132 protein-coding genes, 1 pseudogene and 2 riboswitches (2 of these 135 only partly in view) are annotated in these 112,723 nt (G+C 41.1%); of the genes and pseudogenes, 120 read left to right on the plus strand and 13 right to left on the minus strand.

The genetic code is table 11. The features are described 5' to 3' along the window. Positions 1 to 146, minus strand: the beginning of a protein-coding gene (locus tag ACQYAC_RS05370) for a YfmQ family protein (protein ID WP_061408447.1). 304 nt of this gene lie to the left of the window's left edge; only the first 146 of its 450 coding nucleotides appear in the window; it begins with the start codon at positions 144 to 146; the stop codon falls past the left edge of the window. A 278-nt stretch (positions 147 to 424) separates the two neighbouring features. Between ACQYAC_RS05370 and ACQYAC_RS05375 the strand changes: the two genes are divergently transcribed. Both ACQYAC_RS05375 and ACQYAC_RS05380 read left to right on the plus strand, forming a co-directional pair. Continuing rightward, on the plus strand, positions 425 to 904 hold the full coding sequence (locus tag ACQYAC_RS05375; RefSeq protein WP_034661184.1) for a GNAT family N-acetyltransferase: 480 nt from the start codon (positions 425 to 427) through the stop codon (positions 902 to 904). Then, positions 901 to 1,872, plus strand: a complete 972-nt coding sequence (locus tag ACQYAC_RS05380) for a GNAT family N-acetyltransferase (RefSeq protein ID WP_429942870.1) — start codon at positions 901 to 903, stop codon at positions 1,870 to 1,872. The genes ACQYAC_RS05375 and ACQYAC_RS05380 overlap by 4 nt, the downstream gene beginning before the upstream one ends. 21 nt (positions 1,873 to 1,893) lie before the next feature. On the opposite strand, the gene ACQYAC_RS05385 is transcribed toward ACQYAC_RS05380, so the two are convergent. Continuing rightward, positions 1,894 to 2,556, minus strand: a complete 663-nt coding sequence (locus ACQYAC_RS05385) for an expansin EXLX1 family cellulose-binding protein (RefSeq protein WP_257474653.1) — start codon at positions 2,554 to 2,556, stop codon at positions 1,894 to 1,896. A 265-nt stretch (positions 2,557 to 2,821) separates the two neighbouring features. On the opposite strand from ACQYAC_RS05385, the gene ACQYAC_RS05390 reads away from it, so the two are divergent. The 3 genes from ACQYAC_RS05390 to ACQYAC_RS05400 all read left to right on the plus strand — a co-directional run bounded on the left by ACQYAC_RS05390 (position 2,822) and on the right by ACQYAC_RS05400 (position 4,968). After that, positions 2,822 to 3,148, plus strand: coding sequence for an iron-sulfur cluster biosynthesis family protein (locus tag ACQYAC_RS05390; protein ID WP_429942871.1), 327 nt, complete (start codon positions 2,822 to 2,824; stop codon positions 3,146 to 3,148). Between the two features lie 12 nt (positions 3,149 to 3,160). Beyond that, positions 3,161 to 3,400 (plus strand): YqkC family protein, encoded by a 240-nt coding sequence (locus tag ACQYAC_RS05395; protein ID WP_339163004.1) that lies wholly within the window; start codon positions 3,161 to 3,163, stop codon positions 3,398 to 3,400. 305 nt (positions 3,401 to 3,705) lie between these two features. Further along, the gene (locus tag ACQYAC_RS05400; protein ID WP_058014757.1) at positions 3,706 to 4,968 is read left to right on the plus strand and encodes a Rap family tetratricopeptide repeat protein; all 1,263 of its coding nucleotides are present in this window, start codon (positions 3,706 to 3,708) and stop codon (positions 4,966 to 4,968) included. Positions 4,969 to 4,994: 26 nt separating this feature from the next. Here ACQYAC_RS05400 and ACQYAC_RS05405 read toward each other — a convergent pair whose 3' ends face one another. After that, entirely contained in the window at positions 4,995 to 5,927 is a 933-nt protein-coding gene (locus ACQYAC_RS05405) for an alpha/beta hydrolase (RefSeq protein WP_429942872.1), read from the minus strand. Positions 5,928 to 6,052: 125 nt separating this feature from the next. On the opposite strand from ACQYAC_RS05405, the gene ACQYAC_RS05410 reads away from it, so the two are divergent. Further along, positions 6,053 to 6,274, plus strand: a complete 222-nt coding sequence (locus ACQYAC_RS05410) for a YqkE family protein (RefSeq protein WP_306010835.1) — start codon at positions 6,053 to 6,055, stop codon at positions 6,272 to 6,274. A gap of 183 nt (positions 6,275 to 6,457) precedes the next feature. After that, a complete protein-coding gene (locus ACQYAC_RS05415; protein WP_429942873.1) occupies positions 6,458 to 7,018 on the plus strand; it encodes an NAD(P)H-dependent oxidoreductase in 561 nt (186 codons plus the stop codon). Positions 7,019 to 7,113: 95 nt separating this feature from the next. On the opposite strand, the gene ACQYAC_RS05420 is transcribed toward ACQYAC_RS05415, so the two are convergent. Continuing rightward, the gene (locus tag ACQYAC_RS05420; RefSeq protein ID WP_169057048.1) at positions 7,114 to 7,482 is read right to left on the minus strand and encodes a winged helix-turn-helix transcriptional regulator; all 369 of its coding nucleotides are present in this window, start codon (positions 7,480 to 7,482) and stop codon (positions 7,114 to 7,116) included. A gap of 338 nt (positions 7,483 to 7,820) precedes the next feature. Next, positions 7,821 to 8,744, minus strand: coding sequence for an aldo/keto reductase (locus tag ACQYAC_RS05425; RefSeq protein WP_429942874.1), 924 nt, complete (start codon positions 8,742 to 8,744; stop codon positions 7,821 to 7,823). Between the two features lie 167 nt (positions 8,745 to 8,911). Here ACQYAC_RS05425 and ACQYAC_RS05430 point away from each other — a divergent pair, with 167 nt between their 5' ends. The 23 genes from ACQYAC_RS05430 (at position 8,912) to lysA (ending at position 26,869) form a co-directional block, all read left to right on the plus strand. Then, positions 8,912 to 9,469: an NUDIX hydrolase gene (locus ACQYAC_RS05430; RefSeq protein ID WP_058014762.1), complete on the plus strand. Its 558-nt coding sequence runs from the start codon at positions 8,912 to 8,914 to the stop codon at positions 9,467 to 9,469. Then, complete coding sequence (locus ACQYAC_RS05435; protein WP_180310562.1) at positions 9,466 to 10,647, plus strand: TIGR00375 family protein; 1,182 nt, start codon at positions 9,466 to 9,468, stop codon at positions 10,645 to 10,647. The genes ACQYAC_RS05430 and ACQYAC_RS05435 overlap by 4 nt, the downstream gene beginning before the upstream one ends. Further along, entirely contained in the window at positions 10,634 to 11,086 is a 453-nt protein-coding gene (locus ACQYAC_RS05440; protein ID WP_429942875.1) for a GNAT family N-acetyltransferase, read from the plus strand. The genes ACQYAC_RS05435 and ACQYAC_RS05440 overlap by 14 nt, the downstream gene beginning before the upstream one ends. A 68-nt stretch (positions 11,087 to 11,154) precedes the next feature. Continuing rightward, positions 11,155 to 11,376, plus strand: a complete 222-nt coding sequence (locus ACQYAC_RS05445) for a hypothetical protein (RefSeq protein ID WP_429942876.1) — start codon at positions 11,155 to 11,157, stop codon at positions 11,374 to 11,376. Positions 11,377 to 11,481: 105 nt separating this feature from the next. Further along, positions 11,482 to 12,612 carry a S8 family peptidase gene (locus tag ACQYAC_RS05450; RefSeq protein WP_429942877.1) on the plus strand — a complete coding sequence of 377 codons (1,131 nt, stop codon included), beginning with the start codon at positions 11,482 to 11,484 and terminating at the stop codon, positions 12,610 to 12,612. A 115-nt stretch (positions 12,613 to 12,727) separates the two neighbouring features. Next, positions 12,728 to 13,375 (plus strand): stage II sporulation protein M, encoded by a 648-nt coding sequence (gene spoIIM / locus ACQYAC_RS05455; RefSeq protein WP_429942878.1) that lies wholly within the window; start codon positions 12,728 to 12,730, stop codon positions 13,373 to 13,375. A 118-nt stretch (positions 13,376 to 13,493) separates the two neighbouring features. Next, positions 13,494 to 13,946 (plus strand): ferric iron uptake transcriptional regulator, encoded by a 453-nt coding sequence (gene fur, locus ACQYAC_RS05460; RefSeq protein WP_003215577.1) that lies wholly within the window; start codon positions 13,494 to 13,496, stop codon positions 13,944 to 13,946. A 117-nt stretch (positions 13,947 to 14,063) separates the two neighbouring features. Then, on the plus strand, positions 14,064 to 14,291 hold the full coding sequence (locus ACQYAC_RS05465) for a YqzK family protein (RefSeq protein WP_003215798.1): 228 nt from the start codon (positions 14,064 to 14,066) through the stop codon (positions 14,289 to 14,291). A 6-nt stretch (positions 14,292 to 14,297) separates the two neighbouring features. Further along, entirely contained in the window at positions 14,298 to 15,188 is an 891-nt protein-coding gene (gene xerD / locus ACQYAC_RS05470) for a site-specific tyrosine recombinase XerD (protein WP_144462802.1), read from the plus strand. A 151-nt stretch (positions 15,189 to 15,339) separates the two neighbouring features. Then, a complete protein-coding gene (gene deoB / locus ACQYAC_RS05475) occupies positions 15,340 to 16,524 on the plus strand; it encodes a phosphopentomutase (RefSeq protein WP_268465992.1) in 1,185 nt (394 codons plus the stop codon). Between the two features lie 11 nt (positions 16,525 to 16,535). Beyond that, a complete protein-coding gene (locus ACQYAC_RS05480) occupies positions 16,536 to 17,348 on the plus strand; it encodes a purine-nucleoside phosphorylase (protein ID WP_058014768.1) in 813 nt (270 codons plus the stop codon). Between the two features lie 157 nt (positions 17,349 to 17,505). Further along, the gene (locus ACQYAC_RS05485; protein WP_412056879.1) at positions 17,506 to 18,660 is read left to right on the plus strand and encodes a D-alanyl-D-alanine carboxypeptidase family protein; all 1,155 of its coding nucleotides are present in this window, start codon (positions 17,506 to 17,508) and stop codon (positions 18,658 to 18,660) included. A 162-nt stretch (positions 18,661 to 18,822) separates the two neighbouring features. After that, positions 18,823 to 19,176: an anti-sigma F factor antagonist gene (spoIIAA, locus tag ACQYAC_RS05490; RefSeq protein ID WP_044141066.1), complete on the plus strand. Its 354-nt coding sequence runs from the start codon at positions 18,823 to 18,825 to the stop codon at positions 19,174 to 19,176. Next, the gene (gene spoIIAB, locus ACQYAC_RS05495; protein ID WP_012010447.1) at positions 19,173 to 19,613 is read left to right on the plus strand and encodes an anti-sigma F factor; all 441 of its coding nucleotides are present in this window, start codon (positions 19,173 to 19,175) and stop codon (positions 19,611 to 19,613) included. The genes spoIIAA and spoIIAB overlap by 4 nt, the downstream gene beginning before the upstream one ends. Before the next feature lie 13 nt (positions 19,614 to 19,626). Beyond that, a complete protein-coding gene (sigF, locus tag ACQYAC_RS05500; RefSeq protein ID WP_003215778.1) occupies positions 19,627 to 20,394 on the plus strand; it encodes an RNA polymerase sporulation sigma factor SigF in 768 nt (255 codons plus the stop codon). 114 nt (positions 20,395 to 20,508) lie between these two features. Beyond that, a complete protein-coding gene (locus ACQYAC_RS05505; protein ID WP_058014771.1) occupies positions 20,509 to 21,129 on the plus strand; it encodes a stage V sporulation protein AA in 621 nt (206 codons plus the stop codon). Beyond that, complete coding sequence (locus tag ACQYAC_RS05510) at positions 21,119 to 21,535, plus strand: stage V sporulation protein AB (RefSeq protein WP_429942879.1); 417 nt, start codon at positions 21,119 to 21,121, stop codon at positions 21,533 to 21,535. The genes ACQYAC_RS05505 and ACQYAC_RS05510 overlap by 11 nt, the downstream gene beginning before the upstream one ends. A 19-nt stretch (positions 21,536 to 21,554) precedes the next feature. Then, positions 21,555 to 22,007: a stage V sporulation protein AC gene (gene spoVAC, locus ACQYAC_RS05515; protein ID WP_058014773.1), complete on the plus strand. Its 453-nt coding sequence runs from the start codon at positions 21,555 to 21,557 to the stop codon at positions 22,005 to 22,007. A gap of 12 nt (positions 22,008 to 22,019) precedes the next feature. Then, on the plus strand, positions 22,020 to 23,036 hold the full coding sequence (spoVAD, locus tag ACQYAC_RS05520; protein WP_003215736.1) for a stage V sporulation protein AD: 1,017 nt from the start codon (positions 22,020 to 22,022) through the stop codon (positions 23,034 to 23,036). Beyond that, entirely contained in the window at positions 23,036 to 23,386 is a 351-nt protein-coding gene (spoVAE, locus tag ACQYAC_RS05525; RefSeq protein ID WP_034319923.1) for a stage V sporulation protein AE, read from the plus strand. Before spoVAD ends, spoVAE begins: the two co-directional genes overlap by 1 nt. Before the next feature lie 6 nt (positions 23,387 to 23,392). Continuing rightward, on the plus strand, positions 23,393 to 24,001 hold the full coding sequence (locus ACQYAC_RS05530) for a stage V sporulation protein AE (RefSeq protein ID WP_058014774.1): 609 nt from the start codon (positions 23,393 to 23,395) through the stop codon (positions 23,999 to 24,001). Next, a complete protein-coding gene (locus tag ACQYAC_RS05535; RefSeq protein ID WP_050943818.1) occupies positions 23,955 to 25,427 on the plus strand; it encodes a spore germination protein in 1,473 nt (490 codons plus the stop codon). Before ACQYAC_RS05530 ends, ACQYAC_RS05535 begins: the two co-directional genes overlap by 47 nt. A gap of 116 nt (positions 25,428 to 25,543) precedes the next feature. Beyond that, positions 25,544 to 26,869, plus strand: a complete 1,326-nt coding sequence (lysA, locus tag ACQYAC_RS05540; protein ID WP_180310792.1) for a diaminopimelate decarboxylase — start codon at positions 25,544 to 25,546, stop codon at positions 26,867 to 26,869. Between the two features lie 39 nt (positions 26,870 to 26,908). Here lysA and ACQYAC_RS05545 read toward each other — a convergent pair whose 3' ends face one another. Next, positions 26,909 to 27,793 (minus strand): DUF1002 domain-containing protein, encoded by an 885-nt coding sequence (locus ACQYAC_RS05545; protein WP_144486437.1) that lies wholly within the window; start codon positions 27,791 to 27,793, stop codon positions 26,909 to 26,911. Between the two features lie 321 nt (positions 27,794 to 28,114). On the opposite strand from ACQYAC_RS05545, the gene ACQYAC_RS05550 reads away from it, so the two are divergent. Next, positions 28,115 to 28,552: a peptidylprolyl isomerase gene (locus ACQYAC_RS05550; RefSeq protein WP_429942881.1), complete on the plus strand. Its 438-nt coding sequence runs from the start codon at positions 28,115 to 28,117 to the stop codon at positions 28,550 to 28,552. Positions 28,553 to 28,594: 42 nt separating this feature from the next. On the opposite strand, the gene ACQYAC_RS05555 is transcribed toward ACQYAC_RS05550, so the two are convergent. Continuing rightward, positions 28,595 to 29,854 (minus strand): MFS transporter, encoded by a 1,260-nt coding sequence (locus tag ACQYAC_RS05555; RefSeq protein ID WP_429942882.1) that lies wholly within the window; start codon positions 29,852 to 29,854, stop codon positions 28,595 to 28,597. A 246-nt stretch (positions 29,855 to 30,100) separates the two neighbouring features. Here ACQYAC_RS05555 and ACQYAC_RS05560 point away from each other — a divergent pair, with 246 nt between their 5' ends. The 7 genes and pseudogenes from ACQYAC_RS05560 (at position 30,101) to ACQYAC_RS05590 (ending at position 34,447) form a co-directional block, all read left to right on the plus strand. After that, the gene (locus tag ACQYAC_RS05560) at positions 30,101 to 30,682 is read left to right on the plus strand and encodes a TetR/AcrR family transcriptional regulator (RefSeq protein ID WP_058014777.1); all 582 of its coding nucleotides are present in this window, start codon (positions 30,101 to 30,103) and stop codon (positions 30,680 to 30,682) included. Between the two features lie 212 nt (positions 30,683 to 30,894). Next, the gene (locus tag ACQYAC_RS05565) at positions 30,895 to 31,128 is read left to right on the plus strand and encodes a DUF2164 domain-containing protein (protein ID WP_003215556.1); all 234 of its coding nucleotides are present in this window, start codon (positions 30,895 to 30,897) and stop codon (positions 31,126 to 31,128) included. Positions 31,129 to 31,352: 224 nt separating this feature from the next. Continuing rightward, positions 31,353 to 31,697, plus strand: coding sequence for a hypothetical protein (locus ACQYAC_RS05570; RefSeq protein WP_108611148.1), 345 nt, complete (start codon positions 31,353 to 31,355; stop codon positions 31,695 to 31,697). A 106-nt stretch (positions 31,698 to 31,803) separates the two neighbouring features. After that, positions 31,804 to 31,945: riboswitch (FMN riboswitch) on the plus strand. Between the two features lie 254 nt (positions 31,946 to 32,199). After that, the gene (gene ribE, locus ACQYAC_RS05575; RefSeq protein WP_429942883.1) at positions 32,200 to 32,850 is read left to right on the plus strand and encodes a riboflavin synthase; all 651 of its coding nucleotides are present in this window, start codon (positions 32,200 to 32,202) and stop codon (positions 32,848 to 32,850) included. An 11-nt stretch (positions 32,851 to 32,861) separates the two neighbouring features. Continuing rightward, positions 32,862 to 33,449, plus strand: a pseudogene (gene ribB, locus ACQYAC_RS05580) (3,4-dihydroxy-2-butanone-4-phosphate synthase); the annotation flags it as partial. A gap of 66 nt (positions 33,450 to 33,515) precedes the next feature. Next, positions 33,516 to 33,980, plus strand: a complete 465-nt coding sequence (ribH, locus tag ACQYAC_RS05585; protein WP_012010433.1) for a 6,7-dimethyl-8-ribityllumazine synthase — start codon at positions 33,516 to 33,518, stop codon at positions 33,978 to 33,980. Positions 33,981 to 34,093: 113 nt separating this feature from the next. Further along, positions 34,094 to 34,447 carry a GNAT family N-acetyltransferase gene (locus ACQYAC_RS05590; protein WP_003215830.1) on the plus strand — a complete coding sequence of 118 codons (354 nt, stop codon included), beginning with the start codon at positions 34,094 to 34,096 and terminating at the stop codon, positions 34,445 to 34,447. A gap of 24 nt (positions 34,448 to 34,471) precedes the next feature. On the opposite strand, the gene ACQYAC_RS05595 is transcribed toward ACQYAC_RS05590, so the two are convergent. Together ACQYAC_RS05595 and ACQYAC_RS05600 are read right to left on the minus strand one after the other, a co-directional pair. Beyond that, positions 34,472 to 34,996: a DUF309 domain-containing protein gene (locus tag ACQYAC_RS05595; protein WP_429942884.1), complete on the minus strand. Its 525-nt coding sequence runs from the start codon at positions 34,994 to 34,996 to the stop codon at positions 34,472 to 34,474. Between the two features lie 87 nt (positions 34,997 to 35,083). Then, positions 35,084 to 35,176 (minus strand): YjcZ family sporulation protein, encoded by a 93-nt coding sequence (locus ACQYAC_RS05600; RefSeq protein WP_012010430.1) that lies wholly within the window; start codon positions 35,174 to 35,176, stop codon positions 35,084 to 35,086. Between the two features lie 208 nt (positions 35,177 to 35,384). Between ACQYAC_RS05600 and ACQYAC_RS05605 the strand changes: the two genes are divergently transcribed. From ACQYAC_RS05605 to ACQYAC_RS05675, 15 genes are all read left to right on the plus strand, one after another. Continuing rightward, a complete protein-coding gene (locus tag ACQYAC_RS05605) occupies positions 35,385 to 36,143 on the plus strand; it encodes a segregation/condensation protein A (protein WP_012010429.1) in 759 nt (252 codons plus the stop codon). Then, positions 36,133 to 36,726, plus strand: coding sequence for an SMC-Scp complex subunit ScpB (gene scpB, locus ACQYAC_RS05610; RefSeq protein WP_034661126.1), 594 nt, complete (start codon positions 36,133 to 36,135; stop codon positions 36,724 to 36,726). Before ACQYAC_RS05605 ends, scpB begins: the two co-directional genes overlap by 11 nt. Before the next feature lie 113 nt (positions 36,727 to 36,839). Further along, positions 36,840 to 37,319 (plus strand): YpuI family protein, encoded by a 480-nt coding sequence (locus ACQYAC_RS05615; protein ID WP_058014781.1) that lies wholly within the window; start codon positions 36,840 to 36,842, stop codon positions 37,317 to 37,319. Between the two features lie 112 nt (positions 37,320 to 37,431). Continuing rightward, positions 37,432 to 38,583, plus strand: coding sequence for a D-alanyl-D-alanine carboxypeptidase family protein (locus tag ACQYAC_RS05620; RefSeq protein WP_429942885.1), 1,152 nt, complete (start codon positions 37,432 to 37,434; stop codon positions 38,581 to 38,583). Continuing rightward, positions 38,571 to 39,158, plus strand: a complete 588-nt coding sequence (locus tag ACQYAC_RS05625; RefSeq protein WP_106037951.1) for a nucleoside recognition domain-containing protein — start codon at positions 38,571 to 38,573, stop codon at positions 39,156 to 39,158. The genes ACQYAC_RS05620 and ACQYAC_RS05625 overlap by 13 nt, the downstream gene beginning before the upstream one ends. Before the next feature lie 4 nt (positions 39,159 to 39,162). Next, positions 39,163 to 39,699, plus strand: coding sequence for a spore maturation protein (locus tag ACQYAC_RS05630; protein ID WP_058014782.1), 537 nt, complete (start codon positions 39,163 to 39,165; stop codon positions 39,697 to 39,699). Positions 39,700 to 39,836: 137 nt separating this feature from the next. Beyond that, entirely contained in the window at positions 39,837 to 40,571 is a 735-nt protein-coding gene (gene rluB, locus ACQYAC_RS05635) for a 23S rRNA pseudouridine(2605) synthase RluB (protein ID WP_061410248.1), read from the plus strand. Positions 40,572 to 40,661: 90 nt separating this feature from the next. Then, entirely contained in the window at positions 40,662 to 41,192 is a 531-nt protein-coding gene (resA, locus tag ACQYAC_RS05640; protein WP_429942886.1) for a thiol-disulfide oxidoreductase ResA, read from the plus strand. A gap of 1 nt (position 41,193) precedes the next feature. Continuing rightward, a complete protein-coding gene (gene resB / locus ACQYAC_RS05645; protein WP_429942887.1) occupies positions 41,194 to 42,873 on the plus strand; it encodes a cytochrome c biogenesis protein ResB in 1,680 nt (559 codons plus the stop codon). Continuing rightward, on the plus strand, positions 42,857 to 44,035 hold the full coding sequence (gene ccsB, locus ACQYAC_RS05650) for a c-type cytochrome biogenesis protein CcsB (protein WP_429942888.1): 1,179 nt from the start codon (positions 42,857 to 42,859) through the stop codon (positions 44,033 to 44,035). The genes resB and ccsB overlap by 17 nt, the downstream gene beginning before the upstream one ends. Positions 44,036 to 44,122: 87 nt before the next feature. Beyond that, positions 44,123 to 44,845, plus strand: coding sequence for a response regulator transcription factor (locus tag ACQYAC_RS05655; protein WP_003215596.1), 723 nt, complete (start codon positions 44,123 to 44,125; stop codon positions 44,843 to 44,845). Further along, positions 44,842 to 46,623: an ATP-binding protein gene (locus tag ACQYAC_RS05660; protein ID WP_061408400.1), complete on the plus strand. Its 1,782-nt coding sequence runs from the start codon at positions 44,842 to 44,844 to the stop codon at positions 46,621 to 46,623. The genes ACQYAC_RS05655 and ACQYAC_RS05660 overlap by 4 nt, the downstream gene beginning before the upstream one ends. Positions 46,624 to 46,825: 202 nt before the next feature. Next, positions 46,826 to 47,434 (plus strand): RNA polymerase sigma factor SigX, encoded by a 609-nt coding sequence (sigX, locus tag ACQYAC_RS05665; RefSeq protein WP_003215976.1) that lies wholly within the window; start codon positions 46,826 to 46,828, stop codon positions 47,432 to 47,434. Then, complete coding sequence (locus ACQYAC_RS05670; RefSeq protein WP_429942889.1) at positions 47,346 to 48,452, plus strand: sigma X negative regulator; 1,107 nt, start codon at positions 47,346 to 47,348, stop codon at positions 48,450 to 48,452. The genes sigX and ACQYAC_RS05670 overlap by 89 nt, the downstream gene beginning before the upstream one ends. A gap of 100 nt (positions 48,453 to 48,552) precedes the next feature. Beyond that, positions 48,553 to 49,197 carry a M23 family metallopeptidase gene (locus tag ACQYAC_RS05675; protein ID WP_169057071.1) on the plus strand — a complete coding sequence of 215 codons (645 nt, stop codon included), beginning with the start codon at positions 48,553 to 48,555 and terminating at the stop codon, positions 49,195 to 49,197. A 35-nt stretch (positions 49,198 to 49,232) separates the two neighbouring features. Here the strand turns inward: ACQYAC_RS05675 and serA are convergent, their stop codons facing one another. Next, positions 49,233 to 50,807, minus strand: a complete 1,575-nt coding sequence (gene serA / locus ACQYAC_RS05680) for a phosphoglycerate dehydrogenase (RefSeq protein WP_429942890.1) — start codon at positions 50,805 to 50,807, stop codon at positions 49,233 to 49,235. 287 nt (positions 50,808 to 51,094) lie between these two features. After that, positions 51,095 to 51,226: riboswitch (FMN riboswitch) on the plus strand. Between the two features lie 144 nt (positions 51,227 to 51,370). Here serA and ACQYAC_RS05685 point away from each other — a divergent pair. Then, the gene (locus tag ACQYAC_RS05685) at positions 51,371 to 51,952 is read left to right on the plus strand and encodes an ECF transporter S component (protein ID WP_012010414.1); all 582 of its coding nucleotides are present in this window, start codon (positions 51,371 to 51,373) and stop codon (positions 51,950 to 51,952) included. A gap of 34 nt (positions 51,953 to 51,986) precedes the next feature. Here ACQYAC_RS05685 and ACQYAC_RS05690 read toward each other — a convergent pair whose 3' ends face one another. Then, the gene (locus ACQYAC_RS05690; RefSeq protein WP_003215700.1) at positions 51,987 to 52,235 is read right to left on the minus strand and encodes a ferredoxin; all 249 of its coding nucleotides are present in this window, start codon (positions 52,233 to 52,235) and stop codon (positions 51,987 to 51,989) included. Positions 52,236 to 52,502: 267 nt separating this feature from the next. Here ACQYAC_RS05690 and ACQYAC_RS05695 point away from each other — a divergent pair, with 267 nt between their 5' ends. The 17 genes from ACQYAC_RS05695 (at position 52,503) to fni (ending at position 68,529) form a co-directional block, all read left to right on the plus strand. Next, positions 52,503 to 53,555 (plus strand): helix-turn-helix domain-containing protein, encoded by a 1,053-nt coding sequence (locus ACQYAC_RS05695; protein ID WP_429942891.1) that lies wholly within the window; start codon positions 52,503 to 52,505, stop codon positions 53,553 to 53,555. Continuing rightward, complete coding sequence (locus ACQYAC_RS05700) at positions 53,548 to 55,056, plus strand: RecQ family ATP-dependent DNA helicase (RefSeq protein ID WP_429942892.1); 1,509 nt, start codon at positions 53,548 to 53,550, stop codon at positions 55,054 to 55,056. The genes ACQYAC_RS05695 and ACQYAC_RS05700 overlap by 8 nt, the downstream gene beginning before the upstream one ends. Further along, complete coding sequence (locus ACQYAC_RS05705) at positions 55,053 to 55,694, plus strand: CPBP family intramembrane glutamic endopeptidase (RefSeq protein ID WP_058014792.1); 642 nt, start codon at positions 55,053 to 55,055, stop codon at positions 55,692 to 55,694. Before ACQYAC_RS05700 ends, ACQYAC_RS05705 begins: the two co-directional genes overlap by 4 nt. Continuing rightward, a complete protein-coding gene (locus ACQYAC_RS05710) occupies positions 55,639 to 56,400 on the plus strand; it encodes a LysM peptidoglycan-binding domain-containing protein (protein ID WP_429942893.1) in 762 nt (253 codons plus the stop codon). Before ACQYAC_RS05705 ends, ACQYAC_RS05710 begins: the two co-directional genes overlap by 56 nt. Before the next feature lie 64 nt (positions 56,401 to 56,464). Continuing rightward, positions 56,465 to 56,917, plus strand: a complete 453-nt coding sequence (locus tag ACQYAC_RS05715; protein ID WP_058014794.1) for a DUF2663 family protein — start codon at positions 56,465 to 56,467, stop codon at positions 56,915 to 56,917. An 87-nt stretch (positions 56,918 to 57,004) separates the two neighbouring features. Then, positions 57,005 to 57,793, plus strand: coding sequence for a metallophosphoesterase (locus ACQYAC_RS05720; protein WP_429942894.1), 789 nt, complete (start codon positions 57,005 to 57,007; stop codon positions 57,791 to 57,793). Between the two features lie 165 nt (positions 57,794 to 57,958). Then, complete coding sequence (locus ACQYAC_RS05725) at positions 57,959 to 58,540, plus strand: genetic competence negative regulator (RefSeq protein ID WP_058014795.1); 582 nt, start codon at positions 57,959 to 57,961, stop codon at positions 58,538 to 58,540. A 195-nt stretch (positions 58,541 to 58,735) separates the two neighbouring features. After that, entirely contained in the window at positions 58,736 to 60,010 is a 1,275-nt protein-coding gene (locus ACQYAC_RS05730) for a Glu/Leu/Phe/Val family dehydrogenase (protein ID WP_058014796.1), read from the plus strand. A gap of 122 nt (positions 60,011 to 60,132) precedes the next feature. Further along, positions 60,133 to 61,104, plus strand: a complete 972-nt coding sequence (locus ACQYAC_RS05735; RefSeq protein WP_058014797.1) for a YpdA family putative bacillithiol disulfide reductase — start codon at positions 60,133 to 60,135, stop codon at positions 61,102 to 61,104. Positions 61,105 to 61,259: 155 nt separating this feature from the next. Further along, on the plus strand, positions 61,260 to 61,916 hold the full coding sequence (gene prsW, locus ACQYAC_RS05740; protein WP_058014798.1) for a glutamic-type intramembrane protease PrsW: 657 nt from the start codon (positions 61,260 to 61,262) through the stop codon (positions 61,914 to 61,916). A gap of 133 nt (positions 61,917 to 62,049) precedes the next feature. Further along, complete coding sequence (gene sleB, locus ACQYAC_RS05745; RefSeq protein WP_169057081.1) at positions 62,050 to 62,961, plus strand: spore cortex-lytic enzyme; 912 nt, start codon at positions 62,050 to 62,052, stop codon at positions 62,959 to 62,961. Positions 62,962 to 62,977: 16 nt separating this feature from the next. Then, on the plus strand, positions 62,978 to 64,327 hold the full coding sequence (ypeB, locus tag ACQYAC_RS05750; RefSeq protein ID WP_429942895.1) for a germination protein YpeB: 1,350 nt from the start codon (positions 62,978 to 62,980) through the stop codon (positions 64,325 to 64,327). 102 nt (positions 64,328 to 64,429) lie between these two features. Then, complete coding sequence (locus tag ACQYAC_RS05755) at positions 64,430 to 65,077, plus strand: flagellar brake protein (protein ID WP_429942896.1); 648 nt, start codon at positions 64,430 to 64,432, stop codon at positions 65,075 to 65,077. A 63-nt stretch (positions 65,078 to 65,140) separates the two neighbouring features. Further along, a complete protein-coding gene (locus ACQYAC_RS05760) occupies positions 65,141 to 65,323 on the plus strand; it encodes a YpfB family protein (RefSeq protein ID WP_034661090.1) in 183 nt (60 codons plus the stop codon). A gap of 71 nt (positions 65,324 to 65,394) precedes the next feature. After that, a complete protein-coding gene (cmk, locus tag ACQYAC_RS05765) occupies positions 65,395 to 66,072 on the plus strand; it encodes a (d)CMP kinase (RefSeq protein ID WP_058014802.1) in 678 nt (225 codons plus the stop codon). 223 nt (positions 66,073 to 66,295) lie between these two features. Beyond that, positions 66,296 to 67,447, plus strand: a complete 1,152-nt coding sequence (gene rpsA / locus ACQYAC_RS05770) for a 30S ribosomal protein S1 (protein ID WP_058014803.1) — start codon at positions 66,296 to 66,298, stop codon at positions 67,445 to 67,447. 14 nt (positions 67,448 to 67,461) lie between these two features. Beyond that, positions 67,462 to 68,529, plus strand: coding sequence for a type 2 isopentenyl-diphosphate Delta-isomerase (fni, locus tag ACQYAC_RS05775; RefSeq protein ID WP_429942897.1), 1,068 nt, complete (start codon positions 67,462 to 67,464; stop codon positions 68,527 to 68,529). A 52-nt stretch (positions 68,530 to 68,581) separates the two neighbouring features. On the opposite strand, the gene ACQYAC_RS05780 is transcribed toward fni, so the two are convergent. Then, a complete protein-coding gene (locus tag ACQYAC_RS05780; RefSeq protein WP_429942898.1) occupies positions 68,582 to 68,713 on the minus strand; it encodes a YpzI family protein in 132 nt (43 codons plus the stop codon). A gap of 129 nt (positions 68,714 to 68,842) precedes the next feature. Here ACQYAC_RS05780 and ACQYAC_RS05785 point away from each other — a divergent pair, with 129 nt between their 5' ends. From ACQYAC_RS05785 to ypjB, 36 genes are all read left to right on the plus strand, one after another. Beyond that, on the plus strand, positions 68,843 to 69,436 hold the full coding sequence (locus ACQYAC_RS05785) for a YphA family membrane protein (protein WP_429942943.1): 594 nt from the start codon (positions 68,843 to 68,845) through the stop codon (positions 69,434 to 69,436). Continuing rightward, positions 69,433 to 70,317, plus strand: coding sequence for a YIEGIA family protein (locus ACQYAC_RS05790; protein WP_058014805.1), 885 nt, complete (start codon positions 69,433 to 69,435; stop codon positions 70,315 to 70,317). The genes ACQYAC_RS05785 and ACQYAC_RS05790 overlap by 4 nt, the downstream gene beginning before the upstream one ends. 6 nt (positions 70,318 to 70,323) lie before the next feature. Next, entirely contained in the window at positions 70,324 to 70,518 is a 195-nt protein-coding gene (locus ACQYAC_RS05795; RefSeq protein ID WP_003215794.1) for a capping complex subunit for YIEGIA, read from the plus strand. 159 nt (positions 70,519 to 70,677) lie between these two features. Continuing rightward, positions 70,678 to 71,988 (plus strand): ribosome biogenesis GTPase Der, encoded by a 1,311-nt coding sequence (gene der, locus ACQYAC_RS05800; protein ID WP_058014806.1) that lies wholly within the window; start codon positions 70,678 to 70,680, stop codon positions 71,986 to 71,988. Positions 71,989 to 72,002: 14 nt separating this feature from the next. Beyond that, positions 72,003 to 73,040, plus strand: coding sequence for an NAD(P)H-dependent glycerol-3-phosphate dehydrogenase (locus tag ACQYAC_RS05805; protein WP_410583038.1), 1,038 nt, complete (start codon positions 72,003 to 72,005; stop codon positions 73,038 to 73,040). A 266-nt stretch (positions 73,041 to 73,306) separates the two neighbouring features. Then, on the plus strand, positions 73,307 to 73,510 hold the full coding sequence (locus ACQYAC_RS05810; RefSeq protein ID WP_034318888.1) for a DUF2768 domain-containing protein: 204 nt from the start codon (positions 73,307 to 73,309) through the stop codon (positions 73,508 to 73,510). Between the two features lie 18 nt (positions 73,511 to 73,528). Beyond that, complete coding sequence (locus tag ACQYAC_RS05815) at positions 73,529 to 74,254, plus strand: hypothetical protein (protein WP_429942899.1); 726 nt, start codon at positions 73,529 to 73,531, stop codon at positions 74,252 to 74,254. Between the two features lie 204 nt (positions 74,255 to 74,458). Beyond that, on the plus strand, positions 74,459 to 75,937 hold the full coding sequence (gene spoIVA, locus ACQYAC_RS05820; protein ID WP_008344534.1) for a stage IV sporulation protein A: 1,479 nt from the start codon (positions 74,459 to 74,461) through the stop codon (positions 75,935 to 75,937). A gap of 374 nt (positions 75,938 to 76,311) precedes the next feature. Then, on the plus strand, positions 76,312 to 76,590 hold the full coding sequence (hbs, locus tag ACQYAC_RS05825) for a non-specific DNA-binding protein Hbs (protein ID WP_003215863.1): 279 nt from the start codon (positions 76,312 to 76,314) through the stop codon (positions 76,588 to 76,590). A 190-nt stretch (positions 76,591 to 76,780) separates the two neighbouring features. Continuing rightward, the gene (gene folE / locus ACQYAC_RS05830) at positions 76,781 to 77,350 is read left to right on the plus strand and encodes a GTP cyclohydrolase I FolE (protein WP_003215789.1); all 570 of its coding nucleotides are present in this window, start codon (positions 76,781 to 76,783) and stop codon (positions 77,348 to 77,350) included. A gap of 24 nt (positions 77,351 to 77,374) precedes the next feature. Then, positions 77,375 to 77,605 carry a trp RNA-binding attenuation protein MtrB gene (gene mtrB / locus ACQYAC_RS05835; protein WP_003216082.1) on the plus strand — a complete coding sequence of 77 codons (231 nt, stop codon included), beginning with the start codon at positions 77,375 to 77,377 and terminating at the stop codon, positions 77,603 to 77,605. A 114-nt stretch (positions 77,606 to 77,719) separates the two neighbouring features. Beyond that, on the plus strand, positions 77,720 to 78,487 hold the full coding sequence (locus tag ACQYAC_RS05840; RefSeq protein ID WP_003215666.1) for a heptaprenyl diphosphate synthase component 1: 768 nt from the start codon (positions 77,720 to 77,722) through the stop codon (positions 78,485 to 78,487). Positions 78,488 to 78,490: 3 nt separating this feature from the next. Beyond that, positions 78,491 to 79,195, plus strand: a complete 705-nt coding sequence (locus tag ACQYAC_RS05845; protein ID WP_003215527.1) for a demethylmenaquinone methyltransferase — start codon at positions 78,491 to 78,493, stop codon at positions 79,193 to 79,195. 24 nt (positions 79,196 to 79,219) lie between these two features. After that, positions 79,220 to 80,182: a heptaprenyl diphosphate synthase component II gene (gene hepT / locus ACQYAC_RS05850; protein WP_429942900.1), complete on the plus strand. Its 963-nt coding sequence runs from the start codon at positions 79,220 to 79,222 to the stop codon at positions 80,180 to 80,182. Positions 80,183 to 80,312: 130 nt separating this feature from the next. After that, complete coding sequence (gene ndk / locus ACQYAC_RS05855) at positions 80,313 to 80,759, plus strand: nucleoside-diphosphate kinase (protein WP_003216015.1); 447 nt, start codon at positions 80,313 to 80,315, stop codon at positions 80,757 to 80,759. A gap of 144 nt (positions 80,760 to 80,903) precedes the next feature. Further along, positions 80,904 to 81,683, plus strand: coding sequence for a CheR family methyltransferase (locus tag ACQYAC_RS05860; protein WP_058014810.1), 780 nt, complete (start codon positions 80,904 to 80,906; stop codon positions 81,681 to 81,683). Between the two features lie 73 nt (positions 81,684 to 81,756). Then, the gene (gene aroC / locus ACQYAC_RS05865; RefSeq protein WP_050943842.1) at positions 81,757 to 82,929 is read left to right on the plus strand and encodes a chorismate synthase; all 1,173 of its coding nucleotides are present in this window, start codon (positions 81,757 to 81,759) and stop codon (positions 82,927 to 82,929) included. Then, positions 82,929 to 84,020, plus strand: coding sequence for a 3-dehydroquinate synthase (gene aroB / locus ACQYAC_RS05870; RefSeq protein ID WP_429942901.1), 1,092 nt, complete (start codon positions 82,929 to 82,931; stop codon positions 84,018 to 84,020). Before aroC ends, aroB begins: the two co-directional genes overlap by 1 nt. Beyond that, positions 84,017 to 84,400, plus strand: coding sequence for a chorismate mutase (gene aroH / locus ACQYAC_RS05875; RefSeq protein WP_058014812.1), 384 nt, complete (start codon positions 84,017 to 84,019; stop codon positions 84,398 to 84,400). Before aroB ends, aroH begins: the two co-directional genes overlap by 4 nt. A gap of 231 nt (positions 84,401 to 84,631) precedes the next feature. Then, positions 84,632 to 86,179 (plus strand): anthranilate synthase component I, encoded by a 1,548-nt coding sequence (gene trpE, locus ACQYAC_RS05880; RefSeq protein ID WP_429942902.1) that lies wholly within the window; start codon positions 84,632 to 84,634, stop codon positions 86,177 to 86,179. Continuing rightward, positions 86,151 to 87,173 carry an anthranilate phosphoribosyltransferase gene (trpD, locus tag ACQYAC_RS05885; RefSeq protein WP_429942903.1) on the plus strand — a complete coding sequence of 341 codons (1,023 nt, stop codon included), beginning with the start codon at positions 86,151 to 86,153 and terminating at the stop codon, positions 87,171 to 87,173. The genes trpE and trpD overlap by 29 nt, the downstream gene beginning before the upstream one ends. After that, on the plus strand, positions 87,166 to 87,918 hold the full coding sequence (gene trpC, locus ACQYAC_RS05890) for an indole-3-glycerol phosphate synthase TrpC (protein WP_058014815.1): 753 nt from the start codon (positions 87,166 to 87,168) through the stop codon (positions 87,916 to 87,918). Before trpD ends, trpC begins: the two co-directional genes overlap by 8 nt. A 4-nt stretch (positions 87,919 to 87,922) precedes the next feature. Continuing rightward, the gene (locus tag ACQYAC_RS05895; RefSeq protein WP_429942904.1) at positions 87,923 to 88,582 is read left to right on the plus strand and encodes a phosphoribosylanthranilate isomerase; all 660 of its coding nucleotides are present in this window, start codon (positions 87,923 to 87,925) and stop codon (positions 88,580 to 88,582) included. After that, positions 88,563 to 89,762, plus strand: a complete 1,200-nt coding sequence (gene trpB, locus ACQYAC_RS05900) for a tryptophan synthase subunit beta (protein WP_429942905.1) — start codon at positions 88,563 to 88,565, stop codon at positions 89,760 to 89,762. Before ACQYAC_RS05895 ends, trpB begins: the two co-directional genes overlap by 20 nt. Further along, on the plus strand, positions 89,759 to 90,562 hold the full coding sequence (gene trpA, locus ACQYAC_RS05905) for a tryptophan synthase subunit alpha (RefSeq protein ID WP_429942906.1): 804 nt from the start codon (positions 89,759 to 89,761) through the stop codon (positions 90,560 to 90,562). The genes trpB and trpA overlap by 4 nt, the downstream gene beginning before the upstream one ends. Positions 90,563 to 90,572: 10 nt before the next feature. Further along, positions 90,573 to 91,670 carry a histidinol-phosphate transaminase gene (hisC, locus tag ACQYAC_RS05910; RefSeq protein ID WP_429942907.1) on the plus strand — a complete coding sequence of 366 codons (1,098 nt, stop codon included), beginning with the start codon at positions 90,573 to 90,575 and terminating at the stop codon, positions 91,668 to 91,670. A 113-nt stretch (positions 91,671 to 91,783) separates the two neighbouring features. Further along, positions 91,784 to 92,899: a prephenate dehydrogenase gene (locus ACQYAC_RS05915; RefSeq protein WP_169057094.1), complete on the plus strand. Its 1,116-nt coding sequence runs from the start codon at positions 91,784 to 91,786 to the stop codon at positions 92,897 to 92,899. 10 nt (positions 92,900 to 92,909) lie between these two features. After that, a complete protein-coding gene (gene aroA / locus ACQYAC_RS05920; RefSeq protein ID WP_323640872.1) occupies positions 92,910 to 94,196 on the plus strand; it encodes a 3-phosphoshikimate 1-carboxyvinyltransferase in 1,287 nt (428 codons plus the stop codon). Positions 94,197 to 94,487: 291 nt separating this feature from the next. After that, the gene (locus tag ACQYAC_RS05925; RefSeq protein WP_429942908.1) at positions 94,488 to 95,759 is read left to right on the plus strand and encodes a tetratricopeptide repeat protein; all 1,272 of its coding nucleotides are present in this window, start codon (positions 94,488 to 94,490) and stop codon (positions 95,757 to 95,759) included. A 75-nt stretch (positions 95,760 to 95,834) separates the two neighbouring features. Next, positions 95,835 to 96,374: a ReoY family proteolytic degradation factor gene (locus ACQYAC_RS05930; RefSeq protein ID WP_003215573.1), complete on the plus strand. Its 540-nt coding sequence runs from the start codon at positions 95,835 to 95,837 to the stop codon at positions 96,372 to 96,374. 61 nt (positions 96,375 to 96,435) lie between these two features. Further along, positions 96,436 to 96,882 carry a YpiF family protein gene (locus ACQYAC_RS05935; protein ID WP_061408352.1) on the plus strand — a complete coding sequence of 149 codons (447 nt, stop codon included), beginning with the start codon at positions 96,436 to 96,438 and terminating at the stop codon, positions 96,880 to 96,882. A 144-nt stretch (positions 96,883 to 97,026) separates the two neighbouring features. After that, entirely contained in the window at positions 97,027 to 97,533 is a 507-nt protein-coding gene (locus tag ACQYAC_RS05940; RefSeq protein ID WP_007500911.1) for a ubiquinol-cytochrome c reductase iron-sulfur subunit, read from the plus strand. A 2-nt stretch (positions 97,534 to 97,535) separates the two neighbouring features. Further along, the gene (gene qcrB, locus ACQYAC_RS05945; protein ID WP_003215804.1) at positions 97,536 to 98,210 is read left to right on the plus strand and encodes a menaquinol-cytochrome c reductase cytochrome b subunit; all 675 of its coding nucleotides are present in this window, start codon (positions 97,536 to 97,538) and stop codon (positions 98,208 to 98,210) included. A 42-nt stretch (positions 98,211 to 98,252) separates the two neighbouring features. Continuing rightward, positions 98,253 to 99,020, plus strand: a complete 768-nt coding sequence (locus tag ACQYAC_RS05950) for a menaquinol-cytochrome c reductase cytochrome b/c subunit (protein WP_003215888.1) — start codon at positions 98,253 to 98,255, stop codon at positions 99,018 to 99,020. A 100-nt stretch (positions 99,021 to 99,120) separates the two neighbouring features. Beyond that, entirely contained in the window at positions 99,121 to 99,714 is a 594-nt protein-coding gene (locus ACQYAC_RS05955; protein ID WP_058014824.1) for a DUF1405 domain-containing protein, read from the plus strand. Between the two features lie 65 nt (positions 99,715 to 99,779). Beyond that, a complete protein-coding gene (gene ypjB / locus ACQYAC_RS05960) occupies positions 99,780 to 100,583 on the plus strand; it encodes a sporulation protein YpjB (protein WP_044141118.1) in 804 nt (267 codons plus the stop codon). 30 nt (positions 100,584 to 100,613) lie between these two features. Here ypjB and ACQYAC_RS05965 read toward each other — a convergent pair whose 3' ends face one another. After that, positions 100,614 to 101,486, minus strand: coding sequence for a YitT family protein (locus ACQYAC_RS05965; protein ID WP_003215598.1), 873 nt, complete (start codon positions 101,484 to 101,486; stop codon positions 100,614 to 100,616). Positions 101,487 to 101,623: 137 nt separating this feature from the next. Between ACQYAC_RS05965 and ACQYAC_RS05970 the strand changes: the two genes are divergently transcribed. The 13 genes from ACQYAC_RS05970 to tseB all read left to right on the plus strand — a co-directional run. After that, positions 101,624 to 101,959 carry a nucleotide pyrophosphohydrolase gene (locus ACQYAC_RS05970; protein WP_003215805.1) on the plus strand — a complete coding sequence of 112 codons (336 nt, stop codon included), beginning with the start codon at positions 101,624 to 101,626 and terminating at the stop codon, positions 101,957 to 101,959. A 5-nt stretch (positions 101,960 to 101,964) separates the two neighbouring features. Then, the gene (dapB, locus tag ACQYAC_RS05975; protein WP_058014826.1) at positions 101,965 to 102,768 is read left to right on the plus strand and encodes a 4-hydroxy-tetrahydrodipicolinate reductase; all 804 of its coding nucleotides are present in this window, start codon (positions 101,965 to 101,967) and stop codon (positions 102,766 to 102,768) included. A gap of 17 nt (positions 102,769 to 102,785) precedes the next feature. Continuing rightward, the gene (gene mgsA / locus ACQYAC_RS05980; RefSeq protein ID WP_050943855.1) at positions 102,786 to 103,205 is read left to right on the plus strand and encodes a methylglyoxal synthase; all 420 of its coding nucleotides are present in this window, start codon (positions 102,786 to 102,788) and stop codon (positions 103,203 to 103,205) included. Next, positions 103,192 to 103,896 carry a bacillithiol biosynthesis deacetylase BshB1 gene (gene bshB1 / locus ACQYAC_RS05985; protein WP_180310600.1) on the plus strand — a complete coding sequence of 235 codons (705 nt, stop codon included), beginning with the start codon at positions 103,192 to 103,194 and terminating at the stop codon, positions 103,894 to 103,896. Before mgsA ends, bshB1 begins: the two co-directional genes overlap by 14 nt. 2 nt (positions 103,897 to 103,898) lie before the next feature. Then, positions 103,899 to 105,044, plus strand: coding sequence for an N-acetyl-alpha-D-glucosaminyl L-malate synthase BshA (gene bshA, locus ACQYAC_RS05990; protein WP_429942909.1), 1,146 nt, complete (start codon positions 103,899 to 103,901; stop codon positions 105,042 to 105,044). Next, complete coding sequence (locus tag ACQYAC_RS05995) at positions 105,037 to 106,239, plus strand: CCA tRNA nucleotidyltransferase (protein WP_268496950.1); 1,203 nt, start codon at positions 105,037 to 105,039, stop codon at positions 106,237 to 106,239. Before bshA ends, ACQYAC_RS05995 begins: the two co-directional genes overlap by 8 nt. After that, the gene (locus ACQYAC_RS06000; protein WP_429942910.1) at positions 106,212 to 107,195 is read left to right on the plus strand and encodes a biotin--[acetyl-CoA-carboxylase] ligase; all 984 of its coding nucleotides are present in this window, start codon (positions 106,212 to 106,214) and stop codon (positions 107,193 to 107,195) included. Before ACQYAC_RS05995 ends, ACQYAC_RS06000 begins: the two co-directional genes overlap by 28 nt. A gap of 197 nt (positions 107,196 to 107,392) precedes the next feature. Then, positions 107,393 to 108,232 (plus strand): 3-methyl-2-oxobutanoate hydroxymethyltransferase, encoded by an 840-nt coding sequence (gene panB / locus ACQYAC_RS06005; RefSeq protein WP_058014831.1) that lies wholly within the window; start codon positions 107,393 to 107,395, stop codon positions 108,230 to 108,232. Continuing rightward, positions 108,229 to 109,095 carry a pantoate--beta-alanine ligase gene (gene panC / locus ACQYAC_RS06010; protein ID WP_429942911.1) on the plus strand — a complete coding sequence of 289 codons (867 nt, stop codon included), beginning with the start codon at positions 108,229 to 108,231 and terminating at the stop codon, positions 109,093 to 109,095. The genes panB and panC overlap by 4 nt, the downstream gene beginning before the upstream one ends. After that, on the plus strand, positions 109,088 to 109,471 hold the full coding sequence (gene panD / locus ACQYAC_RS06015; protein ID WP_034620444.1) for an aspartate 1-decarboxylase: 384 nt from the start codon (positions 109,088 to 109,090) through the stop codon (positions 109,469 to 109,471). The genes panC and panD overlap by 8 nt, the downstream gene beginning before the upstream one ends. A 113-nt stretch (positions 109,472 to 109,584) precedes the next feature. Continuing rightward, positions 109,585 to 112,377 (plus strand): ATP-dependent DNA helicase DinG, encoded by a 2,793-nt coding sequence (gene dinG, locus ACQYAC_RS06020; protein WP_429942912.1) that lies wholly within the window; start codon positions 109,585 to 109,587, stop codon positions 112,375 to 112,377. A gap of 132 nt (positions 112,378 to 112,509) precedes the next feature. After that, on the plus strand, positions 112,510 to 112,680 hold the full coding sequence (locus ACQYAC_RS06025) for a YpmA family protein (RefSeq protein WP_003215469.1): 171 nt from the start codon (positions 112,510 to 112,512) through the stop codon (positions 112,678 to 112,680). A 12-nt stretch (positions 112,681 to 112,692) separates the two neighbouring features. Then, positions 112,693 to 112,723: the beginning of a cell wall elongation/penicillin-binding protein regulator TseB gene (gene tseB, locus ACQYAC_RS06030; protein ID WP_429942913.1), read on the plus strand. 455 nt of this gene lie beyond the right edge of the window; 31 of the gene's 486 nt are visible here — the first part of the coding sequence; it begins with the start codon at positions 112,693 to 112,695; its stop codon lies beyond the right edge, outside the window.

Raw genomic sequence — 112,723 nt, forward strand, 5'->3', positions numbered from 1 at the left:
TCAAACATGATCGTTGTTTGATCACTTGTTACTTTTGCATGCACTGCATAACGGCTAAAAAGGCGTTCCACAACACCAGAAGGCAGCGAAGTGACAAGAAGCTTTAAAAGACTAAACACAACAAGTGAAGTAACAATCCAAACCAATATCATCATCTCCAATAAACATTTGTTACATTTCCTATATGAACCATCTTAACATACCAAAAGAATGAAACTTTCGCACAAAAAGTGAACTTTTTGAAATAAGTGTGAAGATTTAAAAGGAGATGACCGCGAAAGAACGAAGAATCAACAAAGCTGAAAGGAAAAAGGCTGACACGTGATCTTTACAAACAATAAATCGGACAGGTACACTATTGAAACAACAGTTTTTTGTGAAAAAAGAGAGCGGTAAGTTAAAAATGAAAAGGGGCGAGGTCATCATGATACGTCAAGTGAAGCCGTCAGATTTTTACGCCGTCACATCCGTCATTCAAAGCTGGTGGGGAGGTAGAGATTTGCGCGCAAAATTGCCGAAGCTATTTTTTGAACATTTTCAGCAAACAAGTTTTGTCGTCGTTGAAAAAGGTGAACTGATAGGCTTTTTAGTCGGTTTTTTATCGCAATCTCATTCAGATGAAGCCTACATTCATTTTGTAGGTGTACATCCAGACCATCGGAAATTAAAGATAGGAAAAATCCTATATCAAGCCTTTTATGATGTGGCAAAACAGGAAGGAAGAACAACCATTAAAGCGGTAACAGCCCCTGTAAATAAAGTATCGATTGCCTATCATGCAAAATTGGGCTTTCAAATTGAAAAAGGGGACAAAACTGTAGAAGGAATCTCCGTGTTTTCAGACTATGATGGAATAAATGAAGATCGTGTTTTATTTGTGAAAAAATTAGAGGCAATGCAATGATTGTCAATTTAGATCAAACAATAAGTGATGTAGCAAAGCAGATCTTACATATTCAACTAGCTGCATACCAACAAGAAGCTGAGCAAATTGGCTATGCCGATCTCCCACCATTAAAAGAGACCATTCAAGATGTAATGAAAGCAAAAGAGCAATTTATTGGTTTTGAGCAAAAGGGAATCTTACTAGGTGTTGCCTCTTATGAAGAGCAGAAAGATTATTTGATCATTAGTCGATTGGCTGTACATCCAACAGCGCTAAAGCAGGGTATTGGAACAAGACTTATGTCCACAATTATGGAGAAAAATGTCCCTATAGAACTGACCACAGGGCAAAAAAACACCCCTGCAAAAAAGCTGTATGAAAAGTTAGGGTTTCTTGAAACAGGTGTGATTCATGTTGCAAAAGAGCTCACCTTATCAAAAATGACATGGACACCGAGGCGAAAGGTTGAGGTTGTCGAATTCAAAAAAGAGTGGCATGAAGAATTCCATCAAGAAAAGCAGCAACTCAAGCAAATCATTCAAAAGAGCTGGATAGAAGGACATCATATTGGTAGTACGTCAGTTGAAGGACTTGTTGCCAAACCAATTATTGATATCTTAATAGAAGTAAGTCATATAAAAGAGATCGATAGAAAAAGAGAGAGCTTTGAACATCTTGGATATCAAGCGCTAGGTGAAAATGGCATAAAAGGGAGACGTTTTTTTCAAAAGGGTGGCTTGAATCGTACGCATCATGTCCATGTTTATGAGAGAAATCACCCTGATGTGAAAAGGCATTTATTGTTTCGAGATTACTTAAGGGCCCATCCAGAACGAGCTGTAGCGTATGCGTCTGTCAAGGAACAATTAGCAAAACAGTATCCGGAAGATATACAAAGCTATATGGCAGGAAAGAATGAAATCATAAAAGAAATAGAAAATGAGGCATATCACTGGGATAGAGAAGGAAGAGAGGGAGCTCTTTAAATAAGCTACCTCTTTTCCTCGTTAATTAGGAAGCTGAACATTGCCTTTTACAATATAGGCCTGTGAAGCAGCAGTAGATGGAAGAGCGGGTAATTTATCCTTTACAATGACCCCGCGGATATCTGTGATTCGAACAGGAAGAGATTTAGACCCCATATTAAATCCAAGGAAATGGTTGTAGTCTGTCTTTTCCATGTTCACCCATTGTCCATCTTTGTAATATTCCATTTTCATAATCGGATATTTATGATTGCGCACTTGAATCGCAGCCCACCACTCACTGCTGCCTTCTTTTATTCTGTAAGCTACATTTCCGCTAATCGGTGCTTTTATAATTTTCCAACTAATTGGGATTTTTCCATCTGCCATATTACCGATTTTGGCAAAGGCATTAGGAGAAAGATCAAGAGCTCCTTTTGCTCCTTCTGGATATTTATCGGTTACATACACAACGGTTTTTCCTTTTGGACCCTTTACTTCAAGGTAAGCGCCTGCAAGTGCCGCATTTACCCCTTTATAGTTATAGTCATGAGGATTTAAAGCCGTAATTTCCATGTCAGATGGAATAGGATCTAATAATGCAGCGCCCCCTGAGTAACCAGATCCCGTATAAGTCGCATAGCTTTCTCGTACTTCATCAAGGACAGATGACGCTTTCATGTTTGGCACAGCGAAACTCAACATAAATATCAGTGCCCCGATGAAGCAGAGAGATAATCTTTTTTTCACGATCTAAAACCTCCTGTTTATTCTTTTGAAATTGGTAGCGTCATCAGTATAATTCTAAAAAACAAGAAGCGAAAAGAGTCAATAGATAGATATAATCCTAGTGAGAAGAGCGTGTATTTCAAAGAATATGATTTTCGGATTTAGTCGTGTAGTCGTGTGTCATGTTTTATGGTGTTTTATGTGTTACAATGTAAGCATCAATTTAAAAAGGATGTTCTCCATGTATATTCACATCACAGAACTGGCTAAAACATATATAAAAAAACAGCAAATAGAAAACGAAACTAAGGAATTACTGCTTCGCTACGATTCAGAAGGTTGTGGCTGTGCAGTGAGTGGCGTACCAATGCTTTGGTTAACAAGTGAAAGAACAGGTGAATGGGAACAACTTAAAAATAGCCAACATTTAAAACTATATACACACATTGCACAGAAGGTATTTTTTGATGAGGAAATGACCATCGATTTTAATAAAAAAGCCAATACATTGATGCTGAAAAGTCCTCAGCAAATACTCAGTCCAAGAATGGGCATACTTGTAAAGTAAGGTGGAAACGTAGTGGATCAGAAGCTTAGAGTGATACAAAACACGGCACAAAATAAAACATGGGTGTCGTTTTTAAATAACAATCATCCCTATACCCTTTTGCACTGGTCAATAGGTGGAATGGATTCGGTGAAAAAGGATGTTTGGCTTCTTCAGGATGAAGTCACATTTGAAACGGAAGAGTTTCCAACACTCGAATTAGCTGTCAATTGGATCAAAGAGAATATGGAACAGATAACAGATGTATTATAAAAGCCCTTTTTGACAAAAGGGCTTTTTTCGTGTCTTCATCATCTCACCAAGAAGCTGAGAATGTCTAATCTGTAAAATGATCATTTGAAACGAAAAACCCCCATTTTATAACAAGCAATTCGACAAAATGAGAAAAATAGACATGAAAAAATCGTGAATATACATGCCGAAAAATAGGCAATGGAAGCGGTTATTGCGGGATACCGAAAACTTTGCGAAAAATGACATTTCATATTTCTTCCATTCGAGGAAATGTGATAGAATACAACATGTATCGTATATGAGAAGGGAGGTGCTAAAGTGAATTGAAGCTCAAGCTGTCATCGCCTCAGGTTGGAATCAAAATAAACGAATGGTATAGGCAGATTTGCGGATTTCATGTCATGAAAGCAGAGAAGCTGAAGGCCGAGATCGAGCAGGAAATTCTGGAGATGGAGCAAGATCAAAACTTGTTGCTGTTTTACCAGCTGATGGATTTTCGCCATAAGGTGATGCTTGAATATTTTGAACCGGCAAAGAAAGCCTCAAATGATGAAGAAATTAAAAACCTGCTAGAAACGATCGAACATTCGCAAACGAAATTAACGGACATGCTTGAATACTATGTTCATTTTTTCACAGGAATGTTTGAGTTTGAACAGCAAAACTATTTAAGTGCCATTGCCTATTACCGTTCAGCAGAAAAAAAGCTCAATCTCATATCAGATGATATAGAAAGAGCAGAATTTTACTTTAAATTAGCTGAAATATACTACCACATGAAACAAACCCACTTTTCGATGCACTATGCCTTGCAAGCGTTAAATACGTACTCTGCCTACAGAACGTACACGCTGAGAATCATCCACTGTGAATTTGTCATCGGTGCAAACTATGATGATTTGAAATGCTATGAACATGCATTGCCCTACTTTAAAAATGCTCTAAATCGAGCACGCTCAATTGGAAACCCTCGAGTCATAGGTTCGGCCCTTTTCAACTTAGGTAACTGTTATTACCAAATGAACAACCTTGCGGAAGCAAGCCGTTATCTGAAAGACTCTCTTGAAGTGTTTGAAAAGGAGAATTTAACCCATCTTAATCGCTCTCTAGACCCACTATTTATGCTCACCCAAATCCTGTTTAAACAAAAACAAATAGAAGAGTCGTTAACCCTCTATCAAAAAGGTATTATGAAAGCCTGTGAATTAGAAGATGAAATTTACATCTGCAAATTTCAGTTCTTAAAAGCATTATACGTTGATGCAGAAATAACGATCATAGACGATACATTAGACCTGCTTGAGGACAAGCGCTTATACCCAGACATTGAGGAATTGGCACTTGATGCAGCTCATTATTACAATGAGCTTGGGCTGTATGAAGCATCGACACGGTTTTACGAACGGAAGATTCAAGCCATATCAAAAATTCAAAATGGGGGTCATTTATATGAAAACGAGTTTGATAGTTCTTTTATTGGCAGCAACTGCAGGATTATCGGTCATGAGTCAGCAGCAATCGGAAGAGAGTCATATGGAACTGGCGGGCAGACACCATACAACAGTGGTGACTATCGCATAAGTTAGCTCAAAAAGAGGAGACGAACCACTGTTCAATCTCCTCTTTTATCTTCATTTGATGCAAATTGTTGAAGGAATGCTTGAACTTCTTGTTCGTAAGCTTCTTTATTTTCACTAAAAGACATCGCATGCGCCCCGTGCGGCGCTATAAATAGCTGTTTATCACCTTTTTTTCGAGCATATAGCTGCTGACTCTGCTCGCATGGAATATAGTCATCATGAAGACTATGGATAAAAAGCACAGGTTCTCTCACCTGATCGATCACATCAAGCGGTGACACTTGCCGAATGCTGTATCCATCCCGCCATTTTAACACTCGATCACTTAGTGGAAGAATCCATTGCCCTGAAAGACGAAAATCTGTTTTTAATCGATAGAGAAGCTGATCCTCAAAAGAAGCAAAAGGACAGTCAGCTATGTAAAAATTGGCGCTTGCTTCCGACTTTGCAGCATATAACAAAGTCGTGACTGCCCCCATCGATTCTCCATGTATGCCGATCAAGGCATTTTCTCCGAGTCTTTGTCTGAGCCACTTTACGACCTTCGCTAAATCTTCTTTTTCGTAGTATCCATAACTCGTGGTTTTTCCGCCGCTCATTCCATGTCTTCTATGATCATAAAGCATCACATTCCATCCAAGGTTTTGGAATAATTTCATATACTTAACGGAATTGATTAAACTAACCGTAACGCCATGACAAAGTACAATGGTGCGTGTTGTATGTGGATGTGAGTGCGGCACAAAATAGCCATGAAGATCATAACCAAATGCTGAAGGAATACACACTTTCTCTTTGTTAAGCTGTTGAAACGCTTCATGATGATAATGCCCTTCATCTGATTCCCGTTTGATGAGCTCTTCATCTGTTAGTTTTCGAATATACATCATTTTATTGGTGAAAAAAATGCCGATTGCAATGAGCGGACATAATATGAAGGCAAGTATAGCGATCCATTTTTTCATCTAGCTGATTCTTCCTTTCCGAGGTTTTTTCTATGACGATCATACCACATGTTGGGTGAATGGCGTGACTCTTGCTCAGGAAATAAAACGGATGATACACTTAGAGGAAAAAGGAGAGAGGCACAATGAAAAAGAACAATGATCCAGCGAAATTAAAGGACGGCATAAACGAGGATCTCAAACAGCAGCTCCTTCAAATGAAGCAGAATCTGGCCGCCGAGACAGAAAAAAGAGAAGAACAAAAACGACAAGACCTCCTTCGGCAGCAGAAAGAAAAAGAAAAAAACAAAAGCTTCTCCGAGCTGCTAGATGAAAGTCATTTGGACTGGAGAAAATATAAAAGCTAAAAAAGGGAGCACTGATGCTTCTTTTTTTTATGTCATCAGCTTAGTGAGATAGATCATAATCAAGATTTAAAATGATTTAACACTAACCTTTAGGTAAGTACCTGTACTGAAAGTGCATACTTACATCTTTTCTTTATTCAATTTACTATTAAGATATAAATAAGATTTAAGGAGGACACATTGATGAAAACTCTTGTAATTATTGCACATCCGAATATAACAACTTCCGTTATGAATAAACGGTGGTTAGAAGAGCTTAAAAAATATCCAGAAAAATATACTATTCATGAATTGTATAAAGTCTATCCTAATGGAGCTATTGACGTGGAAAAAGAACAAAAAATGGTTGAATCACACGGTCAACTTATTTTTCAATTTCCTATACATTGGTTTAATTGTCCGCCACTACTAAAAAAATGGCTTGACGATGTATTAACTTATGGATGGGCTTATGGCTCAAATGGAGGGGATAAATTAAAGAATCGTAAAATTGCTTTAGGTGTAACGGCAGGAATCAAAAAAGAAGATTATACTATAAACGGGAGATATACATATACCCTTGAACAAATATTAGTTCCATTTAAAACAACATTCCTGTATTGTAGTGCAGATTATCGTTCGCACTTTGCGTGTTATGGTAAAGAAAATACGCCGGGCGGAAATGAAGAAGAAGAAAATGATTTTAGTACAAGTGAAATGGAAAAAAGCACTCAGGATTATTTGAATTTTATTGAAAGCATGTAATAGGTAGATTTATAAAAACTAAAAAAAGAAGTATTTCTCCATATAGGGGGATACTTCTTTTTATTCAATCAAATGAACTAGCTGCTCAGCACGTCCTATGAAGCAGGAGAACGATTCTTTTCCCCCCATTCGCACATCATATTTAGTAACGGAACAAGAGAAAGACCACGTTCAGACAAAGAATATTCAACTTTTGGAGGTATTTGAGGAAATTCTGTCCTTATAATAAGATCTTCTGCCTCCAACTCTTTTAGCATGATGCTTAGTGTTTTGAATGAAATGGAACCTATGCTTCGCTTTAGCTCATTATGACGCATCACTTTATTTTCAGACAGCCAATATATAATGATTATTTTATATTTACCTGCAATTAGGGACAAGGTATATCCAAATCCAGTGTCTTTTAATTCAACACCAGTCGGAACGCAGGTTTTGTTAACACTGTTATTTTCTAGTTCATTCATGATATTCTCCTTTCATACTTATTTTCGTTTTCTATTTATATACCAATTGAAAACACCTTTTGTTCAGCGATTCTTTTATATTTGAAGACGAACGCCTCTGATAAGCAATAATGGGTTCAATTTCTTAGCAATCGCTTGATCAATATTTCACATCAGATGATTTTTAGAAGCTCATTCATCTAATGTGACTATTTCGTCTTTCTTCTTTACCTTATTAAACAAAAAAGCTGGTAAACGGAGTCTATACGCTGAAAAGAAGACAAAGGGCTAAAAAAGGTTATTTTAGCCTTTTGTCAACATTTTCTAATAGATCACATCAGGTGACCTCTTCTTTTATCTCATTTCAACCGGTGCGCCTCGTACACAGATGGTTTTGTATAGTAAGTCAATGCTTTTACTTCTTGGTCATTTAAAGAACGTGCATTGGCCGCTGCCGCATTTTCTTTTAATTGTTCCACCGAGCTTGCGCCAAATACAACGGAACTGACCGCAGAATTCTTAAGCAAATATTGAATGGACAGCTCTGTGAGTGATAGGTCATAAGCGACTTTCTTTAAAGAAGGAATAACCTGCTGTAGCTCGTCAAATGAATATTGAAGATAGCCGTTTTTTTGAATTGATGGACTTGCTTGTGAAAGTGGTTTTTCGGTTAAAAGCCCTTTTGCTAAAGGTCCTCTTGCCACGACACTAATGCCTTGTTCCTCAAGAAGAGAGAACCATTCCTCTGGACGGCGGTCGAGTAAACTATATTGCATCATTACACTGACGATGTTCGATTTTTTGGCGTATTCTTTAATGACGTTCGGACGGATAGAAGAGATGCCATAATAGCGAATAACGCCTTCTTCCACTAATTCTTCAAAAGCCTCAATCGTCTCATCAATAGGATCGTTGATCGTGCCTCCGTGCAATTGGTATAAATCAATATAATCTGTTTGCAGCCGCTTGAGGCTTTGCTTTACGGCTTCTTTTATGTACGCCTTTGAAGGGTCCCAGTTCCAGCCGGATTTACCTTTTTCAAAGCGGTTCCCGCCTTTTGTGGCCAAAATTAAATCTTGCCGCCTGTTTTTAATCGCTTCCCCGACAATTTCCTCATTTGTTCCAAAATCATATAAATCGGCTGTATCCAAATAGTTAATTCCAAGATCAATCGCTTCATCTAGTAAAGAGAACGCTTTTCCTTTTTCTGTTCCTAGGGACATACATCCTAGAGCCGCTTCGCTCACCAAAAGATCCGATGTACCAATTCGTCTTTTTTTCAATTCCATCACACTCCTATTCCTTCACATTAAGTGAAAAAAATCTGGAATTCAAGCTAGGTGACTTCAAGTGGCGCATTGAAGCAAGCATCCGCATTTCGCTTCTCTTAAATCATCTATGTTAAAATGAATGAAGTAAAAAGTGAAAGTAGAACGAGGAGCTGACAAAATTGAAGGACTTTGAAGAAAAAACATTATCGACTAAAGAATTATACAACGGAAAAATCATTGATTTGGTTCTTGAAGATGTAGAATTGCCAAACGGAAAACAAGGCAAACGCGAAATCATCAAACATCCTGGTGCAGTAGCCGTCATTGCTCGGACAGACGAAAATAAAATCATCTTGGTCAAGCAATACCGTAAAGCACTAGAGAGAGCCATCGTTGAAATTCCGGCTGGTAAATTAGAGCCAGGGGAAGAGCCGGCACATACAGCACTGCGAGAATTAGAAGAAGAAACAGGATACACCACTCAGAAGCTTCAAAAGCTGACGGCCTTTTATACATCACCAGGTTTTGCAGATGAAATTGTCCACATGTATCTTGCAGATCAGCTAGTTCCGCTTGAAGAAAAAAGAGAGCTGGACGAAGATGAATTTGTTGAAGTGATGGAAGTTTCATTAGAAGAAGCCTTGCACCTCGTTGAAAAGCAGCATATTTATGATGCAAAAACAGCCTATGCCATTCAGTACTTACAACTGCAAGAGGTACTTAAGTCAACAAAATGAGGGAGTTTTTTGCAGACATCCATATTCATATTGGCAGAACAAGAACAGGCAGAGCTGTTAAAATTACAGGTGCAAGGTCACTGACTATTGACCAAATTCTCATTGAAGCAACGCAAAGTAAAGGGATGGGGATGATTGGTGTGATTGATGCACAATCTCCAGAAGTTCTAGAAGAATTAATAGAAGGTGTAGAGGAAGGCAAGTACACTGAACTAAGTGATGGCGGTCTCTCATTTGGACAGACCGTCCTGCTTTTAGGCAGCGAATTAGAAATTAACGATAACCATTCAAAAGGTCCGATTCACGTGCTTGCATTTATGCCCACACTGCGCAAAATGACTGAGTTCTCCGCATGGCTCGCGCTTCATATGAAAAATGTGCATTTAAGTTCACAGCGCCTCTATGTGGATGGGAAAACACTTCAGCATAAGGTCAAGGAACTAGGAGGCTTATTTATTCCTGCTCATATTTTCACCCCGCATAAAAGCTTATTTGGCAAAGGAGTCAGCACGTCTTTAACGGAAGTATTCGATCCGGACCTCATTGATGCTGTTGAACTAGGACTTAGCTGTGATACGTCAATGGCGTCCCAGTTAAGCGAATTGAACCGTTATCCCTTTTTAACGAATTCAGACGCTCATTCTTTAGGGAAAATCGCGCGAGAATATACAAAAATCCGCATGGACCATGCCTCTTTTGCCGAATTTAAACTAGCCCTTGAAGGGAAAGAGGGGAGAGCCATCACAGGAAATTATGGGCTCGCCCCGCGGCTTGGGAAGTACTATCATACAACCTGCGAGAAGTGCGGAGTAAGACCTTACGCGCTAGATCAAGAAAAGTGCCACGCATGCGGACATACACGGATGACAAAAGGAGTGAGTGAGCGTTTAAAGGAGCTTGCTGACCAAGAAAGTGACAATGGAACAAGACCTCCTTATGTTCACCAGCTTCCGCTTCAATTTATTCCGGGTGTTGGAGCCAAAACGCTGGAGAAGCTAAAAGCCGTGTTTCACACAGAGATGAATATCCTTCATCAAGCTACAGAACAAGAACTAAAAGCTGTCCTGCCAGAAAAAACAGCCAATTACATCATCAAAGCAAGAAAAGGTGAAGTCGAACTGATCGCTGGCGGGGGCGGCGTGTACGGTAAGGTGGATATCAATCATGAATCAAGTTAACTGGACATGTGAAACGTTTGAAGAATTGACAAAAGAGGATCTTTACCTAATCTTAATGGAAAGAGTCAATGTATTTGTTGTTGAACAAACATGCCCTTACCCTGAAATTGATCAACGGGACCAAGAAGCGCTTCATCTGATGGCAAAAGAGGATGGCACGATTGTGGCTTATTGCCGAATTTTCCAAAGTGGAATCATATACGAAGAGGCATCCATTGGCCGCGTTCTTGTGACGCAAGCAGGCCGAAAAAAGGGCTATGGAAAAATGCTGCTCAGCAAGGCTTTGGAAAAGCTGAGTGAATTAGGTGAAACAAGTGTCAAAATTCAGGCGCAGGCCTACTTGAAGTCGTTTTACGAACCCTTTGGATTTAAGGCCGTTTCTGATTGTTATGAGGAAGATGGAATTCCGCATCTTGATATGGTGAAAACAGAAAGATAGGCGTGTATACGTCTATCTTTTTTATGTCACATCGTGTATCATAACGTCAACGAAAGGGGTTTTGCCAAATGGGAAAAAGCCATGCAAAGAAAAAACGAGAACATATTGAAAGGCAGCACAGCCGAAACCCGGAACTGTCGAGAGGAAACATTCCGCACTTTAGTACACATGAAAGAAAGACAAAAACAAAACAAGAAGCCTTGCAACACATGATGAATAAACATAAAAGAAGGAATGCTTATGATCACTATCAAGAGGATCATAAGCATTTTTATTTTGCTTTTTTGTGACAACCAGTTCAAATGGAAAAATTTTTAAAAATAGGACAAACGATCGTTTCTTTTTGTCTGAAAATGTAGTTAAATGACAAAAAGATGAAAGGGAGAGTGAGTATTGTGAACATCAAGTCAATTGGAGCAGGGCTTTGTATGGCAAGTATGATGCTGGCATCGGTCACATTCGGCGCCTCACATATTTCTGCAAAGGAGCAAGCGAAAAAAGAGTACATGATCGGCTTTTCTTCTTCCGTTCAAGATCATACACAAAAACAGCTTGTTGAAGAAGCTGGTGGACATGTAAAAGAATCCATAGAGCAAATAGATATGATGAAAGTTTCCTTGAATGAGGCATCGAAAGAGAAACTAAATCGGGCAAAAGAAGTGACCTTCATTGAGGAGGACCAAAAGGCAAAAACAAACGGTCAAACGATTCCATATGGCATCAAAAGCATCAAAGCACAAAAGGTACATAAACGGGGATACGCTGGACAAAATGTCAAAGTAGCTGTTCTTGACAGCGGCATTGATGGCAAACATGAAGATCTACATGTCACTGGGGGAGTCAGCTTTGTTCCAACAGAGTCAGATCCGCTTGTTGACCCGCATGAACATGGGACGCATGTGACGGGCACAATTGCAGCGTTAGATAATAAGGTAGGTGTCGTTGGTGTTGCGCCAAAAGCTTCTATCTATGCGGTCAAGGTGGCAGATGAAAATGGTGACGGCTACTATAGCTGGATCATTAAAGGAATTGAATGGGCCATTGAGAATGACATGGATATCATCAATATTAGTATGGGTGGAGCAAGTGAATCTGAAGCGCTGAAAGAAGCGGTAGATCGAGCATATGACAAGGGTATTCTCATTGTGGCTTCTGCTGGGAATGCAGGAAGTTATGGCTCTCTCAACACGGTTGATTATCCAGCCAAATACAGCTCAGTAATAGCGGTTGCTTCTGTTGACCAAAGAAAACAAAGAGCCTTTGATTCATCTGTCGGCGAAGAAGTGGAAGTTTCAGCACCGGGCGTTTCAACGCTCAGCACTATTCCTCATAATGAATATGGCTACAAGAGCGGAACATCCATGGCATCACCGCATGTAGCAGGAGCTGCGGCTGTCATTCTATCAAAACATCCGAATCTGACAAACGATGAAGTGCGCGAGAGACTTTCAAAAACGGCTGCACAGCTTGGAGACCCTTTTTACTATGGTGCTGGGCTTGTGAACGTACAAAAAGCGGCACGATAAATGAGAAGAGAGAGCAGTGTTAGGCTGCTTTCTCTTTTTTCTTTCAATAAAACTGTCATGTTTCGTAATCTCTCTCATAGAATCTAGTAACCTTTACTATTTGGGAGGAAGACGCATGCGGAAAAAGTCTTGGAAGGAACATCTTCTTCAGCACGTAAAAGACCATCTATCAATTTATTTGTTTGTCTTTGTACTCTTTTTAATGGGCGTGATCTTTGGGGCCATCATCGTCAATAGTATGACAATTAGTCAGAAAGAGGATTTATTCTATTATTTAAATCAATTTTTTGGTCAGCTGACAAATGAGAAAGCTGCAGAATCAAAAGAAATGTTTTTGCAAAGCTTCTTGCATCATATGAAATATTTAGGTCTTATGTGGATACTAGGAATATCTATCATTGGCCTGCCGCTCATCTTTCTCATGATCTTTTTAAAAGGAATTGTCGTTGGGTTTACAGTTGGTTTTCTAGTAAATCAAATGGGACTGAGTGGCTTTTTCCTTTCGTTCGTATCGGTTCTTCCGCAAAACATATTACTTATTCCAGCCTATTTAGTGATTGGGACATGTGCGATTGCGTTTTCCATCCGTCTCATTGGTCAGCTGTTTATGAAAAAAACCATCAGTCAAGCACCTGTGCAGTGGTTCGCCCGGTATGCATCTATTCTACTGATGATTTTAGCACTTGCTGCACTTTCGTCCTTTTTTGAATCGTACGTCTCCTTCATGCTCATGAAAAAGCTGGCAGGTGTTCTTTTCTCATGATTTTATAATTGTTATTAAATAATAATCAATTTATTTATCAATTTAAAATGATTATAGTTGGCTCCCAGCACATCATTTGATATAATGGTCAAGTAATGTGGCGTAGGAGGGAAAGTCAATGGAAAATCGGATTGATCGAATTAAGAAACAGCTTCATTCTTCCAGCTATAAGCTCACGCCACAGCGTGAAGCAACAGTAAGAGTACTGCTTGAGAATGAAGAAGACCATTTAAGTGCAGAAGATGTATACCTCCTCGTAAAAGAGAAGTCTCCTGAAATTGGTCTTGCTACTGTTTATCGAACGTTAGAATTGCTAACTGAACTGAAAGTTGTTGATAAAATTAACTTTGGAGACGGCGTTTCGCGATATGATCTTCGCAAAGAAGGAGCCGCTCACTTCCATCATCATCTTGTCTGCATGGAATGCGGGACAGTCGATGAGATAGAAGATGATTTATTAGAAGATGTTGAAGAGATTATTGAACGTGACTGGAAATTTAAAATTAAGGATCATAGATTGACATTCCATGGTATTTGCCACCGGTGTCATGATGATGAATCCGGCAAATAATCCGAATTGGAACCTTTTCATTTAAGATGAAGAGGTTTTTTGCATTTTCGCTGTATATTCCTTGTCCCACCTGGCATATGCTGAAGTAATGAGAAGCTGAGAAAGGACATGAGAATCATGCGAAAATGGCTCAAAACAACAGGTGAAGTGATGAAGGTATTTATCTTGTTCACTGGTTTTACCGTCCTGTTCTATTATGCTATGATATGGATAAATTCAGAATATGAAAGCTACCATCGTTATGATAAACCAGAGGGTGCAGCAATTAAAGTGATGGAAATGGATCAGCCGAATCAAGACAACTGGCAAGACCGATTGATTTATTTTTATCAAAACGGGGAGTAGAAATCATTGAACGATCAATTATCCGACTTTATTCATTTTATGACAGTAGAGAGAGGACTCTCTGAAAATACCATTGTTTCTTATAAACGAGATTTACAGAACTACTTGTCTTTTTTAATGACACATGAGCAGCTGACGGATATAAAAGATGTTACGCGCCTGCATATCATTCATTATTTAAAGCAGCTAAAAGAGGAAGGGAAATCGAGCAAAACGTCAGTGCGGCATCTCTCCTCGATCCGGTCCTTCCACCAATTTCTGCTCCGGGAAAAAGTGACAACAGATGATCCGTCATGGAACATTGAAACGCAAAAAACAGAGCGGAAATTACCGAAAGTTCTATCACTAGGGGAAGTCGAAAAATTGCTTGATACACCAAATCAGCACACTCCATTTGACTACCGTGACAAAGCGATGCTCGAACTCTTATATGCAACAGGCATTCGCGTCAGTGAAATGCTGGATTTGACCCTTGCCGATGTACACCTCACAATGGGCTTTATCCGTTGTTTCGGTAAAGGAAGAAAAGAGCGGATTGTGCCAATTGGTGAAGCAGCTGCAAGTGCGATTGAAGAATATCTCGAAAAGGGAAGAAGCAAGCTGTTAAAAAAACAGCCGGCAGATGCCTTATTCCTCAATCATCACGGGAAAAAAATGTCGCGGCAAGGTTTCTGGAAGAATTTGAAAAAAAGAGCTCTCGAAGCAGGGATTCAAAAGGAACTCACACCCCATACACTCAGGCATTCATTTGCAACACATCTGCTTGAAAACGGTGCCGACCTAAGAGCTGTGCAGGAGATGCTTGGGCATGCTGATATCTCGACAACACAAATTTATACACATGTGACGAAAACAAGATTGAAAGATGTGTATCACAAATTCCATCCAAGGGCATAAGTAAAGCATGGCACGGTGAACGTGTGTCATGCTTTTTCATGTTTGCACCGTTTATGGTTGTCAACCGGCTTGTAAACGGTTTATACTTGAGATGTCAGACCTCTCTTTTTGAAAGGTTAAAAGACAAGAATATTGAAGGAGGCGCTTTTTAATGCCTGATTATCAGTATAAACGCATTTTCCTCGTCGTAATGGATTCAGTAGGAATTGGGGAAGCACCTGATGCTGCTGAATTTAATGATGTAGGTGCAGATACACTAGGACATATTGCTGAAAAAATGAACGGGCTTCATATGCCAAATATGGCGAAGCTTGGGCTGAGTCATATTAAAGAAATCAAAGGAATTCCAGCGGATGAGAAACCACTTGCGTATTATGGAAAAATGCAAGAGGCATCAAATGGGAAAGATACAATGACTGGACACTGGGAAATAATGGGTCTTTACATAGACACACCGTTCAGAGTTTTTCCAGACGGATTCCCAGATGAACTACTAAATGAACTAAAAGAAAAAACAGGCAGAGGCATTATTGGAAATAAACCTGCGTCTGGTACTGAAATTTTAGACGAGCTTGGCGAAGAGCACATGAAAACAGGCGATCTAATCGTTTATACATCTGCGGATTCTGTGCTGCAAATTGCTGCGCACGAAGAAGTGGTGCCATTAGATGAACTTTATCGTATTTGTGAAATTGCACGTGAGCTCACATTAGATGAAAAATATATGGTTGGCCGCATTATCGCTCGTCCATTTGTCGGGGAGCCTGGTGCGTTTGTCAGAACACCAAACCGTCATGACTATGCTTTAAAACCATTTGACCGAACAGTGATGAATGAGATGAAAGATGATGGGCTCGATGTGATTGCGATCGGCAAAATCTCTGATATTTATGATGGCGAAGGAATCACCTCTTCTCTCAGAACAAAGTCGAACATGGACGGAATGGACAAGCTGGTCGATACACTTAAAACAGACTTTACAGGACTCAGCTTTTTAAACCTTGTTGATTTTGATGCCCTTTACGGACATAGAAGAGATCCAGAGGGTTACGGAAAAGCACTAGAGGAATTTGACGCCCGTCTTCCTGAAGTGTTTGACCTGTTAAAAGAGGATGATCTTTTAGTGATTACAGCAGATCATGGAAATGACCCAGTTCATCACGGAACAGATCATACAAGAGAATACGTTCCGCTCATTGCTTACAGCAAAAAGCATCAAGGAGCAAATGAACTGCCAACTTCAAAAACCTTTGCTGATCTTGGAGCAACGGTCGCAGACAATTTCAAAACAACGATGCCAAAATACGGCACAAGCTTTTTATCTAAACTCAAATAGGGGGAAATCTCGTGGGAGCACAGTTTTCAGAAGCGGCGGCATACATTAAACAAGCATCGACATACGTACCAACAGTTGGATTAATCTTAGGTTCAGGGCTTGGCATTTTAGCAGATGAGATTGAAAATCCAATCAAATTGAAATATGAAGATATTCCTGGATTCCCTGTTTCAACAGTAGAGGGTCACGCAGGACAGCTCGTCATCGGGACGCTGAAAGGCACTGTCGTATGTGCGATGCAAGGACGTTTTCACTTCTATGAAGGATATGATATGAAGCAAGTAACGTTTCCAGTTCGTGTGATGAAAGAAATTGGCATTGAGACTTGCATTGTGACAAATGCAGCCGGCGGTGTGAATACTTCATTTCATCCAGGCGATCTCATGCTGATTACAGATCATATCAATATGATGGGGACCAATCCATTAATTGGACCAAATGACAGTCAAGGCGTTCGTTTCCCTGATATGTCTGCCCCATACGATAAAGATTTGCTCGCACTTGCAGAAGAAACAGCTCAGCGCTTAGGCATATCTGTACAGCAAGGTGTTTATGCAGGGATGACAGGTCCTTCATATGAAACACCGGCTGAAGTTCGTTTCCTTAGAACACTTGGCGCAGATGCTGTAGGCATGTCGACGGTCCCAGAGGTGATTGTTGCGCGTCATGCAGGAATTAAAGTGCTAGGTATTTCATGCATTTCTAATGCGGCATCGGGTATTTTAGATCAGCCGCTGTCTCATGATGAAGTCATTGAAGTAACGGAAAAAGTGAAAACGAGTTTCCTTGAATTAGTAAAAGACATTGTCAAACAACTCTCATAGTATGTTTTAAGAAGCCTTCTGTTTACCAACAGAAGGCTTTTTTTATGGCAATCATACGATCTCTGAATAAAACTGCCTCGATGAGGAAAAAATAGAAAGGATTACGATAATGGAGGTCTGCCACTTGAAACGTCATATATGTGCATTGTTTATTTTAATGATCCTTATCTCAATGGTTTCACCATCAGCGATAGCAAAAGAAAAGATTGAAAAACCAGAAGAAAAACAAACATCAGAATTGGTGCACGAAGCCAAATCAGCCATCTTAATAGAACGTGACACGGGAAAAATGCTTTACAACAAAAACAGCGAGGAAAAGCTGGCACCCGCAAGTATGACCAAAATCATGACGATGCTTCTCATCATGGAAGCCATTGATCAAGGAAAACTGAAAATGACTGACAAGGTAAGAACAAGTGACTATGCAGCTTCAATGGGAGGGTCACAAATCTTCCTTGAACCTGGAGAAGAAATGACTGTGAAAGAAATGCTGAAAGGCATTGCGATTGCGTCTGGAAATGATGCTTCAGTTGCCATGGCAGAGCATATTGCAGGATCTGAAGAACAGTTTGTGGAGCAAATGAACAAAAAGGCAAAAGAACTCGGCCTCACCTCTACGGTCTTTCAAAACCCAACAGGACTTCCTGAAAAAGACCATTACAGTACAGCTCATGATATGGCAAAAATGGCAAAAGAGCTGTTGAAATATGATCAAATCACAAAATTCACAGGTGTTTACGAAGACTATCTCCGTCAAAACACGGATAAAAAATTCTGGCTTGTGAATACGAACCGTTTGATTAAATTTTATCCAGGTGTCGATGGGTTGAAAACAGGTTTTACAGGTGAAGCCAAATATTGTTTGACCGCAACCGCTAAAAAAGGAAACATGCGCGTCATTGCTGTTGTCTTTGGCGCAAGTACACCGAAAGACAGAAACGCTCAAGTGGTCAAAATGTTAGATTATGCATTTAGTCAATACACCACACACCCGCTTTACAAACGAGGACAAGATGTAGCCGAAATCAAGGTAAGCAAAGGGACAAAGAAAAAAATTCAGCTTGTCACCTCTGAACCAATCTCCCTTTTAACGAAAAAAGGCGAAAATGTGGATCAGATTAAAAAAGAAATCAAACTGTCTCAGGATGTTACGGCCCCATTCTCAAAAGGAACGGAACTTGGAACCATTGTCTTGAAAAAAGACGGAAAAGTGCTGCATGAAAGCCCTGTACAAGCCAAAGAAGGAATGGAAAAAGCGGGCGTTTGGACGTTCTTCAAACGAGCGATGGCTGAATTTGTGAAATGGAAATAAAATGTGAAAGGCTGCTGAAACAGGCAGTCTTTTTGCTATGAGGAAGAAGAAAAGAACATCTAAATGTGACGAATGGTCACTAGTTTTGTCATGGTGAAGGATTTAATTGATAAAAAAGAGAAACAATCTTTATCCGAAATTAGAGCAAGGAGGAATAAAAAGATGAGCCTTGATATTCATTTTCAAGTAAAAGAGAGCGTACTTTGCATTCGATTAACAGGAGAGCTCGATCATCACTCCGCAGAAACATTGAGACAAAAGGTGACGAATTATTTGGAAACAGAGGACATTCGCCACATTGTGCTGAATTTGGCTGATTTAACGTTTATGGACAGCTCAGGTCTCGGAGTGATTTTAGGAAGATATAAAGAAATTAAGCAGCTTGGCGGAGAAATGGTCGTCTGTGCTATTTCGCCGGCAGTGAACCGGTTATTTGATATGTCTGGCTTATTTAAAATCATCCGTATGGAGCCTTCAGAGCAAACGGCATTGCAAACATTGGGGGTGGCATCATGAGGAATGAAATGAATTTGACCTTCTCTGCTTTAAGTCAAAATGAATCCTTTGCGAGGGTGACAGTCGCGGCGTTTATCGCCCAGCTTGATCCGACATTAGATGAATTAACAGAAATCAAAACCGTTGTGTCAGAGGCGGTGACAAACTCCATTATCCATGGCTATGATGGGAATCCAGATGGCAAGGTGCATATCGAAGTCACACTGGATGACCATGTTGTGTACCTTACCATCCGTGACGAAGGTATGGGCATTACAGATCTTGAGGAAGCAAGACAGCCGCTTTTCACGACAAAACCAGACTTAGAACGCTCTGGAATGGGCTTTACCATTATGGAGAATTTTATGGATGATGTCATGATCGACTCATCTCCAGAAATGGGCACAACCATCCGATTAACAAAGCATCTATCAAAAAGCAAAGCGCTTTGTAATTAAAGGAGCTGCTCATATGGATGTGGAGGTAAAAAAGCAAGCAAAAAAAGCCCAGCTGTCAAATGATGAAGTTAAAGAGCTCATCAAAAAAAGCCAAGACGGTGATCAGCAAGCAAGAGACCTCCTCGTAGAAAAAAACATGCGTCTTGTTTGGTCCGTTGTTCAGCGCTTTTTAAATAGAGGATATGAACCAGATGATTTGTTTCAAATTGGCTGTATTGGACTGCTAAAATCTGTTGATAAATTTGATTTGTCATATGATGTGAAGTTTTCGACCTACGCTGTCCCAATGATCATTGGTGAAATCCAGCGATTCATTCGGGATGATGGAACAGTCAAAGTCAGCCGGTCACTAAAGGAACTCGGAAATAAAATCCGGCGGGCAAGAGATGAATTGTCTAAGTCTCACGGGAGAATGCCAACCGTTCAGGAAATAGCCGAATATCTTGATATCACACCAGAGGATGTTGTCCTCGCCCAAGAAGCGGTCCGAACGCCGTCGTCGATTCATGAAACGGTGTATGAAAATGACGGGGATCCGATTACATTACTTGATCAAATTGCCGATCATTCAGAAGAAAGATGGTTTGATAAAATCGCGCTGAAAGAAGCGATCAAGGAATTAGAAGAACGAGAAAAACTCATAGTGTACTTAAGATATTATAAAGATCAAACACAATCTGAAGTAGCGGAGAGGCTCGGCATTTCACAAGTACAAGTCTCGCGGCTCGAAAAGAAAATTTTAAAGCAAATTCAAATGCAAATGGATCAAAAAGAGAGCTAGCCAATTTGGCTGGCTTTTTTCGTGTGGTAATTACCGGTAAATCAAGTTCTCTCGGTATGAGAACCATTTTTCACCACATACTATTTTTAACCCATCGTATAGGAAGTGACTTGGATGGACGGACAAATCTTTCTTCGGCTGCGCCATCGCATTAAGACCGGTAATGATCAGCTCATTTATTTAGAAGATATCGCCCAAATCACTGGTGATGAGTTTGCTGTGCAAAAGCTTAGCAAGATGCCGATATATCATGTCAGTAAAAAAGATCGTCACATCGCCGTTCTTGATATCATGCATGTGGTCAAAACGATCAAAAAATCATGGCCAGATATCGACATTCAAACCGTCGGAGGCGCTGAAGCCATTGTTGAAATTGATACAGGCAAACGCCAGCTTTCTCCCGTTTTATTTGTGTTCGTGTGGCTCTTATTATTTGTTGGAGCGGCGCTAGCCATTATGAATTTCCACGAGGATGTCAGTATGCGGCTTGTTCACATTCGTCTATATGAAATGATCACAGGTCAAACGGTTGAGCATCCTTATTTACTGCAAATTCCATATAGCTTCGGACTAGGCTTTGGCATGATCTTATTTTTCAATCATGTATTTAAAAAGCGTTTAAATGAAGAACCAAGTCCGCTCGAAGTGGAGATGTTTAAATATCAGCTCGATCTCGATCATTATGTCGCCCTTAAAGAAAATAAAGAGACAATGAAAGATATCCATGATCGGTAAGTGGCTTTTTGTCGCGTTAGTTGGACTTGGCGGCGGTTTAACGGTAGGAGCAGGATTTGTGGCATTTCTCACAGTACTTGGCATCATCCCTCGTTTAATGCAATTAACGAAAACGCAGCGCTTCATACAAGGATACGAGGCAGCTGTCATCACCGGGGCGGTCGTTGGCGGCTGGGCAACCTTGAGCGAGCTGCATTTGCATTTATCCAAATGGCTGGCGCTCCCAATCGGTCTATTAGCTGGCATTTTCGTCGGCATGCTTGCAGCTGCGCTGACTGAAGTATTAAATGTGCTTCCTATATTAACGAAAAGAATTGGAATGGACGGGAAAATTGTTTTGCTTCTCATGGCCATTGTCTTAGGTAAAGTATTTGGTTCACTATTCCATTGGCTTATTTATATTTAAAAATTTGGAGGGAACAACCGTGTCGAGTTTAAAAGAGAACTATCCATCTAAGGTGAAAACGTATCAGCCTAAACCTCCTTATGTCCTCAACTGCATCAAGGCTTTTCTTGTTGGTGGATTGATCTGTGCCATAGGTGAGGGGCTGCAAAATTTCTATATTCACTTTTTTGATTTTAATGAAAAAACAGCAGGGAACCCAACAGTGGCGACCCTCATTTTAATTTCTTCTATATTAACTGGTATCGGTATTTACGATAGAATCGGCCAGTTTGCTGGAGCGGGATCGGCTGTTCCGGTGACAGGATTTGCAAACAGTATGACAAGCGCTGCCCTTGAGCATAAAAGTGAAGGGCTTGTTTTAGGGGTTGCCACCAATATGTTTAAGCTCGCTGGGAACGTCATTGTATTTGGTGTCGTCTCGGCATATGTCGTAGGGATCATTCGATACGTCTTGGAAAAGATGTTTTCGTAGGAGGAATGAAACATGAAACTAACAGGTAAACAATCTTGGGTTTTTGAGCACAAGCTTTACGTCAATGCAGAGGGAACAGCTGCAGGGCCGAAAGAAAAAGAAGGGCCAATTGGTCATTTAATTGATAAAACGTATGACGAAATGCATTGTGATCAAAAGAACTGGGAAATGGCTGAAAGAAAACTGATGGAAGATGCGATATCCAGTGCTTTATCAAAAGCAAATTTGCAAAAAAGCGATATTGATCTATTGCTGGCAGGAGATTTACTCAATCAAAACGTCACAGCAAACTATGTGGCAAGAGAACTGAAAATCCCGTTTCTGTGTTTGTTTGGGGCATGTTCAACCTCAATGGAATCGGTTGCCATTGCGTCAGCACTCATTGATGGCGGTTTTGCCAATAGAGCCATTGCAGCGACAAGCAGTCATAATGCAACGGCAGAACGCCAATTTCGTAATCCAACAGAATACGGCGGACAAAAACCAGATACAGCCACAAGTACCGTCACTGGGAGCGGGGCCGTTATTATTAGCCAGGAGACCTCTCCAATTCAAATTACAAGCGCTACAGTAGGCAGGGTGATGGATCTTGGAATTACAGATCCATTTGACATGGGATCGGCCATGGCTCCGGCAGCGGCAGATACCATCAAGCAGCATTTAGAAGACCTTGGAAGAACGGTGGACGATTACGATCTGATTTTAACAGGGGATTTATCTGGTATTGGTTCACCCATTTTAAAGGATCTTCTGAAGGAAGAAGGCATTCAGCTTGGGAGGAAGCATGATGATTGCGGTTTAATCATCTATACACCCGATCAAAATGTATTCGCTGGTGGGAGCGGCTGTGCTTGTTCAGCTGTTGTGACATTTAGTCACATTTTTCAAGAAATGAAAGCAGGAAATCTGCAAAGAGTACTCGTTGTGGCAACCGGAGCGCTTCTTAGTCCAATGATGGTTCAGCAAAAAGAGACCATTCCAACCATTGCGCACGGTGTCGTATTTGAGCGTGCAGGAGGAGAGAGCTAATGGATTATCTTATCGCTTTTGTTGCAGGCGGACTTATTTGCGTCATTGGCCAGCTTTTACTAGACGTACTCAAACTTACGCCTGCACATGTCATGACCATTTTTGTTGTGGCGGGTACCATCTTAGACGGTTTCGGTATTTATGATAAATTTATTGAATTTGCGGGTGCGGGCGCAACCGTACCAATCGTCAGCTTTGGGCATAGCTTGCTTCATGGAGCGATGCATCAGGCAGATGTACACGGGTTCATCGGAATCGGGATCGGTATTTTTGAATTAACTTCTGCTGGAATTTCAGCTGCGATTTTATTCTCATTTATTATCGCTCTTATCTTTAAACCGAAAGGATAACCTAATATGGCGCAAAGACGGAAAGTCATTTTAGTGACAGACGGAGATATATATGCTGCCAAAACCATTGAGCTTGCTGCTAAAAATGTCGGTGGGCGATGTATTTCCAGCTCAAAAGGAAATCCAAGCAAACGAACAGGACCTGAACTTGTGCAGATGATTTTAAAAACGCCGAATGATCCAGTGTTTGTCATGTTTGATGATTCTGGCCTGACAGGTGAAGGAACAGGGGAGATAGCGATGAAGCATGTGGCGCGTCATCCTGAAATTGAAGTCATTGGGGCGATCGCCGTTGCATCCAAAACGCATCAAGCTGAATGGACAAAGGTTCATGTTTCCATTGACCGGGAGGGTGAACTGACAGAATACGGTGTCGACAAGCATGGTCTTCCTGAGATGGAACCTCATAAAATGAGCGGAGATACCGTGTATTGTCTTGATTCGCTCGATCTTCCGTTTGTTGTTGGAATTGGAGATATTGGCAAAATGGGACGGAAAGATGATCTGAGCAAAGGATCTCCAATTACAATGAAAGCGGTTGAATTAATTTTAGAAAGGAGTGGTTTCCATGAAGAAAGACAAGGTGAACGTGTACCGAGATCCGAAGAAAAATGAAGATTACTTTAAAGAAAATGTCGGAATGGGTCTCAGTTTTGACCTTGGCGTGCGAAAAATTTATATACACGATCAGGAAATCCAACTTTACTATGTAAATGGACTATGTGACACACAGTATGTCATCTACTTATTAAAAGAGCTAGTTGAAATCAATGACAACGAACCTGAATCTGATGACATGGCCCGTGTGATTGAGAATCGTCTTGTCAATCAGCAGGTCTCAAAGGTTGAAACACTTGATGAAGCGGTAGACCAAGTGCTGTCGGGCCTTGTGGCAGTTGTAGTTGAAGGTGAAAACTACGCATTTATCATTGATGTCAGAAGCTATCCTGGCAGAATGCCAGAGGAGCCGGATACAGAAAAGGTTGTCCGGGGCGCAAGAGACGGTTTTGTTGAAAACATTATTGTCAATACAGCACTCATACGAAGACGGGTGCGAGATGAAAAACTGAGATACAAAATGCTCAAAGTAGGCGAACGTTCGAAAGCGGATGTATGTGTTTGCTACATTGAAGATATTGCGGACCCAGATCTTGTCGATATCATAGAGAAAGAAGTGTCAGGAATCAAAGTCGACGGGCTGACGATGTCTGATAAAACAATTGAAGAATTCATTATTAAACAAGGATACAATCCCTTTCCCCTTGTACGTTACACCGAGCGTCCAGATGTCGCCGCTAACCATATACTAGAAGGGCATGTCATCATCATCACGGATACATCTCCTAGTGTCATCATTACGCCAACCACCATTTTTCACCACGTTCAACATGCAGAAGAATACCGCCAAGCACCTGCAGTTGGTACGTTCCTAAGATGGGTACGCTTTTTAGGCATTTTATGTTCAACGTTTCTTTTACCGATTTGGTTTCTGTTTATCCTTGAACCAAGTCTTCTGCCAGATAATTTAAGCTATATTGGCTTTAACAAACCGTCCCATATTCCTGTGATTTTACAAGTGTTTCTAGCTGATTTTGGAGTGGAATTTTTAAGGATGGCTGCGATTCATACGCCAACTGCATTGTCGACCGCCATGGGGCTGATTGCGGCTGTTTTAATTGGACAAATTGCCATTGATGTCGGTTTATTTACACCAGAGGTCATTTTATACGTCTCACTAGCGGCAATTGGTACATTTACTACCCCAAGCTATGAGCTGAGTGTCGCCAATAAGATTGTACGACTCATCATATTAGCGCTCGTGGCGATCTTTAAGCTGAATGGACTCATCATTGGTTTTACGTTGTTACTCATCTACTTAACATCCATTCGTTCATTGCAGACGCCTTATATGTGGCCATTTCTTCCTTTTAACGGGAAGGCTTTGTGGCAAGTGCTGATTCGGACGTCTGTTCCTGGCTCAAAAGTAAGGCCAAGCATTGTTCACCCTCAAAACAGATCAAAAATTCCGCCAAATTCTTAACGCTCATTGAAAGTGGCTGAAGATTGTGATATTGTATTTTTAACTTTGAGAAACGGCAAAAAGGCAGCTCACGCAGCTGTCTTTTTTCAGCCGAGGCGGAGAAAGAGGGAATGACATTGTATTTACACGGCACTTGCAGACAAAATGAACTCGGTCATTTAGAAATTGGTGGTGTTGATGCCGTTTCTTTAGCTGAAACGTATGGGACACCACTTTATGTATATGATGTGGCTTTAATACGGGAGCGTGCAAAAAGCTTTCAAAAAGCATTTATAGAAGAAGAGTTAAAAGCGCAGGTAGCATATGCGAGTAAAGCATTTTCCTCCATCGCAATGTTTCAGCTTGCTAAGGAAGAAGGATTATCTCTTGATGTCGTATCAGGCGGGGAGCTTCACACAGCCATTTGCGCCGGGTTTCCGGTAGAAAAAATTCATTTTCATGGCAACAATAAAAGCAGAGATGAATTAAAAATGGCGTTAGAGCAAGAGATCGGCTGTATCGTCGTAGATAATTTTTACGAAATGAAGCTCATTGAAGAGCTTGGTCAAGAGCTGTCAAAAAAGGTGAAAGTGCTGCTGCGTATCACACCAGGTGTCGAAGCGCATACGCATGATTACATTACAACTGGTCAAGAGGATTCCAAATTTGGTTTTGACCTTCACAATGGACAAGCAGATGAAGCGGTGAAACAAGTGCTTGGATCAGAAGTGATCGAACTTTTAGGCGTACATTGCCATATTGGTTCACAAATATTTGATACAGCTGGTTTTGTCCTTGCAGCAGACAAAATCTTTTTGAAGTTGGATGAATGGAGAGAATCATTTGGTTTTATTTCGACTGTGTTAAACTTAGGCGGCGGCTTTGGCATCCGTTATACAGAAGAAGATGAACCACTTCCTGCGACAGAATACGTCGAGAAAATTATCCAAGCTGTAAAAGAGAACGTGACACGCTATGAGTTTGATATGCCGGAGATTTGGATTGAGCCAGGTCGCTCTCTAGTTGGAGATGCAGGAACAACGCTTTATACGATCGGTTCATCAAAACACGTACCTGGCATTCGCGATTATGTTGCGGTAGATGGGGGAATGAGTGACAACATTCGTCCAGCTTTATATCAAGCGAAATATGAAGCGGCAAGTGCCAACAAAATGAGCCAATCGCATGATCAAACGGTTTCCATTGCAGGGAAATGCTGTGAAAGTGGAGATATGCTTATTTGGGATATCGATCTGCCAGAGTTATCACAAGGAGACTTATTAGCGGTCTTTTGTACCGGAGCTTACGGCTACAGTATGTCAAATAATTATAACCGTATCCCGCGCCCGGCTGTTGTATTTGTAGAAGACGGGGAAGCGCAGCTTGTGGTTGAACGCGAAACATATGCGGATATTGTCAAACTTGATTTACCTTATCAATCAAAAGTAAAATCATCTACTTAAAAAAAGCTGCCTGATGTACAGGCAGCTTTTTATGATGGCTTATTTTCCTCCAGTAAATACAGAGACGATCGCGTTCCAAATGGAGACAAAGAAATCCCAAATCTTTTGAAGTAGGTTTTTCCCTTCATCTGATTCTATGAATTTCGTAATCTTGTCTTTTGCTTTATCGATTTGAGACCCTACTTGGTTCCAATCGATATTGATGTTCTTCATTTTATCGAATAGTGAAATAAGTTGATCCTTTTGCTCTTGCGTTAGATTTAAGTTTAAATCAGAAGCAGCCTGATCCACTTTTTCTTCTACTTCTTTTGTTGTTTTAGGGACACCATTTTTCGCAATGTCATCCTTAATTTTTGCGATAAGGGCAGAAGCATTGTCTTTCCCGATGGAGTCACCCAATTTAGATGTTGTCACAAGCTCTTCGTTTGCTACCTGCTTCACATCTTCTGGAATGGCTTTGTCGCTAGACACTTCATAGGCCTTTAATAAACCCGTCAGTGCGGCTGTACCAGAAACTTCAAACGGTGCAGTCACAACAACTTTGGCATCCTTGACACCGGCTGTCATTAAAGCATTTAAATACATCTCATCTGTAATGGTCTTGATGTTATGAGTATCCACAGTCAGACCAGTACCTGATTTTTCTATGGTGATCGATGAAGATGATAATGCTCTCGTTCCGATAGAAGAACGGGGGATATACTTTCCTAAATATTCATGCTCTTCTTTATTGGTTACTTCAATTTTTGTCGCATTTTCAGGTGGATTCAACTCGTCAAGCACCTTCTGGCGATCAGCCGGAGTTAAGTCTTGCCCAAGTGTGACGATGACATCGCCGACAGCTGCATCCGCTAAGCTGACTTTTGGCGCACCAATGAGGAAAAGGAGCGCTGCCATCATACTAAGCATTGATTTTTTAAACATGTTGACCTCCTTCAAGTCGAAAGGGTTCCTCTTTCAAGAGAAACTCATCTTTTGAGTACACGTAAAGAAATGTACTCCATCATATAGACGTAACAAATCGATTCGACGTTTCAATTTTCTTTTTAAGATGTTTTCCTTTTCCAAAAAATAAAGACATGTTGCTCATTCTGTCACCAATTTAATAGGAAAAAAGGATCAAGCTCTTCTATTGTATCAATCCTAAGAAAAGAGGTAAATCACAATCAAAGAGCAGAGGATGTTTAACATGGCCAAAAATGTGCTATAATGAGCGTTGTTTAACCTGAAAGGAGAATGTGAAAAATGGCGAAAAAAGGATACATACAACTAACGAATGGTAAGAAACTTGAGTTTGAACTATACCCAGAGGCTGCTCCTGGTACAGTAGCAAACTTTGGAAAATTAGCGAATGAAGGCTTCTACGATGGACTGAAATTCCACCGCGTCATCCCTGGTTTCGTAAGCCAAGGCGGCGATCCAAACGGTAATGGAACTGGTGGTCCTGGTTACACAATTAAATGTGAAACAGAAGGGAATCCACATCAACATGAAAGAGGTTCATTATCAATGGCGCATGCTGGTAAAGACACGGGCGGCAGCCAATTCTTTATCGTCCATGACCCGCAGCCGCACTTAAACGGTGTTCACACTGTTTTTGGCAAAGTAACATCTGGTATCGAGGCTGTTCTAGATATGGAACAAGGCCAAGGAATGGAAAAAGTCGAAGTTTTCGATGCTTAATCCTTAATCCAAAACACCGCTTAAATGCGGTGTTTTTTATTATCAATCTGATTTTACGGTTATTTGTTCCGTGAGGCGGTAGGTGATGAACCAATATAAAAGGGTAATGGCGCTGACAGAGGCGCCAAATAAACATACTCCGCCCCAGCCATTGTTTGCGTATATACTGGTGGAAGCAATGGAACCAGTCGCACTGCCGATGGAGTAAAAAATCATATAAGCAGCAGTGAGCCGGCTTCTCGCCTGAGGCAGCACTGTGAAAATCATGCTTTGGTTGGTCACATGTACAGCTTGTACAGATAGGTCAAGAATGATAATACCGATGATTAATAAAATGAGTGAATATTCTGTGAAATAGATAAAAAACCATGAAATGAGTAATAGGACAAGAGCTATAAAAGTTGTTAATTGTCCTAAGCCTCGATCAGCAAGCCGTCCAGCCCGGGCAGCGCCTAATGCCCCGGCAACTCCGGCAAGACCAAATGAACCGATCGCCGTATGTGAAAGATTGTGTGGCGAGCTGCTGAGAGGCAGCACGAGTGAAGTCCACAACGTACCAAACACGATAAAGATCAGAAAACCCAGTATGCCTCGGATGCGAAGAATTCGTTCTTGTCTGAACAATATAAACATTGAAGCGAGCAGCTTCATATAGGATATAGATGCTCTCTTGCTGTGAGCACGCGGGAGATACCGGTATAACACGCCGGTTATAATGAGCATCATAACGGCAGACACGAGATAGACTGACCTCCAGCCAGCGAGATCGGTTAGTACACCAGCAAACGTTCGTGCGAGAAGAATACCAATCACAATGCCACTTTGAACCAAGCCCACGATACGGCCTCGTTCTTCAGGGGCAGCCCATGTCGCTGCGAACGCTACGAGTACCTGAGTGACCACAGCAAGCATGCCGACGGCAGCCAGCCCTATGAACAGGACGGTGGCAGTAGGGGCGATGCCGACTAGAATCAGAGATAACACGAATACTAGCATCTGAGCCATGATGAGCCGCCTTTGATTAAACAGATCACCAAGTGGTACGATCAGTAGCAGTCCTAGTGCATAACAAAGTTGAGTAATCGTAATGACCATGCCAATGGATGAATAGGTGATACCAAACTCGGATGCGAGAGAGTCTAATAACGGTTGTGCAAAGTATATGTTTGCAACTGCCATCCCGCAGGCTGACGCAAACAGCAGAGCCATATAGCGAGTCATCGCTTGTTTCGGTTTGTTTTGTAAATGAGCCGTTTCCAAATCAAGATGTTCAATGGGAGTGTTTTTTCTTTCACCATGCATGTCATCGTCTCCTTTTGTACTAAAAAGTATAATATACCGATCAGTATATTATGATTCCTGTTAAGGATAACCAACAAAACATTTTAAAGTCAATACTTTCATTTTGAAAGAGGAAGGCAATTTGACAATCGTACATCGATAAAATAAAATTATAATGTACCGATTGGTAATCAAATAGAGAATAATATCAAAAAATAGATGCCTGACTTTGTGAAGAAATTTTAATGTTGAAATGAGGAATTACTGATGGTTCGACAACGGGAATTTGACAAGGAAAAAGCGTTGGATGAGGCAATGGTGCTTTTTTGGGAAAAAGGGTATAGGGCCACTACATTAAGCGATTTGACTGAAAAAATGGGAATACAGCGGCCAAGTTTATACTCAGCGTTTGGAGATAAAGAGGAATTATTTGAGGCTGCATTACGCAAATACACAAAGCAGCATGCTGCCCATATTCGAACAAAACTTCAAAACAATCTTTCTGTCAAGGAAGCATTTCATGCATTATTTGCAGATTTAGTAGAAGAGGAATATAGAGATGGTCCGAGTAAAGGGTGTTTTTGCATCAATACAATAGTGGAACTTGCGCCACACGAAGAGAAATTTGAAATTCTGACAAGAGAGCATCAGATGTATCTTTCCGTCATTTTCGAAGAAAGAATTATTCAAGGTATTCGCTCGGGTGAGCTCAAAAGCAGCCTGAATGCGAAAGCTTTAGCACAAACACTGGTCGTTTCTTTCATAGGACTGACCGTTCTCATGAAATCTCGTCCAGAGCGTTCATTTGTAGATCATTCTGTAGCGACGATACTTTCCATATTAAAATAAAATGGACAACATGCTATGGCATCCTCCTTCAATAAGAGTGATAGCGTATTTTGAACTAAATATCAAAATACGCTTTTTCTTTTAGGACAGTGATGGACAAAATTCGATTTTGTGATATGATAAGAGAACAAACATTCGTATTTGTGGGTGTCACCACATTGTCAGTACAAATCAAAAAAGCGTGGTCATGCTGAAAGAAAGCAGGAGATAATTTGAAACCATTAACAAAAGAAGAAAAAAATCAAATGATGATTGCCATTCAGCGTTATTTTGCCGAAGAACGAGAAGAAGAAATTGGTGAATTAGCAGCCATCAATATACTAGAATTTATCACAAAAAATCTTGGAAGCTACTATTATAATCAAGGGGTTCGTGACAGCCGAAACATCGCTGTTCAGAGATCACAATTGTTAGAGGAAGATTTATTCGCACTCGAAAAAAGATGATCATCAATGATGTGTGCTTTGCTAACTGATAAAGAGGAAAGAGACCCCCTTAATAAAGAACGCATATTCGTAACATATGTAATGATGAAAAGGTGGAACCAAAGGTCCATCTCAATCGTTATATAAGTAACCATTAATGGAAATCAGCTTTTTTGGTTTTATTTCATCAAAAGAAGGAATAAAACATACAAATAGGCGAAGTGCAGATGATGGAGGTTCTAAATATGGGGAAAATTAAATTGAAAATAGCCATTTTATTTGTTTTACTGCTTTTTTTAGGCGCAGGTTATTTATACATGAATGGCATGAAAATTGAAGATGTGCCAACAGCCATTGGTGAAAGCTTAACAAATAATGATAAAGATTATACCATCTATGAATATACCATTACGAAAATTGACGGAGATGAATATTACGGTCAAGCAAAAAACGGCACGAAAATCATTTTTAATGGAAAGAAATTCGAAGATGATGTGGCCGACTTGAAGAAAGGCGATCGTATTAAAGCCTACTTTAGTAATGAAAAAAGAATAGATGGTCTTATAAAAGTAGTAAAAGTCGTTAATTAACAAGTCTCCTTTCCTATAAGGAGGCTTTTTTTTGTGAAAAATCTTGATTGTTGCATTTGCCAACAAGGATCGCTATAATATCCCCTAAGGACAGCTGAATATCGATTGTATCCTTCGGGGCAGGGTGAAAATCCCGACCGACGGTAATAAAGCAAATGCTTTACAGCCCGTGACCCGTTAATTTATTAACGGTTGATTCAGTGAAAAGCTGAAGCCGACAGTGAAAGTCTGGATGGGAGAAGGATAAAGAAAGCTATGAACGAAAAATATTTGTTGATCATAGTTTTATTTCTAATGCAAAAAAGCCAAAGCCCCGGAATTTTTTCCGGGGCTTTCTGTATGTACATGTAGTGAATAGACCGGCATGCAGTGTTTATTAGGTGATCCCTCATCTACCTTGTATGGACCATAAAAAGCGACGAAGGTGCTCAATCGATCACATGTCCCTAACATCGCTTTTTTAAAAAGTGAGAAATACAAATGAAAAGAAAGGGAGGATCACATGTTTACGGGGATAATTGAAGAAGTAGGCACCGTTCAGTCATTAAGCAAAAAGTCAGCAGATGCCATGGAAATTGTCATTCAGTGTAGCCGTGTGCTAGAAGATGTTCACCTTGGAGACAGTATAGCGATCAATGGTGTATGTCTTACAGTCACAAGCTTTACAAAAGCACAGTTCGCAGCAGATGTGATGCCAGAGACGGTCAAAGCGACATCACTGGATCAGCTGACATCAGGCAGTCCAGTGAATTTAGAGCGGGCCATGTCCTCGAATGGACGGTTCGGCGGTCATTTTGTCTCAGGCCATGTTGACGGGACGGCAGTCATTACCCGAATAGAAAAGAAAAGTAATGCCATTTACTATGATTTAGAGATGGACAAGACCCTCACAGATATGCTCACGCAAAAGGGTTCGATCGCAATAGATGGTGTCAGCTTAACCATTTTCGATTTGCAAGATTCACACGTCACAGTCTCTATTATTCCTCATACGCTTGAAGGAACTATTTTCCCGACTAAATCTATGGGAGATACTGTGAATATAGAGTGTGACATGATCGGTAAATACATCTATCGCTTTTTAACAAAAGAACAAGGCGAAAAGCAGCCATCTCGATTGACCCCATCATTTTTAAAAGAGCACGGATTCTAGGAGGCGATTGTATGTATCATTCAGTAGAAGAAGCAGTAAACGCTCTAAAAGAAGGAGAAATCATTATCGTTGTGGATGATGAAGACAGAGAAAACGAAGGAGATTTTGTGGCACTTGCTGAGCATGCCACGCCTGAAGTGATTAACTTTATGGCTTTACATGGAAGAGGCCTCATTTGTACACCAGTTCAAGCGTCGATTGCTAAACATCTGAACCTGCATCCAATGGTAGAACAAAATACAGATGCACACCATACAGCTTTTACTGTGAGCATCGATCATGTGACAACGACGACTGGTATTAGTGCTTTTGAGCGCTCTATGACCATGCTTGCCATGTTAAATAAAGACGCAACACCAGAAGAATTTGCCCGCCCAGGTCATGTATTTCCGCTCATTGCAAAAGAAGGCGGCGTACTAGAAAGACCAGGTCATACAGAGGCAGCAGTAGATCTTGCGAAACTGGCAGGTTCAGAGCCAGCGGGTGTCATATGTGAAATTATGAATGTAGATGGCTCAATGGCGCGGGTTCCAGAACTAAAAGAAATCCAAAAACAGCACGGTTTAAAAATGCTGACAATAGAAGCATTACAGACCTATTTAAATCATAAAGAAACAGCTTCTATCGAAACAAAATAAAAAATCACAAAAAAGGATGATCAACATATGAATACAATACAAGGGCATGTAGTAGCAGAAGGACTAAAATTTGCAATTGTCGTCGCGAGATTTAATGACTTTATTACAAGTAAACTGCTTGACGGAGCAGAAGATACATTGCTCAGACACGGAGCAAACGGTGACGATATTGATGTTGTGTGGGTACCGGGTGCTTTTGAAATTCCGTACATGGCAAAAAAACTAGCTGAAACAGAGAAATACGATGCTGTCATTACACTTGGAACTGTAATCAGGGGCGCAACAACTCACTATGATTATGTTTGTAATGAAGCCGCTAAAGGAATTGCTCAAAGTGCCATGTCAACAGGTGTACCGATTATCTTCGGTGTACTAACAACAGAATCCATTGAACAAGCCATCGAAAGAGCCGGAACAAAAGCTGGAAATAAAGGCAGCGAATCGGCTGCAGCTGCCATTGAAATGGCGAATCTCAATCGTACCTTTCGTTAATTTAGTGAAAAAGAGTTTAAAAACGGTATAAAAATGTTTATAATGTGTGATGAGCAAATGATTCGTGAGACATTTGCTGGACATAAGGATAATTTGAATATTGAGGGGTATATATGTTAATTCGTTATAAGAGGTCTTTTGAAAAAATTGCCATGGGGCTACTTTCCTTCATGCCGGGTGAGAAAGACGTCAAACAGCTTCAGCAGACGATGAAGTCTTATGAAATGGATGAAAATCGGCAGCTGTTCCTTTGGAAAGATGGCGAGGATATCGTAGGTGCCATTGGTGTGTTGAAAACAGACGACCAAGTACAAATCGAGCATATTAGTGTGAATCCATCCCATCGTGATCAAGGAATCGGCAAGGAAATGGTTTTAGCCGTGGAAGAGGTATTCAAAACCAAAACACTCATTCCAAATGAATTAACGCAAGGCTTCTTTCATAAGTGTCACAGCGAAACAAACTAAATATCACACATGTAAAAGCAGAGGCTACAGTCCTCTGCTTTTTTTACGCTCGATTTGCTTTTTTCGTTCAAGTAATACATCTGTCCGGTCGCGCAGTCTATGTTTTTCGATCAAAAATGTGTGGGATAAGTTGCTCTCCTGGCCAAAGGTCAGTCCTTCTTTTTGAGCCATTTCTTGGCATAGAAACAGAAGCGCTTCATCTTTAATCGGGAGCATCACACTTTCGTATGACATGTCTTCAGCCATTTTCTTCTTCAGCGTTCTCAGAAGTATGAGAAACGCCTCATCATCCAGACCGAGGTTCGATAATACCGGCCGGTTTGCTTCCAGCAAGTGGAGGCTATTTGAAATGAGCCGTTTTGAACCTTTTCCATTTCCCCGTCTTTGATGATACAAAGCAACGGCAAGCTGAATGAAGCCAACCCAATATTCTTTGCGCTGCTCAGGCGGGTCTTCCTTCCAATATTCCTCAAGAATTTCATGACACTCAAAATAATCTCTTGTCGTATGAAATTCATGTAAAAAAGCCACGTACGCTTCAGGATACACAGTGGTCATCTCCTTTTCCACTCTCAGTCTAACATATTGAAAAGAAAAGAAGAAAGAGCGCCCTTCGTGAAAGGACGCTCTGTTTCTTTAATAAACCCAAGCCGCGCCAACGATGATCAGCAAGATGAAAAGCACGACAATAAGCGCGAAACCTCCGCCAAAGTTATAGCCATCTCCCATAATGATACGGCCTCCTTTTTCATCAGTTCTGTTTACAATGGTATTCTATGTATAAATGCCCTGAGTGGTATGGGCGAATCCAATGTTTTTCTTATTTTGCCTAGGACATCATGGTCGAAATTATATTGGACGAGAGCTTTATCCTGTCTTATACTAAAGGTTAGCCGGTGAAACGGTACTTAGAAGACAGTAGAAATGGTGAGAAAAAATGCTGGAATATCAGGTGAAAATAGATTCGTTTGAAGGTCCTTTGGATTTGCTTTTACATTTAATCAACCGGTTGGAAATTGATATTTATGATATTCCCGTTGCTAAAATTACGGAGCAGTATTTATTATATGTCCACACCATGAGGGAGCTTGAACTTGATGTGGCAAGTGAATATTTGGTGATGGCTGCAACCCTCCTGAGTATTAAAAGCAGAATGCTCCTTCCGAAACAAGAGGAAGAGCTATTTGATGAAGACCTGCTTGAAGAGGAAGAGGACCCTCGAGAAGAACTGATTGGTAAACTCATTGAATACCGAAAGTATAAAGATGCAGCACAAGAACTAAAGGAACGCGAGGAAGAAAGGCAAAATGCCTTTACAAAACCCCCGAGTGATTTAAGCGAATTTGCAAAAGAATCGGAAGCGAAGGACACAAACTTGCATGTCACGGTGTATGATATGTTAGGTGCGTTCCAAAAGGTATTGAACCGAAAAAAAATAACGAAACCAGCACCATCTAGGATTACAAGACAAGAAATTCCGATTGAAGACAAAATGAATGAGATTATGAACCATTTAAGAAAAACGAAAAAGCGCACCAATTTCATGACTCTATTTCAACATGATCAAAAGGAGCACCTTGTCGTGACGTTTCTTGCTGTTCTTGAATTGATGAAAAGTCATCAAATCATGTTAGAGCAGGAAGGAAACTTTGAAGACATTTATATAATAGGGAGTGAAACGATTCATGACGCTTGATATCGTGAATTGGAAAGCCATCATAGAAGCGCTGCTTTATGCAGCAGGTGACGAAGGCTTAACAAAAAAACAGCTCATGTCTGTTCTTGAAGTAGAAGAGGCAGCGTTACTCGACATGATGTCTGCCGTAAAGGAAGAATATCAAAAACAAGAACGAGGAATTGAGCTCATTGAATATGCAGATTCTTATATGCTGTTGACGAAAAAAGAATACAGCATTTATTTGAAAAAATTAGTCGAGACCCCATCCAAAGGTTTGTCTCAAGCAGCCCTTGAAGTACTCGCAATCGTTTCTTATAAACAGCCGATCACACGCAGTGAGGTAGAAGAAATTAGAGGAGTCAAATCAGAGCGGGTGCTTCATAGTTTAGTAGCCAAAGCGCTGCTCTGTGAAGTTGGACGTGCTGATGGACCTGGGCGAGCAATTCTTTATGGGACAACACCGACCTTTTTAGAGCAGTTTGGCTTAAAGGCATTGGATGAATTACCGCCGCTTCCAGAGAATGTAGAAGCAGATGGTGTACAAGAAGAAGCTGATCTATTTTTTGAAAACTTCAATCAAACATTTGAAGAGATAAAATAGTTCAAAAGAATGAAAAAGGTATGATAAAATATAAAAAAGATTTTAGGTCTAACATCTATTGATGTCAGATAAAATGGTCATAAAGCCATGAGGGGAAGGTAAACACAAAACAAATGGCACATATGAATGTAAAGGCTCAAGTTGATCAAGCAGGCGTCTTTTTATCAAAGGTTGCAACTGAAATGAATGGTTTTCTGAATGAAGCTACCTTATCAAGTATGAAACGATTAAACCCTGAAGCGGAAGCCTATTATTGTGACATATTGAATACATTACGGAAGCTTGCAGTGTACAGTGAGGATGCAGCGGCAGTTTGCAGGAAAATCAGCCAGCAGCAGACATTCCCGCAGCAAGCCGCGCAGCAGACGCTTCACCGTATTTATCATCGATGTATTGAAGAGTTTTTCACGCCGAAAAAGGATACATGGTATGAAGACAGCCGTTCCGCGTATACAGGAAAGAGCAGCATTGTTTTCCACCATGAAGTATCCGCTGAGATCAAACGATTATTTTCTTCATTAGAAAAAGATTTTTTAGCGATGAGGGAAGAGCTAGAATATACGACATCTCATCAGCAAATGAAAATGGTATAGCAAGAGGAAAAAGCGTCTCTACATATAGAGACGCTTTTTTTTATGGACGAGGCATCATAACTTTTTCAGCCGCGCATACACTTGTACAAAACGGACAAGGACGTGAATGAACATGCCCTATTTAAAAATTGGAACAGCAGTCCTTCTTCTATTTACACTCTTACTGCCCTTTTCCTCACATGCCAAAGCAGATATGTCATTATCGGTGAGTGCAAGAAGCGCCATTTTAATAGATGGACAGTCAGGCAGAGTCCTATTTGGAAAGGACGAGCATGAAAAAAGAAGAATCGCCAGTATTACAAAAATAATGACGGCGGTATTAGCCATTGAATCAGGGAAAATGAAAGACACCGTCAAAGTATCAAAGCGCGCGATTCAAGCAGAGGGCTCATCGATTTATTTAAAAGAAGGGCAGAAGGTGAGCCTAGAAGACTTGACATACGGGCTTATGCTGCGTTCTGGAAATGATGCAGCTGTTGCCATTGCAGAGCATGTGGGCGGCAGCTTAGAAGGATTTATTTTTATGATGAATCAAAAAGCATCTGAACTAGGAATGGAGAATACGAATTTTCAAAATCCGCATGGACTGGATGATCATAAACATCATTATTCATCAGCCTATGACATGGCCATCTTAACAAAATACGCCATGGAGCATAAACAATATCAAAAAATTGCGGGCACGACTTTCTATAAAGCAAAAACGATGGAGGGCTATTGGAAAAATAAAAACAAGCTCCTTACTGGTTTATATCAATATTCTACTGGAGGGAAAACGGGATATACGAAGCTTGCGAAACGCACACTTGTCTCTACAGCTGCAAAAGGAGATGCGGCGCTGATCGCTGTGACCATTAATGCGCCAGATGATTGGAAGGATCATATCTCTATGTTTGAATATGCATTTGATCACTATAAAACGTACGTACTTGCTGAAAAAGGAAGACTCGCTTCATTAAAGGGAACCTTTTACGAAAAAAAGGCATTTATCAAACGTGATGTGGACTATTTTTTAAATGAAGATGAGAAAAAGCTAGTAGAAATTGAAACGGAAATGCTTACTCCTCAAAAAAAGTGGAAAAAAAACGCCGAAGCCATCCCGGATGTGGTAGGGCAAATGACGTTTTTACTAGATGGTCAGGTGATCGAGCAAGTACCGATTTTTTATGAAAATAAACGAAATCGAATGCCACAAAAAAGCTTTCAAGAAATGTTTAAGTCTGTCTTTCAGACATCTATAGGCGGATCTTCATGGTCAATCTAATTTGGGTATTCCTCACTGTCATCGGTCTTGTGTATGCGATGTTCAACGGAACGATGGAGGAAGTAAACGAAGCTGTATTTAAGGGATCAAAGGAAGCAGTGACCATTTCAATTGGTCTGATTAGTGTCCTCGTTTTTTGGCTCGGGCTGATGAAGATTGCAGAAGAGGCAGGTTTGTTAAATTTCTTTAGTAAATTGTGCCGTCCCTTTATTTCAAAGCTATTTCCGGAAATTCCGCCTAACCATCCTGCGATGGGATATATTTTGTCCAATCTGATGGCGAATTTCTTTGGTCTTGGGAATGCCGCTACACCGCTTGGAATTAAGGCGATGGAGCAGATGAAAGCATTAAACGGCGGGAAAAATGAAGCAAGCCGGTCCATGATTACATTTTTAGCGGTCAACACATCCTCTATCACACTCGTGCCAACAACCGTCATTGCGATTAGAATGACCTATGGTGCAGATCAGCCAACAGACATTGTAGGGCCAACCATTTTGGCGACACTCATTTCAGGCATTGGTGCCATTCTCATTGATCGCTATTTCCACTATCGCAGAAGCAGGCGGGGGTGATCTCGTGTCATTTATTAACTGGCTGTCACTTGCTTTGATCCCACTGATCATCGCAGGAATTTTAATTGCGGGAACCATTAAAAAGGTACCGACCTATGAAACATTTGTCGAGGGCGGGAAAGAGGGTATTCAAATTGCCTTTTCAATCATTCCTTATTTAGTCGGCATGCTCGTGGCTATTACGATATTCCGCGCGTCTGGTGCGCTTGAATTTGTCATGGGCCTGTTAAAACCCGTGTTTACAGCGATCGGCTTCCCGGCAGAAGTAGTGCCGCTTGCGTTTATTCGTCCGATATCTGGCACAGCTGCACTTGGGATGACATCAGACCTCATTGCGACATATGGACCAGATTCTTTTATCGGACAGCTCGCAGCTGTCATGCAAGGGTCAACTGATACCACTCTCTACGTTTTAACGGTCTATTTTGGGGCAGTCGGTATTAAAAAAATGGGAGATGCGCTGAAAGTAGGTTTGTTAGCGGACCTCATTGGAATCATTGCATCTGTCATCATTGTCAGTTTGTTATTTAGCGGCGCCTAAAGAGGCGCTTTTTTGTCTTTCAATGGATGGGAAATTGCTTTTTAGCTGAAATTAAACAGACGAATCGCTTATTTTTCCACGAATGCTTGTTTGTTTTAAGTCAAGCAAGTAAGATAGTACATGAGGTGAAAGACAAAATGGAACGTTTACAGAAAGTAATTGCACATGCCGGCGTCGCTTCAAGACGAAAGGCAGAAGAATTAATTAAAGAAGGTCGAGTTACCGTTAATGGTCAAACAGTGACAGAGCTCGGAGTAAAAGTGGGCTCTTCAGATAAAATTGAAGTCAACGGATTAAAGCTTGAAAGAGAAGAACCGGTTTACTTTATGCTTTATAAACCGCGCGGCGTCATTTCAGCTGCCGAGGATGATAAAGGACGTAAGGTGGTCACAGATTTCTTTGATGACATCCCGCAGCGCCTTTATCCAATCGGCCGGTTAGATTATGATACGAGCGGTTTGATTTTAATTACAAATGACGGGGAATTTGCCCATAAGCTCATGCATCCGAAATATGAAATTGATAAAACATATGCAGCGAAGCTAAAAGGAATCCCATCAAAGGAATTGCTGAGAAAGCTAGAAAAAGGGATCATGTTAGATCATAAAAAAACTGCACCTGCCCGTGCGAAAATGCTTTCGATTGATAAGCGAAAGCAGACATCTATTGTTCAATTAACCATTCATGAAGGCAGAAACAGACAAGTGCGCCGCATGTTTGAAGCGATCGGTCATGATGTGCTAAAGCTAAAAAGAGAGCAATATGCGTTCCTTCATATTGAAGGCATGAGACCGGGAGACCGCAGAGAATTGTCTCCACATGAAGTGAAGCGTCTGAGAGCGATTGCGGATCACGGAAAAAGCGCTTTTTAATTTTCACATAAACTTCAAAAAATGAAGAAGCATCAAAAGAAGGAGAATGCTATAATTTACCTGAATGTCTATGGGGAAGGGGTACTTCAGATGAAAAAAAGACGGTTTTTCATACGGACGGGCATTCTCCTCGTGATGCTTGCTGCATTATGTTATACCATGTATAACTCAGTATTTGCCAAACAGGATCGGGTGAAAGAGGGAGCTATTGCGCCAAACTTTGTCCTTCAATCTGTGGATGGGGAACGGATTGAACTAAAGGACTTAAAAGGCAAAGGCGTCTTTCTTAATTTTTGGGGGACCTGGTGTGGTCCGTGTAAACAAGAATTCCCTTACATGGCAAATCAATATGAAGTGTTCAAGGATCGCGGTGTGGAAATTGTTGCAGTGAATGTTGGGGAATCCAATATTGCCGTGAAAAATTTTATGGAATCCTATGGCGTGAATTTTCCTGTTGCCATGGACAAAGATCGTCAAGTGACAGAGGCATATGATATTACGCCGCTGCCAACCACATTTTTAATTAATCCTGAAGGCAAGGTAATCAAAGTCATAAAGGGAACCATGACAGAACGCAATGTCTATGAATATATGAATTTGATTAAACCAAAGGGGTCATAGAATGAAAGAGGTAAAATGCGAGTGTGGACATATTAATCCAATCGGTACTGTTTTATGTGAATCCTGCGGGAATCCTATTGCGGCTAAAGAGAAAAACTCTTCAAAGCTGCTTGATATGAGATACGACGGCAGTGCGAGACGCTCGCAAACATACAACAAAACGATTGTTGATAAAGTATGGAACTTTTTTTCTTCCGTTAAGGTGGGTGTGTGGCTGATTGTCATTACACTGCTTGCTTCCTCATTAGGAACGATTTTTCCGCAGGAGCGATTTATTCAGCCAGGTGCATCTGCTTCCACTTACTATGAAGAGCAATATGGGTCGTTTGGCAAGCTGTATTACACACTTGGATTCCATGATCTTTATAATTCTTGGTGGTTTTTAGCTCTAGTTGCATCCATCGGAATCTCCCTTGTCATTTGCAGTCTCGACCGGGTTATTCCTCTTTATCGAGCACTCAAAAACCAAGGGGTTATCAAAAAAGAAGGCTTTATGAGAAGACAGCGTCTGTTCAGTGAGACAGACAAAACGTTAGATCAGCATACATATGAAGGCATCATGAAAGCAATGAAACAAAAGCGTTACCGAGTACGAGAAGAAAACGGACATATTTTAGCGGAAAAAGGTCGCTTCTCACGCTGGGGCCCTTACGTCAATCACATTGGATTAATCATCTTTCTCATTGGATCAATGCTCCGGTTTGTCCCAGGCATGTATGTGGATGAAACGCTGTGGGTTAGAGAGGGTGAAACTGCCCCAATTCCAGGCACAGATGGTCAATATTTTTTGAAAAATAATGCGTTTTCAATTGACCGCTATGAAACTGAAAATGAAAAAGAAGTGTTTGAGAATGCGATTGAAAGAGCTGGCGACGGTCAAGTAGTGAAAAGTTATAAAACCGATGCCACTTTATACAAACGTGAAGGGGAAGTTGTGTTTGGTGAAAAGCCCAAGCTGAAGCAGGTATCAGAACACGATATTAAAGTGAACGAACCGCTCAAGTTTGATCATTTCTCATTATATCAAGTGGATTTTAAACAAAATGAACTCGATCAAATGGTCTTTCAGCTGATTCGTAAAGATACTGAAAAATCTTTCGGAACAGTGAAGATTAATCTGCTGGAGCCTAAGTCAGAATATGATCTTGGTAGCGGTTACAAAGTCAAAGTGATGAGCTATCTCCCTGATTTTTATTTTGACGATGATGGAACGCCAAGTACGAAAACAAGGAATCCGAATAATCCTGCTTTCGTGTTTGAAATGGTTTCTCCTGAAAAGCCTAAAGGTGAAAAAAGCTTTGTGGCGATTCAAGAGACAGTTGAGGGTTCTGATAACAACCTATATAAAATGAAGTTTGATCGAGTGGAAACCAAAAACGTCACGGGATTGACGGTGAGAAAAGATTTAACTCTTGGGGTGCTCATCGTAGGCGGGATCATCTTCATGATTGGTGTCGTGCAGGGGATGTATTGGCAGCATAGAAGAATTTGGCTGTCTGCAAAGGATGGAAAAGTATTCGTGGCAGGACACACAAACAAAAACTGGTTTGGCTTAAAGTCTGATCTTGGTGTGATCCTAAGTGACAGTGGCATCAAACAGCCAGTTGATCAAAAAGAACTGCCTGATACAACAAGTATCAGCAAAAGCAAGGGGGAAGGATTAGATGGCAGCAGTCAGTGAAAACCTGTTATTTGCAGCTTTTCTATTGTATTTAGCGGCAGTTCCTTTTTTTGGTGGTGCCATTAAAGGAAAAAAGAAAGTTGATGGACCGCGCAAAAATAAGGCGGCACTTATCGGTATTACGCTCACCATCATCGGTTTTTTAAGTCAATTTGGCTACTTTATTTCAAGATGGATGGCGTCTGGTCATGCACCAGTCAGTAATTTGTTTGAATTCACAACGGCTTTTGGCATGATGCTTGTGCTCGCATTCATCATTTTATATTTTGTGTATCAAGTGTCGGTACTTGGTTTATTTACACTTCCAATCGCTTTATTGATTATTGCCTATGCAAGCATGTTCCCATCTGATATATCACCGCTAATTCCTTCATTACAAAGTAATTGGCTTTATATTCACGTGACAACAGCAGCACTAGGGCAAGCTATTTTAGCGATCAGCTTTGTGGCGGGTGTCATCTTCTTATTAAAGCATGTCGATCAAACTAAACCAGGTAAGAAGACATTTGGTTTAGAGCTTGTCATGTTTATGATTGTTGTGACACTTGCATTTATCGCAGTCACGTCCATCTTTAGAATGACAGGATACGAAGCGAAATTTAATTGGGTCGATAAAAATAAAGAGGAAAGTGTGATGGTCTATGAGCTGCCAGCTCTAGTTGGACCTCATAAAGGAGAGCTTGTGACGCAAGATCGTTTGGAACCGTTTGTTGATTTGCCGCCTGTTTTTTTAGGAAGAAAGGTCAATACGGTGTTATGGTCATTCGGCACGGGGCTGATCTTGTATGGGCTGATTCGGTTGATCATTCGCAAACGACTGAGCGCTCTACTTCAACCGCTCGTGAAACAGGTGAACCTAGATTTAGTCGATGAAATTGGATACAGGGCTGTTTCCATTGGTTTCCCTGTATTTGCGTTAGGCGGACTCATTTTTGCAATGATCTGGGCGCAAATTGCATGGACTCGGTTCTGGGGCTGGGACCCGAAGGAAGTATGGGCATTGATTACGTTTCTCTTTTATGCAGCCTACCTTCATCTTCGCTTATCCAGGGGCTGGCATGGCGAAAAGTCCGCTTGGTTAGCTGTCATCGGATTCGCCATCATTATGTTTAATCTCATCTTTGTCAATCTCGTGATTGCAGGGCTTCATTCTTACGCGTAATCACATGAAAAAGGCCAACTTTTTATGAATCGATTCGGCTTTTTGTTAAAATGAATGTAACAACGGAGAAAGCAGGAGGATTGTCTAATGGAACACACAACTCAAACGAAAATATTAGTCGTAGATGATGAGGCAAGAATTCGCCGCCTTTTAAAAATGTATTTAGAACGTGAAAATTATGAAATAGATGAAGCTGAAAATGGAGATGAGGCCATTCAAAAAGGACTCCAAACAGATTATGACCTCATTTTGCTCGATTTAATGATGCCTGGCACAGATGGGATCGAAGTGTGTAATCAAATTCGAGACAAAAAAGCAACTCCAATCATTATGCTGACGGCAAAAGGAGAAGAAGCCAACCGCGTGCAAGGGTTTGAAGCAGGAACGGATGACTACATCGTCAAACCTTTTAGCCCGCGTGAAGTTGTTTTACGTGTGAAGGCATTGCTCAGAAGATCTTCTCAAACGTCTTATCTCAATACTGGGACAACAACAAAAGATGTACTTGTGTTTTCTCATCTTTCAATTGACCACGATGCGCATAGAGTGACAGCTGATGGCAAAGAAGTCAGTCTCACGCCGAAGGAATATGAGCTTTTATATTTCCTTGCGAAAACACCGGATAAGGTTTATGACAGAGAGAAGCTGTTAAAAGAAGTATGGCAGTATGAATTCTTTGGAGACTTGAGAACAGTTGATACCCACGTCAAACGACTACGGGAAAAGCTGAATAAAGTGTCACCAGAAGCTGCGAAAAAAATCGTGACGGTATGGGGTGTCGGTTACAAATTTGAGGTCGGCGCTGAATGAAACTGTGGAAAAGTGTCGTTGGAAAGCTATGGTTAACCATTCTCTTCCTCGTCCTCATCGTTTTATCTATTTTAACCGTGCTTCTTTTAGAGTTCATTGAAAATTATCATGTAGAAGAAGCAAAGTCAGATTTAACGCAAATGGCAAATAAAGTGGCGGTCATTTTAGAAAGCCATGACGATCAATCACTTGCAAGATCGATTACATCAGAGCTTGCTGACAAATTGACGAGTATTGCGATTATCCAAGAGGACGGGCTAGAGTGGTACTCGTCTGAAAAAGACGGGAAGCTTCCTGCGATTACAAAGAAACAAATTGAAGCAGACAGTGATTTGAATCAAGCGCTAAAAAATCGTAAAAAAATCAGTAAACGTGCAGAACCAAATGCAGGCAATCATAAAGATGAACGAATTGTCGTCGGTGTTCCATTTGAGGCAAACGGGAAAAAAGGCATGGTCTTTCTTTCTCAATCATTACTCGCTGTAGAGCAAACAACAAAACATACGACGCGTTATATCTTCCTAGCAGCTGGAATTGCCATTGTTCTGACCACTATATTCGCTTTCTTCTTATCAACACGTGTCACCTATCCGCTTAGAAAGATGAAAGAGGGAGCACAGGATCTGGCGAAAGGGAAATTTGATACAAAGATTCCTATATTAACGCAAGACGAAATTGGAGAACTGGCCATCGCCTTTAATCAAATGGGCAAGCAGCTTAAATTTCATATCACAGCCTTAAATCAAGAAAAAGAGCATCTGTCCAATATTTTAAGCAGTATGGCCGATGGTGTCATCACCATCAATATTGATGGGACGATCCTTATGACGAATCCTCCTGCAGAACGATTCTTGCAGGCATGGTATTACGAGCAAAATATGAAGATCAAAGATGGAGATGAACTGCCTCCAGAAGCGCGAGAACTGTTTCATACAGCCGTCAGCACGGAAAAAGAGCAAATGATCGAAGTCACGCTGCAAGGGCGTACTTGGGTTCTTCTCATGTCTCCGCTTTATAATCAGCAGGACGTTAGGGGAGCAGTTGCGGTCCTTCGTGATATGACAGAGGAACGAAGACTTGATAAGCTGAGAAAAGACTTCATTGCCAATGTCAGTCATGAACTTCGTACTCCGATTGCTATGCTGCAAGGATATAGTGAGGCGATTGTAGATGATATTGCAGGCTCAGAAGAGGAAAAGAAAGAGATTGCGCAAATTATTTACGACGAATCGCTTCGAATGGGACGTCTTGTGAACGATCTTCTAGACCTAGCGAGAATGGAAGCTGGCCATATTACACTGAATCTTGAATCAACGGATACAGAAGAGCTGATCGAGAAGATTTACCGCAAATTTCTCGGTATTGCAAAAGAAAAGCAAGTTGATCTCACATATGACATTCAAGTGGATGAACCCCACTTTGTACTCGATCCAGATAAGATTGAGCAGGTGTTTACGAATCTTATTGATAACGCCATTCGTCATACACCAGAGGGCGGAGAGGTTCACTTCTCGGTTCAATCGGTGGAAAGCGGTCTGAAAATGGATGTAAAAGATTCAGGAAGCGGAATCCCAGAAGAGGATCTGCCATTTATTTTCGAACGTTTCTATAAAGCGGATAAGGCAAGAACAAGAGGGCGTTCTGGTACCGGACTTGGTCTTGCGATTGTGAAGAACATCGTAGAAGCGCATCAAGGCTCCATTCATGCACATAGCAAAGCGGGTACAGGTACACACTTTACCTTTTATATTCCGAGAAAAAAGCAGGAACTCGTCTAATCCTGACGAAGAATCTTGTTACATGAGAAACACTTCTTTTCGAAAGAAAAAGAAGTGTTTTTTTTATTTTCATATTTTTAAGGAGAAGTTAAACAAAAAGCCCTTTCAAAATTGTCGAACTTGTAATATATTTGTCATAAAGTTGTAATGTAACGTTTTGTAAGAGTCACTCGACAAAAATAAGTGAACGGAGGGGTTTCCTATGCATGAAACCTTTCAAAAAATATATGATTCGTACCATCAAGATTTGTACCAGTTTTTATTTTATATGGTTAAAGATAAAAATCAGGCAGAGGATCTCGTTCAGGAGGTTTACATCCGGGTACTTCACTCATATAAAACTTTTGAAGGAAGAAGCAGCGAGAAAACATGGCTGTTTTCGATTGCAAGGCATGTGGCAATTGATTGGTTTCGCAAACAGCAAACCATTAGACAACGGGTACTCGGCACGTTTGATTGGGATAAGCAGGATGTAAAGGACCCAGACTTGCTCCCAGACGAACTGGCTGTGCAGGATGAAAATGTAAAAGAAATCTATGCCGCACTTGATCAGTGCACGATTGATCAACGAGCTGTCATCATTTTAAGATTTATCCAGGGCTACTCAATCATGGAGACGGCAAAGGCGCTAAAGTTCTCGGAAAGCAAAGTCAAAACAACGCAGCACCGAGGCCTGAAAGTGCTCCGAAAACATATGGAGCTTTTGAAGGAGGAGCTAGTGAATGAAAACGAACAGGTCCGATTGGAGCGAAGAACGAATCAAGGTGTTACTAAGTCAGCTTCCAAAGGTGGAGGACAACCGTTCATCTAAGCAAATATACCAGAAGATGCTGATGGCAAGCGGGCAGAAAAAGAAAAGTGCCAAATGGATCGGTCCAGCGGTCGCAACCGTTGTGGTTTTATTTATGGCGTTTTTAATTTCTCCTCATTTATTTCAGCCGGCTGCTCAAGATCATCAACAGCAAATGAAAATGGATTCAAGTGCTGACAAAAGTCAGGTGAACGCCACATTAGAGGCGGTCAAGCAGACTGATGGGCCCTCACACGTTGTTTCTTATAAGCAGCAGCAAAAGTATATGACCATTGCATACATAGATGAATCGACCTCTCAAGTGGTTCCAATTAGTATTGAAAAAGAGGATGGGTATGATCATTTGCAGGATATGGTGAACGCATATGAACAGGTGCAGCTGCCTGAAATGACAAAGCCCCTTCAATCTTATATGGATATGGTGGACCTTCGCGAAAAAGGAGATACACTTATTTTTCAATTAAAAAGTGATTTGTCCCTTGATACGTTAAAAGAAGCCAACCGGTTTAAGGATATGGTAAAAGAAACGCTAAAATGGAGCAAATATAAGCAGGTGCAAGTCAAGACAGCCAAAGGGTCTCATCTTCAACTGGCAAATGGAAGCGTTGGAGCAATATCGATTGAAAAACAAACAAAGCACGCTTATTATGTTTTAGAGAATAAGAGCGGGACTTTTTTGGTGCCGTCAAAAGCGCATTATTCATCGTATGAAGATGCGGTAGAAGCCATGAAGCGTACAAGCGATGCAGGACTTGATCCATTAATTAAAGACGAACCGATTAAAGAAGTGACGTCTAAAGGAAAACATGTGACCATTACGTTTGGAGCAACAGCGCGATTATCGGACTCAAATGATCATATTTTACTCATTGAAGGTCTGCTGCTCTCAGCAAAAGATTTTGGTTTTACAGAGGTTACCATTCAACAGGCAGGAACAGATCAAGTGGGGCCGTATGAATTAGAAGAACCGATAGAGGTGCCAGCTCTGCCGAATCCAGTTGTCATAAAAGACCGTTAAAGGACGCGAGAAATTGCGTTCTTTTTTGATGTATAGAAAATAGCTTCCTTGCTGTATACTAAGCTGTCATAAAAAGAACCTCAAAGAAGGGGAGTCACTGATGAAAAGGTATTGCTTCATATGTGCCAGCTGTTTTTTGATGATCTTTTCGCCTTTTGCTCATGCACAGGAAACAAGCGAATGGGTGGAGCCGATAAAAGGAGAAGTCACGGATTTGTTTGGGACAAGAGGCGGCTCGCACATGGGATTAGATATAGCTGCGCCAGAAGGAGAATCCATCTTTGCTGCAAGTGAAGGTGTGGTCTCGCGTTCGTATGTATCTGCTACATATGGCGAGGTTGTGTTTATCCAGCATCCAAATGGATATGAAACCGTCTATGCACATCTACATGAGCGTTTTGTTAAAAAGGGTGACCATGTAGAAGCAGGACAGCCAATTGGCATTATCGGCAACACAGGGGCGTCTAGAGGCACTCATTTGCATTTTGAGGTGCACAGGGGTCATTGGTCAGCCAGCAAAGAAGATGCGGTAGATCCACTCACAATCATTGCGATGGATCGCTTCCAAGAGCCGGCTCTACATGTAAACGGACAAGAGAACAATACATATCTCATTAAACAAGGAGATACCCTTTGGTCGATTGCAAAGGCGCATGAGATGACTGTGGAACAATTGAAAAAGATCAATGAGCTGTCCACTCATCTCATCCGAACGGGAGATCGTTTAATGATTTCAAAACAATAAACCTCATGCATTTGCATGAGGTTTATCATGATTTTTTATAGGTCGATCAGGTGCACAGAAAGTATATCTTGCACTTCGGTTAATTTTTTGACAATTTCGTCCTCGAGATGCTTGTCGAAAGAAAGCATCATGATGGCTTCGCCGCCTTTTTCTTTACGTCCTACCTGCATTGTCGCAATGTTGACATCATGGTCGCCTAAAATTTGTCCAACCTTTCCAATCACACCAGGTGCATCAGTATGCTGGATGTAGACAAGGTGTCCATCTGGATAAAAATCAATATTAAATCCATTAATGGAAACAACGCGTTCTCCTAAATGCGGGATATAGGTTGCTTTTAGAGTAAAGGTTGAAAGGTCGCCTTTGACTTCAATAGAAATGCTGTTTTCGTAACCAGATTCGCTGGAAGAAATCTTTTCACTAAAGCTAATGCCGCGTTCTTTTGCCACCATTCCAGCATTGACTTCATTTACAGTCGAATCAACACGCTCTTTTAAAAAGCCTGACAGGAGACTTTTTGTAATAAAGGATGTTTCGAGTTTTGAAATAGAGCCTTCGTAAGAGATGCCTACTTCTTTTACCGGTTCTCTCATTGATTGAGAGACAAGACGTCCGAGCTTTCCTGCAAACTGATGATAAGGCTGAATTTTTTTGAACTCATCTTTTGTCATCGCTGGTAGATTAATAGATGACATAACAGGGAGTCCTTTTGCAAATTGAAGTACTTCTTCAGATACTTGTGCCGCTACATTTAATTGTGCTTCTTTCGTCGATGCGCCAAGATGCGGAGTTGCAATGACGAGCGGATGATCTACAAGCGGATTATCAGTAGGAGGTTCTACCTCAAATACATCGAGTGCAGCTCCTGCAACATGGCCGCTTTCAAGCGCTTCAAGAAGGTCACGCTCATCAATAATACCACCGCGTGCACAGTTCACTAGGCGGACGCCTTTTTTCGTTTTTGCAATTGTTTCTTTATTGAGAAGCCCTCTTGTTTCTTTTGTTAACGGGGTATGTACAGTGATGATATCTGATACTTCGAGTACTTCATCAAGTGACTTGGCATTGACACCGATTTTTTCTGCACGTTCCTTTGTCAGAAATGGGTCAAATACGTTGACTGTCATGCCAAATGCTCTTGCGCGCTGGGCAATTTCGCTTCCGATTCTGCCAAGTCCAACAATCCCAAGAGATTTTCCATAAAGCTCAGCACCAACATATGCACCTCTGTTCCATTCTTTTGATTTCACAGAAATGTTAGCTTGTGGAATATGACGCATGAGTGAAGAGATCATCGCAAATGTATGCTCAGCTGTGGAGATCGTATTACCGTTTGGTGCATTGATCACAATGACGCCATGCTTGGTTGCTTCATCAATATCAATATTGTCTACTCCCACACCGGCACGGCCGACAATTTTTAATGAAGTCATTTTTTCATAAAGCTCTTTGGTCACTTTCGTCGCACTTCTGACAAGTAAAGCATCAAATGTGTGTAATTCATCTTCTGCTTCTGCTACATTTTTTTGGACAATTTCAACAAAATCTGATTCTAAAAGTGGTAAAAGACCGTCATTGCTCATTTTATCTGAGACTAATACTCGAAACATCGTAAGATTTCCTCCTAAAATAAACGTCATAAATATCTGATAATTTACCATATTCCTTTTCACTGTGTCAATCAAATTAAAGCAGTAAAGCGAAAAAGAAAACACGAACATTTCTTGGTGTCTTTATCAAGAATGGACACCTTTAAACAAAAGATAACCAATTTTTTCGCATTTGTCATTATAATTTTTAAGTTTTTTGCGATTTCTTAAAACTGATGAAATTGCTCAGGATTTTTATCTGTACAAATGCTCATATATCATATATAATGATGTCGAATTGAATAATGATCAATCTTCGGGGCAGGGTGCAATTCCCTACCGGCGGTGATGAGCATAGTCTCTAAGCCCGCGAGCCTTTTTTGGCAGGATTCGGTGTGATTCCGAAGCCGACAGTATAGTCTGGATGGGAGAAGATGGAGGTTCGTAAACGTTGAAAACTTGGTTTTTCACACGTTTATTTGTCTAGCCTAAATTCCCCGCTCCTGTTTTCGTGAGCGGTTTTTTTGTGGCTGAAATTGAACAATCCTCTTTTCGAAAGATTTGATCGAAAAGGAGAGAGAATATTGAATCAAAGTAAAGTAAAACGTTTAGTCGTCACCAGTATGCTTAGCAGTATTTCGTTCGTGTTAATTTTATTGGATTTCCCTTTCCCAGGGCTTCCAGCGTATTTGAAAATTGATTTCAGCGATATCCCAGCGATTATTGCGATTTTAATTTATGGGCCAGGTGCAGGAATTGCCGTTGAGGCATTAAAAAATGTTCTGCATTATCTCATTCAAGGCAGTATGTCCGGCGTTCCAGTTGGGCAAGTCGCGAACTTCATTGCAGGCACACTATTCATCTTACCAGTCGCCTTTATGTTCAAAAAAATTAAATCAGCAAAAGGAATGGCTTGGTCAATGATCATGGGTACATTACTTATGACTGTGATGATGAGCATTTTAAATTACTTCTTATTCCTGCCAGCTTACACATGGTTTTTAAACGCACCAGAACTATCAGATCATGCGCTCAAGACGACCATTACAGCAGGGATTTTACCTTTTAACTTTATTAAAGGAATCATCATTACCATCGTATTTAGCTTCATTTTTGTGAAAATGCGTCCATGGTTTGAAAATAAACGCCGACTTCAAAATAGTTAATATAAAAAAAGCCCCTGCATAAGGGGCTTTTATACTATTCATGCTTAAGTGGGTCACCCTCGAAAGATTCGTCCGCAACTTTGATTGAGTCAGTTGGACATCCTTCAAATGCATCAAGCATATCTTCTTCAAGTACTTCTGGAACTTCTACAGTCCCTTGGTTGTCGTCAAGCGTAACAAATGCAATGCCTTCATCATCATAATCATAAATGTCTGGAGCAGCTGCACCGCATGCGCCGCAAGCAATACATGTGTCTTTGTCTACAATTGTATATTTTGCCATGTTAAAAAAATACCTCCCAAATAGTTCGATGGAACACATGGTTTAACCTTTTTAGTTTCATCGATAAAAAACGATTTCCTCAAACCTTATTGTAATGATTTTAAATTCACATTTCAACTGTAAAGTGATTGAGAATGCTTATCACATAAGGGTTTGTTCATAACTTTCCCCTATAAATTGAGTTTAAACATTTCTTCTTGTATGAAATCTGTTAAAATAAAGGGAGAAAATATTCGAATTTTGTCAGGAAGACAGGTGCTTTGATGAATGACTCTTCATTATTTGGATGTCATGTTAATGGACAGCGTATATAAATTGAACGGCGAACGCTCCATTAGTGCTGTCTACCATCTTTTTAAAGGAAAAAAATCATCACAAACCATACAGGACGCCAGCTTGTTTGAGCTTTCCAGGTACTTCGGCTGTTACCCGGGGTTTACGAGGGATCAGCTGAATCGTTCTGCTTTAAAGCTTGAAGAGAAGCACTACATTAGAAAAACCGATGAGACACTCAGCATCACTGAAGCAGGGAAGCAAATGCTGCACCAGCATTTTTCTGAAAAACCGATGCCTGCTTATTTTCATGGTGCCAAATGCCATGATAAAGCAAAGATGCTATGGATGAGGCTCTCTTTACTTGTACAAGTGCTTTCTCACCATATGGCTGGATCGCATCAATATGTTCCAATACAAAGAGATGTCTCGGTTCAAAGCTGGACGAAGTCTTTTTTGAAGCAGCATCAGCAGAAAAGCAAGCTTTCAGAAGATCTGCATCATGAAATGGAACACCTCCTAATCAACCTAAGTGATCAAGAGGCACTGATTTTTGTTTACTCATTGACCTCAAATGAACGAATCGGGCGTACGTATCAGCAAATGGCGGAGTGGATGAAAGAAGATGTGTGGTATGTGTACATGCTTTTTTGGAATGTACTCCATTATTTTATTCAATCTGCCCAAAAAGGTGAGGCGCCGATTTTGCAGCAGCTCGTAGGTGACCTTGAATTCAAACGCGTGTTAACAACTTCTACTCACAAAACACTTGAGCTTGTCCAAAAAGGATTTGATATTGAACAAATTGCTCACATTCGTTCATTAAAAAAGGCAACGATTGAAGATCATATCGTGGAGCTGTCGATACATGAGCCAAGCTTTTCAATAGATCCCTATGTGAGTATAAAAGAGCAGCGGGAGATCCTTGCTGTAGCCAGAGAGCTGCAAACAAATAAAATGAAGCTGATTAAAGAAAAACTCGAGCATCCATTTACTTATTTTCAAATACGATTGGCACTGACAAGGATGGTGAAAGCAAATGGATAAGCTTCATCAGACGCTCATGCGATACTTTGGCCATGACACATTTAAAGCAGGTCAAGAGGACATTATTCGAAGTGTACTGCAACAAAAAGATACGGTTGCCATGCTGCCTACTGGTGGAGGGAAGTCACTTTGCTATCAAATTCCCGGTTATATGACAGACGGGTTGGTTCTGATTATTTCGCCGCTTTTATCGCTTATGGAGGACCAAGTCGAACGAATGAAAATGCGCGGAGAAAAACGAGTGGCGGCGCTTAATAGCACATTGTCTTTTCAGGAGAAGCGACATATCATTCGGCATTTGCCATCATATAAATTTTTATTTGTCGCACCTGAGGCATTAATGTCAGAAGTGCTGCTTGAACAGCTCAAATCGATGCGTATTGGTCTGTTTGTCGTCGATGAAGCGCATTGTATATCAGAATGGGGGCATGATTTCCGTCCCGAATATTCGAAGCTTGGAGAATGGAGAGAAGCGTTAGGTCATCCTGTGGCTTTAGCTCTTACAGCTACAGCAACGAAACAAACGCTAAAAGATACTGTGCAAACGCTAAGATTACAGCATCCAGACTTTCATATTCATTCTGTCAACCGTCCGAACATTGCCTTAGTCAAAGAAGTGCACGAATCGAAAGAAGCAAAAGAGAAACGGGCCATTGAGCTTGCGGATTTTCTGCAAGGACCAGGCATTATTTATTGCCCAACCCGGCAAATGACAGAAGAGCTTGCTCTCTGTATGAAACAAAAAACCAATCAGCGTGTTGAGTTTTATCATGGCGGAATGGATGCAGGAGACCGTATGCTCATTCAGCAGCAATTTATCAGCGGTCAGCTTGATCTCATTTGCTGTACGAGTGCTTTTGGCATGGGAATCGATAAAGCGAATATCCGATTTGTCATTCATATGAGCCCTCCGCAATCGATTGAAGCATTTATGCAAGAGATTGGAAGAGCGGGAAGGGACGGGAAAAACAGTGTGAGCATTCTTTTATATACAGAAGAGGATGCAGATATTCAGCAACACTTGATCCAAGCAGAAGGATTTGACGAGCCAGAAATTGATTTCTATTTAGCCCAACTGACACAAATGCAGACAAATGATGAAAAAAAATTACGTGAACGATTGATGGAAACAGGGCTTCAGGAGACGCGTGCAAGAATGCTGACGCATTATTACATGATGCATGAGTCCGAACAGCGCCTGGCAATCCTTATGAATCTAAAAGAAAAATTACAGGACAGACAAACAGAAAAGCTGAGAAAAGTGTGGCAATTTAAAGAGCTGATCATGGATCATGACTGCTTTAGACAATCTCTGTTATCATATTTTCACGAACAGCTTGATCAAACAGAGCGCGAATCCTCTGATTATTGCTGCTCTTTTTGCGGGCTGAACCTGTCTGATTATGAAAAAAAAGAACAATCATTGGAGCTGAATGAAATGAAACACTGGAAGACTGTGCTGGATCGTATGTTTCATCTGCCAAAAGAGGCGCAGCATTGATTGAACAACATCGCCGAATCATTGAAAAATTAACCGATCGACAAGTCGTAGAACAGCTGTATTTCACTCAGTTGCTCATGCTTATCGTTTCTTTTTTACTAGGCATATTTATGTTCGATCAATGGACGGAATTTACAGCCCTTTGGCAGATTCGTGATATGCGCATTCTGACATATGGAATTGGCGGTGCTTTGCTCGTCATTATTGTGGATGCAATTGTCATGAAGGTGTTTCCTGCTCATATGTATGATGATGGCGGTTTAAATGAAAAGATGTTCAAAAACCGAAGCATCCCGCATATTGTTTGGTTAGCACTTCTCATTGCCTTTTCAGAGGAAATACTATTTCGCGGAATTGTTCAACAGCAATTTGGACTTGAGATTGCCAGCATCGTGTTTGCGCTACTTCACTTTCGCTATTTATCAAAAATACTCTTGTTTATCCTCGTGGTTTCCATTAGTATTTTTTTAGGACTTTTATACGAGTGGACGGGGAATTTGTTTGTTCCTGTTATGACACATTTTGTCATTGACTTAGTCTTTGCTTGTCAAATTCGTTTGAAATATAAGGGGAGGGATGAACATGGAAGAAATGTCGAGAATGCAGAGAAAGAAGGCGCAGCTGACAAACAATCATGACGACAATGTAGAGGAAATTCTTGAAGAAAAAGTACATCCTTCTGATGACTCTCACTTTCCTACGCGAGAAGACTTTCATGAATATAAGAAGCAGCGTACGAAAAAAGTGCGCAATCCTTTGTTTACGACATTGGCTATTATTTTTCCAATCATCGTCATCACTGTTTTCTTTCTATTGATCTACTACACTTCAAAGGAAATTAACGATAATAACAATCAAGGAGTATACATTGATAAAACCTCAAGTGCTGACACAGACCCAGTTCCGTCAGCACTAGCCGAAACAAAAAATGACGCAACCGCTGATAAAGCGGATGCGTCTGATGAAGAGAAGAAAAAGAAAGATGAAGAAAAAGAAAAGCAGCGATCAAAAGAAAAAGCAGAGCAAAAGAAAAAAGAAAAAGCTGCTAAAGAGAGAAAAGAGCGCGAAAAAGCCGCAGCTGCGAAAAAGCGTGAACAGCAGCAGCTAGCTCTCCAAAAACAGCAAGAAGAGAAAAAACGAAAAGAAGCCGAAGAGAAAAAGAAGCAGGAAGAAAAGCCAATCCGTGTCGTGCAGCACACTGTTGGACCAGAGGAAAACCTGTATCGAATTTCGATGAAATATTACAAAAGCCGATCAGGTGAAGAGAAAATAAAAGCCTACAATCATTTAAATGGGAACAGTGTATACAGTGGTCAAGTGCTCAACATTCCATTGGAAAACTAATTACCTGACATGAACGAATGAAAAAGCACATACATATGTAGAAAAAAGGGACAGGGTGTATGTGATGACGTTGCACGCAATCAGCCGCTATATGGATCAGCCGACACTGAAAATGATGGAAACATTGATCAAAAGAAAGCACAAATATGAGGGCTTTGCCAAGCAGTGCAAAAGGTGGCAATGGACAGCCCTTTTGTCACTGGCGATTCTTTTGTTTTATTTTGTGATAACGGCAAATAAGGGAGGCTCTCTTCAGCCAGAAGCGATGATTGCAACACTGCTCGGTCATGAGGTTTTTCTATTTTGGATAATGGCTGAGGTGTTTGCTTTTTATGCTTCTTATTATTATAAGAAAAAAGAAGAAAAGGCTGAGGATGAATATCATCGCCTCAGATGTGAGATTATACAAAAAAGCACAGACTTATGGCCGCAATCAGACCAGTGGAAAGAGCGTGAAGCGGTTTTTCACTATATGCAGCAGCAATATGACATTAATCTCTATTATGAAAGTAAATAAATGTGTAAAAAGACGTTTTAATAGTTGAAACGTCTTTTTTCATTCAAGCGTCTTATGAACGACACATATGCAAGGGAGCCATTTATGATGAAATATGCCATCGGATTTACTGCCGCCATTGCGGCTGTTACAACAGGTGTGTGTGTAACGGCAAAAATGGTGAAAACGGCAAAACAAAACAACATCAAAAAGCATTACTTTACAATAGAAGCACTTCAATCAGATCGACCAGCAGTGATTTTCTTTATTTCTGATACACACCGGCGGCTGATTAGTGACTCATTATTAGCGGAAGTCACACAAGAAAAACCGGATGTTATTATGATAGGCGGGGACTTAGCAGAAAAAGGTGTACCCTACGCCAGAATTGAAGAAAATGTGAAACGTTTATCAAGAATTGCACCCGTTTATTTTATTTGGGGAAATAATGATCACGAGCTGCACCAGCAAAAGCTTAAAGAGATTCTTCATGCTTGCGATGTGACGACTCTGCAAAATGAAACAGCTGTGTGGGATTTCGAAGGCCAGCCAATCAAAATTGGAGGCATCGACGATATTCGGCTTGAAAAGGCGGATTATGAAGCGATACGGCCTGAGTTTGTAAAAGATGACGTAAATATTCTCTTATCACACAACCCAGATATACATCATTTAATGAGTGAAGATGAGGGGATCGACCTTGTTCTGAGCGGTCATACGCATGGAGGTCAGATCAGAATTGGGAAATTTGGTCCGTATGAAAAAGGAAGAACAGGTCAGGTCAAAGGCGCATTTTTTCTCATTAGTAATGGCTATGGAACAACAAAGATTCCAATGCGTCTCGGGGCAGAACCAGAAACTCATCTGATCTATTTAATGCCTGTCAAAACGCGATGACTTGCTGCGCCCTCAGTATTTTCCATAAAAGTCACCGGAAGCATAGCTTCATGCTTGTCTTCCGTCTTGACACAGTGTAAACTGAATACAAAATTAAGAACCTATGACTCATCATCTCATATACTACAGTATGATGTGTGTTTAGAAGAGGCAGGAGGGAACGTTATGCGACTGGAGCGTCTGAATTATAATAAAATCAAAATTTTTCTCACACTAGATGACCTGACAGACCGGGGTCTTACGAAAGAAGACCTTTGGAAAGATTCGTTCAAAGTCCATCAACTGTTTAAAGACATGATGAACGAAGCGAATCAGGAGCTCGGTTTTGAAGCGAGTGGACCGATTGCTGTTGAAGTATTTTCACTTCAGGCGCAGGGGATGGTCGTCATTGTCACAAAGAGTCAGCAGGATGAGGATGATGATGAAGAGTTTGATGAAGATTACATTGAGATGCAAGTCAAGCTCGACGAGAGTCATCATGTGCTCTATCAATTTGCCTCGTTTGAAGATGTGATTCAACTGTCCCATAGTTTAAGTCGTATTGGACTTTTAGGGGGTACAGTTTACCATTATGAAGGTCAATATTTTCTCAGCCTAGATGATTTTGAAGAACTGTCTGCTGATACCGTCATTTCCATTTTAGCGGAGTTCGGTTCTCCTACGACATTAACGATCCATCGGCTAAAAGAATACGGAAAAGTGATCATGCAAGATGATGCAGTGAAAACGATTCAAATGTATTTTTAATCACTTTTTTCTATTATATTTAATACTGTTGTGATGAAACAACAGTATTTTTTTATATCCTTTTTATATTTATAAACGCTGATATTTTATTTTGATAAAAAACGTTTTTTACCTTTGCTTTACCAGTACGAAGGTGTATACTATTGCTTGAAAGGGAGCAGTAGATCATGAAAGATTTCTAGGGGGTTTATTTTAATGGCAGCCGATCAAAACGCCGCTCATAACGCAGAAGATAAGCTAGATGTTTTAAAGTCAACTCAAACCGTCATACATAAAGCGCTAGACAAATTAGGGTATCCGCAAGAAGTGTATGAATTGCTGAAGGAGCCAATTCGTCTATTAACTGTGAAAATTCCAGTACGAATGGATGATGGATCAGTGAAAATTTTCACTGGTTACCGTGCGCAGCACAATGATGCTGTCGGACCGACAAAAGGCGGTATTCGTTTCCACCCGAACGTTACTGAAAAAGAAGTAAAAGCGCTTTCAATTTGGATGAGTTTAAAATGTGGTATTGTGGATCTTCCTTATGGCGGAGGAAAAGGCGGTATTATCTGTGATCCAAGAGAAATGTCATTTAGGGAGCTTGAAAAACTAAGCCGCGGCTATGTTCGTGCAATCAGTCAAATCGTTGGTCCAACGAAAGATGTACCAGCACCAGATGTGTTTACAAACTCTCAGATTATGGCATGGATGATGGACGAATATTCTAGAATGGATGAATTTAACTCGCCAGGATTTATTACAGGAAAACCAATTGTGCTTGGAGGATCACACGGACGTGATACTGCAACAGCAAAAGGTGTGACGATCTGCATCAAAGAAGCGGCGAAGAAAAAAGGAATTGACATTAACGGAGCACGTGTTGTCGTACAGGGATTCGGAAATGCAGGAAGCTACTTGGCTAAATTCATGTATGATGCCGGAGCGAAAATCGTAGGGATTTCAGATGCTTACGGCGGGTTATACGATGAAGATGGTCTTGATATTGACTACTTGCTTGACCGACGTGACAGCTTTGGAACCGTTACTAAATTATTTAACGATACCATCACAAACAAAGAGCTGCTTGAGCTCGATTGTGATATCTTAGTACCTGCAGCCATTGAGAACCAGATCACTGAAGATAACGCGGCAAACATTAAAGCTAAAATTGTCGTAGAAGCAGCAAATGGTCCAACGACACTTGAAGGAACCAAAATTCTTTCAGATCGTGGAGTACTGCTTGTCCCAGACGTACTTGCGAGTGCGGGTGGTGTAACGGTTTCTTACTTTGAATGGGTGCAGAATAACCAAGGGTTCTACTGGACTGAAGAGGAAGTCGAAACTCGTTTAGAAGATATGATGGTGAAATCATTTAATAATATTTATGAAATGGCGCAAAATCGCCGCATCGATATGCGTCTTGCTGCATATATGGTCGGCGTACGTAAAATGGCTGAAGCTTCTCGATTCAGAGGCTGGATTTAAGCGGCTCATTTGCATCGTGCCTTAAAATCTCCTATCCTTAAATAGGAGATTTTTTTATGGAATGGAACAACTCATAAACAGCTAGCAATTGTTATTGCATTGAAACGACAGGAGTGGAACAAATGAAACAAGAAAAAGCGATCATAATAGGAGGCGGCCCATGCGGGCTATCAGCTGCCATCGCATTCAAGCAAATTGGAATTGATGCACTTGTCATTGAAAAGGGGAATGTCGTCAACAGTATTTATCATTACCCAACACATCAAACCTTTTTTAGTTCAAGTGAAAAGCTTGAGATTGGTGATGTCGCTTTTATTACTGAAAATCGCAAGCCCGTTCGTATCCAGGCACTGTCTTATTATCGAGAAGTAGTCAGACGAAAAAGCCTGCGTGTACATGCTTTTGAAAAAGTGAACGCTGTGACGAAAAAAGACGGTCATTTTACCGTGAGCACATCAAAAGACGACTATGTATGTGATTATGTCGTGATTGCTACTGGCTACTATGATCATCCAAACTATATGAACGTTAAAGGAGAAGACCTTCCACATGTGTATCATTATTTTAAAGAAGGACACCCATACTTTGATAAAGATGTAACGGTGATCGGCGGGAAAAACTCGAGTGTCGATGCTGCGCTAGAACTTGTGAAATGTGGAAGCAGAGTCACTGTACTTTATCGAGGCACTGAATATTCATCTAGCATCAAACCTTGGATTTTGCCAGAGTTTGAAGCGCTTGTGCGGAATGGAACGATTCGAATGGAGTTTGGAGCGCAGGTGAAGGAAATCACAGAAGAAGAAGTGATTTTTACTAACCAGCAAGAGCAAACAGAGCGAGTGAAAAGTGATTATGTTTTTGCCATGACAGGCTATCATCCAGATCATTCTTTCTTAGAAAAAATGGGTGTGACAATTGATCAAGAATCAGGTCGTCCAGCATTTGATGAAGAGACGATGGAGACAAATGTAGAAGGTATTTTCATCGCAGGAGTGATTGCAGCTGGAAACAATGCCAATGAAATTTTCATTGAAAATGGAAGATTTCATGGGGGGCTTATTGCAGAAGAAATCAACAAAAGAATGAACGGATAAATAAAGAACTGGATCCTTCTAAGGGATTCGGTTCTTTTTGATATAAAATGGGATTATATAGAAAGTAATTTTCATAAAAATGGGCTCGAGTCATATAAAAAAAGGGTAAATCATGGTACGATAATGAAGGATAATGTAGGGAAAGAGGTCTGGTTATGATCGCAATCATCTCAGCAGGATTAGCTCCCGGCATCGCACTTTTAAGTTATTTTTATTTGAAAGATCAATACGACAATGAGCCGGTTCACATGGTCATCAGATCTTTTATGCTAGGCGTTATTCTTGTGTTTCCAACCATGTTTATTCAATATGTCCTTCAAGAGGAGCATATCGCAACGAACCCTATCTTGATTTCATTTGTGACGTCGGGCTTCTTAGAGGAATCTTTAAAATGGTTTATTTTAATGGTCAGCGTCTATGCGCATGCCCAATTTGACGAACACTATGATGGGATTGTATATGGAACAAGTGTCTCACTTGGTTTCGCAACACTTGAAAATATTCTTTATTTAGTCGGTCACGGGGTTGAATATGCGTTTACCCGTGCTTTATTACCCGTCTCAAGTCATGCTTTATTCGGTGTTGTGATGGGGTTTTATATTGGCAAAGCCCGCTTTTCTGAAAAAAAGGAGCAGCGCAAATGGCTGATCCTTTCTTTAACGCTTCCTGTGCTTTTTCACGGCCTTTATGATTTCATATTGTTAGGGATGGAAAATTGGGGATATATCATGCTGCCATTCATGATTTTTTTATGGTGGTTTGGCCTGCGAAAAGCAAAAAAGGCTCGTTCCGTGAAAATGGTGCAGATTTAATGTGGAAAAACGTCCTATCAGTTGATAGGGCGTTTTTTTGTCTTTTCAACCAATTCTCTCCTGTGATGAATGTATAAAAATAGGGATCGGAAGAAATATATATTCAAACATCAAAAGTACAGGAGGATCAAATATGGACAAAGCTCGTTTCATGAAACAAATCGTCCTTATCTTCTCAATCGTTCTACTCGCAACCTCACTGATGACAGCTGAAAAAAGTGAAGCCTTCACCAGTCAAGTTATCCAGCGAGGTGCAACAGGAGAAGATGTTGTCGAGCTGCAAGCACGGCTCCAATACAATGGCTTTTATAATGGCAAAATTGATGGTGTATATGGCTGGGGGACGTACTGGGCCGTACGCAACTTTCAAAGCCAATATGGTGTAAAGAAAGTAGACGGACTTGTAGGTAAACAAACAAAAAACCTATTAGTTCAAAAGACAAAATACTATAAAGACTTTGTTCAGCAGCAGCTGCAAAAGGGGAATGAGTTTACCCATTATGGCGGGAAGCCTCTTGATCAGCAAACAAAAGCTCCTGCGAAAAGAAGCTCACAAAAAAAGACAGCTCAAGGCGCAAAAGAGAATCAAAAAAGTCAAAGCGGAGCATCTGGAAAGTCTGCGAAACAGTCAGGCAATCAGCAAGCAACTCAAACACCGAAACAAACGGCAGCCAACATGCCAGGTGGTTTTTCTAGTAATGATATTCAGCTCTTATCACAAGCGGTTTATAGCGAAGCAAGGGGCGAGCCGTATGAAGGACAGGTGGCGATCGCTGCCGTTATCTTAAACCGATTGAACCACCCGACTTTTCCAAATACAATCGCAGGTGTTATTTTTGAACCGCTTGCGTTTACAGCTGTGGCGGATGGCCAATTTTATATGTCACCAAATGAAACTGCAAAAAAAGCTGTGTTTGATGCCATTAACGGCTGGGACCCTTCTGAGAGTGCCGTCTACTACTTTAATCCTGATACAGCAACAAGTCCATGGATTTGGGGAAGACCACAAATTAAACGCATCGGGAAACATATTTTCTGCGAATAAAAAGAGGTGTAAATAAATGATCAGAGGAATATTGATTGCCATTTTAGGAATTGCTGTCATCTCAACAGGTTATTGGGGCTATAAAGAGCATCAAGAAAAAGACGCAGTGCTACTGCACGCAGAGAACAACTATCAGAGGGCATTCCACGATTTAACGTTCCAAGTGGATCAGCTGCACGACAAACTTGGGGCAACGCTTGCGATGAACAGCCAATCGTCGATTTCACCAGCACTTGCAGATGTATGGAGAATGTCATCAGAAGCACATAACAATGTGAGTCAGCTTCCGCTCACATTAATGCCTTTTAACAAAACGGAAGAATTTTTGGCGAATGTCGGAGACTTTAGCTACAAATCATCAGTCAAATCCTTATCAGATGAACCATTAAACAAAAATACGCACAAAACCATTACGTCTTTATATCAACAAGCATCTGATATTCAAAACGAACTGAGACAAGTGCAGCATCTCGTCCTCAACAAAAATTTAAAATGGATGGATGTTGAAATGGCACTTGCTGATGGTGACCGAAAGAATGATAACACCATCATTGACGGATTGAAAACAGTAGAGAGAAATGCAGATGCATTTGCAGATGTCGATCTCGGACCGACAAATGTGTCCACAGAAGCAGAAACACGCGGCTACAATCATTTAAAAGGTAAAAAAATTTCAAAGAAAGAAGCGATACGCATTGCCCAGCAATTCACACCTGATCATAATCAACATTTTAAGGTGAGAAAAAGCGGAAGCAAAACCAATCGAGATGTGTACAGCTTATCGATGTCAGATCCTGATAGTAAAGCGAATTTCTATTTAGACTTGACTGAAAAAGGAGGACACCCAGTTTACCTTCTTCAAAATCGAGACGTGAAAAAACAGAAAATCAGTTTAAATCAAGCATCAGAAAAAGCACTCAGCTTCTTAAAGAAGCAAGGATTTGATGCAGAGTCGTTCCATTTAGATGAAAGTGCGCAATTTGATAATATCGGTGTATTTACCTATGTTCCTCTTCAAAAAAATGTACTACTTTATCCAGATAGTATACGCATGAAGGTCGCATTAGACGATGGTGAAGTGGTTGGATTTTCAGCGAAAGACTATTTAACGAATCATAAAACAAGAGACATCAAAGCACCTAAAATCTCACAAAAAGAAGCGAAGAAAACGCTCAATCAGCATGTGAAAATCGAAGATGCTCATATAGCGATTGTTCAAAACGATATGTCAGAGGAAGTTTTATGCTATGAGTTCCTTGGGACGATAAAAAATGATACGTATCGAATGTTCATTAATGCAGATACTGGAAAAGAAGAGCGAGTAGATAAACTAAAAAATGCAGAACCTGTATATAAAGACCTATAAAAAAGAGAGCAAGGAAAAGGCGAATAAGCCTTTTCCTTTTGTTTTATACATGGTTTAATATAGGAGAGGATATGATTTCACAGATGAAAAGAGTGATGAGGAATGTTACAAATAGGGGATGCAATCACAATTGAATATGTCAATGAGAACAAAGAAGTGAAAACTGCAAAATCGAAAGTTTTGGAAAATAATAACGGTGATATTTGCATTAATTATCCAGCTGATAAAGAAACAGGACGCACAATCTATTTAAACCAGCAAACAGAAATCACCGTTTTCTTTTTCGATGAAAATCAAGTTCCATACAAATGCACAAGCGAAGTCATCGGCAAGAGGAAAGAAGATATTCCGATGATCGTCATTTCCATTCCGCCAAAAGAAGAAATGATTCGGCTTCAGCGTAGAGAATATCTGAGAGTCGATACAATGGTCAAAGCCTCGATTACGCAAACGGATGAAGAACCCTTTGACACGTTTATTGTCAATATGAGTGCTGGCGGCTTAGCCATTGCTGTTCCTGAAGGTGTCTCAATGAAAGAATACGGAGAAGTGATCACAGAGTTTGAACTTCCGCTGAAAGAGCCTGTCAAAATTAAAGCGGTTGCAGAGATGAGCCGAGTCTATCAAGATGAGCAGACTGGCAAAACAAGAGCGATCATGGAGTTTTCTGAGATCACAAATGATCAGCAGCAGCACATTATGAAGTACTGCTTCCAGCAGCAGCTTTTAACACGTGTGAAAAAAGCATAAGAATAAAGGATGTTAAAAGCTTCCATACTAGAGGTAATAGAATCTAGCGTGGAGGCTTTTTGTATGAAGACAATGGAAAGATGGTTATTGAAAGCGGTGCTCATTCAGCTTGTCTTATTATTAGCCGTTCAGATCACACTTCATTTGACAAAAGGAGAACTATTTTTGTCAAAAGTCGTGCAATACGAGGGTGTAAATAACATGAGCATTGAAGATTGGATCGAGACGTTTAAGCAGAAGGATTGATAGAAAATTCCCCCGTTTGACCGGTGATCGTGTTACAATTCATAAGGGAGATTCAATCAAGGAGAGGTATTATGAAAAAGAAATTATCTATCGCAATTGACGGTCCTGCAGCAGCAGGAAAAAGCACTGTGGCAAAAATTGTCGCAGCAAAAAAATCTTATATTTATATCGATACAGGTGCCATGTACCGCGCGATTACGCTTGCGGCACTTCACCATGGTGTAGATCTTGAAGACGAGCAGGCGCTTGATGCACTACTGAAGAAAACAGTGATTGAACTTGTCTCAACAGGCGAGGGTCAAAAAGTGCATCTAGACAATACCGATGTGACAGAGGAGATCCGCACAGACCGCGTGAGCAACCAAGTATCGGTTGTCGCAAAGCACAGAGCTGTTCGTGAAGAAATGGTCCGCAGGCAGCAAGAGCTTGGTAAAAAAGGCGGTGTCGTGATGGACGGAAGAGACATAGGTACGCACGTTCTTCCTGATGCCGAAGTGAAAATTTTCTTGCTTGCATCTGTAGAAGAAAGAGCAAAACGCCGCTTTGAAGAGAATCAGAAAAAAGGCTACGATGTCAATTATGATCAGCTGATCGAAGAGATTGCAAGACGTGACAAGCTTGACTCTGAGCGCGAAGTTTCACCGCTTAAGAAAGCGGATGACGCCATTGAAATTGACACCACTTCTCTTTCCATTCAAGAGGTAGCAGGTAAAATTTTAGATGCAGCAGACCGCGTGGAGAAACAGTAAGAAATTTTAGAAAACTTTTATAAGTTAGAGGTTTATCTCTTGACAAACAAGGTCTTTTATTAGAAGTTTATACTAATACTATTTTTATTGATCATTCAAGCAATTCTGTTGATTTGAATGTTTCTATAATACATACTCGGCTGGCAATCATCATGCTTAAGACACATATTCACCCAGTCGTTTTAACTAAGCTGTGTAGGTTTGGACCAAGGAGGTTATCGAAATGACAGAGGAAATGAATCAAATCGATGTTCAGGTACCAGAGGTTGGAGATGTAGTGAAAGGGATTGTTTCTAAAGTTGAGGACAAGCATGTCAATGTAGATATCGTCAATGTGAAACAGCCTGGGATCATCCCAATCAGTGAATTATCAAGTCTTCACGTTGAAAAAGCATCAGATGTCGTGAAAGATGGCGACGAATTAGAGCTTAAAGTAACAAAAGTCGAAGACGATGCTTTGATTTTATCGAAACGTGCTGTTGATGCAGACCGCGCTTGGGAAGACCTAGAGAAAAAGTTTGAAACAAAAGAAGTATTTGAAGCTGAAGTAAAAGACGTTGTAAAAGGTGGTCTTGTCGTAGATATTGGTGTGCGTGGATTTATTCCTGCATCTCTTGTAGAAGCGCACTATGTTGAGGACTTTTCAGACTACAAAGGTAAAACACTCTCACTTGTCGTGGTAGAACTTGACCGCGAAAAAAATCGTGTAATTCTCTCGCACCGTGCAGTAGTGGAGCAAGAGCAATTAGACAAAAAGCAAGACTTCTTGCAAAAACTTGAGGTAGGCAGTGTGATTGATGGTAAAGTGCAGCGCCTTACTGATTTTGGTGCATTTGTAGACATTGGCGGCATTGATGGATTGGTTCACATTTCTCAACTATCCCATTCGCATGTTGAAAAGCCATCTGACGTAGTGGAAGAAGGCCAGGAAGTCCAGGTCAAAGTACTTGCTGTTGATCGTGATAACGAGCGTATCTCACTATCTATTAAAGAAACATTACCAGGACCTTGGAGCCAGATTGGCGAAAAGGTAAAACAAGGTGATGTGCTTGAAGGAACTGTCCAACGTCTTGTGAGCTTTGGTGCATTTGTTGAAATTCTGCCAGGCGTCGAAGGACTTGTGCATATTTCCCAAATCTCTCATAAACATATCGGTACACCACATGAAGTCCTTGAAGAAGGGCAGACTGTGAAAGTAAAAGTGCTTGATGTGAATGAAGATGAAGAGCGCATTTCACTAAGCATCCGTGATTTAGAAGAAAATCCTGAAAAACAAATCGAAGAGAATTATCGTCAATATCAGGCGAAAGAAGAAAACACAAGCGGATTCCAGCTTGGTGACCTGATCGGCGATAAGCTCAATAAATTAAAATAATTTGGTGATCAAAATTGACGCGAGCAGAAAGAAAGAAACAGCATATTGAACATGCCTTGTCCACTGGGCAGCATGCAGAAACAGGTTTAAAAGATGTTTCCTTCGTTCACGTTGGTTTACCAGATCTTGCGACATCACAAATTGATACACATACAACAATTGGCGGACTGACTTTCGGTTCGCCAATTTTTATCAATGCAATGACTGGCGGGGGCGGAAAATCGACCTATGAGATAAATCGCTCTTTATCAATCGCAGCGAAGGAAACCAATATTCCGGTGGCAGTTGGATCACAAATGGCTGCACTGAAAGATAAAGAGGAAAGACGTACGTATGAAGTTGTTCGAAAAGTGAATCCAAATGGTAGTGTCTTTGCGAACTTAGGCAGTGAGGCAACGATTGAGCAAGCGAAGGAAGCCGTTGAGATGCTGGAGGCCAATATGCTCCAGATTCATTTAAATGTGATTCAAGAGATTGTCATGCCTGAGGGAGACCGTGATTTCAGGGGGGCACTTGAGCGCATCGCAGCCATTAATGAATCAGTTGGTGTGCCAGTTGTCGTCAAAGAAGTTGGATTTGGCATGAGCAAGGATACGGCCAAAAAGTTATTTCATGCTGGGGTTGCCGCCGTTGATGTAGGCGGATTTGGTGGCACGAACTTTTCTAAGATCGAAAATCTTCGCCGCCAAAAAGCACTTCATTATTTTAATCAATGGGGGATTCCAACTGCAGCGAGTCTTGCTGAAGTACATTCAAGTTTTCCAGACCAAACGGTTTTAGCCTCGGGAGGTATACAAGACGCCCTTGATGTCACAAAATCAATTGCTCTTGGCGCATCCGCTGCTGGTCTAGCTGGTTTTTTCTTAAAATCACTGACTGACGGAGGGGAGAGCGGCCTCATCGGTGATATCATAGATCTTCAAGAAGATGTGAAGATGATGATGACAGTCCTTGGCGTGAAGACCATTGAAGAGCTGCGACAAACCCAGATTGTCATTTCAGGTGAAACGAGTCATTGGCTCAAAGAAAGAGGTATCGACACAACGTACTATAGTTTAAGATCAAATAAGAAAAAGGACTAAAAGCAAGTTTAGCCCTTCATCAACTAAGGCATGTGGTCATCGCATGCTTTTTTTATTGATTTCTTTTTCGCGCGCTATCTGGACTTTCTAATGCTGTTGCCCCTTTATGATGAATGGATTGATCACGGTCAGATTCCACTCTTTTTGATGCCTTTAAGCGTTTTTCCTGTCTATCTTTTCCCATCATGCATCCCTCCTCAACCATTAGGGTGTCACCTCTTATTTATTTCATACGATGCCCAAAGCGATCCCTTACGTTTAAAATTTGGGGATTTTCCCATAATGTAATTGAGGTGATGAGACGTTGGAGTCTTTGTACTATTATTGGTCCATATGGTTCGTTTGGATTATCGTGACATTTATTATGGAAAAAAGCTTATGGCGCAATGTGCTAGGCGTCTTTGTCCTTGTTCATATTATATGTAGTCATTTCATGATATCTATATTTGATATGAGCCTGAATGCGGGGTACTTAATGACCTTTTTATATGCATGTGCGTGTTTTGTTTTATTCCGGTCTGGGCATCAAATAATGAGAATCATACAATTAGGTTCTATGGTGAGCGCATATGCCTTTTTTATGATTTTTGCATTATATGACCCGGTTTGGTTCACGCTAATAAAAGTGGATTGGGTCGTATTTGCCTTGCTGATCTTGATGTCTTTGACATATGGACATCATTTCACAGAACGAGTCACCTTATGGATGATGGCTGTATGTCTTGGCGAAGCCCTTTATGCGCTCACGATTCACCGCCTGACATCATCGATTGTCATAGGAGATCTCTCTTTTCTGTCCCTTGTTGTTCAAGGGTCCATCTTCTTATTAGGTGTCGATCAGCTTGAAAAACTCTTAAACGCCCGTTCATCAAGAAAACCAGTAAAAGGGGCTGCAAAATCAACATGACGGATTATACGTTTCCTGTGATTATTGGTGTCATCTTTGGGATGGCGGCAAGGCTTTATATGTTAAGAACAGATTACCGGCAATACCCAACATATATACATGGACAAGTGATTCACATTGCGCTTGGTTTTATTGCTTCAGGACTTGGTGCGATCATTATGCCTGCACTCATTCAGGAGGAATTTACGGCGATTACCTTTCTCACGCTGGCAGCCACACAATTCCGAGATGTCCGCAATATGGAAAGAAATACGTTAACTCAAATGGATTCATATGAGCTAGTCTCAAGAGGAAGTACATATATAGAAGGCATTGCCATTGCCTTTGAAAGCCGAAATTATATTGCGATTCTCACGGCACTGATTACGACCACAGCTTGTATTTTCTTCTCGCTCGTTATTGGGACAGTGGTCGGTATTCTTTGTTTTTTCTTGGCAAAGCTATTAATGTCTGGCAGCCAATTAAAGGATATCGTCAACATACAAAAAGGAGAGCTTCGCTTTGATGGGGCAGGGCTTTATGTGAACGATATTTACATCATGAATATCGGACTGCCTGAAAAGCAAAAGCTCATTTTGGAGCATGGGATGGGCTTTGTTTTGACACCAAAAAATTTCAACGCAGCCACAACGATTGCCAACCTTGGGCAGCGGCAGGCCATTTTATTTGATTTATCCAATGTACTTGGTGTGTATCGCGACTCTGGTGAACCATCACTCTGTCCGCTCGCAAAGCGTGATTTGAATAACGGTACACTTGGTGTGTTCATTTTACCGCAATGGTATCGAGAAGATCTCGCTGTCCGTGTATTAGAAGAAGTACCCATTTTAGAAAATGCCATCAGAATGCCGACAGAGTTCATAAAAAAGAAAGTGAGGTAATAGGGCATGGCGAACACCATTGAACAATTTATACTCGCTGTGGCTACAACAAATAAAGAGCGGGTCATGGGCGGAACAGCCGTTTTTTTCTGCGAAAATAAAGAAGAACTCGACATGTACGCCATGAATTTAGAGGCCATTTTAGATGGAATTGCACACGGAATTGGAGAAGATCTTTACTTGATTGTCAAACATTTTTAAGTTATTCATTGTGGTCTGATTAAAAATTGATATAATATATAAGTTGAACCCTTCATGTTTGAAGGGTTTATTTCATAAAACTGAATGAAAATTTTAAATCCCGGTTGAAACATGATGATGAACATATTGAATCGCGGCTGGATTGAAAGGAAGGGTACTATGGGTAAACCTGTCGTAGCCATTGTTGGAAGGCCCAACGTTGGAAAATCTACAATTTTTAATCGAATCGCAGGCGAAAGAATATCGATTGTAGAAGACACACCTGGTGTAACAAGAGATCGTATTTATAGCTCTGCTGAATGGTTAAATTATGACTTTAACTTAATAGATACTGGTGGAATTGATATTGGAGATGAGCCATTTTTAGCGCAAATTCGCCATCAAGCAGAAATTGCAATGGATGAAGCGGATGTTATCATCTTTATGGTGAATGGCCGAGATGGTGTGACATCTGCGGATGAAGAAGTCGCAAAAATTTTATATCGCACGAAAAAGCCAGTTGTACTTGCTGTCAATAAACTGGACAACCCTGAAATGAGAAGTGATGTGTATGACTTTTATGCACTAGGATTTGGCGATCCATTTCCGATTTCTGGAACGCACGGATTAGGCCTTGGTGATCTTCTTGATGCAGTTGCAGAACACTTTAAGAACTTACCAGATACGCAGTATGATGAACAAGTTGTCCAGTTCTGCTTAATCGGTCGCCCGAATGTAGGGAAATCTTCTTTAGTGAATGCGATGCTCGGAGAAGACCGAGTCATTGTCAGCAACATCGCTGGTACAACAAGAGATGCTGTCGATACGATGTTTACGTACAATCAGCGTGACTTTGTCATTGTTGATACAGCAGGTATGAGAAAAAAAGGAAAAGTATACGAAACAACAGAAAAATACAGTGTGCTTCGTGCATTAAAAGCCATTGATCGTTCTGATGTTGTCGCTGTTGTTCTTGATGGTGAAGAAGGCATTATTGAGCAGGATAAACGTATTGCAGGCTATGCACACGAAGCTGGTAAAGCCGTTGTAATCGTTGTGAACAAATGGGACGCTGTTGAAAAAGATGAGCGTACGATGAAGGAATTTGAGCAAAACATTCGTGAGCATTTTCAATTCCTAGATTATGCTCCTGTCTTGTTTATGTCTGCTCTCACGAAAAAGAGAATTCATACGTTAATGCCGTCCATTATTACAGCTAGTGAAAATCATGCGATGCGCGTTCAAACGAATATTTTAAACGATATCATCATGGATGCAGTAGCCATGAATCCAACGCCGACTCATAATGGACAGCGCCTGAAAATTTATTATGCGACACAGGTGGCAATTAAGCCTCCGTCCTTTGTTGTGTTTGTAAACGATCCAGAGCTTATGCACTTTTCTTATGAACGTTTCCTAGAAAACCGCATTCGAGATGCGTTTGGTTTTGAAGGAACACCGATTAAAATATTTGCGAGAGCGAGAAAATAAAAAGGGTGAGCAGAATGAAGAAAATTTCAGTACTTGGAGCAGGAAGCTGGGGAACAGCTCTTGCTCTTGTATTAGCTGATAATCATCATGATGTACACATGTGGGGACATAGACAAGAGCTCATTGACCAAATCAATGAGAAACATGAAAATCATGATTACTTGCCAAATGTCGCACTGCCAGCGTCTATCCAGGCGACGACAGACATGAAGCAGGCGTTAGAGGGGACAGACGCTATTATTGTTGCTGTGCCAACAAAGGCCATTCGTGAAGTATTGAAGCAGGCAAATGAGCTGATTACGTCGAAAGTGCCGTTTGTCCATGTAAGTAAAGGAATTGAACCAGATACACTTCTCAGAATATCTCAAATGATTGAACAAGAAGTCCCGGATGAGAAAAGAGAAGCTGTCATCGTCTTATCAGGACCGAGCCATGCTGAGGAAGTAGGCTTGCGTCATCCGACAACTGTCACTGTCTCATCAGAAAATATTGAAGCGGCTCAATTTGTTCAAGATTTGTTCATGAACAACAACTTTAGAGTATACACAAACCCTGATGTGATTGGTGTAGAAATTGGCGGCGCACTGAAAAATATCATTGCTCTTGCGGCAGGGATCACAGACGGGCTTGGATATGGTGACAATGCAAAAGCGGCGCTCATCACTAGAGGACTCGCTGAAATCGCACGTCTCGGTACAAAAATGGGAGGGAATCCTCTGACATTTGCCGGCTTAACGGGCGTTGGAGATTTGATCGTGACATGTACAAGTGTTCATTCACGTAACTGGCGCTGCGGAAATTTGCTTGGTAAAGGGTATAAGCTTGAAGAAGTGCTTGAAAAAATGGGGATGGTTGTCGAAGGCGTCCGTACAACAAAAGGCGCTTATCAGCTCTCCAAAGAATACAAAGTCAGCATGCCGATTACAGAGGCACTTTACCACGTCCTGTTTGAAGGGAAAAAGGTCGACGATGCTGTAGAATCATTGATGGCACGTGTGAAAACACATGAAATGGAAGACCTTGTGAACATGTTTGAAAATCAAACAAAATAAATGGAAGACTGAACTTAGGCATGTAGAGGATGCAAGAAGGGGAAGACTTGCATAACATAGCAATGAAGTTTGAATAGAGCTTTGCCTCTACAGAATGAGGAAAAATAGTCGACCTAATGACTGAAGCGAAGTCCCCCTCTTTGCTTCAGTTTTTTTATGCGCTTTTTTCTGAATGATTGGAAAAATGATTGATATTTACCTTATTTTTGGTTTAGAATGAAATATAAACGCTTACAATTTGTTCGTTTTAAAGGGGGACAGGCACGATGAGTTTTGCTTTAATCAAGATGTGGTTTGCACTTGGTTCGATGGGGCTCATGTTTTTAGCTGTAGTTACCATTTATTTCAGTCGATTTAAGCTGAAAAGCCGGTTTCTTAAAATAACAGCCTCGACCGTCGCATACAGCTTGATGCTGATATCAGGTATCATTGTGTTTTTAGTTGTATTTAGCGGGCCGGTCAATGAATAAAGAAAAAGGAAGAATGTGATGATCAAAGCAAAAGTCAGTGTCACGTTGTTAGCATTTATATTACTCACAGGATGTCTGTATCCAGAAAATCGCAAAACTGAAAACCGTGTGCCGTACGTAGAGCAGCTGCAAAGCGTTCAGACAGCGATTGAGGAATTTCAAAAAGCAACAAATGGTCTTTTGCCGATTGAAACGAAAGAAGCAGACACGCCGGTTTATCAGAAGTACGTCATCGACTTTAAGCGCTTGTCACCAAGATATTTACACGATGTACCGTCTACTTCCTTTGAAGGCGGGGGGGAATATATTTATGTCCTCACAGACGTCGAAAAAACCCCAACTGTGAAACTGCTTGATGTCAAAATGACGCAAACCATCAGTGAATTACGGCTTAGAATCAAAATATATCAAGATGAACATACATATCCGCCATACGGCAAAGTAGTATCAAACAATTTATATACGTTAAATGAAAAAAAGCTAGGCTTAAAATCACCGCCTACGGTCATGAGTCCTGTGACAGGGAATTCCCTCCCATTACTGATTTCATCAAATGGCGAAATCTATGTGGACTACCGCAGTGATTTTGCTCATATTTTGAAGAATACGAAACAAAAGCTGAAACCAGGTGAAAACATTCAAGATGTCTATTGGCAGGAAACCCCGTTTGTACCCGCGTTTTCTGTTCCTTATACCATAAACAAAAAAGGTGAGCCTGACTTTTTAGAAAAAAAGACGTCATAAACAAGAATGAACCTTTTTCCTCTGCATATAAATGAGGAGAAAGGTTTTTTTATGGCTAAACATACTCTCAAAACAAAAAAGGTGTCATATTCAAATAGGACAACGTCATACACATATATTGTCCAGACACCTTTCAAGCAAGTTTGATTGAAGAATAGAGTATTTTATTTGAAAACGAGGATAGCAAGTCCGGGAGGGGATCACTTGGAAAAAGTCGATATTTTCAAGGATATCGCTGAACGAACAGGAGGCGATATATATTTAGGAGTCGTTGGCGCTGTTCGTACAGGGAAATCTACGTTTATTAAAAAGTTTATGGAGCTCGTGGTGCTCCCGAATATCAATAATGAGGCAGATCGTGCAAGAGCACAGGATGAATTGCCGCAAAGCGCAGCAGGAAAAACCATTATGACCACTGAGCCAAAATTTGTACCGAATCAAGCGGCATCGATTCATGTGAGTGACGGCCTTGATGTCAACATCAGGCTTGTCGATTGTGTAGGATACACAGTCCCTGGTGCGCGCGGGTATGAAGATGAAAATGGTCCAAGAATGATCAACACGCCGTGGTATGAAGAGCCAATCCCGTTCCATGAAGCAGCGGAAATTGGTACACGCAAGGTCATTCAAGAGCATTCAACCATCGGTGTTGTGATTACAACGGATGGTTCCATTGGGGAAATCCCAAGACATGATTATATTGAATCTGAAGAACGTGTGATTGATGAGCTCAAAGAGGTTGGAAAGCCGTTTATTATGGTGATCAACTCTGTGAGACCCTATCATCCTGAAACAGAAGCGCTCCGGCAGGAGCTCAGCCAAAAATATGATATTCCAGTACTCGCCATGAGTGTAGAAAGTATGAGAGAGCAAGACGTCCTTAGTGTACTTCGTGAAGCATTATATGAATTCCCAGTCCTAGAGGTGAATGTGAACCTTCCAAGCTGGGTCATGGTGCTGAAAGAAGATCATTGGCTGAGAGAAAGCTATCAGGACTCAGTGAAGGAAACCGTAAAGGATATTAAAAGATTAAGAGATGTTGACCGTGTTGTTGGCCAGTTCAGTGAATTTGACTTTATTGAAAGAGCGGGCTTAGCAGGGATTGAAATGGGTCAAGGGATTGCGGAGATTGACCTGTACGCCCCGGATGATCTATATGATCATATTCTAAAAGAAGTGGTTGGTGTAGAAATTAGAGGGAAAGACCATCTTCTAGAGCTCATGCAAGATTTTGCACATGCGAAGACAGAATATGATCAAGTATCAGATGCCTTAAAAATGGTGAAGCAGACGGGATACGGAATTGCGGCTCCGGCCTTGTCAGATATGAGTTTAGATGAGCCAGAAATCATCAGACAGGGCTCAAGATTCGGCGTAAGACTAAAGGCGGTTGCGCCATCTATTCATATGATTAAAGTAGATGTAGAAAGTGAATTTGCACCGATTATCGGAACAGAGAAACAAAGTGAAGAACTCGTCCGCTACTTAATGCAAGACTTTGAAGATGATCCGCTTTCGATTTGGAATTCAGATATATTTGGACGCTCACTCAGCTCCCTTGTCAGAGAAGGCATTCAGGCAAAGCTGTCGCTGATGCCAGAAAATGCAAGATATAAACTGAAAGAAACACTTGAAAGAATCATCAACGAAGGATCAGGCGGTTTGATCGCGATTATTCTATAGCATGTGAGACCTCTCATTGACAGGGGTCTTTTTTTGCGTATGGAATGAGTCATAAAAAGACAATTGTATAAAGATTAGTCAGATTCAGGCTGAAATTAGGAATATTCGTTCGCAAAAGTGCCCTTAATCCTTGACGAATAAGGATTCTTCCCTTTAAAATGCTTGATATGGTATTTCATATGTGTTAATCTACTTACAGAAAATCTTCACTTTGTTGGACAAACATTCCTTCAAAGAGTCGTTTTCTAATGAAAAGCCATGTATACCGCTTTCTAGACGCTCTTTTTTTCAAAAAAAGTGTATAGAAAGAAGATGAATTGTGAAGAAATGATAACAATCTATTGAATGCATATTTTTGGGAGGAGGTGAAAGGCATGAACAAGACAGAACTTATTAACGCGGTTGCTGAAGCAAGCGAGTTATCTAAAAAAGACGCGACAAAAGCAGTTGATTCTGTTTTTGATACAATTTTAGATGCACTTAAAAATGGTGACAAAATCCAACTTATCGGTTTTGGTAACTTTGAAGTACGTGAGCGTTCAGCTCGTAAAGGACGTAACCCACAAACTGGTGCAGAGATCGAAATCCCTGCAAGCAAAGTACCTGCTTTCAAACCAGGTAAAGCACTTAAAGACGCGGTGGCAGGTAAATAATCGTTATGTGTAATGATCCTATTGCAGGAGTTATACATATACAGTTTCACACTGGTCTAGAAAAGCCCCTTTCATAAGGGGCTTTTCCTTTTGAAACAAAAGGTTCGTTTAGAACGCTCTCCTTTGCTTTTAGGATCTGAAGTGTGCTAGAATCTGATTGAAATGTAATCGCCTTTGGAGGATATAATACATGAGTGAAATAAATAAAGAACTAATCGAACACGCAGTACGCGATATATTAAAAGCCATCGGAGAAGATCCAGATCGTGAAGGACTTCTTGATACCCCTAAACGAGTAGCAAAAATGTATGAAGAAGTGTTCTCGGGATTAAATGAAGATCCAAAAGAACATTTTAAAACCATTTTTGGTGAAGACCACGAAGAACTCGTTCTTGTAAAAGATATTGCTTTCCATTCAATGTGTGAACACCACCTAGTACCTTTTTACGGAAAAGCTCATGTCGCTTATATTCCGCGCGGCGGAAAAGTGACAGGACTTAGCAAGCTTGCAAGAGCTGTAGAGGCTGTTGCCAAACGCCCGCAGCTTCAGGAACGCATCACATCAACCATTGCAGATAGTATGGTGGAAACACTCAATCCGCATGGCGTGATGATTGTCGTTGAAGCAGAGCATATGTGTATGACGATGCGCGGAGTGAAAAAGCCAGGCGCAAAAACAGTAACTTCAGCAGTACGCGGTACATTTGCAAATGATGCAGCGGCAAGAGCAGAAGTGCTTTCCTTTATTAAAAACGACTAATTCAATAGATGGAAGGTGAACAGGTTGAGTGAAAATAAAGCATCTGATTTTGTAGTGATTAAAGCCAATGAAAATGGTGTAAATGTCATCGGCCTAACTAGAGGCTCTGATACAAGATTTCACCATTCCGAAAAGCTCGATAAAGGTGAAGTCATCATTGCACAATTTACTGAGCATACGTCAGCAATCAAAGTAAGAGGCGATGCTGTCATTCAAACAAGCTTCGGGGAAATTCAAAGCGAAGCAAAGAAATAAATACTTGAGTGCACTTGATAGCATAAAAGTGAGAGCTGATATGGTATAATAAATCTCTATACAATGTGCAGGGCTACATATGAAACTGTAATTTTTGGGACAAGGGTGATATCTTTGCAAGACATCTACGGAATTTTATCTAATCTAAATATAAAATTAAATAAAAAGCTTTCTCATCCTTATTTGGCGAAACATTTACGTGCGCCACTCATCGATGAAGATAAGCTCCTTCTTTTTCATGCAATGTTTGATGAAGCTCAAATTGATGCAGAGAAAAAAGAAAATTATATTTTAACGGCGATGCTCGTGCAAATTGCCCTTGATACCCATGACGAAGTCACAACTGCTGCAGCGATCAAACAAGACGAATTCAAAAATCGTCAGCTGACTATCCTGGCAGGAGACTATTTCAGCGGTCTCTACTATTCTCTTCTCTCTGACATGAAAGACATCTACATGATTCGCACCCTCGCAACGGCGATCAAAGAAATCAATGAACATAAAATTAGACTGTATGATCGATCCATTCAAGATGCAGCGCACTTTTACAAAAGTGTAGCAACGGTTGAGTCTGCGTTATTCCAAAGGGTTTCTGAGCATTTTCAATTAACGCATTGGAATGAGATTGCAAGTCGTTTCCTTGTTTATAAACGTTTCATGAAACAAGCAGAAGACGACAAACATTTAAAACTTTTTTTGAACGATAGCTATACGGACGCCTATACATGTTTTGACAACTTTGAGAATGAAGGCTATGAAAAGGCCAAACGATCAATCAAGGAGCATCTTGTTTCATCTCCGGTCGTTCAAAAAGAGCTATTAAATCGCCTGGATCATATGAAAAATGAACCTGCGTATCATCAGAAAGTGGAAGAAGGGTAAGTCATGCAGCAATCAAAAGAACAGCGAGTACACGGTGTATTTGAAAAAATTTATAAAAACTATGATCAAATGAACTCTGTCATCAGCTTTAAGCAGCATAAAAAGTGGCGCGATAAGACAATGAAACTGATGAATGTTCAAAAAGGAGCCAAAGCATTAGACGTATGCTGCGGAACAGCCGATTGGACCATTGCGCTTGCTGATGCTGTTGGAGACAAAGGTGAAGTCAAAGGCCTTGATTTTAGTAAAAATATGCTGAGTGTTGGAGAAACGAAGGTGAAAACTGGGGGCTATAATCAAATTGAATTGCTTCACGGCAATGCGATGGAGCTTCCTTTTGAGGACAACACATTTGATTATGTCACGATCGGTTTTGGCCTACGGAACGTGCCTGATTACTTGACGGTGCTAAAAGAAATGACAAGAGTCGTGAAGCCTGGTGGAATGGTTGTCTGTCTAGAGACATCGCAACCTGAAATGATTGGGTTTAAACAAGGCTACTATGTCTATTTCAAATACATCATGCCGCTCTTCGGTAAACTGTTTGCCAAAAGCTATCAGGAGTATTCATGGCTTCAAGAATCAGCCAAAGCGTTCCCTGGCATGAAAGAACTGGCGGCTCTTTTCGAAGAGGCGGGTCTGTCTGATGTCTCGTATCATCCATTTACAGGCGGTGTAGCAGCAACACATATCGGAAAGAAGCTTTGAATAAACGATATTTGGGTGAAAATAATGAAACTAAAAGCAATGATCTCTTTTTTAAATCATGATATCGATATTATTGAAAAAGAGCTTGAACAAACAGTTCGCTCTGATTATGCATTATTAAGTGAAGCAGGTCTTCATTTGCTGCAAGCGGGCGGAAAACGAATCCGCCCCGTTTTTGTTCTCCTTTCAGGCATGTTTGGCGACTATGACATTAATAAAATTAAATATGTTGCCGTTGCGCTTGAGCTCATTCATATGGCATCGCTCGTTCACGATGATGTCATTGATGATGCAGAGCTGAGAAGAGGCAAGCCAACGATTAAGGCAAAATGGGACAATCGAATTGCCATGTACACAGGAGATTATATGTTTGCAAGATCGCTTGAGTATATGACAAAGATCAATCACCCAATGGCGCATGAAATTTTGTCAAAGATGGTTGTCGAGCTCTGTCTTGGTGAAATCGAGCAAGTGAAAGACAAATACAATATGGAACAAAACCTGCGTACATATTTAAGAAGAATCAAACGAAAAACAGCCTTGCTTATTGCAGGTAGCTGTCAGTTAGGTGCGATAGCAGCAGGTACAGATGAGAAAACACATAAAGCCCTTTACTGGTTTGGCTACTATGTCGGGATGTCCTATCAGATCATTGATGATGTGCTTGATTTCACATCAACTGAAGAAGAGCTTGGTAAGCCTGTTGGAGGAGACCTTTTACAAGGAAATGTCACACTCCCAGTCTTATATGCACTGAAGAATCCTACACTCGAAGGCCAATTAAAGCTGATTAATAGTGAAACAACAGAAATGCAGCTAAAGCCTGTAATTGAACATCTCAAACAAACAGATGCGATCGACCGCTCGATTCGAGTGAGTGAAATGTATTTGAAAAAGGCATTCGAACAGCTGGACAAACTTCCTCGAGGACGAGCAAGAACGTCACTCGCTTCCATTGCCAAATATATTGGAAAACGAAAATTCTAATCAACATATTGTTGATTGGTTTTTTTGTGAAATTTTTTGTCAAAAATTGATTATTGTATAAAAAAATGATACGATCACTTTGTAACAATGTAAGCCTATACATACATAAACGACGGGGTGGAGAACGTATATGGACAAAACATTTCTTATGGTCAAACCTGATGGTGTGGAAAGACAATTAATCGGTGAAATTGTGTCAAGATTCGAAAAAAAGGGGCTTCAGCTTGTTGGAGCAAAACTAATGAGTATTCCAAAAGAAGTAGCAGAAACACATTACGGAGAGCATAAAGAAAAACCATTCTTCGGGGAATTGGTTGACTTTATTACGTCAGGACCAGTATTTGCAATGGTATGGCAAGGTGAGCAGGTAGTAGATGTCACAAGACAGATTATCGGCAAAACAAACCCGAAGGAAGCGCTTCCGGGCACGATAAGAGGAGACTATGGATTGACGGTTGGGAAAAACATTATCCATGGCTCAGACTCACCAGAAAGTGCTGAAAGAGAAATCAACTTATTCTTCAAACAAGAAGAACTCACAAACTGGGATCAAACCATCTCAAGTTGGATTTATTAAAACTCAAGCCAAGGTGTTCATCAAATGAGCACCTTGGCTTTTTTATATGAATATTTCTATACGAAATTTCGCATGAGAAGATACAAATTTTCGATAAAAACAGCTATACTAGGACAAAGATAGATGAGACAGGAGAGGACTTTGATGGATCAATATCAAGTATTTGTCGGGAAATGGAAAAAACTAACTGGGGTGGATCTGAATTTATATAAAGAAGCGCAAATGAAACGAAGATTAACGTCACTTTATGATAAAAAAGGATATAGAGATTTTGAAGCGTTCGCGGCTGCCCTTGAAAAGGATAGAGCACTATTAGATGAGACGATGGATCGAATGACGATCAATGTGTCAGAATTTTACCGAAATTATCAGCGCTGGGAAGTGCTTGATCAAAAAATTCTTCCGCTGCTTTCGAAAAACAGTGGGACCCTAAAAATATGGAGTGCAGCATGTTCGACAGGAGAGGAGCCATATACACTCTCAATGCTGCTATCAAGTCACCCACTTGTAAAGGACTTCCAAATTATTGCGACTGATATTGATGATAAAGTGTTGCAATCAGCTCAAAAAGGAAGATATCATGAACGATCACTGCAAGAGGTGCCAGAACAAATCAAGCAAAAATATTTCACAAAAGAAGATTCTTCATTTTACACGGTGAAAGATGAAGTGAGAAAGCACATTCAATTTAAAAAGCACAACCTTTTAGCAGACCCTTATGAAAAACAGCTTGATCTTATCGTATGCCGAAATGTCCTTATCTACTTTACAGAAGAGGCAAAAGAAGAGATTTACATGAAAATGAGCAGCAGTTTAAAGCCAAATGGCGTATTATTTGTTGGTTCAACTGAACAAATTTTTCACCCAGAAAAGTTTGGACTGACATCTGCTGATACTTTCTTTTATCAAAAGAAGGGTATGTAGCTGACTTTTTAGTAGTAAGTGTGTTATTATAGTTTTACTTAAAAGCGTTAATGCGATGAAGGGAGATCGAGTCATGAGATACTTAACAGCAGGTGAATCACATGGTCCACAATTGACCACAATTATTGAAGGCGTTCCAGCGGGACTTTACATAGAGCAGGATGACATCAATTATGAATTGGCTAGAAGACAAAAAGGTCACGGCCGCGGCAGAAGAATGCAGATTGAAAAAGACCAAGCGAAAGTGTTAAGCGGTGTTCGCCACGGGAAAACATTAGGTTCTCCGATTGCACTTGTCGTTGAAAACAACGACTGGAAGCATTGGACAAAGGTGATGGGGGCAGAGCCGATCACAGAAGAAGAAGAGAGTGAAATGAAGCGTCAAATTTCACGCCCTAGACCAGGACATGCGGATTTAAATGGTGCGATTAAATACGGACATCGTGATATGCGAAACGTATTAGAGCGTTCATCAGCCCGTGAGACTACCGTTCGCGTAGCAGCAGGCGCAGTCGCTAAACAAATCCTGGCTCATTTAGGGATCAAGGTAGCTGGTCACGTTCTTGAAATTGGCGGAGTGAAAGCAGCTCAAACGGCATATGAATCAATTGAAGATTTGCAAAAGGTAACGGAAGAGTCACCTGTTCGCTGCTACGACAGTGAAGCAGGTCAAAAAATGATGGATGCCATTGATGAAGCGAAGAAAAACGGTGATTCCATTGGTGGAATTGTGGAAGTCATCGTTGAAGGAATGCCGGTTGGAGTCGGAAGCTATGTTCACTATGACCGCAAATTAGACAGCAAGCTTGCAGGTGCTGTTCTGAGTATTAACGCTTTTAAAGGGGTCGAATTTGGTATCGGCTTCGAGGCTGCTTCTAAAAATGGCAGTGAGGTCCATGATGAAATCATCTGGGATGAAGAAAAAGGCTATACGAGAAAAACAAATCGCTTAGGTGGTCTTGAAGGCGGAATGTCAACTGGAATGCCAATTGTCGTAAGAGGGGTCATGAAACCAATCCCAACGCTTTACAAACCGCTTCAAAGCGTTGACATTGAAACAAAGGAACCTTTCTCCGCAAGCATTGAGCGTTCTGACAGCTGTGCTGTTCCTGCCGCAAGTGTTGTCGCAGAAGCAGTCGTGGCTTGGGAAATCGCCAATGCTGTAGTTGAGCAGTTTGGCCTTGATCAAATTGACCGCATTAAAGAAAATGTTGACAAAATGCGCCAGCTTCAGAGGGAATTTTAATGAAAACACTGGAAGTTAAGACGTCCTCAGCCACTTATCCTGTATATATCGGTGATGGGATTAAACGCAATATCGTCGACTTGATAACTTCCACGGGACATTCCTATACGAAGCTCTTAATCGTGACAGATACAGCGGTTGATGTCATTTACGGTGATGAAATGGTTCGATTACTTAAGCAGAAGTGGTCTGTGCATAAAGTGGTTGTGCCAAGCGGAGAGCAGTCGAAATCTTTTGCTGAGTTTGAGCATATTCATACGAAGGCCATTCAATTTCAGCTGGATCGCTCCTCGTGCATCATTGCGCTTGGAGGCGGCGTAATTGGAGATTTGGCTGGCTTTGTTGCTGCTAGTTATATGAGAGGTATTGATTTTATCCAAGTTCCGACGACGCTACTGGCGCATGACAGTGCAGTTGGCGGAAAAACAGGGATTAACCACCCGCTCGGTAAAAATTTAATTGGTGCCTTTCATCAGCCGAAAGCCGTGATCTATGATACGAGCATGCTTGAGACACTATCTCAAACTGAAATGAGGTCAGGCTTTGCTGAGGTCATCAAACATGCCCTCATTTCAAGTGAAGACTTTTTATCAGAGCTGATGTCTATTCGTTCTTTGGCGGAATGTTCAAAGAGCGAGCTGGCACATATACTGTATCAAGGGATTAAAGTCAAAGCGTCGATTGTTCAAAAAGACGAAAGAGAACAAGGCGTGCGTGCATTTTTGAATTTAGGTCATACACTTGGGCATGCCATTGAAGCAGAGTATGGATACGGCGTTATTACGCACGGAGATGCTATTGCAATCGGCATGCAGTTTGCGCTATATGTGAGCGAAAAGAAGCTGGGACTCAGCCTCAATCGTACGAAACTAAAAGAGTGGATGAAAGAACTCGGATTTCCGGTACAAGTCACTCAAGATATTTCCACGAAAACATTTGTTGACCGGATGATTGGTGATAAAAAGGCAAGAGGCGGAACCGTTCAATTTGTTTTATTAAAACAGGTTGGAGATGCTGTCTTGCAGTCTTTCACAAAAGATGATCTGCATCAATGGCTCGAAGAATGGAAACGGGAGGAGGGATGTCTATGATGTTTCGCGGGATACGTGGGGCTACAACAGTGAAAGAAGATACAGAAACAGAAGTATTAAATAAAACGAAACAGCTGCTAGAAGCGATAATTTCAAGAAATCAAGTAGATCCAGAACGTGTCGTGCAGATCTTAATTTCAGCTACACAAGATATTCACTCCGTTTTTCCGGCAAAAGCCCTTCGTCAGTTTGAAGGGTGGACGTATGTGCCTGTTACTTGTATGCAGGAGCTGGACATTCAAGGCGGTTTAAAACATTGTATTCGTGTGTTAATGACGGTCCAAACAGACACAAAGCAGGAAGATGTGCAGCATGTGTACTTGGAAGAAGCTGTGACGCTTCGCCCTGATTTACAGTTGACAAAAAACAAGGAATTATAATACGATATGAACAGCCGAAGTTTACACACAGGTGTAAACGGCATTGCAAGTTTAGAGAAGATGAGAATGAGACTAGGGTAGTTGAGATGAGTAGAGTTGAGCAGAGATACGATACTTCTATTTAATCATACTGCCTAAAAGAGCACCCCTCTTTTAGGCTTATTTCGTATACTCATACAAACCCTCTATATGTCCCCTCATTCTCCTTAATCCCATTTAAGGAGTGTGCTTATGAATTCCCAATCAAATTTGACCCGATTTTTAAGGGACAGCGAGTCCCACAAAACGATCCCGATTGTTGAAACCATTACAGTTGATACGCTCTCACCGATTCAAATTGTCGAAAAACTCAAGGCAGATATTGTGTATTTACTAGAAAGCAAAGATGAGTCTTCTAGCTGGTCGAGATATTCCTTCATCGGATTGCATCCTTTTTTAACCTTACACGATGACCAAAACGAATATATTGCACGTGATGCGGCAGGGCAAGAGGTCATGAAAAAGCAAGAACTAAAAGACTTATTAGACTGGATGAAAGAGCAATATCAAATCAAGACACCAGACGTTGACATCCCGTTTACAGGCGGGGCAGTTGGGTACTTAAGTTACGATCTTATTCCAAGCATTGAACCTTCTGTCAGGCCTCACCGAAGCGCATCTACGACAGACAATTGTACTTTATTTGTTTGCCAAACGATGATTGCCTTTGATCATGAAACGAATCATGTTCATTTTATCCAATACACCCAGCTAACCGGAAATGAAACAGAACACGAAAAAATACAAGCTTACAAGGAAAATCAAAAGCAGCTTGAACAGATGATTCACAAACTCCATACAAGGGTCGATATGAAAGAACTGATTTTATCAGGGAATATGAATGAATCACCGTCTTTTGAACATGTGACATCAACCTATGAAAAAGAGCAATTTTTACAGGACGTAGAAAAAATCAAAGAATACATTCGAGCGGGTGATATTTTTCAAGGCGTACTCTCACAGCGATTTGATATCCCAGTGTCAGTGAGTTCATTTGAATTATACCGTGTGCTGCGCATTGTAAATCCATCTCCATACATGTATTTTATGAAATTAAAAGACCGTGATTTAGTCGGAAGCTCACCAGAACGATTAATTCATGCCAAAAATAGGCACTTAGAAATTCATCCTATCGCAGGCACTAGAAAAAGAGGAGCAACAAAAGAAGAGGACGCCGCACTGGCAAGAGAGCTGCTAGAAGATGAGAAAGAAAAAGCAGAACATTACATGTTAGTAGATCTAGCCAGAAATGATGTCGGCCGCGTAGCGGAATACGGCAGCGTGTCCGTACCGACCTTTACAAAAGTTGTGAACTTTTCACATGTTATGCACATCATCTCCATAGTGACAGGGAAGCTAAAGCAGGATACACACCCAGTTGATGCACTCATGTCCGCATTTCCAGCAGGCACATTAACAGGGGCACCGAAAATAAGAGCGATGCAATTATTAAATGAAATGGAGCCTGAGCCAAGGGAAACATATGGCGGCTGTATTGCCTATATTGGATTCGACGGTAATATCGACTCTTGTATTACCATTCGCACCATGAGCGTGAAAGATCAGACCGCTTCCATACAAGCAGGCGCTGGCATTGTCGCAGATTCTGTTCCAGAAAATGAATGGGAAGAGACATGTAACAAGGCAGGAGCGCTTCTGAGGGCCATTCAGCTTGCTGAACATATTTTCTCAGAAAAGGAGAGTGTGCAGAATGAATCAGCGACTATCAGCTCTTGTTAACGGAGGCTTCCTATCAGAAAATGAAGCACATAGACTAATGCATGATATGATGAGCGGCTCTTTAACAGATGCTGAAGTCGCTGCAAGTCTATCGATTTTAGCACATAGAGGAGAAACCGCTGAAGAAATGACGGGCTTTGTGAAGGCCATGCGGCAAAAAGCAGAACCAGCGGAAAGGTTACTTGATGTCGTTGACACATGCGGCACAGGAGGCGATGGACTCTCTACATTTAATATATCAACTGCAGCTGCTATTGTAGCTTCCGCCGCTGGTGCTAAAATCGCAAAACACGGAAATCGTTCAGTCTCTTCTAAAAGCGGAAGTGCCGACGTGCTAGAGTGTCTTGGGATTCACATTCAATCCACGCCAGAAGAAACAAGAAAACAAATACAAGAGAAAAACATGGGCTTTTTATTTGCGCCACTGTACCACTCATCTATGAAACAAGTAGCAGCAGTCCGCAAGCAGCTTGGCTTCCGGACGGTATTTAATCTATTAGGGCCGCTTTGCCACCCGCTGCAAGCCAAAAAGCAAATCATCGGTGTGTATGCAAAGGAAAAGGCAAAATTAATGGCAGAAGCCCTTGCCCCATTAGAACCAGAGCATGTCCTGTTTGTATGCGGGGAAGACGGGCTGGATGAATTAACGATTACAGCAAATTCATATGTGATTGAACTTAAAAAAGGTGCCATGACAGAATATACGCTAAACCCAGAAGACTTTGGATTGGAAAAAGGATACTTATCAGATATTCAGGTCCAATCACCGGAAGAGAGTGCGAAATTGATTCAGAATATATTGAATCATCAAACAGGAGGGGCACCGCTTCATATTACAGCTCTGAATGCCGGAGCGGCTTTATATGTCGCAGGCAAGTCAGAAAGCCTCATGGCAGGAACATTAAAAGCATTAGAAACGATTAAAAACGGAGCAGCCAAAGAACAATTGGCTCGTTTAAAACAAAAAACGAAAGAGGAAGAGATCTATGCTTAATGAAATCATTGCACGCAAAAAAGAACATATCCAAACGTTGCAGCTACCTCATGATGGACACTATGAAAGACGATCATTTAAAGAAGCACTCATGAATCCTCACCGTTCGATTGGGTTGATTGCTGAGGTGAAAAAGGCATCTCCTTCCAAAGGAATCATTCAGCCGAATTTTGATCCTCTGCAAACAGCAAAAGCATACGAAAAATCGAATGCTGACTGCTTATCAGTCTTAACAGATGAACCATTTTTTCAAGGGAAAAACGAGTATCTTTCCTACATTAAAGAACACGTCGCACGTCCAATTTTAAGAAAAGACTTTATCATCGATTCAATACAAATAGAAGAGTCGAGACGTATCGGTGCAGATGCCATTTTATTAATTGGAGAAGTACTTGAACCGCAACAGCTGCATGAGCTCTATGCTGAAGCAAAGGAAAAAGGACTAGATATCCTTGTCGAAGTTCACGCAGAAGATACACTGGAACATATCTTAAATATATTCACCCCCGAAATCATTGGCGTGAATAACCGAAATTTAAAGACATTTAAAACAACAGTTGAGCAAACAAAAGAGATTGCACCACTTGTACCAAAGGATGTCTTATTAGTAAGTGAAAGCGGTATTCAGACATTTGATGATCTAACCTTTGTCAAAAAACATGGAGCGAGTGCTGTCCTTGTAGGTGAATCATTAATGAGAGAACCCTCACAAGAAAAAGCCGTTCAGACGTTATTTGGAGAATGACACGATGAAACCTTTTTTAAAATATTGCGGGGCGGTCTCACTAGAAGATGTAGAATGCATTGCCCAATCTCAAGCAGATGCGATCGGATTTATTTTTGCTCCAAGTAAAAGACAAGTCGATCCAGATCAAGTGAAACAATGGCTCATGAAGTCGCAGTGCGAGAAAGAGATTACTGGTGTCTTTGTAAATGAAAAAATCCAAAAAGTGTGTGACATCACTAAACATATTCCTTTAGATATCGTGCAGCTGCATGGAGATGAAACACGAGAGGATGCAAAACAAATAAAACAACAAACAGGGGCGGTAGTGTGGAAAGTCTTTCATCACGATCCCAATATAAAAGAAACACTTGATCAAATGACGGCATTTGCGCCGTTTGTCGATGGCTTTCTCATTGATGCGAAAGTAAAAGGGATGAGAGGCGGTTCTGGCACAGCTTTTGCTTGGGAAGCGGTACCTGTATACAATCAGCAAGCAAAACGACTGGGGAAAACATGCATCATTGCAGGCGGGATAACACCTGAAACGCTGTCAGAGCTGCTTGCCTATGGCCCAAAAGCGATCGATCTTTCAAGCGGTATAGAAGAAAACGGGAAGAAAAGCAGCGCTAAGATCAAAGCGCTCGAAGAAAGGATGTTAAACGATGTACGCATATCCAAATGAGCTTGGCAGATATGGAGAATTTGGAGGGAAATTTGTTCCCGAGACACTCATGCAGCCACTCAAAGAAATAGAACAAGCATTTAACGAATTAAAAGAAGACCCCGCTTTTAAGCAAGAATATCTTTCTCTATTGCAAAACTACTCAGGCAGACCGACTGCGCTGACATATGCTGATCAATTATCTGCATACCTCGGCGGCGCAAAAATCTATTTAAAAAGAGAAGATTTAAACCATACAGGTGCTCATAAAATCAACAATGCACTTGGTCAGGCACTGCTTGCAAAAAAAATGGGGAAATCAAACATCATCGCGGAAACAGGCGCTGGACAGCACGGAGTAGCAGCTGCAACGGTGGCCGCAAAGTTTGGATTATCGTGCACGGTATTTATGGGAAAAGAGGATGTGGAGAGACAATCTCTCAATGTATTCCGAATGAAGCTCCTTGGCGCTGAAGTCATACCTGTCACAAGTGGAAACGGCACATTAAAAGATGCAACGAACGAAGCGATTCGTTATTGGGTCCAGCACTGTAGTGATCATTTCTATATGATAGGTTCAGTTGTAGGACCTCACCCGTATCCCCAAATCGTCAGTGAGTTCCAGATGGTGATTGGTGATGAAGCAAAAGAGCAGATGCTTAAAAAAGAAGGCAGGCTTCCACATAAAGTCATTGCTTGTGTCGGCGGCGGAAGTAATGCGATTGGAATGTACCGAGCGTTTTTGGATGATGAGATTGATTTGATTGGTGTAGAAGCGGCTGGAAAAGGGGTCGATACCCCGCTTCATGCAGCAACCATTACAAAGGGGACAAAAGGAGTCATTCATGGATCTTTGACCTATTTAATCCAAGACGAATTTGGCCAAATTATTGAGCCCTATTCCATTTCAGCTGGTTTAGATTATCCCGGGATCGGACCAGAGCACGCCTATTTACATGCGAGCGGACGCGTTCAATATGTAAGTGCTACAGATCAAGAAGCACTGGATGCACTAAAGCTGCTGACAGAAAAGGAAGGAATTCTGCCAGCGATTGAATCAGCACACGCTTTAGCCAAGGCATTTGAGATGAGCAGGACGATGAGTGAAGATGAAATCATCCTTGTCTGCCTGTCAGGAAGAGGAGATAAGGATGTGCATACATTAATGAATGTGCTTGAAAGTGAGGGCAAAACCAAATGATCACATTTCAATTAGAGCAAGGCGAGAAATTATTCATCCCATTTATTACGGCAGGAGACCCGTCAGAAGAAATCACGATCGATTTAGCTTTGTCTCTTCAAGCAGCCGGTGCACATGCGATTGAGCTAGGTGTTCCTTATTCCGATCCGCTAGCAGACGGTCCTGTCATTCAAAGAGCCTCCAAAAGAGCTCTAAATCATGGCATGAATATCGTAAAAGCGATAGAATTAGCAGGGAAGATGAAAAAAAACGGTGTAAAAATTCCTGTAATTCTATTTACGTATTATAATCCTGTGTTACAATTAGACACAGAATACTTTTTCGCTTTACTGCGCAAAAATCATATTTCGGGACTCTTAACACCCGACTTGCCTTTTGAAGAAAGCAGTGAGCTGCAAAAGAACTGTCAAACACATGACATTTCATATATTTCGCTCGTTGCACCAACCAGTAAGGAACGATTAGTAAATATTGTAGAGCAGGCAGAAGGTTTTGTGTATTGTGTTTCATCTCTTGGTGTAACAGGTGTCAGACAAACCTTTGACGAATCGATTACTGATTTTATTCAACAAGTGAAACAGCTGAGTCACATACCGGTTGCGGTCGGTTTTGGTATCTCAACAAGAGAGCAGGTAGACTCAATGAATAAACTGAGTGACGGTGTCGTGGTAGGCAGTGCACTTGTGAAAAAAATTGAAGAACTTCAAGATCAATTGTTAGCAAATGATACACGTCAAGGCGCTTTAAGAGAATTTGAAACCTATGCAAAAACATTTAGTCCCCTCTATTCATTCAAATGAGGTGAAACTTTTGCAAATCAAAGATCAATTAAAACAACTAAAACCGTATCAACCTGGGAAACCAATTGAAGAGGTCAAAAAAGAATATCAATTAGACAAAATTGTGAAATTGGCTTCAAATGAAAACCCTTTTGGATGTTCCACGCATGCAAGAGAGGCGATACAAGCTGAACTCGAACATTTAGCGATTTATCCAGATGGATACAGCGCAAGTTTAAGGACAGAGCTTGCTGAGTTTCTTCAAGTAAATGAAAAACAATTAATATTCGGGAATGGCTCAGATGAACTTGTGCAAATTATTGCTAGGGCATTCCTTGACCAACATACAAATACCGTCATCCCAGCTCCGTCTTTTCCGCAATATCGTCACAATGCAATCATTGAGCGGGCAGAGATTCGAGAGGTGCCGCTTTTAGACGGAGGAGCTCACGATCTAAAGGGCATGCTTGATGCGATTGATGAGAATACGAAGGTTGTCTGGGTATGTAACCCGAATAACCCGACAGGAAATCATTTGTCAGAATCTGAGCTTGTGGCGTTTTTAGATCAAGTACCAGCTCATGTGCTTGTAGTACTAGATGAAGCATATGTCGAATACGTTCGTGCGGAAGACTTTCCGAACAGCTTATCTTTATTACACAACTATCAAAATGTCATCGTACTCCGTACGTTTTCTAAAGCGTATGGACTGGCCGCGCTTCGAGTAGGCTATGGCATTGCATCAGAAGAGTTGATTACTGCGATTGAACCAGCGAGAGAGCCGTTTAATACGAGTCGTATTGCTCAGGCAGCAGCTCGTGCAGCGATAAAAGATCAAGACTTCATTCAATCATGCAGACAAAAAAATGAAGCAGGGCTCAAGCAATATCAAGATTTTGCTGACCGTTTTGGACTATTTATTTATCCGTCTCAAACAAACTTCGTGCTGATTGATTTTAAAAGAGATGCAGATGAATTATTCAATGCATTATTGGAAAAAGGCTACATTGTTAGGTCTGGTAAAGCACTTGGTTTTCCAACGTCTTTACGTATTACGGTCGGGACAATGGAGCAAAATGCAGAAATTCTAAGTACACTTGCTGATTTATTGCAAAGCATTCGTGCGTAGCATAACCATAAAGTCATATCCTTTTACAGGATATGGCTTTCATTGTACCAACCTCATACATATAAGCTGTTGAAATGGCTTTTTTAATTTTCGCGAAAAAACAGGTGATGAACATGAATGATGCAAATGAAACAATATTAATCGCTGGACTTGGTTTAATTGGAGGTTCCATCGCACTGTCGATTAAAAAAGAGTATCCTCATAAAAAAATTGTTGGATATGATGTGTCCAAAGAACAAATGGTTGCAGCAACAAAGCTGGGTATCATTGATTTAGCAGCTGATTCATTTGCGGCAGGTTTGGCTGAATCTGCGACTATTATTTTGGCAACACCCGTTCAGCAAACAGTCAAGATGCTTCGTGATATTGCAAACTCTGGAATTGAGAGAGAGCTCACAATCACCGATGTCGGCAGCACAAAGCAAAAGGTCGTCCATTTTGCAGAAAAAACGCTTCCTAAGCACTATCAATTTATTGGTGGACATCCAATGGCAGGCTCTCACAAGTCAGGTGTCATAGCAGCGAAAGACTTTTTATTTGAAAATGCGTTCTACATTTTAACCCCGGCAAAGGAAACAAACCGAGAGGCTGTTGATCGTTTGAAGGACTTGTTAAAGGGGACAAATGCTCATTTTATTGAGATGACCCCAGAAGAACATGATGGTGTAACAAGTGTGATTAGTCATTTCCCTCATATTGTTGCAGCCAGCCTTGTGCATCAAGCACATCATTTTGAAGAACAATTCCCACTCGTCAAACGGTTTGCTGCTGGAGGCTTTCGTGACATTACACGTATTGCGTCAAGCAACCCTGCAATGTGGCGAGATATCCTTCTGCACAACAAAAACAAGATTTTAGACCGGTTCCATGAATGGAAAAAAGAGATCGACCGCATTGAGACCTTTGTACAGCAAGAAGACGCTGAAGGCTTGTTCTCTTATTTTCAAGAGGCAAAGGAATATCGTGATGGACTTCCTCTGAGGAAAAAGGGTGCCATTCCAGCTTTTTATGACCTTTATGTGGATGTACCAGATCACCCTGGGGTCATTTCGGAGATTACAGGGCATTTAGCAAATGAAAACATCAGTATTACGAATATCCGTATTATTGAAACGCGGGAAGACATTAATGGGATTTTACGCATTAGTTTTCAAACAGAAAACGACCGTAAACGTGCAGAGATCTGTATAAAAAATAGAGCGAATTACGATACATTTTATGCTGACTGAGGTGACAAAGATGAAAATTCATAAACATGCTCCTATGAATGGAGTCATTCATATTCCAGGTGATAAATCCATTTCTCATCGATCAGTGATGTTTGGAGCAATTGCTGATGGGACGACAGTGGTGAAAAACTTTCTCCCTGGAGCCGATTGTTTAAGTACGATTGATTGTTTTAGAAAGATGGGCGTTGAAATTGAACAAAAAGGGACCGATGTTGTGATCCATGGAAAGGGACTGAAAGAGCTCAAGGAGCCGTCTGACGTCCTCGATGTCGGGAATTCTGGTACAACCATTCGATTAATGATGGGAATATTAGCTGGTTGCGAGTTTCACAGTACACTGATCGGTGATGAGAGTATTGCTAAAAGACCAATGAAGCGAGTAACAGGTCCACTTAAACAACTAGGAGCGAAAATAGATGGCAGAGCAAACGGCGAGTATACGCCACTGTCTATTCGTGGCGGCCATTTAAAAGGTATCTCATATGAGTCTCCGGTGGCAAGTGCGCAAATTAAGTCCGCTGTCCTTTTAGCAGGGCTTCAAGCAGAGGGCACAACGACATTAACTGAACCACATAAATCAAGAGATCATACAGAAAGAATGCTCTCCATGTTTGGTGTGAAACTAGATGAAGATGAACAAAGTGTTTCCATTGAAGGCGGTCAAGCATTAAAAGCAACAGATATATTTGTTCCTGGAGACATCTCCTCAGCTGCATTTTTCCTTGTTGCTGGATCGATTGTTCCTAACAGCCGAATTGTGTTAAAAAATGTCGGGCTAAACAAAACAAGAACGGGCATTATTGATGTTCTGAAACAAATGGGTGCGAATCTTGAGATCAATGAAGTAGATGCAAAAGGTGGAGAACCATATGGTGATTTAACGATCTCGACCTCTTCATTAAAAGGGATTGAAATTTCTGGTGATGTGATTTCAAGACTTATCGACGAGATTCCAATTATAGCGCTTCTAGCGACACAAGCAGAAGGAACAACGATCATTAAAGATGCTGCTGAGTTAAAAGTAAAAGAGACCAATCGAATTGATACAGTCGTGTCAGAACTTAAAAAACTCGGTGCTGATATTGAAGCAACAGATGATGGTATGAAGATTCATGGTAAAACCACGCTTCAAGGCGGCGCAGTCGTGTCAAGCTACGGAGATCACCGAATCGGGATGATGCTTGGGATTGCTGCATGTATCACAAAGCAAGCGGTTGAGATTGAAGATACAGATGCTGTACGCGTTTCATACCCGAATTTCTTTGAACATATTGAATACTTAACAAAAACAGTCTGAGGATGTCCTCAGGCTTTTTCTTTCCTTAGGCATATTTGTAAGGAATATAGCATAGCTTGTCTCAAGATGAAACCTGGAAAAAATTCATTTTATTTGATCAAAAAATGAATTTCAGGCGTTTTTAGTTTACAAAACTTCCGTTTCGTAAAGGATGAAATGAAAAACAGTCTTTAAAACACAAAAATGTGTTCATTTTAAAAGTGCAACATATTTGCTGGATGAGTACCTGTCGATTATGATATGAAGTAACAATAGTTTAGGTTTTTGGAAAACAGAAAGGAACGGTTTGATTTGAATAGTTCATTACAAGAAGCCATAAAATTAGTTGAGGCGGGTGAGACTGAAAAAGGACTTCAAACGCTTGCTAAGGCAGAAAAGCATTTGAATGATGAAGAAAAGGCGCAGGCAGCTCAGTTATATTATGATTGGGGAGATATCGATAAAGCGAGAAATCTCATCAGTGATTTACATGATTTATATCCAGAGGAAACAGGGTTAACATGTTTTTATGCAGAACTTCTGATTGACTCTGATGAAGAAGAAAAGGCGATTTCGGTATTAGAGACGATTCCTGAAGATGATGATGCGTATCCAGAGAGCCTACTGTTAATGGCAGATTTGTATCAAATGCAAGGACTATTTGAAGTCAGTGAACAAAAGCTCTTAAAAGCAAAAGAGCTGCTCCCAAATGAAGCCATTATTGATTTTGCATTAGGTGAATTGTATTTTTCACAAGGTCTTTCAAAGAAAGCGGCCGACTATTTCTACAAGGTTGCAGATCAACAACATGAGGTTGGCGGCGTCAATGTTTATCAGAGGCTTGCTGAATCACTCAGCACAGCTGGAGAATTTGAAGATGCGCTTGAATGGTACGAAAAGGCAGTGAAAGGTCAAACAGATCCGAATACACTTTTTGGCTACGGATTTACAGCGATGAGGGCTGGCCAAACGAAAACAGCCATTCAGCAGCTTTCAGAACTAAAAGATATTGATCCATCTTATTCGTCTCTATATATGCCTTTAGCGAAAAGTTATGAGGAAGAAGGACTATATCACGAGGCTTTAGAGGTAGTAAAAGAGGGTATTAAAATTGATGAGTATAACAAAGAATTATATTTATATGGTGCAAAGATTGACTTGAAAAATGGGGATTCAGAAGATGCGAAAAAGCTGCTTCAAGAAGCACTTGCTCTTGATCCGGGATATATTGAAGCGATTCAAACATTGCTCGCGATCTATTTAAATGAAGAGCTTTTTGATGAAATTTTGGATGTCATTAAAGAGGTTAAAAGCTTTGGGGAAGATGATCCAAAATGGAATTGGTATGCTGCATCAGCATCTGTTGGACGAGAGGAATATAAAGAAGCAGCTGAGTACTTCAAGCTGGCTCTGCCTGATTTTGATGAGGAACGTGACTTTTTATATGAATACGCATCGTTCCTTTTAGAAGAAGGCAGACAAAAAGAAGCATTGCCGCTATTACGCAAAGTTCTTCAGAAAGATGGCACGAATGAAGAAATCGAAGAAACGATTTTAAGAATTGAAGACGAAATTTCCTTATAGTTTGCAGGAATGAAGAACTGGTTTGTTGAATAATTCATGTATAGCAATTTAATTTACGATAGAGGAGGGAATAACATGCAGACCCCTGTTTCTGTCAATGAAAAGAAGGAATTCATCCGGTGGTTTTTAAACCATTATCAGTTAAAGCGAAGAGAGTGTGTTTGGATATTAAATTATTTAATGAGTCACGACTCTTTGATGGAAAAGGTTCATTTTGTAGAGCAAGCAGAATTTTGCCCAAGGGGAATCATTATGTCAACACACTGTGTGGATGAAGTTCCCTTTAGATTTTATAAAGAAAACATCATGACGACAGATGCTGAAAAGTCATTTCATGATATTCGTTTGAATAAACAGCAAGATTTGTTTATTCAATTGAATTTCCGTTCTGCTTATCGCTCTCCGGAATATGCAGCTGTGCTTGAAACAAATCCTCATATTCCAAAGGATCTTTATGAGAACGAAAAGGATAAGGATCTTGCGGAGAAAGTGCTTGAACACTCGATCGCAACTTTCCAAAAAGAACGGCTTATGAAAGAGATAGATGAAGCACTTGACCGTCATGATCAAGAAACATTTAATAAGTTAGCAAGAGAATTAAGCCTATTGTCATAAACTGAACGAATAAGCCTTGCCCTATCCAGGCAGGGCTTATGTCATGAAAGAGGGGAAATTGATGAAGTTTCAAGCGGAGGATGCGGATCGCTTTTTGCAATCTAAAGATTACATTGATACCGCTATCATTCCATTAGTTGGAATAGATGCGAATCAAATCAAACAAACCGTATCTTTAGGGGAGTTTACCATTCTTGTAGCAGAGGAACTTGAAAGGCAGCTGAAAGGGCGGGTCTTTCTTTTTCCACCACATACATATGTAGAAATCAATGACCGAAAACTAGAAGACATCTTCACGATGAAGCGGTCGCTAGAAGATCATTTTCAGCATGTCGTGTTAATCTCATCTGATCACCAATGGAAAGAGCATGCGGCGGTTAGTGAATCACTATTTTTGTTAAAGCCGGTTCCGCTCGAGCATTTAAAGGTAGAATTAAAGCAAAAAATTGTACAAGACAGTGTAGAACAAATTTTGAACTTTTTGTTACAAAAGTGGAACCCTTCATAAAAACCCTTACATTTGCATTGTACATAGCTTTTTAGGCTGTTGACCTTGTGAATAGATTGATATATTATGAGGGTGTCCTAGTTTTATGAAATTTTTTCTAATTCAGTTATAAAGTAGCTGACGACCTGAGGGGGGGAGAAAAAAATGAGCGAGAAGAGACATGGAGTGTCCAGGCGTCAATTTTTGAATTACACGTTGACCGGCGTGGGGGGATTTATGGCCGCTGGAATGCTCATGCCTATGGTTCGCTTTGCGCTTGACCCTGTGCTAAAAGGAACAGAGGATCAGGATATGGTTCAAGTTGTCAGTGTAGATGAACTGACGAAGGAACCGAAGCGCTTTGACTTTAAAATTGATCAAGTAGATGCATGGTATGAGTCAAAGGAATCTAGGTCAGCATGGGTGTACAAAGAAGGGGATGAAATTGTCGCTTTATCGCCAATCTGTAAACATTTAGGATGTACAGTGAACTGGAACAGTGATCCGAAAAATCCAAACAAATTTTTCTGCCCATGCCACTATGGGCTGTACGACAAGGATGGTACAAACGTACCCGGAACTCCGCCACTTGCACCGCTTGACCATTATAAGCAGCAAGTGAAGGACGGATACCTCTATCTTGGAAAAGCTGTGCCGAAAGGGGAAGGGTAACGATGCTTAACAAGATTTATGATTGGGTAGATGAGCGGCTAGACATTACACCAATATGGAGAGATATTGCGGATCATGAGGTGCCAGAGCATGTCAATCCAGCACATCATTTCTCCGCTTTTGTGTACTGTTTTGGCGGTTTAACGTTTTTTGTGACAGTCATTCAAGTCCTTTCGGGCATGTTTTTAACGATGTATTATGTGCCAGATATTAAAAACGCCTGGGAATCTGTCTATTATTTACAAAATGAAGTGGCATTTGGTCAGATTGTCAGAGGGATGCACCACTGGGGTGCGAGTTTAGTTATTGTCATGATGTTTTTACATACGCTAAGGGTCTTTTTCCAAGGGGCGTATAAAAAGCCTAGAGAGCTCAACTGGATTGTTGGTGTGCTCATTTTCTTTGTGATGCTTGGACTTGGTTTTACAGGTTATCTCTTGCCATGGGATATGAAGGCGCTATTTGCGACGAAGGTTGGTCTTCAAATTGCAGAAGCGACACCTTTCATTGGTAAAGAGATCAAAACGCTGCTTGCAGGTCATCCTGACATTGTAGGGGCACAAACGCTGACGAGATTTTTCGCTATTCATGTCTTTTTCTTGCCAGCGGCATTATTTGGGCTGATGGCTGCCCACTTTATTATGATTCGTAAGCAAGGAATTTCTGGACCGCTATAAAAAAGTTGCGTTTGATGAATGTTCAATGAGGAGGGGATGACTTTGCATAGGGGAAAAGGGATGAAGTTTGTCGGAGACTCTAGAATTCCGGCAGAAAGAAAACCTAACATACCTAAAGACTATTCCGAATATCCGGGAAAAACAGAAGCCTTTTGGCCGAACTTTCTTTTAAAGGAATGGCTTGTAGGTGCCGTTTTTTTAATTGGATTTCTTGTCCTAACTGTGGTTCATGCACCTCCGCTTGAGCGGATGGCTGATCCAACAGATACCGGCTATATTCCGCTGCCAGACTGGTATTTCTTATTCTTGTACCAGTTATTAAAATATGAATTTGCTGCAGGCGGCTATACGGTAGTTGGTGCGATGATTATGCCTGGGATTGCGTTTGGTGCACTGTTGCTCGCACCATTTCTTGATTCTGGTCCTGAACGCAGACCGTATAGAAGACCGGTTGCAGTGGGGATGATGATCCTTGCAGTCGGCGCAGCAACATATTTAACGTGGGAGTCTGTTGCTACTCATGATTGGGAAGCAGCGGCAAAGCAAGGTGAAATTAAGAAAGAAGCAGAAATTGACACCTCAGCGGAAGAGTATAAAATTTATCAGGAGCAGACATGTATCTCCTGTCATGGGGATAACATGCAGGGCGGAGCAGCCGGACCGTCACTTGTTGACAACGGTCTTGCACCTGAGGAGATCGCTAAGATTGCTGTTGAAGGAAAAGGCAACATGCCTAAGGGTATCTTTAAAGGCAGCGATGAAGAACTTGAAAAGCTGTCTAAATATTTATCTGAGGTCAAATCTAAATAATTCAGTTGTTTAAATGCAAGTACAAGGATATACTCAAAAGAGAAAAAGCTGGCGCTGTCAGCTTTTTTCTGATTTTAATAGATCGTGAGTGAAGAGACATATGAGATGGATTCAATATCTGCTAGCCACGCGCTACATGCTTGTGTTAGTCTTGATGATCAATTTCCTTGGCACTGTGTACGGCTACTATTGGTATATTCCACAGCTTGTAGAGACGCCGGCTATCTTTTTAGCTTTTGTTCCAGACAGTCCAACGGCAAGCTTTTTCTTTTTATTTGTTCTACTTGCGTTTTTGATGAAACGAAACGCTCCTTATTTTGAAGCACTTGCCCTTGTGACCTTAATTAAGTACGGGTTATGGGCTGTAGGCATGAATATCTTTGTCCTTTTATCTGTGGATGACTTTCCGTGGGAAGGGTACATGCTGATTGGGTCCCACTTTGCGATGGCGGTTCAAGCTGTATTGTTTGCACCGTATTATCGTTTTAAAATGCGTCATTTGGTGGTAGCTGGCATATGGATTTTACATAATGATGTGATTGATTATGTATTTGGTATGATGCCGCGTTATTCTATGCTGTCTGCCTATACAAACGAGATCGGCTACGTCACGTTTTGGTTGAGCATTGCCGTTCTTCTTGTTTCATATTATCTCGTCCTATCGAAAAAATCGATCAAGCTTGAACTCCCTTAACAATATTGGTCTAACCTTGTCCTTTTCTTCATACGCTGTATGGAGAAGGGCTAGGAGGGACTTGCATGAAACGAAAGCCAATCGCGATGATTCTATTATTTTTTCTCGTATTACAGCCATCTGTTGCCAAAGGCGAGGAAACAGCCGCTAGTGTGCTGCAAGAATTAACGGAACTATCAGATTCAATCTTTCAACTAACGAGACAAGCTAAATATGATGAGGCGTTACAGGTCGCATTGTATGTTGAAAAGACATTTAAAGCTGAGAATTGGCGCGGAACTCTGACAAATACTCAGATTCGGCAAATTACAGTTGGCTATCAAGATATCATAAAAGGGCTGCCGCAGGAAGAATTGAATGAGCGCGAAAAGCTTCGTTATGCCTCTCAGTTTAGAATGCTGCTCGATGCGATCCAGTCAGATTCTGAGCCGCTTTGGGGTTCGCTGGAGAAGCCCATTATGGGGTCTTTTCCTACGTTGAAAAAAGAAGTGAAGGATCCGGAGTCGACGACGTTTTATGAAACTTGGAATGAGCTGGTTTCTTTATACGATATGATCTATCCGAGTTTAACCATTGATGTTTCGCCTGAAAAGCTGCAAACGATTAAGCAGCATATGGAAGTGATTGAGCAAGGTGAATTTTTAAAAGCATCAAGTGGGACAAAGCTTGAGCGCCTTACGAAGCTTGAAGAGGATTTATCGAGTGTATTTGCCCACGTTGATCAAGATGAGGCTGACCCATCGCTTTTATGGGTCATTTTAACAACGGGAAGTATCATTTTATTAACATTAACGTATGTTGGATTTAGGAAATACCGTGCTGAAAAAGAGAAGAAGCAAAAGCGACAAGCTGATTATCCGAAATCATAAAAAAGAAGCACCATTTTTGGGCTTCTTTTTTTAATGCGGATTGAGCGGCTTTTTGTGTTCATCTAATGTGAAGCCTTCACCAAGCACATCATGCACGTCACTGACGGATACAAACGCATGAGGATCGACTGAGGTCACGACGCTTTTAAGATGGACAAGCTCGTTTTTCGGGACGACGCAATAAAGAACGTTGCGCTCCTGTTTTGTATAGGAACCGACCCCTTTTAAAATGGTGACACCCCGCTCCATTTCCTCTGTGATTTTCTTTTGAATGATGTCATCTTTTTCAGATATGATCATGGCGCCTTTGGCTGCGTAAGCGCCTTCTTGCATGAAGTCAATGACCTTCGCAGCAACAAATACTGCGACGAGTGTATACATGGCTTCTTTGTAATTTAAATAAGTAAGAGAAATCGTAATGACGCAAGCGTCGAAGATGAACATTGTTCGTCCCATAGCCACCTGATAATGCTTGTTGATGAGTCTTGCGATGATGTCAACACCGCCGGTAGTACCGCCGAACTTAAAGATGATCCCGAGGCCTGTTCCGATAAACACGCCAGCAAAGAGCGCGGCTAGGGCCAAATCGTGCTGGAGAGGCATATGTATTTGAAAGCGCTGGAAAATGGCAAGAAAGACAGAAAGACTGACGGTTCCTACAATTGTATAAGTAAACATGGTTCTGCCGAGCATTTTCCAGCCGATAAAAAAGATCGGAATGTTTAAGACAAGGTTTGAAATGGATGGGTCAATGTGGAATAGAAAATATAAAAGCAGTGTAATACCTGTAAATCCGCCTTCCGCCAAATTGTTCTGCATATTAAAATGAACAAGACCGAAAGAAAAAATCGCAGATCCTATTAAAATAAATACGATATTTTTAAGACGAATTTCTTTTAGCAAGAGACCACTCCTTTTTTTGCTTAGACAGCGATAATATTATATGGTATGGGAGAGAAACAAGCAAACTGAGTTTTAAACATTTGTCAAATATTTATGATTTCGCTAACATGTAAGAGATGGATAGGAGGATGAGCTTCATGACGAATGAAAAAACGCTGCGTCACGTGCAGCAAGAAGTAGATGATTACATAGGACAATTTAAAGAAGGTTACTTCAGCCCGCTTGCTATGATGGCCCGTCTAACAGAAGAATTAGGTGAGCTAGCAAGAGAGGTTAACCATTACTATGGAGAAAAGCCGAAAAAAACAACGGAAACGGAAAAAAGCATGGAAGAAGAAATTGGCGATGTTTTGTTTGTATTAACATGTCTCGCTAATTCACTAGATATATCACTAGAGGAAGCACATGATCGTGTGATGCATAAATTCAATACAAGAGACAAAGACCGCTGGACGAAAAAAGAAGGGAAGTAGAGACGATGACGAACCAAACCATCAAAGTAGTAATCGCTGGAGCAAGAGGAAGAATGGGGATAGAAGCTGTGAAGCTGGCAGAAGAAACGAGCCATTTTGAGCTTGTGGCAGCCCTTGATCACGCGCACGAAGGAAAAAAATTATCTGATGTGATTCATACGACATCTGAGGCGCCAATTTATACAGATATTGATGTGTGTCTTTCAGAGACAGCACCTGATGTATTAATTGATTTGACGACACCAGAAATTGGGAAAGTACATACTAAAAAGGCACTTGAACATGGCGTGCGTCCAGTCGTCGGGACCACTGGATTTTCTGAAGCTGACCTGAAAGAGCTCCAGCAATTAACAGAAGAAAAGGGCATAGGCTGCATTATTGCGCCAAACTTTGCTGTCGGTGCGGTCTTAATGATGAAGTTTGCCAAAATGGCAGCGAATTATTTTCCTGACGTTGAAATCATTGAGCTTCACCATGATAAAAAACTAGATGCCCCGAGCGGTACTGGGCTTAAAACAGCTGAAATGATTGCAGAAGTCAGGGAAAGCAAAAAGCAAGGACATCCAGAAGAGAAAGAATTAATCGAAGGTGCACGAGGTGCAGATTATGACGGTATCCGTCTGCACAGCGTAAGACTTCCGGGTATGATCGCACATCAAGAAGTACTGTTTGGAATGGACGGACAGACGCTTACCATTCGTCATGATTCTTATAACCGTGCCTCGTTTATGTCAGGTGTAAAGCTTTCAGTTGAACAAGTCATGCACATTGATCAGCTCGTCTATGGTTTAGAAAATATCATCGACTAATAAGGAGTGGATTCCTGATGAACATTGCTTTAATCGCTCACGATAAGAAAAAAAGTGACATGATCCAATTTGCTATTGCGTACCGTGATATATTGGCAAATCATACACTTTACGCAACAGGGACAACAGGTTTGAGAGTGAAAGAAGCGACGGGGCTTCCCATTCATCGTTTTCAGTCAGGACCACTTGGGGGAGATCAGCAGATTGGTGCTTTAATTGCTGATAATGCAATGGACCTTGTGCTCTTTTTTAGAGACCCGCTTACAGCGCAGCCGCATGAACCAGATGTATCTGCACTCATTCGGCTTTGCGATGTGTATACCATTCCACTTGCCACCAATATGGGGACGGCTGAAATTTTAGTCAGGAATTTAAATAAAGGTACGTTTGATTTTCGAGATGTAGCAAAAAACGGAGGAACAAATGAAACGACTTGATATCCTTGCATTCGGAGCCCATAGCGATGATGTAGAGATCGGTATGGGCGGAACGATTGCAAAATACGTAAAAAAAGGGGCACGTGTCGGGATTTGCGACTTGACCCAGGCTGAATTATCCTCGAATGGAACGGTAGAGAGCCGTAAAGAGGAAGCGAAAGCGGCTGCCGCCATTTTAGGCGTGTCAACGCGAATCCAGCTCACACTGCCAGACAGAGGGCTTTATTTAAATGACGAAGCAATGAAAGACATTGCGGGCGTGATTCGTACATACAAACCAAAACTAATTTTTGCTCCGCATCACCAAGATCGGCATCCAGATCATGGTCATGCGGGTTCACTTGTAGAAGAGGCTGCTTTTTCGGCAGGGATACATAAATTTGAAGATTCATACAAGCAGCCAGCGCATAAAATAAGTCAAATGTATTATTACATGATTAATGGCCATCATCGTCCAGATTTTGTGATTGATATTTCTGAGGAAATGCATCAAAAGATTGATAGCCTGCATGCGTATCGAAGCCAATTTGTGAAATCGGCGAATTCAGTTGAGACACCTCTTGTGAACGGGTATATTGATTTTGTCAAAATGAGAGAGTCTATGTATGGAAGAGAAGTCAATAAAGCTTATGCAGAAGGGTTTATCACAAAGAAACCACTTTTGATCGATGACGACTTACTTGGGGGGTAATTATGAAAAAACTGAAGGTCGGAATCACTTGTTATCCAAGTGTCGGCGGCTCTGGCATTATTGCGACGGAACTTGGAAAACGTTTAGCTGAAAAAGGGCACGATGTTCATTTCATTACCTCAAGTATTCCGTTTAGGCTCAATAAAGTGTATCCGAATATTTATTTTCATGAGGTGGATGTCAATCAATACGCTGTTTTCCAATATCCGCCTTATGACCTTGCATTAGCAAGTAAATTGGCAGAAGTCGCAAGACGAGAGAAGCTTGATATTATTCACGCGCACTATGCGGTGCCTCACGCCGTCTGTGCGTACTTAGCGAAGCAAATGATGGGACACTCTGTAAAAGTCGTCACGACGCTTCATGGGACGGATATTACGGTATTAGGCTATGATCCATCACTAAAGGAAGTCATTCGCTTTGCGATCGAATCATCAGATCGGGTAACGGCGGTGTCGCATTCATTAGCTGCGCAGACGTACGACCTCATCAAACCAAATAAAAAGATCGAAACAATCCATAATTTCGTCGATGAGCGTGTATACTTGCGTGAAGATCACGATGTGCTGAAGAGACACTATGGTCTTTTACATGATGAAAAGGTCGTCATCCATGTATCGAATTTCCGCAAGGTGAAGCGGGTGCATGATGTCATTCATGTGTTTAAAAAAATCTCTGAACAGGTGAATGCAAAACTGCTGCTCATTGGGGACGGTCCAGAAAAATCGGTTGTTTGCGAACTCGTGAAAAAGCTAGGGCTGACAGACCGCGTGTTATTTTTAGGGAAGCAAGAGAAAGTAGAAGAGCTGTATTCCATCAGTGATTTGAAGCTGCTTCTATCTGAGAAAGAGAGCTTCGGACTTGTGCTTCTTGAGGCAATGGCATGTGGTGTCCCGTGTATTGGGACTGATGTTGGCGGGATTCCAGAAGTCATTACACATGGGGAAACAGGTTTCCTTGTCCCGCTCGGCGATATAGAAGCGGCAGCTAAACACGCAGTCTCTATACTGAAAGACAAAGCGCTTCATGAGCAAGTGTCGGCGGCGGCCCAGTCTAGCGTTCAAGCCCATTTCTCTTCTGAAAAAATTGTGAGTGAATATGAAGAGCTTTACCTAGAATTGATCGAAGGTGATGATGAACATGAATGAACCATTCACACATGCGATCCCTATTTTACATACACTGCACGAACATGGGCATCAGGCTTACTTTGTCGGCGGAGCAGTGAGAGATGTCCTTTTAGGCAGGGAAATCGGCGATATCGATATAGCAACGGATGCAACGCCTGATACGGTCGAGTCTTTATTTGAAAAAACAGTTGATGTTGGCAAAGAGCATGGCACTGTCATTGTGTTACATGATGGGATTAGCTATGAGGTGACAACGTTTCGAACTGAATCAGAATATGAAGATTTTCGCAGACCGAAAGAAGTGGCGTTTATCACATCCTTGAAGGAAGATCTTTTAAGAAGAGATTTAACGATCAATGCGATGGCCATGGATATAAATGGGGAGATCATTGACCATGTAGGGGGCAAACAGGATATTGAGCGGAAACGAATTCAAACCGTAGGAGATCCTGCGTGCCGCTTTCAAGAAGATGCGCTTCGGATGATGAGAGCGGTCCGTTTTTTAAGCCAGCTTGGTTTTGAGCTCGCTGCAGAAACGGCTGAGGCAATGGAAAAAGATAAGCATCTCCTTGCCAACATATCCGTTGAACGCAAAAAGATTGAAATGGAAAAGCTTTTAAAAGGACGTTATTGTGAGCGGGCGATCAAAGTGCTCATTTCTACCAAATTGTATGAAGAATTGCCGGGTCTCAAAAAGGATCGTCTACAAGAATCTTTTCAGTCATTTCCGTATTATTTACTGGATGGACTGGAAGAAGTATGGGGAGCTGTTATCCATTTGTTTGGCTTAGATGAAGAGGAGGCTGTGCTCTTCTTAAAAGAATGGAAGCTGTCAACAAAGCTATTAAAAGACGCGGTGGCCATTAGCCGATACGTCGATTGTGACTGGGATGCGGAGAAGATGTTCGAGGCTGGTGAACACGTGCTCTTATCTAGCTTGAAGATCACACAGCTAAAACACGAGCGCCGCATTTTCTTTGACGAGCTGGAGGCTGCGAAGCGTTCTTATGATGCACTGCCGATTAAAACGCTTCAAGACCTCGCTGTTTCAGGTAAAGATTTAATGGCCTTTCGGCAAAAGACATCAGGAAAATGGATCGCAGAAGAGCTTAATTTGGTGAAAAATGCCGTTCTGCACAATCATTTGGAAAACCGAAAAGAAGCCATAGAGGAGTGGCTTACAGCATGCGATCAGCAATTAGAAAACGATTAATCGAACTATTTACAGCATCTAGTCAGGACTTTGTTTCAAGTCAGCAAATATGTGATGAGCTTGGCTGTTCTCGAACGGCTGTCTGGAAGCATATAGAGGACCTTAGAAAAGAGGGCTATGAGGTAGAAGCCGTCAGAAGAAAAGGATATCGCCTGTTACGTAAACCGGACAAAATTAGTGAGGACGAAATTCTGTTTGGTCTCGACACAGAGAGCTTTGGCAGACACATTTATTTTCAGAAAGAAGTCGCTTCCACACAGCTGATTGCCCATGATCTTGTAAATGAAGGTGCGCCCCACGGCACGCTCGTTGTCAGTGATCATCAGACAAACGGGAAAGGCCGCCTTCAAAGAACGTGGCATTCACCAAATGGGACAGGCATTTGGATGAGTCTCATTCTACGCCCTGAAATTCCGCTGCACAAAGCGCCGCAGATGACGCTTTTGGCATCTGTAGCCATCGCAGAAGCTATTGCAGAGCAAACAGGACTCAGCCCCTCTATTAAATGGCCAAATGATATTTTGCTAAACGGGAAAAAAGTCGTTGGTATTTTGACTGAATTAAAAGCAGAGGCGGATCAGGTTCATGCTGTGATTATTGGACCGGGCATTAATGTGAATCAAACGGCAGATGACTTTCCGGATGAACTAAAGGATGTCGCTACGAGCATGCGAATGGAACTGAATGAAAAAGTGGACCGTGCTGCGCTCATCCAACAGATCATGTTCACATTTGAAAAAAGGTATGCTGATTATATGAACCATGGATTTGCGCCCATTAAACAATTATGGGAATCGTTTGCGATGACGATCGGTCAGCATATTGTGGCCCGTACCGTCAATGGGCAATACACTGGAAAAGCGCTCGGAATCAATGAAGAAGGTGTTTTATTGCTTGAAACGGAGGAAGGGATCCAAAAAATCTACTCCGCAGACATCGAGATCAAGTCAACTTAAGTGGAACACCCGGCACATTTTTGATATACTTCGTGTGGGCAGTATCTGAAAAGAGCTGTACCTGTTAGAAACAAAAATTTGATAAATTTCTGCCTTGATCCTAAGGGACTTGGACAGAGGGATGATTCGCCGCGCATGAGAGATCAAAACATGTGATGTGAGGCAAGCCATCTCCTCTCCAGAATGAGGAGGAACAAATGAAGACAAAGCTAGATTTTTTCAAAATGAAAGAACAAAATGAACCGATTGTAATGCTGACAGCATACGACTATCCATCTGCAAAGCAAGCAGAAAAAGCGGAAGTCGACATGATCTTAGTCGGTGATTCACTTGGGATGGTTGTACTTGGATTAGATTCGACAGTACAAGTCACGATCGATGACATGATTCATCACACAAAAGCAGTGAAAAGAGGCGCAAAAGACACATTTATTGTGACGGATATGCCATTTATGTCTTACCATTATTCATTAGCAGAAACATTGAAAAACGCAGCACGCATCATGCAAGAAAGCGGTGCGGATGCCTTAAAGCTAGAAGGTGGAGATGGAGTATTTGAATCCATTCAAGCCCTTACAAGAGGCGGAATTCCTGTCGTCAGTCATTTAGGCCTCACACCTCAGTCAGTTGGAGTACTTGGCGGGTATAAAGTGCAAGGAAAAGACCACGAAAGTGCGCAGAAATTGATAGAAGACAGCTTAAAATGTGAGGAAGCTGGTGCGATTGCACTTGTGCTTGAATGCGTACCTGGTGAACTGACAAAACGAATTACCGACATGCTGAAGATTCCTGTCATCGGGATTGGTGCAGGGGCTGAGGCAGACGGACAAGTTCTCGTTTACCATGATGTGGTAGGATACGGCGTGTCTAGGACACCTAAGTTTGTGAAACAATACGCGCAAATTGATACTGTATTAGAAGAAGCGCTTATTCAATATACAAAAGAAGTAAAAGCACACACATTTCCAGAAGACAAGCATACATTTCATATCAAAGAAGAAGTCCTTGATGGTTTATATGGGGGTATCAAAAAATGAACGTTGTCACCCATATTCACGAGTTGAAGGAATTGATCAAGCTGCATCAAGAAAAACAGCATTCCATCGGCTTTGTCCCAACGATGGGCTTTCTTCATGAAGGACATCTGACGCTTGCGAAAGAAGCAAGGGATCAAAATGACATTGTGGTAATGAGTATTTTTGTCAATCCCTTGCAATTTGGACCGAACGAAGACTTTGAATCCTATCCAAGGGATATGGAAAGAGATCAGCGCCTTGCAGAAGAAGCAGGGGTAGATATTTTATTTACACCTGATGTGAAAGAAATGTATCCAAATGAACCATCGATCACGATGACGGTTCAAAAGCGGACTGATGTCTTATGCGGGAAAAAACGTCCAGGACATTTCAACGGTGTTGTTACTGTGCTTACAAAACTATTTCATCTTGTAGCACCAACAAATGTATACTTTGGTCTAAAGGATGCACAGCAAGTCGCTGTGATCGATGCGATGATCAAGGATTTCTTCTTTGATCTTCACCTCGTCTCAGTGCCGACAGTTAGGGAAGAAGACGGTTTAGCGAAAAGTTCAAGAAATGTGTACTTGTCTGATAAAGAAAGACAAGAAGCTCCTGCTTTGTACCGCGCATTGAAAAAAGGACAGTCAGCGGTTGAAAAAGGTGAACGTGACGTCAGTCGCATTTATCAGTTGGTAGAAGAGGAAATTCTTCAAACTAGCGGGGAAATTGATTATATCGAGATTTACTCTTATCCAGAGCTTGAGCCGCTTCAGCAGTTAGCAGGTCAGGTCATCATTGCGATTGCGGTGAAATTCTCACGGGCAAGAGTGATTGATAATGTGATATTCCATGTTCCTGAAAGCGGTGAAAAGCATGTATAGAACCTTTATGACTTCTAAACTTCATAAAGCGACAGTAACAGAAGCAAACTTACATTATGTAGGAAGCATCACCATTGACGAAGATTTACTTGATGCGGCAGGTATGATGGCAAATGAGAAAGTACAGATTGTCAATAATCATAATGGCGCGAGACTTGAAACATATATTATTCCCGGTGAAAGAAAGAGCGGTGTCATTTGTCTAAATGGCGCAGCAGCAAGATTGGTTCAGCCGGGGGATGAAGTGATTATTATTGCTTATGGGATGCTTTCAGAAGAAGAAGCAAAGACACATACACCAAAAGTGGTCGTGTTAAATAAAGAAAATCAAATTGAACAAATGATTGGGCAAGAGCCTGCGAGAACGATTTTATAACGTATGCTCCAATGAAACAGAACAGTTTAAGCAAAGAAGCTGTTCTGTTTCAGCTATTTTTGCCCAGAGCGTGTTTCACTTTGAGTGGAACGAGGAATTGAGGTGTCCATTTTATGGCCGATCAAAGGTTTGTTGTCGTTGATATTGAAACCACCGGAAATTCACCTAAGAAGGGTGATAAAATCATTCAAATTGCTGCGGTGGTCATTGAAAATGGACAAATTGTCGAACGGTATTCAAAATATGTGAACCCGGGAAAAACGATCCCTGGATTTATTGAACAGCTGACAGGCATTCAGCAGCATATGGTAGACGATGCAGTGTTTTTTGAGGACATTGCCCAAGAGGTGTATGATCTCATTCAAGGCGCTTATTTTGTTGCGCACAATGTTCATTTTGACTTGAACTTTTTAAATGATGAACTAAAAGCATGCGGGAAAAATGAGCTGGATGTGCTAGCGATTGATACAGTTGAAATTTCTAGAATTCTTTATCCAGAGCTTGAAGGCTATAAGCTCACTGAATTAAGTGAAGAGCTCATGCTTCCACATGACCATCCGCACAGGGCGGATAGTGATGCGGAAGTTACTGCCATGTTATTTTTAACCTTACTCCATCAATTAACACATACACCGTCAAATGTGCTTAAGCAGCTGCGCAGATTATCCTCTTATCTCTTAAGTGATATTGGATTTTTAATCCAGCAGCTTGAAATGAGTGATGCCAGCCGTGAAGATTCTTTGGTAGAAGTAGGCTCTTTTGCTGTTAAAGATGTCACCAATTCTGAAAAGGATACGACAGATTCAGTAGGGGAAGACGATGAACAGCTGTTTGAGGAGATAAAAAAGAAGCTTCCCCAAACGGTGGAAGGCTATGAAGTAAGAGAAGGCCAGCTCAAGATGATGAATAAAGTAAGAGATGTGTTTCATGAAAGAGCTTATGCTTTAATTGAAGCGGCACCAGGTATTGGAAAAACGCTGGCATACCTCATACCAGCCGCATTAGAAGCAAAAAAATCAGGAAAACCTGTCATTATTAGTACATATTCCATTCTTTTGCAGCAGCAAATGCTTCAGCGTGATGTGCCGATTTTAAATCAATTGCTTCCGTTTGAGCCAGCAGCCTGTGTATTCAAAGGCCGGGCGCATTATATTTGCTTAGATAAGTTTGAGCATGTGCTGCATGAGGAAGATGATAACTATGATGTGGTCTTAACGAAGGCGCAAATATTAATGTGGCTCCTTGTGACAGAAACGGGTGATTTATCTGAACTAAATTTACCTTCAGGAGCTGCCAATATAAGAGACCGGATATCGTGTGTGCACATGCCATTTACATCGAAAAAGCGCCGCTTTAAGGAATATTGCTTTTATGAGCGTGCAAAAAGAAGGGCGAAAACAGCTGATTTAATTTTAACGAATCATCGCTTGCTCTTATCACAAACGGAAGCATCATCTATCTTTCAGCATGCAGACGTATATGTGATTGACGAGGCTCACCAATTTGAGAAAACAGCCAATGAAACGCTAGGGGATAGTGCGTCGTATATCCAGCTTCATGCGAAATTAACACAGCTTGGCTCATTACAGGGCGGTCTGTTAAAGAAGCTGAAAAAGAGATTTCACGGTGCCGGCTTACGAACTGACACCTTTATCGAAATGGATGAGTATCTTCAGCAGCTTCAAATGGAAAGTGACGCCTTCTTTAGTACCGTTCATTCTTTTGTGAAAAGGACAAAACCAAAAGCAGACATCAATCGTCTCATTCATAGAGTACGTCATCAGTCGAAGCATGCGCAGTGGAAACGGATTAAAGAGACGGCAAGTAAGCTTTGTTCCTTGTTAATTGCTTGTGAAAAGCTGTATGAACAGCAAAAAAGCGAGCTTGTTCAAAAAAGTGATCAGCTGACAGAACACTTTGCGTTTGAAGCAGAGGAATACGATCAAGTGATGTCGTTTATGCATACATTTTGCAGTACGCTGTACCGGTTCATTTTTGAACCGAAAAACGATGAAACGGTTTGGATTGAGATCGATGCAAAGGGTGCCAAAAATGCTGTCTTTATGCATGCACAGCCGTTAGATACCGGCGAGCTTTTAGCGGATCGATTTTTTATGAACAAAAAAAGTGTTGTCCTCACATCAGGGACACTCACAATTAATGGTCGTTTTGATTATTGCTTAGAACGATTTGGTCTGCAGGATTTTTATCCGCATCTTGTACAGATTGAGTCACCGTTTGAACTTGAAAAACAGCTCAAGGTGATTGTACCAGCTGATATGCCGCCGATTACGAACCGTGATGAGCGTGACTATGTAAAGCAAGCAGTACGGTACATTAAGATAATGGAAAAGCAGCAACAAGCTAAAATATTGGTGTTGTTTAATTCACATGAGATGTTAAAAGCAGTGTATGATGAACTGAAAACAGAAGGGATGCAAGCCGCCCTTTTTGCCCAAGGTCTGACGGGCGGTAGTCCTGTTAAATTAACGAAGATGTTCAAATTAGCAAAACATGCAATTTTACTTGGTACGGGTAGTTTTTGGGAAGGTGTCGATTTTCCTGGATCAGAGCTGACAACAGTTATTATGGCACGTCTTCCGTTTCGGCCGCCTGATTCACCGCTCATTGAAGCAAAATGTGATGCCGCTAAAAAACAGGGGAAGAACCCGTTTAAAGCCGTTGCTCTCCCAGAAGCTGTGTTAACCTTTAAACAAGGTGCAGGACGCTTGCTGCGCTCTGAAAAGGACATAGGGACATTGCTCATTTTAGACCGCCGAGTGAAAACCGCGTCATATGGAAAGCTATTTTTAGAATCACTCCCTCATGCGCCAGTCCACGAGATGTCAAAAGAATCACTTGAGGCGTATATAGAGAAACTCAAAAACGAAAAGCCGCTGTCATAAGCGGCCTTTAGCTGGTGTGGGTTTGGAGTTAATTTATCGTAACGGCTTTTTGTGTTCCGTTGTAAAAATAGTATCGGTTCCCGTGCCGAAAAGTATGACTAACAATATTTACGTACCGAGGAGGAATTAGAAGTGGAAAGTAAAATAGAGGTACTTTCAACTGTTCACATTAAGCATTCAGAAGACCTGTATAAAATTGTTGACTTATTGAACAGAACGCTTAAAAGAGAAGATCTCATGTTTGGATTGGCATTAGATCAAGAAGATCAAAATCAAGCGATATTTACAATATATCGCACATAGGGGAAGCTTGACATGAAAAAAATAGTCTGGATCATCTCATCCA

The organism is Bacillus sp. MM09(2025) (assembly GCF_050496725.1).
Lineage (GTDB): Bacteria > Bacillota > Bacilli > Bacillales > Bacillaceae > Bacillus > Bacillus pumilus.

What these genes read in the sequence shown, in the direction of transcription:
- prsW (WP_058014798.1), top strand. Translation starts at nt 61,260, where the DNA reads ATGATCGCAATCATCTCAGCAGGATTAGCTCCCGGCATCGCACTTTTA.
- ACQYAC_RS05915 (WP_169057094.1), top strand. Translation starts at nt 91,784, where the DNA reads ATGAATGATGCAAATGAAACAATATTAATCGCTGGACTTGGTTTAATT.
- ACQYAC_RS05815 (WP_429942899.1), top strand. Translation starts at nt 73,529, where the DNA reads ATGATCAAAGCAAAAGTCAGTGTCACGTTGTTAGCATTTATATTACTC.
- ACQYAC_RS05675 (WP_169057071.1), top strand. Translation starts at nt 48,553, where the DNA reads ATGAAAAGGTATTGCTTCATATGTGCCAGCTGTTTTTTGATGATCTTT.
- ACQYAC_RS05510 (WP_429942879.1), top strand. Translation starts at nt 21,119, where the DNA reads ATGATCGGTAAGTGGCTTTTTGTCGCGTTAGTTGGACTTGGCGGCGGT.
- ACQYAC_RS05700 (WP_429942892.1), top strand. Translation starts at nt 53,548, where the DNA reads ATGGATAAGCTTCATCAGACGCTCATGCGATACTTTGGCCATGACACA.
- ACQYAC_RS05545 (WP_144486437.1), bottom strand. Translation starts at nt 27,793, where the DNA reads ATGTTTAAAAAATCAATGCTTAGTATGATGGCAGCGCTCCTTTTCCTC.
- ACQYAC_RS05930 (WP_003215573.1), top strand. Translation starts at nt 95,835, where the DNA reads ATGCAGACCCCTGTTTCTGTCAATGAAAAGAAGGAATTCATCCGGTGG.
- ACQYAC_RS05695 (WP_429942891.1), top strand. Translation starts at nt 52,503, where the DNA reads ATGACTCTTCATTATTTGGATGTCATGTTAATGGACAGCGTATATAAA.
- deoB (WP_268465992.1), top strand. Translation starts at nt 15,340, where the DNA reads ATGCCTGATTATCAGTATAAACGCATTTTCCTCGTCGTAATGGATTCA.
- ACQYAC_RS05390 (WP_429942871.1), top strand. Translation starts at nt 2,822, where the DNA reads ATGTATATTCACATCACAGAACTGGCTAAAACATATATAAAAAAACAG.
- bshB1 (WP_180310600.1), top strand. Translation starts at nt 103,192, where the DNA reads ATGAAACGACTTGATATCCTTGCATTCGGAGCCCATAGCGATGATGTA.
- bshA (WP_429942909.1), top strand. Translation starts at nt 103,899, where the DNA reads ATGAAAAAACTGAAGGTCGGAATCACTTGTTATCCAAGTGTCGGCGGC.
- aroC (WP_050943842.1), top strand. Translation starts at nt 81,757, where the DNA reads ATGAGATACTTAACAGCAGGTGAATCACATGGTCCACAATTGACCACA.
- sleB (WP_169057081.1), top strand. Translation starts at nt 62,050, where the DNA reads ATGGACAAAGCTCGTTTCATGAAACAAATCGTCCTTATCTTCTCAATC.
- trpE (WP_429942902.1), top strand. Translation starts at nt 84,632, where the DNA reads ATGAATTCCCAATCAAATTTGACCCGATTTTTAAGGGACAGCGAGTCC.
- ACQYAC_RS05805 (WP_410583038.1), top strand. Translation starts at nt 72,003, where the DNA reads ATGAAGAAAATTTCAGTACTTGGAGCAGGAAGCTGGGGAACAGCTCTT.
- panB (WP_058014831.1), top strand. Translation starts at nt 107,393, where the DNA reads ATGAAGACAAAGCTAGATTTTTTCAAAATGAAAGAACAAAATGAACCG.
- ACQYAC_RS05405 (WP_429942872.1), bottom strand. Translation starts at nt 5,927, where the DNA reads ATGAAAAAATGGATCGCTATACTTGCCTTCATATTATGTCCGCTCATT.
- ACQYAC_RS05505 (WP_058014771.1), top strand. Translation starts at nt 20,509, where the DNA reads ATGGACGGACAAATCTTTCTTCGGCTGCGCCATCGCATTAAGACCGGT.
- mgsA (WP_050943855.1), top strand. Translation starts at nt 102,786, where the DNA reads ATGAACATTGCTTTAATCGCTCACGATAAGAAAAAAAGTGACATGATC.
- ACQYAC_RS05600 (WP_012010430.1), bottom strand. Translation starts at nt 35,176, where the DNA reads ATGGGAGATGGCTATAACTTTGGCGGAGGTTTCGCGCTTATTGTCGTG.
- ACQYAC_RS05710 (WP_429942893.1), top strand. Translation starts at nt 55,639, where the DNA reads ATGGAAGAAATGTCGAGAATGCAGAGAAAGAAGGCGCAGCTGACAAAC.
- spoIIAB (WP_012010447.1), top strand. Translation starts at nt 19,173, where the DNA reads ATGAGGAATGAAATGAATTTGACCTTCTCTGCTTTAAGTCAAAATGAA.
- ACQYAC_RS05955 (WP_058014824.1), top strand. Translation starts at nt 99,121, where the DNA reads ATGAGATGGATTCAATATCTGCTAGCCACGCGCTACATGCTTGTGTTA.
- ACQYAC_RS05755 (WP_429942896.1), top strand. Translation starts at nt 64,430, where the DNA reads ATGTTACAAATAGGGGATGCAATCACAATTGAATATGTCAATGAGAAC.
- sigF (WP_003215778.1), top strand. Translation starts at nt 19,627, where the DNA reads ATGGATGTGGAGGTAAAAAAGCAAGCAAAAAAAGCCCAGCTGTCAAAT.
- dinG (WP_429942912.1), top strand. Translation starts at nt 109,585, where the DNA reads ATGGCCGATCAAAGGTTTGTTGTCGTTGATATTGAAACCACCGGAAAT.
- ACQYAC_RS05935 (WP_061408352.1), top strand. Translation starts at nt 96,436, where the DNA reads ATGAAGTTTCAAGCGGAGGATGCGGATCGCTTTTTGCAATCTAAAGAT.
- scpB (WP_034661126.1), top strand. Translation starts at nt 36,133, where the DNA reads ATGACGCTTGATATCGTGAATTGGAAAGCCATCATAGAAGCGCTGCTT.
- ACQYAC_RS05555 (WP_429942882.1), bottom strand. Translation starts at nt 29,854, where the DNA reads ATGCATGGTGAAAGAAAAAACACTCCCATTGAACATCTTGATTTGGAA.
- fur (WP_003215577.1), top strand. Translation starts at nt 13,494, where the DNA reads ATGGAAAATCGGATTGATCGAATTAAGAAACAGCTTCATTCTTCCAGC.
- ACQYAC_RS05895 (WP_429942904.1), top strand. Translation starts at nt 87,923, where the DNA reads ATGAAACCTTTTTTAAAATATTGCGGGGCGGTCTCACTAGAAGATGTA.
- ACQYAC_RS06000 (WP_429942910.1), top strand. Translation starts at nt 106,212, where the DNA reads ATGCGATCAGCAATTAGAAAACGATTAATCGAACTATTTACAGCATCT.
- ACQYAC_RS05795 (WP_003215794.1), top strand. Translation starts at nt 70,324, where the DNA reads ATGGCGAACACCATTGAACAATTTATACTCGCTGTGGCTACAACAAAT.
- rpsA (WP_058014803.1), top strand. Translation starts at nt 66,296, where the DNA reads ATGACAGAGGAAATGAATCAAATCGATGTTCAGGTACCAGAGGTTGGA.
- ACQYAC_RS05660 (WP_061408400.1), top strand. Translation starts at nt 44,842, where the DNA reads ATGAAACTGTGGAAAAGTGTCGTTGGAAAGCTATGGTTAACCATTCTC.
- hbs (WP_003215863.1), top strand. Translation starts at nt 76,312, where the DNA reads ATGAACAAGACAGAACTTATTAACGCGGTTGCTGAAGCAAGCGAGTTA.
- aroH (WP_058014812.1), top strand. Translation starts at nt 84,017, where the DNA reads ATGATGTTTCGCGGGATACGTGGGGCTACAACAGTGAAAGAAGATACA.
- ACQYAC_RS05780 (WP_429942898.1), bottom strand. Translation starts at nt 68,713, where the DNA reads ATGGGAAAAGATAGACAGGAAAAACGCTTAAAGGCATCAAAAAGAGTG.
- ACQYAC_RS05720 (WP_429942894.1), top strand. Translation starts at nt 57,005, where the DNA reads ATGAAATATGCCATCGGATTTACTGCCGCCATTGCGGCTGTTACAACA.
- trpC (WP_058014815.1), top strand. Translation starts at nt 87,166, where the DNA reads ATGCTTAATGAAATCATTGCACGCAAAAAAGAACATATCCAAACGTTG.
- ACQYAC_RS05375 (WP_034661184.1), top strand. Translation starts at nt 425, where the DNA reads ATGATACGTCAAGTGAAGCCGTCAGATTTTTACGCCGTCACATCCGTC.
- ACQYAC_RS05670 (WP_429942889.1), top strand. Translation starts at nt 47,346, where the DNA reads ATGAAAACGAACAGGTCCGATTGGAGCGAAGAACGAATCAAGGTGTTA.
- ACQYAC_RS05485 (WP_412056879.1), top strand. Translation starts at nt 17,506, where the DNA reads ATGATCCTTATCTCAATGGTTTCACCATCAGCGATAGCAAAAGAAAAG.
- serA (WP_429942890.1), bottom strand. Translation starts at nt 50,807, where the DNA reads ATGTTTCGAGTATTAGTCTCAGATAAAATGAGCAATGACGGTCTTTTA.
- ypjB (WP_044141118.1), top strand. Translation starts at nt 99,780, where the DNA reads ATGAAACGAAAGCCAATCGCGATGATTCTATTATTTTTTCTCGTATTA.
- trpA (WP_429942906.1), top strand. Translation starts at nt 89,759, where the DNA reads ATGATCACATTTCAATTAGAGCAAGGCGAGAAATTATTCATCCCATTT.
- ACQYAC_RS05655 (WP_003215596.1), top strand. Translation starts at nt 44,123, where the DNA reads ATGGAACACACAACTCAAACGAAAATATTAGTCGTAGATGATGAGGCA.
- ACQYAC_RS05445 (WP_429942876.1), top strand. Translation starts at nt 11,155, where the DNA reads ATGGGAAAAAGCCATGCAAAGAAAAAACGAGAACATATTGAAAGGCAG.
- ACQYAC_RS05440 (WP_429942875.1), top strand. Translation starts at nt 10,634, where the DNA reads ATGAATCAAGTTAACTGGACATGTGAAACGTTTGAAGAATTGACAAAA.
- ACQYAC_RS05415 (WP_429942873.1), top strand. Translation starts at nt 6,458, where the DNA reads ATGAAAACTCTTGTAATTATTGCACATCCGAATATAACAACTTCCGTT.
- ribE (WP_429942883.1), top strand. Translation starts at nt 32,200, where the DNA reads ATGTTTACGGGGATAATTGAAGAAGTAGGCACCGTTCAGTCATTAAGC.
- ACQYAC_RS05465 (WP_003215798.1), top strand. Translation starts at nt 14,064, where the DNA reads ATGCGAAAATGGCTCAAAACAACAGGTGAAGTGATGAAGGTATTTATC.
- cmk (WP_058014802.1), top strand. Translation starts at nt 65,395, where the DNA reads ATGAAAAAGAAATTATCTATCGCAATTGACGGTCCTGCAGCAGCAGGA.
- qcrB (WP_003215804.1), top strand. Translation starts at nt 97,536, where the DNA reads ATGCTTAACAAGATTTATGATTGGGTAGATGAGCGGCTAGACATTACA.
- ACQYAC_RS05725 (WP_058014795.1), top strand. Translation starts at nt 57,959, where the DNA reads ATGCGACTGGAGCGTCTGAATTATAATAAAATCAAAATTTTTCTCACA.
- der (WP_058014806.1), top strand. Translation starts at nt 70,678, where the DNA reads ATGGGTAAACCTGTCGTAGCCATTGTTGGAAGGCCCAACGTTGGAAAA.
- aroA (WP_323640872.1), top strand. Translation starts at nt 92,910, where the DNA reads ATGAAAATTCATAAACATGCTCCTATGAATGGAGTCATTCATATTCCA.
- panD (WP_034620444.1), top strand. Translation starts at nt 109,088, where the DNA reads ATGTATAGAACCTTTATGACTTCTAAACTTCATAAAGCGACAGTAACA.
- ACQYAC_RS05560 (WP_058014777.1), top strand. Translation starts at nt 30,101, where the DNA reads ATGGTTCGACAACGGGAATTTGACAAGGAAAAAGCGTTGGATGAGGCA.
- ACQYAC_RS05970 (WP_003215805.1), top strand. Translation starts at nt 101,624, where the DNA reads ATGACGAATGAAAAAACGCTGCGTCACGTGCAGCAAGAAGTAGATGAT.
- ACQYAC_RS05590 (WP_003215830.1), top strand. Translation starts at nt 34,094, where the DNA reads ATGTTAATTCGTTATAAGAGGTCTTTTGAAAAAATTGCCATGGGGCTA.
- ccsB (WP_429942888.1), top strand. Translation starts at nt 42,857, where the DNA reads ATGGCAGCAGTCAGTGAAAACCTGTTATTTGCAGCTTTTCTATTGTAT.
- spoIIAA (WP_044141066.1), top strand. Translation starts at nt 18,823, where the DNA reads ATGAGCCTTGATATTCATTTTCAAGTAAAAGAGAGCGTACTTTGCATT.
- dapB (WP_058014826.1), top strand. Translation starts at nt 101,965, where the DNA reads ATGACGAACCAAACCATCAAAGTAGTAATCGCTGGAGCAAGAGGAAGA.
- ACQYAC_RS05550 (WP_429942881.1), top strand. Translation starts at nt 28,115, where the DNA reads ATGGCGAAAAAAGGATACATACAACTAACGAATGGTAAGAAACTTGAG.
- ACQYAC_RS05845 (WP_003215527.1), top strand. Translation starts at nt 78,491, where the DNA reads ATGCAGCAATCAAAAGAACAGCGAGTACACGGTGTATTTGAAAAAATT.
- aroB (WP_429942901.1), top strand. Translation starts at nt 82,929, where the DNA reads ATGAAAACACTGGAAGTTAAGACGTCCTCAGCCACTTATCCTGTATAT.
- rluB (WP_061410248.1), top strand. Translation starts at nt 39,837, where the DNA reads ATGGAACGTTTACAGAAAGTAATTGCACATGCCGGCGTCGCTTCAAGA.
- ACQYAC_RS05535 (WP_050943818.1), top strand. Translation starts at nt 23,955, where the DNA reads ATGAAGAAAGACAAGGTGAACGTGTACCGAGATCCGAAGAAAAATGAA.
- ACQYAC_RS05940 (WP_007500911.1), top strand. Translation starts at nt 97,027, where the DNA reads ATGAGCGAGAAGAGACATGGAGTGTCCAGGCGTCAATTTTTGAATTAC.
- ACQYAC_RS05735 (WP_058014797.1), top strand. Translation starts at nt 60,133, where the DNA reads ATGAAACAAGAAAAAGCGATCATAATAGGAGGCGGCCCATGCGGGCTA.
- ACQYAC_RS05420 (WP_169057048.1), bottom strand. Translation starts at nt 7,482, where the DNA reads ATGAATGAACTAGAAAATAACAGTGTTAACAAAACCTGCGTTCCGACT.
- ACQYAC_RS05715 (WP_058014794.1), top strand. Translation starts at nt 56,465, where the DNA reads ATGACGTTGCACGCAATCAGCCGCTATATGGATCAGCCGACACTGAAA.
- ACQYAC_RS05530 (WP_058014774.1), top strand. Translation starts at nt 23,393, where the DNA reads ATGGCGCAAAGACGGAAAGTCATTTTAGTGACAGACGGAGATATATAT.
- spoVAD (WP_003215736.1), top strand. Translation starts at nt 22,020, where the DNA reads ATGAAACTAACAGGTAAACAATCTTGGGTTTTTGAGCACAAGCTTTAC.
- ACQYAC_RS05625 (WP_106037951.1), top strand. Translation starts at nt 38,571, where the DNA reads ATGGTCAATCTAATTTGGGTATTCCTCACTGTCATCGGTCTTGTGTAT.
- spoVAE (WP_034319923.1), top strand. Translation starts at nt 23,036, where the DNA reads ATGGATTATCTTATCGCTTTTGTTGCAGGCGGACTTATTTGCGTCATT.
- spoIIM (WP_429942878.1), top strand. Translation starts at nt 12,728, where the DNA reads ATGCGGAAAAAGTCTTGGAAGGAACATCTTCTTCAGCACGTAAAAGAC.
- ACQYAC_RS05385 (WP_257474653.1), bottom strand. Translation starts at nt 2,556, where the DNA reads ATGTTGAGTTTCGCTGTGCCAAACATGAAAGCGTCATCTGTCCTTGAT.
- ACQYAC_RS05860 (WP_058014810.1), top strand. Translation starts at nt 80,904, where the DNA reads ATGGATCAATATCAAGTATTTGTCGGGAAATGGAAAAAACTAACTGGG.
- trpD (WP_429942903.1), top strand. Translation starts at nt 86,151, where the DNA reads ATGAATCAGCGACTATCAGCTCTTGTTAACGGAGGCTTCCTATCAGAA.
- sigX (WP_003215976.1), top strand. Translation starts at nt 46,826, where the DNA reads ATGCATGAAACCTTTCAAAAAATATATGATTCGTACCATCAAGATTTG.
- trpB (WP_429942905.1), top strand. Translation starts at nt 88,563, where the DNA reads ATGTACGCATATCCAAATGAGCTTGGCAGATATGGAGAATTTGGAGGG.
- ACQYAC_RS05380 (WP_429942870.1), top strand. Translation starts at nt 901, where the DNA reads ATGATTGTCAATTTAGATCAAACAATAAGTGATGTAGCAAAGCAGATC.
- ACQYAC_RS05620 (WP_429942885.1), top strand. Translation starts at nt 37,432, where the DNA reads ATGCCCTATTTAAAAATTGGAACAGCAGTCCTTCTTCTATTTACACTC.
- ACQYAC_RS05790 (WP_058014805.1), top strand. Translation starts at nt 69,433, where the DNA reads ATGACGGATTATACGTTTCCTGTGATTATTGGTGTCATCTTTGGGATG.
- panC (WP_429942911.1), top strand. Translation starts at nt 108,229, where the DNA reads ATGAACGTTGTCACCCATATTCACGAGTTGAAGGAATTGATCAAGCTG.
- ACQYAC_RS05570 (WP_108611148.1), top strand. Translation starts at nt 31,353, where the DNA reads ATGGGGAAAATTAAATTGAAAATAGCCATTTTATTTGTTTTACTGCTT.
- ACQYAC_RS05435 (WP_180310562.1), top strand. Translation starts at nt 9,466, where the DNA reads ATGAGGGAGTTTTTTGCAGACATCCATATTCATATTGGCAGAACAAGA.
- ndk (WP_003216015.1), top strand. Translation starts at nt 80,313, where the DNA reads ATGGACAAAACATTTCTTATGGTCAAACCTGATGGTGTGGAAAGACAA.
- ribH (WP_012010433.1), top strand. Translation starts at nt 33,516, where the DNA reads ATGAATACAATACAAGGGCATGTAGTAGCAGAAGGACTAAAATTTGCA.
- ACQYAC_RS05615 (WP_058014781.1), top strand. Translation starts at nt 36,840, where the DNA reads ATGGCACATATGAATGTAAAGGCTCAAGTTGATCAAGCAGGCGTCTTT.
- resA (WP_429942886.1), top strand. Translation starts at nt 40,662, where the DNA reads ATGAAAAAAAGACGGTTTTTCATACGGACGGGCATTCTCCTCGTGATG.
- ACQYAC_RS05605 (WP_012010429.1), top strand. Translation starts at nt 35,385, where the DNA reads ATGCTGGAATATCAGGTGAAAATAGATTCGTTTGAAGGTCCTTTGGAT.
- hepT (WP_429942900.1), top strand. Translation starts at nt 79,220, where the DNA reads ATGAAACTAAAAGCAATGATCTCTTTTTTAAATCATGATATCGATATT.
- ACQYAC_RS05410 (WP_306010835.1), top strand. Translation starts at nt 6,053, where the DNA reads ATGAAAAAGAACAATGATCCAGCGAAATTAAAGGACGGCATAAACGAG.
- ACQYAC_RS05810 (WP_034318888.1), top strand. Translation starts at nt 73,307, where the DNA reads ATGAGTTTTGCTTTAATCAAGATGTGGTTTGCACTTGGTTCGATGGGG.
- folE (WP_003215789.1), top strand. Translation starts at nt 76,781, where the DNA reads ATGAGTGAAATAAATAAAGAACTAATCGAACACGCAGTACGCGATATA.
- ACQYAC_RS05690 (WP_003215700.1), bottom strand. Translation starts at nt 52,235, where the DNA reads ATGGCAAAATATACAATTGTAGACAAAGACACATGTATTGCTTGCGGC.
- ypeB (WP_429942895.1), top strand. Translation starts at nt 62,978, where the DNA reads ATGATCAGAGGAATATTGATTGCCATTTTAGGAATTGCTGTCATCTCA.
- ACQYAC_RS05995 (WP_268496950.1), top strand. Translation starts at nt 105,037, where the DNA reads ATGAATGAACCATTCACACATGCGATCCCTATTTTACATACACTGCAC.
- ACQYAC_RS05730 (WP_058014796.1), top strand. Translation starts at nt 58,736, where the DNA reads ATGGCAGCCGATCAAAACGCCGCTCATAACGCAGAAGATAAGCTAGAT.
- ACQYAC_RS05760 (WP_034661090.1), top strand. Translation starts at nt 65,141, where the DNA reads ATGAAGACAATGGAAAGATGGTTATTGAAAGCGGTGCTCATTCAGCTT.
- resB (WP_429942887.1), top strand. Translation starts at nt 41,194, where the DNA reads ATGAAAGAGGTAAAATGCGAGTGTGGACATATTAATCCAATCGGTACT.